Raw genomic sequence first — 114,584 nt, 5'->3', positions numbered from 1 at the left:
AGTGCCACGGTCAGGCCCAGCAGCGACGTCCACATCGACACACGCTGGTCGAGCAGCACCACGGAGGTGAACAGGCCCAGGCGCCGCATGCCCAGGCCCAGTGCCCGGGAGTTCTGCCGAAGGTTGTTGCCGTACCAGCGGAACATCAGCTTGCGACTGGCCTTGATGAAGCTCTTTTCCGGCGGGTGCTCCACGGTGTTGATCGCCGCGTCCGGCACGTAGAAGGTGTCGTAGCCCAGGCGCATCAGGCTGAACCAGCTCGACTTGTCGTCCCCGGTCAGGAACTTGAAGCGACCCAGGCGCCAGTGTTGCAGCGAGTCGCTTTCCACGTCGGCGATGAAGTCCGGGTTGGTGACCACGGTGGCGCGGAACACCGACATGCGGCCGGTCATGGTCAACACACGCTTGGACAGGGCCATGGAGCACATGTTGATGTGGCGCTGGGCGAAACGCAGCTTGTGCCATTCGCTCATGATGTAGCCGCCGCGCACTTCGCAGAACTCGTTGGTGGTCAGGCCGCCGACGTTGCCGAACAGCTGGAACCACGGCACGGTCTTGCGCACGACGCCCTCGCCAAGCACGGTGTCGCCATCGATCACCGCAACCACGGCACGGTCGTCCGGCAAGTGGCGGGAGATGGCGCGGAAACCGTAGGCCAGGCCGTCACGCTTGCCGGTGCCGGGGATGCGCACGAAGTCCAGCTTGACCCGCTCCGGCGGGTTCATGCGGGCCCAGAGGCTCTTGACCAGCAACTCGTCGGACATTTCCACGATGGAGCAGACCACCGTGGTGGGCAGCCCGCACTCGATGGCTTCGCGAATCACCGAGCCGTACACCTGGGCCGTGGTCAGCGCGTCGATCCGGAAGCTGGTGACCATCAGGAACACATGCGACGGGTCGGCGGCCTTGCCCAGCTTGCGTACCTTGCGGCGCAGGTGTGGGTAGACGATGTACAGAAAGATCATGCCGCGTACGAAATGCGTCGCGCCCATGGAATAACGCCAGATGCCCACGGCGCCGATCAGGAAAATGAAGTCCTTGGATTCGGAGTCGAACGTAGACGTGGGCAGCGCCGTGGCGATGCCCATCAATAAACTCAAGTAAAACAGCCAACCGGCGGCCTGAAGCAGGCCGTGCTTTAGCCTGTGCATAATCTGCATCCGTCTCTATCTCGGGCGGGCCTTGTGGGCGGCCCGATGGGTTAAGGCAGGCGAAAGGCCGGCCAGGGCGAGCCCCGGCCGGCAAACAGACTTACCAGCAGATGCCTTCTGTCCGGCCATTCGGTGATGTGGCCTTGGACATGAAACCAACCAGGTCGATGACCTGCTTGCCTTCCGGTACGTTCTCGGTCAGCGAGCGGAATTTCTCGTCGCGGTTGCCGAGGATGATGATGTCGGAGTTGTCGATCACCGAGTCGAAATCGGAGTTGAGCAAGGACGAGACGTGAGGGATCTTCGACTCGATGTAATCCTTGTTCGCACCGTGGACGCGGGCGTATTCGACGTTGCTGTCGTAGATGCGCAGGTCGTAGCCCTTGCCGATCAGCATTTCCGCCAGTTCCACCAACGGGCTTTCGCGCAGGTCGTCGGTACCGGCCTTGAAGCTCAGGCCCAGCAGGGCGACCTTGCGTTTGTCGTGGGCGGAGACGATGTCGAAGGCGTTCTGCACCTGGGATTCGTTGCTGCGCATCAGCGAGTTGAGCAGCGGCGCTTCCACGTCCAGGCTGCTGGCGCGATAGGTCAGGGCGCGAACGTCCTTGGGCAGGCACGATCCGCCGAAGGCGAAGCCAGGGCGCATGTAGTACTGGGACAGGTTCAGGGCCTTGTCCTGGCAGACCACGTCCATCACTTCACGGCCATCGACGCCTACGGCCTTGGCGATGTTGCCGATTTCGTTGGCGAAGGTCACCTTGGTGGCGTGCCAGACGTTGCAGGTGTACTTGATCATCTCGGCGACGGCGATGTCCTTGCGGATGATCGGCGCATCGAGCTCTTCGTACAGCGATTGCAGAACGTCGCCGGAGGCCTTGTCGAACTCGCCGATGACAGTCATCGGTGGCTGGTCGTAGTCCTTGATGGCGGTGCTTTCACGCAGGAACTCAGGGTTGACCGCGACGCCGAAATCGACGCCAGCCTTTTTGCCGGAGCAGTCTTCGAGGATCGGGATCACTACGTTCGCTACGGTGCCTGGCAGAACGGTACTGCGAACCACGATGGTGTGGCGGGTCGTCTTGTCGCGCAGGACAAAACCGATTTCGCGGCACACGGCTTCGATGTAGTTCAGTTCCAGGTCGCCGTTTTTCTTGCTCGGTGTACCGACGCAGATCATCGACAGATCGGTATCGCGAATGGCTTCGGCGAAGTTGGTAGTACCGCGCAAACGGCCCGTTTGAATACCTTGTGCCAGCAACTCTCCAAGACCCGGTTCAACGATCGGCGACTTGCCGGCGTTGATCATATCGATCTTGTCCTTGGCGACATCAACGCCAACCACATCATGGCCCCGTGCAGACAGGCAACCGGCACATACTGCACCGACGTAACCCAAACCAAATATGCTAATGCGCATCGCATTTACCTCTGTTTTCACGCCATTAAATGGCCGGAGTTAATAGTGTTCAGCGGTCATAGTGCACTCGGAAGTGTGGAATGCAGGCGCCACAATGCCGTGTGCAGGCATACTAAGTTCCGAGTGTCTAAATAATTGCACTCAAGTTGTGCGCAAAGCGGCCTAGTTGTTATGACCTGCCCTGTTATGCAGCCGGTCCTCGTTGTCGGGGACGTCCGTGCAAAGGTCTTACACTTCTGATTCCTGGCGAAAAGCCCACAAAATCAGAAGGTTGTGTGCTCGGGTGAACACGTTATAGGGGCGCAGCCTTGGCCTTTGTAGGGGATAGTGATGGTGCGTTATCTCCTGTCCTTTCATATTGGATCCCAATAGACGACCGTTTCGCTTAGTTGTCGTGACAACTTGGTTACTCTGGCCGACGTCCTGCGTAAGTTATCTCGTACACGAGTGCCGAGAATCGTTACGGGTGGTATGAGCCGTGCATTTGGACATAGTTCCGATCCGCTCATCGCGATTTCAGAAATTTTTCGAAATATCTGCCTAGATGGCACTGCTCTCACAGTGATGGCACTTGCGGTTTTGGCCTTTAGTTACGGGGAGTTAAAAGGCTTAGATAGTTTTGTGCCACTATCGTTGAAAATTTTCCGTGCCACTACGGAAAAAACTGACATTTGTCGAGTGAAAGAAAAGTTAGCGCGGGAGTTGTCTTTTATATTGACGCCAAGAAAGTGACGAAGTGGGCGAGGGAGTGAGATGACATGCAGGCGGTTGATCGAGGCCCCCGATTAGGGGGCTCGAAGGGGAACGCGTCATTGCGGTGCGTGATCGCGCAGGAAGACCAGTTTTTGCGATGAAGACTGTTGCGCACTGAAGCGATAACCCTGCACATCGAACTGCTTGAGCAAGTGCGGGTCGTTGATGCGTTCCTGAATGACGAAGCGGCTCATCAGGCCTCGGGCTTTCTTGGCGTAGAAGCTGATGATCTTGTACTGGCCGTTCTTCAGGTCCTTGAACTCGGTATCGATGACGCGCGCTTTCAAGGCGCTGCGCTTGACCGCCGAAAAGTATTCGTTGGACGCCAGGTTCAACAACACATCGTCGCCCTGGTCGGCCAACGCTTCGTTCAGCCATTCGCTGATGCGGGTACCCCAGAAGGCATACAGGTCCTTGCCTCGGGCATTGGCCAGTTTGGTGCCCATTTCCAGACGATAGGGCTGCATCAGGTCCAACGGCCGCAACAGGCCATACAGGCCGGACAGCATGCGCAGGTGTCGTTGGGCGTGATCGAAATCGGCTTCGCTGAAGCTCTGCGCGTCGAGGCCGGTGTACACGTCGCCCTTGAAGGCCAGCAGCGCCTGCCTAGCATTGTCCGGGGTGAATGCCGGTGTCCAGCTGCCGAACCGCGCGGCATTCAGGCCGCCGATCTTGTCGGAGACATGCATCAGTTCGCTGATCTGGGCCGGCGAGAGTTCGCGCAATTGCTCGATCAGCTCCTGGGAGTGGTCCAGGTATCGCGGCTGGGTAAAGCGAGCGGTGGCCGGCGGTGTTTCATAATCGAGGGTCTTGGCGGGGGAAATCACCATCAGCATGCAATCGTCTCCTTCAAAGTTGCCGCGATTCTAGGGGGTTGTCCGGGTGGACTCCAGCTATCGAGGCAATAGGTGATTGGTGGTGGGGGATAGCGGTAGGGATTCATGCGCATGGCCTCGCCACAGGATCGGCTATGATGCCGCGCGGGTTTCGTTATGGAGACATCCCTTTTGCGCATTGCTCTTCTTTTGTCGGCCTGGCTGTTGAGCCTCGGTGCCATGGCCGCGCCCAACGATATCGCCACCCAGGATCGCAGCACCTGGCCGGAGCAACTCACCAGTGCGACGTTGTTCGATGTGGCTTCCCGGGCCGAGATCCTGATGTTCGCCAGGGTCCTGCTCGACACCGATGCCATGGACGAAATCGCCCTCAAGCAGTACCTGGGCCTGCGCTCGATCAACATGGTGGCGATCGATAACCTCCGGGCACGGCTGTGGCAGCGCTTGTTGAGCAGCTACAACTTCGCCCAGCGCAGCTGTGACCAGGATGCTTCCTTCTGTTATCTGGTTGAAGACATGGCTTCCCTGCGCCAGGAGGCGGGTCGCTTCCATCTCGACGACAATTCCTTCTACATCAAGTGGGCCGGACCGAGCCGGATCTTCCATACCCAATACCGGGACGAGTTGTTGCGCAAGGCCGCGCTGTTTCCCCAGTCCAGCAGCGAGGTCGAGCGTTTCGGCGATTACGAGCGCAATGGCGAGGGCATGCACGACCGGCTGTTCCTGCTGACCTTCGACAGCGGTGCCAACGTTGTTCCGGACAACACGCCCTGGCTGACCGATTACCTGCGCAAATCGAACATGAACGGCACGTTCTTCGTGTTGGGCAAGGACATCCAGGCGCGCCTGGCGGATCGTTCGGTCAACGACCTGCAATCACTGTATTCGGGGCAATGCGTGGGGGTGCAGGGCTGGGAGTTCCGCTCCCACAGCTATTGGAAAGACTGGCAGGACTCGGTGCGGCGCAGTGTCGAGCTGGTCAAGGGCAGGCTGCCGGAGAACTACGTGCCGCTGTTCCGTCCCCCCCAGGGACAACGTCGTGGCGATGCCCAGGCCTTCTTCCGCAACCAGGGCCTGCAGGTGGCGCTCTGGGACATCGATCCCATGGACAGCAGCAACCGGCTCAAGCCCGAGCAAAGCGCCCAGCGCGCATTGACCCTGATGCTGCTCTGGCGCCATGGGGTGATCAACTTCAATGCCAAGCAGGATGCGGTGAAGACGGCGTTGCCCTGGCTCATGACGCAAACGGCGCAGAGCGGGATCGGCTGGGAAGATTGTCAGGAGGCGTTCCGCTGAACCCGCAAGGGCCCGGAAACATTGGGGAAAAGGAAAATCTTCGGGCGCATTCGTGGCGACCGGACTTCCGACTTTAACGGGGTAGCGACGGTACGCCAAGGGCTTTTCGTCACTCTGAAAAATAAACTTCAAAAAAGCGTCAAAGTGCTTTTTCCTGTCATGGTTTTTGGAGTATCAAGAAGTCAGACCGCCGAAACCTGCAACACAGGTGGCGTCTTCCAAGACCCAGTTTGTGTGCAGTTCACCTGAGCCCTCGCGGGTGAATTCGGTGGCTACCTCGAGGCGCAGCACCGTCATGGTATTGCGTCGAATGGCCCCCACAAAGGTGACCGAGTATGGATGACCACGGACGTAGCCCTTCCTCCAACAAGCCAATCCTTTATGTACTCGATACCAACGTATTGATCCACGATCCAAACGCACTTCTGAACTTCGAAGAACACCACGTTGCCATTCCGATGACCGTGCTCGAAGAGCTGGACAAGCTCAAGAGCGGCCATCACAGCGTGGCGGCCGAGTGCCGGCAGGCGATTCGCCTGATCGACAAGACCCTGGGGGATGCTTCTCCCGAGGATGTCGAGCTGGGTGTGCCGATCCAGCGTGGCAAAAGCGGCCCCAAGGGCCTGCTCTCGATCCTGATGAGCAAGCGCACCGAACCCAACCTCGTACTGCCCGAGCACCTGAACGACAACATCATCATCAACCAGTTGATCGACCTGCACGCCCGCAATACGGACCAGGCCGTGGTGCTGGTGACCAAAGACATCAACATGCGCCTCAAGGCCCGCGCCTGCGGGATCGCGGCAGAGGACTACAGCACTGACCAGCTGGTGGACGACGTCTCCCTGTTGCCCAACGGCTATCACACCATGGCCGGCTCCTTCTGGGACCGCGTGAGCAAGGTCGATACCCGCCAGGACCACGGCCGTACCTGGCACCAGGTGCAATTGATCGACAACCTGCCGGCGGTGCACATCAACGAGTTCATCATCGATGAGCAGGGGTTCGTCGGCTGGATCAAGGAAATCGAGGACGACAAGCTGCTGATTCTGGACCTGCACCAGGAGCCTTTGCTGCATCAGGAAGCGTGGGGGCTCAAGCCGCGTGACATCTACCAGAGCCTGGCCCTGTTCGCCTTGCTCGACCCCGATATCCACCTGGTCAACCTGTCCGGTGCCGCCGGCTCCGGCAAGACCATCCTGGCCCTGGCCGCCGCCATCGAGCAGACCATGGTCAGCAAGCGCTACCGGCGCATCATCGCCACCCGCAGCGTGCAAGGCCTGGACCAGGAAATCGGCTTCCTGCCCGGCACCGAGGCGGAAAAAATGGAGCCCTGGCTGGGGGCTATCACCGACAACCTCGAAGCCTTGCACATGGATGACGAAAGCACCCATGGCAGCGTCGACTACATCCTCAGCAAAGTGCCGCTGCAGTTCAAATCCCTCAACTACATTCGAGGCCGCAGCTTCCAGCAGAGCCTGATCCTGATCGATGAATGCCAGAACCTCACCCCGCACCAGATGAAGACCATCATCACCCGTGCCGGCGCCGGTTCGAAAGTGGTGTGCCTGGGGAACCTGGCACAGATCGATACCCCTTACCTGTCCGCGACCAGCTCCGGGCTGACCTACCTGACCGAACGCTTCAAGGACTTCCCCAACGGGGTCCACATCACCCTGCAGGGCGTACCGCGCTCGATCCTGGCCGAATACGCCGAATCGCACCTGTAACCCAACCGGGCGGCCTTCAAGCCGCCCGGTTTTTTATGGTTTTACAAAAAAACTGTGGGAGCGAGCTTGCGCGCTCCCACAAGGGGGTTCGCAGTGACTTCCGAATCCAAGACGCAAGTGGGTGCGACAATCAACCCTGCCGGAATCTGACTCACGGGTTTACAATCGAGGCTCCTGATCAGGAGTAACCCTGTGCTGACTCATCTCGATTCCCAAGGTCGCGCCAATATGGTCGACGTGACCGACAAGGCCGTGACATTCCGTGAGGCCACGGCCGAAGCCTTTGTGCGCATGTTGCCCGACACACTGCAGATGATCGTCAGTGGCGGCCACCCCAAGGGCGATGTGTTCGCCGTCGCGCGCATTGCCGCCATCCAGGCGGCCAAGAAGACCAGCGATCTGATCCCGCTCTGCCATCCGTTGATGCTCACCAGCGTGAAAGTCGAACTCAGCGCCGAAGGCCAGGAGCGGGTACGCATCGTTGCCCGATGCAAGCTGTCCGGGCAGACCGGGGTGGAAATGGAGGCCCTCACCGCCGCCAGCGTCGCCGCGCTGACTATCTACGACATGTGCAAGGCCGTGGACCGGGGCATGACCATCGAAGGTGTGCGGGTGCTGGAGAAACTCGGCGGCAAGAGCGGCCACTTCCAGGCGGATGCGCCATGAAGATTACCGTGAGGTTCTTTGCGCGTTATCGCGAGGCGTTGGGCGTGGACTCGGAGCGGGTCGAGGGTGAGTTCGGCACGCTGGACGATGTTCGCGTTTTCCTGGCGGCGCGCCAGGGGTTCGAGGTGTTGGGCGAGCAAAACCTGATGTGCGCTCGCAACGAAGAACTGTGCCAGCTCGACGAGCCGCTGGCGGACGGCGATGAAGTTGCATTCTTTCCCACCGTGACCGGGGGCTGAGCCATGGCGATTCGTGTGCAGGTCGATCCGTTCGACCCGGGTACCGAAGTCAACGCGATGCACGCCGCCAATGTCGGTGTGGGGGCGGTGGTGAGTTTCGTCGGCTACGTGCGTGATTTCAATGACGGCCTCGATGTGTCCGGGATGTTCCTTGAGCATTACCCGGGGATGACCGAAAAAGCCCTGGGCAAGATCGCCACCGAAGCCGAGCAGCGCTGGCCGTTGTTGAAGCTCGAAGTGTTGCACCGCATCGGTGCCCTGGAGCCGGGCGAGCCGATTGTCTTCGTCGCGGCCGCCAGCGCCCATCGCCAGGCGGCATTCGACGCTTGCGCCTTTGTCATGGACTACCTCAAGACCCGCGCTCCGTTCTGGAAAAAGGAAAACACCATCGATGGTCCGCGCTGGGTCGAAGGGCGGGACAGTGATCATGCGGCGGCGGATCGCTGGAAGCGGTAAGTCCCCCCTGTAGTTTTTCCGCAGGCCATGAGTCCGTCATCGCGAGCAAGCTCGCTCCCACAGGGGATCCTTGATGCATAAAGATCCCGTGTTGGGGCGAGCTTGCTCGCGATGAGGCCATCAGCCACCCATCCCATTGCCCTGCCTGTCGATTGACGATGTGTACATTAAAGTCCAGTATGGATTTATAAGTATACGTAAAGTCATCGCCTCACCTTTCTCTGCCAAACCAACAACAACCCGCGAGAGAACACCATGAAAAAACTCCCCCTCATCACCGGCCTGGCCTTGGGCCTGTTGGCCTCCAGCAGCCTGTTCGCCGCCGAGAAAACCTTGAGGATCGGTATCGAGGCAGCCTATCCACCGTTTGCATCCAAGACCTCGGAAGGAAAAATCGAAGGTTTCGACTACGACATCGGCAATGCCTTGTGCGCCCAGATGCAGGTCAAGTGCGAGTGGGTCGAGGGGGAGTTCGATGGGCTGATTCCATCGCTGAAGGTGAAGAAGATCGACATGGCCCTTTCTTCCATGACGATTACTGAGGAACGCAAGAAATCGGTGGATTTCACCCACAAGTATTACTTCACCTCATCGCGACTGGTCATGAAGGAAGGCGCGGTGGTCGATGACCAGTACGCCAGCCTCAAGGGCAAGTCCGTGGGTGTGCAACGAGCCACCACCACGGATCGCTACGCCACTGAAGTGCTTGAGCCCAAGGGCGTGACGGTCAAGCGCTACAGCAACAACGAAGAAATCTACATGGACCTGGCGTCAGGTCGTCTGGATGCGATTTTCGCCGACACCATCCCGCTGGAAGACTTCCTGTCGATGCCCCGTGGCAAGGGCTACGCGTTTGTCGGTCCTGAACTCAAGGACCCGAAATACGTCGGTGAAGGCGCCGGCATCGCGGTGCGCAAAGGTAATACCCAACTGGTGGCGGACTTGAACAAGGCCATCGATGGGATTCGGGCCAGTGGGAAATACCAGGAGATCCAGGCCAGGTATTTCAAGTCGGATATCTACGGCGACTGATTGATCGCTATCGCGAGCAGGCTGAACTGGCCTAATGATTTTGGACACTTCAATCGGGCGCTATGATGGCGCTCAAATCTGAGGTGTTTGGCTATGCGTAAATCTTATTCCAGGGAATTCAAGCTCAAGGCTGCCAGCTTGGTGCTGGACGAGGGCCAGTCGGTCCCAGAGGTCTGTGCCAGTTTGGATATTGGCCCAACGGCCTTGCGCCGTTGGGTCGATCAGGTGCGTCAAGAACGCTTGGGCTCAACCCCGCAAGGGGCCAAGGCGATTACCGCCGATCAGCGAGAGATTCAGCAGCTCAAAGCGTTGCTCAGGCAAAAAGACCTGGACATTGAAATCCTAAAAAAGGCCAGTGCTCTCCTGCTTTTGGACTCCAAAGATCATTCTCGTTGATCGATGAGCTGGACGAGCAGTACGGCGTTAACAATTGCTGTCGGGCGTTTGGAGTCAACCGCAGCAGCTTTTACGCTTGGCGGCAGCGCCAAGGCAAGGTGAAGCCTGAGCGGGAGAAACTTAAAGCCGTGCTGGTCGAGCATCACAAGGAATCCAGAGCATCCGCGGGGGCTCGCACCCTTTCCAAGGAGCTGCAAGCAAAGGGGCATCGTGTCGGGCGACATATGGCTCGCAGTTTGATGCGTGAAGCCGGTGTTGCGAGTCGGCAGCGTCGACGGCACAAGTACAAATCTTCCGGTGTGGAAGCCCTGGTGACGCCGCACCTGCTCAAACGCAAGTTTGATGTCACGGCGATCAACCAGGTGTGGTGTGGCGATGTGACGTACATCAAGGTCGGCAATCGGTGGCTGTATTTTGCGGCTGTTCTGGATTTGTACGCTCGCCGGATCGTGGGCTGGTCTTTCTCGTTGATTTCTGACGCCGCGCTGACTTGCGAGGCACTGCGGATGGCGGTCGAGTTGCGAGGCCGCCCAAAGGGAGTGCTGTTTCATTCTGATCAAGGCTGCCAGTACACCAGCCATAAATTCAGGAATGAAATAAATAGGCACGGGCTTGTGCACAGCATGAGTCGTAAAGGTGAATGCTGGGACAACGCCCCAATGGAGCGTTTTTTTGGAAGCTTGAAGTCGGAGTGGGTGCCAGAGAATGGTTACAACTCGGAGCACGAAGCTCGTGTGGATATACAACGTTATGTGATGCGTTACAACAACGTCAGGCTCCATAGCTACAACGACTACCGGTCGCCGGTAGCTATGGAGAAACTGGCGGCGTGAAACCTTAACTGGTGTCCAGAATTACTTGACCAGTTCAAGCTCGCTCCCACAGGGGATTTGGGTCGTACCCGATCAGTACGATGAGATCGAATGTGGGAGCGAGCCTGCCCGCGAAGGCGCCAGGCCAAGCTATACGAATCCTACCCCTTCAACTCCTTCAAATGCTTGTACACCGTCGCCCGCCCCATGTTCAGCACATTGGCCACATAGTTGGAGGCGCTCTTGCCCTTGAAAGCGCCTTCGGCGTGCAGGGCCAGCACCAACTCGCGTTTGTGATCGCGGGTAAGCAGGTTCAGGCTCAGCTGACGTTCACGCATCCAGGCATGCAGGAAGGTGTTGATACGCTCCTGCCAGTCATCGCGAAACAGTGAATCCGGCTGCGGGATCAGCTTGCCCGGCGACAGGAACAGGTCCAGCGCGGCCTTGGCATTTTCCAGCAGTGAAATATTCAGGTTGATGCACAGCACCGCCAAGGGCTGGCCGTTCGCATCGCGCAGCACGCTGCTGAGGCTGCGAATCTTCTGGCCGTCCCAGTTGAGCTTTTCGTAAGGCCCGATGTTACGTTCGCTGACCCCTTCGCTGAGCATGTCTTCCAGGGACGAGTCATCGCCAATCACGCGCTTGGACAGGTTATTGGCGATGTAATCGACTTTCTGTGTGCGCAGGTCGTGCAGCACCACTTCGGCGTGGGGGTAGAACAGCGTGGCGATGGCATCGGCGATGATGTGGAAGTTATCCAGCGCCGGATCGGTTTGCGGGGCGTTCATGACAAGGGCTCCAGGCAGCGTCAGCGCCCCGTGAAGCGGGGGCGCTGGGAGTTTGCCGCAATCGTGGCGATGCGTCACTCGCAGGACGATCAACCCAGGCGCGAGGGCGACAGCATTTCGCTGCTCAGGCCGAAGCGGACCAGGGCCTCGGGCAGCGGTTCGCCGCGAACCAGCGCCGCACTGGCCTGGCCCATGGCCGGGGAAGTCTGGATGCCATAGCCGCCCTGTGCCGCGACCCAGAACAGGCCTGGCACCTGTGGATCGAAGCCGCAGAGCAGATCCCCATCGCGCACGAAACTGCGCAGCCCGGCCCAGGTCCGGGTCGGGCGGCGAATGGTCAGGGTCGTGGCTTGTTCGATCTGGTAGATGCCCATGGCGATGTCCAGTTCTTCGGGCTGGACGTCATGAGGCTCCACCGGATCGGCATTGGCTGGGGAGCCGAGGAACATGCCGGCGTCGGGCTTCATGTAGAAGGACTCGTCGAGGCTCACCAGCATGGGCCAGTCATGGATGTCCACGCCGTCGGGGCCGGCGAAGATGAAAGCCGCGCGCCGCTTGGGCTGCAGGCCCAGCGCCCGGGCGCCGGCCAGTTGTGCCACCTGGTCGGCCCAGGCCCCGGCGGCGTTGATCAGGACCTGTGCGGTAAAGGTCTGGCCGGTGGTCTTGACCTGCCACAGGCCCTGGGCATCGCGGCTCACTTGCAGCACTTCGCTGTCGGTGTGCACTTCACCGCCGCCGCGGCGGATCCCTCGCAGGTAGCCCTGGTGCAAGGCATCGGTGTCGATGTCGGCGGCCGTGGGATCGTAGATGGCGCCATGCACGTTTTCTCGCCGCAGTATCGGCAGCCGCACACAGGCCTCTTCGGCGCTGAGCAGTTGCATCTGCGGCACCGTGGCCTTGGCGCTGAGGTATTGATTGTTCAGCTCGGCGGGATCGCCGGTGAAGTCCACGGTCATTTCACCGCGCGGGCTGAGCAGGGGGTGTTCGCAGAAACCGGGCGGCGGTGCGTCGAAGAAATCACGGCTGGCCTGGGTCAGCGCACGTACCTGGGGTGTGCCGTAGGCGGCGGTGTACAGGGCCGCCGAGCGTCCGGTGGAATGGTAGGCCGGGTGGGATTCGCGTTCGAGCACGATGACCCGCCCGTGGGGAGCCAGCCAGTACCCGGTGGAAGCCCCGGCAATGCCGCCGCCGATGATGATGAAGTCTGCTGAGGTCATGAAGCTCTCCAGTGGAGCACGGTGCTGGGAGTTTAGAAATAACCGTGGGGGCGAGCTTGCTCGCGATGCGGCCTGACAGTCGACATTACTGGTGACTGAACCACCGCTATCGCGCGCAAGCTCGTTCCCCCAAGGGAATGTGGTATGTCAGTTGTGAAGTCGGTAAAGCGCATTCGCCAATGCAATATCTTCCAGGCCCAGGCCGATGGAACGGAAGAACACATGGCGTTGATAGTCCGGGCGGGCGACCTGTCCACTGAGCAACCCGGGCAAGTCGCCAACGATGCTCGACGTCTGCCAACCGTGCTGTTCGCCAGCGATCAGCATTTCACCGGCCGAGCCCGGGGTGGTCTGACGATAGTCGCAGAACACGTCCATGTCGTTGAGGCTCTGCGGCGGCACTTCGTGGGCGCGCGGGGCGTTGGTGCTGATGGAGGTGATCAATGCCGGTTTGCCCAAGGTCTGCGGGTCGAACACAGCTTTGGCGGACGAAGTGCAGAGCATCACCACGTCGGCGTCGAGCAGCGCCGTTTCAAGGCTGTCGGCAATTTCCAGGCGAGGGTCCAGCCCGGTGATCGAGGCCACGGCCTGCGCTGTCTTGTGCTTCAGGCCCGGCGAGTAGAGGCGGATGCCTTGCCAGTCCCGCAGCCCCTTGACGTACTGCACGTGGGCTCGGGCCACCGCGCCGCTGCCGATGACCGCGAGGCGCCGGGACTGGAGCGGGGCGAGGGCATCGACAGCGACGGCCGTGGTAGCGGCGGTGCGGGCGGTCGTCAGCTCGGCGGCATCACATAGCAACAGCGGCTGGCCGGTCCGCATCGACATCAACAAGGTCCAGGCGGTCACCAACGGGCCCTGTTCGCGCACGATATAGGGCGAGGTCTTGATCCCGTAGACCTGGTCTTCAGCCAGGACGCCCAGGTAGTTGATGAAATCCCCGGCGCCCTGGGGGAACTCCACGAGTTGCTGGGCCGGTTGCACGGCTTGCCCGGCGGCGAGATCGCGGAACAGCTTGCGCAGGATGTGCGGCACGTCGATGCGCTGGAGCAGTTCGACGGCTTCGGCCTGGGTCATCACATAGGGCGTGCTGGGCATCGGGGCTCCGGGATCTTAAACTATTTTGTCCATTATGGACTTTTAGTTTATGCAGGCAATATCCCCGAGACAAAAAAAGCGCAGCCTCGATGGCTGCGCTGTTTCGTTACCGTACTGCGTTCCTGCGTTCGGTTCAGGCCGTTACGGACGCTTGCGCTCAACCGGGCGCAGCAGGTGGGTCGGTGGCATCTCGCAACTGATCTTGCGACCCAGCAGCGCCTCGATGGACGGCAACTGATAGGAGTCGTCCTCACCGGCGAAGCTGATGGACACGCCTTCGGCACCCGCGCGCCCGGTACGGCCGATCCGGTGCACGTAGTCGTCCGGCACTTCCGGCAGGGTGAAGTTGATCACGTGGCTGATGCCGTCGATGTGGATGCCGCGCCCGGCCACGTCGGTGGCCACCAGCACACGGATCTTGCCTTCGCGGAAACCTTCCAGCGTCTTGATGCGCTTGTGCTGGGGCACGTCGCCCGAGAGCTGGGCGGCGTTGACGCCATCGCGCACCAGGCGCTCCTCGATGCGCCGCACTTCGTCCTTGCGGTTGGCGAAAACCATCACCCGCTCCCAACCGTTGTCGTTGATCAGGTTGTAGAGCAGCTTGTATTTGTCGGCGCCGGCCACGGCATAGATATGCTGTTCGACGTTTTCGCTGGCGACGTTCTCGGCTTCGATCTCGACGATGGCCGGGTCGGTGGTCCATTGCTTGGCCAGGTTCATCACGTCGTCGGTGAAGGTGGCGGAGAACAGCAGGGTCTGGCGTTCGCTTTTCGGCGGGGTCTGGCGAATGATCTGGCGAACCTGGGGAATGAAGCCCATGTCGAGCATGCGGTCGGCTTCGTCCAGCACCATCACTTCGACCATGTCCAGGTGCACGTCGCCACGCTGGTTGAAATCCAGCAGCCGGCCTGGCGTCGCGACCAGGATGTCGCAGTGGCGGGCTTCGAGGTGCTTGAGCTGTTTGTCGAAGTCCATGCCGCCGACGAATGTCATGACATTCAGGCCGGTGTACTTGGTCAGGTCCGCGGCGTCCTTGGCGATCTGTACCACCAACTCACGGGTCGGCGCGATGATCAGCGCCCGTGGTTCGCCCATATAGCGTTCTTTGGGCGGCGGGGTCTGGAGCAGCTGGGTGATGATGGAAATCAGGAACGCGGCGGTCTTGCCGGTACCGGTCTGGGCGCGGCCGATGGCGTCCTTGCCGGCGAGGGTGTAACCCAGCACCTGGGCCTGGATCGGCGTGCAGTACGGAAAACCCAGGTCCTGGATGGCGTGCATCAGCTCCGGGGCGAGCTTGAAGTCATGGAAGCGGGTCTTGCCTTCCTGGGGTTCGACGACGAAGTCCTCGAGTTTCCAGGCGACGGCCGGCGGCTTGGGTGCGCGTTCCCGGCGTGGCTTCGGGGATTCGCTGCGTGGCTTGTGCGGCGCTTGCGGGGGGACAGGCTGGGCCGCGGGCTCCTTCGCCTCTGCAACAGGCGCGGGGCGGCGCGATTGCTGCGGCGCTTCGGTACGGCTCGGGCCGTGTACGGGAGCGCTGGCGCCAGGCGCGAGTTGCTCGGCCTCGCTTTTACCGAACATCTTCTTGAGTGCTTTGAGCACGGTCATCTCATCGATTGGTTAAGGAATGTACGCCGGCCAGTGTAATGCAAGAAACGGGCGCGGCGTAGTGGGATTGTCACGGGGGCTGATGTGGCGATCTGCCTCTTAACGCAACCGCTCGGCGAGCCAGGTGCCGATGTCGCGAATCTCCTCGGGTAACACTTCGTGGCCCATTGGGTATTCCTGCCATGTCACGGTGACACCATGGTGCTTCAGATACTCCTTGGCGGTCCGCCCCATGGGATTGAGCACCACTTCGTCATATTGGCCGTGCAGTGCCAGGACCGGGATGCGTTGCTGGCTGGCCGACAGTTGCAGGTCGTCGCTGAACGTCGGTGCGTAGGTCGAGAGCGCGATCACGCCACCCAGCGGCCCCTGCCATTTCACGAAGGCGGTGTGATACACGACCGCGCCGCCCTGGGAAAAACCCGCCAGGAAAATCCGCGAGGCGTCTATTCCGCCGGCTCGCTGGCTAGCCATCAGGTCGAGGACTCGCTGCGCCGAGGCTTCCAGCTGCTGCTCGTCGATGGCACGTGCCGGGCTCAGGGCGCGGATGTCGTACCAGCTGGGCATCGCATAGCCGCCGTTGATCGTTACTGGCTGGGTCGGCGCCTGGGGCAGAACGAAACGTGTCGTGTGCAGGCTTTGCTGCAGCATCTCGGCGACCGGCATGAAATCATAACGATCGGCGCCCAGGCCGTGGAGCCAGATAACGCACGCGTCGGCGGTGCGGCTGGGCTCGAGAATCAGGGGGTCGGTCATGGTGTGCTCCAAATCTGTGCGGGTGCGCCCAATCAGTGCGTGATTACGGTGCGCGCCTGGTTCCTCAGTTAATTAGATGTCGCAAACTTGCAACTTTTTGTCTTGACGTGTCTCGCAAGGGCCAAGCGTAGCGGTCTGGTACGGGCTTTGCTATGGGGTTGCTGAGTGATGATTCTTACGCTGCGCGGTAACACTATCAGCTCGACGCGACGCTTGGGATATCAGAAATCCGGTGATGGATGTTCGCCAATAGCCGCTACGGGCTTCGCGAACGTGAAGGGCTACAGCCCGTTCGGCCGATTGGTGAGAAGTGAGTATGGCCCACCGACTGTGGACGTTCTCATTAATAGACTCATAGCGAAGGTCCAGACGTCGGTTGACCCTAAAAAAAGCCAACGAGGGTCGGCAATGCCCCAAAAGGGTGCGATAGGACTCGAGCTCCGACACAACAAGAGCAAAACTGGAGGTTTGAATGAAATTACTGAAATCCACCCTGGCAGTCGTGACTGCAGCCGCAGTGCTCGGTGTCAGCGGGTTCGCTCAGGCGGGTGCAACCCTGGATGCCGTGCAGAAGAAAGGCTTTGTACAATGCGGCGTGAGCGACGGCCTTCCGGGTTTCTCGGTGCCTGATTCCACCGGCAAGATCGTCGGCATTGACGCTGACTTCTGCCGTGCCGTAGCCGCCGCGGTATTCGGCGACGCCACCAAGGTCAAGTTCAGCCAGTTGAACGCCAAGGAGCGTTTCACCGCTCTGCAATCCGGCGAAATCGACGTACTGTCGCGCAACTCCACCATGACCAGCTCCCGTGACGCGGGCATGGGCCTGAAATTCCCGGGCTTCATTACCTATTACGACGGCATCGGCTTCCTGGCCAACAACAAGCTGGGCGTCAAGAGCGCCAAGGAACTGGACGGCGCGACCATCTGCATCCAGGCCGGTACCACCACCGAGCTGAACGTGTCCGACTACTTCCGCGCCAATGGCCTGAAGTACACCCCGATCACCTTCGACACCTCCGATGAAAGCGCCAAGTCGCTGGAATCCGGTCGTTGCGACGTGCTGACCTCCGACAAGTCCCAACTGTTCGCCCAGCGCAGCAAGCTGGCCGCGCCGAAGGACTACGTGGTCCTGCCGGAAACCATTTCCAAGGAACCACTGGGCCCGGTCGTGCGTAACGGCGACGACGAGTGGCTGGCCATCGTACGTTGGACTGGCTACGCCCTGCTCAACGCGGAAGAGGCCGGCGTCACCTCGAAAAACGTCGAGGCTGAAGCCAAGTCCACCAAGAACCCTGACGTCGCTCGGATGCTGGGCGCCGACGGTGAATACGGCAAGGATCTGAAACTGCCGAAAGACTGGGTGGTGCAAATCGTCAAGCAGGTCGGTAACTACGGCGAAATGTTCGAGCGCAACCTGGGCAAGAGCACTCCGCTGGAAATCGACCGCGGCCTGAACGCTCTGTGGAACGCTGGCGGCATCCAATACGCACCACCAGTGCGCTGATGGTTCTATCACCCGGTGGGCCAACCACCGGGTGATGTTCTGTTCCATTCTTTGCGGGGCACTTCATGCAAAATTCAATCGGCGCACCTAAGCAGAGGCTCAGCCTCAGCGATCCACGAGTGCGTGCGTGGGTATTTCAGATCGTCACGATCGTGGCGGTCGTTTCTCTGGGCTGGTATCTGTTCGATAACACGCAGACCAACCTCGAGCACCGGGGTATCACCTCCGGTTTCAGCTTTCTGGAGCGCAGTGCCGGGTTCGGCATCGCCCAACACCTGATCGATTACACCGAGGCGGACAGCTATGCCCGCGTCTTTGTCATCGGGTTGCTCAACACTTTGCTGGTGACGTTCATCGGCGTGATCCTGGCGACCATCCTGGGCTTCATCGTCGGCGTGGCGCGGCTGTCGCCCAACTGGATCATTGCCAAGCTGGCGACGGTCTACGTGGAGGTTTTCCGTAACATCCCGCCGCTGCTGCAGATCCTGTTCTGGTATTTCGCGGTGTTCCTGAGCATGCCGGGACCGCGCGCCGCCCATAACTTCGGCGATACCTTCTTCGTCAGCAGCCGGGGCCTGAACATGCCGGCCGCGCTGGTGGCCGAAGGGTTCTGGCCGTTCGTGATCAGCATCGTGCTGGCCATCGTCGCCATTGTGCTGATGTCTCGCTGGGCCACCAAGCGTTTCGAAGCCACTGGCGAGCCGTTCCACAAGTTCTGGGTCGGCCTGGCATTGTTCCTGGTGATCCCGGCTTTGAGCGCGCTGCTGTTCGGTGCGCCGGTGCACTGGGAAATGCCGGAACTCAAGGGCTTCAACTTCGTGGGCGGCTGGGTGCTGATCCCCGAACTGCTGGCCTTGACCCTGGCCTTGACCGTGTACACCGCGGCGTTCATCGCCGAGATCGTGCGTTCGGGCATCAAGTCGGTGAGCCACGGCCAGACCGAAGCCGCCCGCTCCCTGGGGCTGCGCAACGGTCCGACCCTGCGCAAGGTCATCATCCCGCAGGCGCTGCGCGTGATCATTCCGCCGCTGACCAGCCAATACCTGAACCTGGCGAAGAACTCTTCCCTGGCGGCCGGTATCGGTTATCCGGAAATGGTTTCGCTGTTTGCCGGTACGGTGTTGAATCAGACCGGCCAGGCCATCGAGGTGATCGCGATCACCATGAGCGTGTACCTGGCGATCAGTATCAGCATTTCCCTGCTGATGAACTGGTACAACAAGCGCATTGCGCTGATCGAGCGGTGAGGAAACGCGCATGACGACTCATACTTTCAAACCTGACATGCCGCCGCCGGCCAGCAGTATCGGCGTGGTGGCGTGGATGCGCGCCAACATGTTCTCCAGCTGGCTCAATACGCTGTTGACGCTGTTCGCGTTCTACCTGATCTACCTGATCGTGCCGCCCCTGGTGCAATGGGCGATCCTGGATGCCAACTGGGTCGGCACCACTCGCGCCGACTGCACCAAGGAAGGCGCCTGCTGGGTCTTCATCCAGCAGCGCTTCGGGCAGTTCATGTACGGCTACTACCCGGCGGACCTGCGTTGGCGCGTGGACCTCACCGTATGGCTGGCCGTGATCGGCGTGGCCCCGCTGTTCATCTCGCGCTTCCCGCGCAAGGCGATCTACGGCCTGAGCTTTTTGGTGCTGTACCCGATCACCGCCTGGTGCCTGCTGCACGGCGGCGTGTTCGGCCTGGACACCGTGGCGACCAGCCAATGGGGCGGCCTGATGCTGACCCTGGTGATCGCCACCGTCGGTATCGTCGGCGCCTTGCCGCTGGGGATCGTCCTGGCGCTGGGGCGTCGCTCGAACCTGCCGGCGATCCGCGTGGTCTGCGTGACGTTCATCGAGTTCTGGCGTGGCGTGCCGCTGATCACGGTGCTGTTCATGTCCTCGGTGATGCTGCCCTTGTTCCTGCCCGAAGGCATGAACTTCGACAAGCTGTTGCGGGCCCTGATCGGGGTGATCCTGTTCCAGTCGGCCTACATCGCCGAAGTGGTGCGTGGCGGCCTGCAAGCGATTCCCAAGGGACAGTACGAAGCGGCCGCGGCAATGGGCCTGGGCTACTGGCGCAGCATGGGCCTGGTGATCTTGCCGCAAGCCCTGAAGCTGGTGATTCCCGGCATCGTCAACACCTTCATCGCGCTGTTCAAGGACACGAGCCTGGTGATCATCATCGGCCTGTTCGACCTGCTCAACAGCGTGAAACAAGCTGCCGCCGACCCGAAATGGCTGGGCATGGCCACCGAAGGCTATGTGTTCGCCGCCCTGGTGTTCTGGATTTTCTGTTTTGGTATGTCGCGCTATTCCATGCATTTGGAACGCAAGCTCGACACAGGCCACAAGCGTTAGGAGTTAAGTGATGAGCGAAGCGATCAAACAGCCTGTGGGCCCTGAGGGCATTATTCAGATGCAGGGTGTAAACAAGTGGTACGGCCAGTTCCACGTGTTGAAAGACATCAACCTGAACGTCAAGCAGGGCGAGCGTATCGTCCTGTGCGGCCCATCGGGCTCGGGCAAGTCCACCACCATCCGCTGCCTCAACCGTCTGGAAGAGCACCAGCAGGGCCGCATCGTGGTCGACGGGGTGGAGCTGACCAACGACCTGAAGCAGATCGAAGCGATCCGCCGCGAAGTCGGCATGGTGTTCCAGCACTTCAACCTGTTCCCGCACCTGACCATCCTGCAGAACTGCACCCTGGCACCGATGTGGGTGCGCAAGATGCCCAAGCGCAAGGCCGAGGAAATCGCCATGCATTACCTGGAACGCGTGCGTATTCCAGAGCAGGCGCACAAGTACCCGGGCCAGCTTTCCGGTGGACAGCAGCAGCGTGTGGCCATCGCCCGTGCCTTGTGCATGAAGCCGAAAATCATGCTGTTCGACGAACCTACTTCGGCACTCGATCCCGAGATGGTGAAAGAGGTCCTGGACACCATGATCGGCCTGGCTGAAGACGGCATGACCATGCTCTGCGTGACCCACGAAATGGGCTTTGCCCGCACCGTGGCCAACCGCGTGATCTTCATGGACAAGGGCGAGATCGTCGAGCAGGCCGCGCCGAACGACTTCTTCGACAACCCGCAGAACGACCGCACCAAGCTGTTCCTGAGCCAGATCCTGCACTGATCCGGCCTTAGGCTTCGAAATAGACCCGGACTTGTCCGGGTCTGTTTTTTTCTGCGGTTGCAGCCCAGTGCCGCAGCGGGTCGGCAGGACCGCCTTGGGATCCGGCCGCTTGTCCTCCTCGACGAAGCTGACTAACATGTCAGGAAATTCGCCCCGCGACAGATGGACTGCCAGCGCAGTGGCCGTTGTTTTTTCAACTGATCGGGCCAGTACGCCGCCGATGACCTGACCTTCGCGCTGCAACCTCAGTGCCGTTTTCCTCCTCTACATGTATCCGTGCTGCGCGCTGAAGTTCCTCGGCCGTCGAACAACAGGATCCGCAACAGGCCAGGGCCGTTGCCATCCATTGCTCAATGAATCTTGACCAGAATCCTGAACCAGAGCTTTCCATGTCCCGTGATCCGTTTGACCGTACCCCCTCGACGACACCCAGGCGCGCCGCCGAACTCGAAGAATTGCTGATCGACGCCGAGGCCGACGACGAACAGGCCCGGCAGGTCCAGCCACGGGTGCGTCGGCCCTGGTTGCTGTTGCTCGGATTGATCCTGGTGGCGCTGAACCTGCGTCCGGCATTGTCGAGCATGGCGCCGCTGCTCAGCGACGTGTCCAGGAGCCTTGGCCTGTCGGCCGCCCAGGCAGGTCTGCTGACCACGCTGCCGGTACTTTGCCTTGGCCTGTTCGCGCCGCTGGCGCCGGTGCTGGCCCGGCGCTTCGGTGCCGAACGCGTGGTGCTGGGGATCCTGCTGGTCCTGGCCGGCGGGATCGTCTTGCGCAGTTCGCTGGGGCAGGTCGGGCTCTTTGCCGGCAGCATCCTGGCCGGTGCCAGCATCGGCGTGATCGGCGTGTTGTTGCCGGGGATCGTCAAGCGCGACTTCGCCAGGCAGGCCGGGGCCATGACCGGTGTCTACACCATGGCGTTGTGCCTGGGCGCGGCAATGGCTGCCGGGGCGACCGTGCCGCTGAGCGAGCAGTTGAACCACAGTTGGGCCATGGGGCTGGGTTTCTGGATGCTGCCGGCGCTGCTGGCCGCGCTGTTCTGGCTGCCCCAAGTGGGCCAGAAACACGGAGCCCATCAAGTGGCGTATCGGGTTCGCGGTTTGCTGCGTGATCCGCTGGCCTGGCAGGTGACCTTGTACATGGGGCTGCAATCGTCCCTGGCCTATATCGTGTTCGGCTGGCTGCCGTCGATCCTTATCGGCCGTGGCCTGACGCCGACCCAGGCCGGGCTGGTGCTGTCCGGTTCGGTCATCGTCCAGCTGATCAGCTCGCTGGCCGCGCCCTGGCTGGCGACCCGCGGCAAGGACCAGCGGCTGGCCATCGTGCTCGTCATGGTCATGACCCTTGGCGGCCTGTTCGGTTGCCTCTACGCGCCTATCGAAGGCCTGTGGGGCTGGGCGATCCTGCTGGGGTTGGGGCAGGGCGCGACGTTCAGCCTGGCGCTGACCTTGATCGTGCTGCGTTCGCGGGACGCCCATGTGGCTGCGAATCTTTCCGGCATGGCCCAGGGCTTCGGCTATACGCTGGCATCGCTGGGGCCGTTCGCCGTGGGCGTGGTGCACGACTGGACGGGGGGCTGGCAAGCCCTGGGCTGGATTTTCGGCCTGATCGGCCTGGGAGCCATCATCGCCGGCATCGGCGCAGGCCGAGCGTTGTATGTCGGGGTCAGCAGCGAGAAAGTCACCGACCTTCGCTGAAGCCATTTTCATGGCGAATGACGATAGTGTTCCGCACGACGACGGATTATTGTGCCGGCTCTACTGAAACGTTTTCGGAGCCTGTCCATGAGTGATGCCCACAACGCCCTGATCACCCGGTTCTACCAGGCCTTCCAGCGCCTGGACGCCGAGGCCATGAGCGCCTGCTATACCGAAGACGTGGTATTCAGCGACCCGGCCTTCGGTGAGTTGCGCGGGCGTGATGCGGGCGATATGTGGCGCATGCTCACCACCCGCGCCAAGGATTTCTCCCTGACCTTCGACAGCGTGTGCAGCGATGAGCGTTCCGGCGGTGCCCATTGGGTGGCGACTTACCTGTTCAGCCAGACCGGCAACACCGTGGTCAATGATATCCAGGCGCGCTTCGTATTCCGTGACGGCAAGATCTGCGAGCACCATGACAACTTCGATCTGTGGCGATGGTCCCGGCAGGCGCTGGGCACCAAGGGGTTGTTGCTGGGCTGGACGCCGCTGGTGCGCAACGCCGTCAGGGCCCAGGCCCTCAAGGGGCTGCGGGCATTCCAGGGCAGTCGCTGATAAGATCGCGGCTTGTTTCCTTCGTCCGTTGAACATGCCGTGACCACCGCCAACCTATCTGCCGATCCGCCTGTGCACGCCGCGAGCGAACCGCCCAAGCCCTGGTTCGTCTACTTGGTGCGGGCCGCCAACGGCTCGCTGTACTGCGGCATCAGCGATGACCCGGTGCGGCGTTTCGCCAAGCATCAAAGCGGCAAGGGCGCACGCTTCTTCCTTTCCAGCCCGGCGGTGGCGCTGGTGTACACCGAAGCTTGCCGCGACAAGGGCGAAGCCCTGCGCCAGGAACGGCTGATCAAGAAGCTGCGCAAAAGCGCCAAGGAATGCCTGGTGGCGAGTGCAGCGCGGTCTCATCAGCCAGACTGATAGGCCCTCATCAGCAGGGTAGGCCTGCCTTCCATGGCACGCTAAGCTGCGCAGCTTCCTCCCTGCAGTGGCGAATCTCATGTCAGAGCTGATTCTTCATCATTACCCGACATCTCCCTTTGCGGAAAAGGCCCGTCTGTTGCTGGGTTTCAAGGGGCTGTCCTGGCGTTCGGTAGGCATCCCAACGATGATGCCAAAACCCGACCTTACGGCCCTGACCGGCGGCTACCGCAAGACACCGGTGCTGCAGATCGGTGCGGATATCTACTGCGATACGGCGTTGATGGCACGTCGGCTGGAGCAGGAAAAGGCCTCCCCGGCGCTGTTTCCCGAAGGCAAGGAAATGATCGCCGCGTCCTTTGCGGCGTGGGCCGATTCGGTGGTGTTCCAGCACGCGGTAAGCCTGGTGTTTCAGCCGGAATCGGTGGCGGTGCGTTTCGCCAAGCTACCGCCCGAGGCGATCAAGGCTTTCATCGCCGATCGCGCCGGGCTGTTCAGTGGCGGCACGGCCACGCGCCTGGCGGCCGAGCAGGCCAAGCATCAATGGCCGACGATCATGGCTCGGCTCGAACAGCAGTTGCAGCGAGAAGAGGGGGATTTCCTCCTGGGAGAGCCATCCATCGCCGACTTCGCCATGGCTCATCCGCTGTGGTTCCTCAAGGGAACGCCGGTGACTTCGCCGTTGGTGGATGCTTACCCGGCGGTCTCGGCCTGGCTAGGGCGGGTGCTGGGGTTCGGCCATGGTGCGTCGAGCGAGATGAGTGCCCAGGAGGCGCTGGACATCGCCCGCGACTCGACACCGGCGGCGTTGCCGGACGAGGCGTTCGATGAGCCGAACGGCTTCAAGATGGGCCAGCGAGTCACGATTGCGGCCACCGACTACGGCGTCGATCCGGTGGTTGGGGAGTTGCTGTTCGCTGGCAGCGAGGAGCTGATACTGCGCCGCGAGGATGAACGTTGCTCAGTGGTACATGTGCACTTTCCGCGGTTCGGGTTCCGCATCGGCGCGCAATGAGCCGACCTCATGGCGAACAGGTTCGCTCCCGCGCGGGTCGATGGCATGGGCCGGTCCCTTGAACCGCGTGGGAGCGCTTGGACTTCAGGTGCGGCGTTTCAACTGATCGGTCAGCGACGTGGGCAACCCCTTGATGATCAGTGTGCCGGCTTCTTCGTCATACTCGATCTTGGAGCCCAGCAGGTGCGCTTCGAAGCTGATGGACAAGCCTTCGGCCCGGCCGGTGAAGCGCCGGAACTGGTTGAGGGTACGTTTATCCGCCGGGATTTCCGGTGACAGGCCGTAGTCCTTGTTGCGGATATGATCGTAGAAGGCTTTCGGGCGATCCTCGTCGATCAGCTCGGACAGCTCTTCCAGGCCCATGGGTTCGCCGAGCTTGGCCTGGCTGCTGGCGTAATCCACCAGGGTCTTGGTCTTTTCCCGGGCATCGTCTTCAGGCAGGTCTTCACTTTCGACGAAGTCGCTGAAGGCCTTGAGCAGGGTGCGGGTCTCGCCGGGGCCATCGACGCCCTCCTGGCAGCCGATGAAGTCGCGGAAGTACTCCGAGACCTTCTTGCCGTTCTTGCCCTTGATGAAGGAAATGTACTGCCGGGATTGCTTGTTGTTCTGCCACTCCGACACGTTGATCCGCGCCGCCAGGTGCAATTGGCCCAGGTCCAGGTGACGGGATGGCGTGACGTCCAGTTCATCGGTGACCGCAACGCCTTCGCTGTGGTGCAGCAGGGCGATTGCCAGGTAGTCGGTCATGCCCTGTTGGTAATGGGCGAACAAGACGTGGCCGCCCACCGACAGGTTGGACTCCTCCATCAGCTTCTGCAGGTGCTCCACCGCCACGCGACTGAACGCGGTGAAATCCTTGCCGCCGTCCAGGTACTCCTTCAGCCAGCCGCTGAAAGGATGGGCGCCGGATTCGGCATGGAAGAACCCCCAGGCCTTGCCTTGCTTGGCGTTGTAGCTCTCGTTGAGGTCGGCAAGCATGTTCTCGATGGCCGTGGACTCTGCCAGCTCGGAGTCTCGGGCGTGGAGCACTGCGGGGGTGCCGTCGGGTTTTTTGTCGATCAGGTGGACAATGCAATGACGGATCGGCATGGGCTTCTCGGCTGTTGAAAAGAGGGGAGGGCGTGCTCCCCGAAAAAGCCGCAGTGTACCGCAACCATTGGTTTTGGCGTGCTGTGAAGGTCCTTTCAGACCCATCCGACACGCCATATGCATTTTTTTACCGATTTAGCTCAATAAAGCTGACCAAATGGGTAGCTAAAGGCGGATATTTCAGAGGCGTTGTGCTAGTTTTGCCCGGTCTTACGCGAAGGCACTGCGTTAAGCGTGCATTCAGCATTTGTCAGGTCGAACCAAACCCGGATTTCGGCATCTATTACCCCGACCCGTCGTGGTAATGATCGAGGGCGCCTGATCCGAGAAATCGGGCTCGATGGCTGACATTGCACTCTGCAATCCATATGAATTTGATAGGGAAGGAACACTACATGGCTCTTACTAAAGACCAACTGATCGCTGACGTTGCTGAAGCTATCGACGCGCCGAAAACCACCGCGCGTAATGCTCTGGACCAGTTGGCCCAAATCGTTGCCGACCAACTGGAAAACGGCAGCGAAATCACCTTGCCAGGTATCGGCAAGCTGAAAGTCACCGAGCGTCCTGCCCGTACTGGCCGCAACCCTTCGACTGGCGCCGCCATCGAAATCGCTGCCAAGAAAGTCGTCAAGTTCGTTCCAGCCAAAGTGCTGACCGACGGCATCAACAAGTAAGATCGAGCTTGAAAAAAAACCGTGCCGCGGAGCGATCCGGGCACGGTTTTTTGTTGCCTTGGATAAAGTGGCCTGTGGCGGGGGATGCATCTGCGCTGGGGCGTGCAACGCTCCCGGAGACTGGGCCGATTCAGCCCTTGCGGGCCCAGTGCGCCTGACGCCAGGCTTGTTGCTGGGCTTCGGTGTGGAAGGTCCAGGCCACGAAGCGGCTCTGTTTCTGCCCCTGGGACATCTCCACCACCTGGCTGTGGACCGCGCCGGCCTTGTTCAGCGCGGACTGAATCGCCGGCAGGTTCGAGGCCTTCGACACCAGGGTACTGAACCACAAAACCTGCGAGGCCACTTGCACGCTTTCGCCGATCAGTTGCGTCACGAAGCGCGCCTCCCCCCCTTCGCACCACAGTTCCGCGGCCTGGCCGCCGAAATTCAGCACCGGCAGCTTGCGTTTCGGATCGGCCTTGCCCAAGGCGCGCCATTTGCGCTGGCTGCCCCGGGTGGCTTCTTCCAGGGACGCATGGAAGGGCGGGTTGCACATGGTCAGGTCGAACCGCTCGGCATCGTCCAGCAGCCCCAGGAGGATCTGTTTGGGATTGGCTTGCTGGCGCAACTGGATCGCCTTGTTCAAGCCATTGGACTGGATGATGGCCTTGGCCGAGGCGAGGGCGGTCGGGTCGATGTCCGAGCCCAGGAAATGCCAGCGATAATCGCTATGGCCGATCAGCGGATACACGCAGTTGGCGCCGGTGCCAATGTCCAGCACTTTCACTGCCGCACCCCGTGGAATCTCACCGTCGTTGTGGCTGGCCAGCAGATCGGCCAGGAAGTGCACATAGTCCGCGCGACCTGGTACCGGAGGGCACAGGTAGTCCGCCGGAATGTCCCAGTGGGCGATACCATAGAAGGCCTTGAGCAGCGCCCGGTTGAAGACTCGCACGGCCTCTGGGCTGGCGAAATCGATGCTTTCCTTGCCATACGGGTTGATGATCACGAACCTGGCCAGTTCCGGCGTGCTCTTGATCAGCGCCGGGAAGTCGTAGCGGCCCTGGTGGCGATTGCGCGGGTGCAGGCTGGCCTTCTCCCGTGGCGCCACGGGCTTGGCCTGCGGGGCAGTCTTGGGCTTTGGACGGGCGGGTTTGGATGTGCAAGGGGCGGTCATGGGCGGGTCGGTTCGGGGATGGCTCATAAAGTGACGGGCATTGTCCCACATCCAGCCTGATCTTGATGACGGTACCGTTCAAATGCGGACGTGAGCTTGTTCGCGATGGCGGCGCACCATCCAGCATTGATGCAGGCTGATCCACCGCTATCGCGATCAAACGCGCTCCCACAGGAAGTGTTCAGCCTGAGCAAGAACGTGCCAGGCAGAAAAAAGGAGGCCACCAGGGCCTCCTTCTTCAGTGGACGAATCACCCTTACAAACTGGCAATCCGCGCGTGCTGCTCGGCCAGCTTGCCCAAGGCCTGTTCAGCCTCGGCCAGTTTGGCCCGCTCCTTCTCGATGACCTCGGCCGGAGCCTTGTCGACGAAGCCTGCGTTGGACAGTTTGCCACCCACTCGCTGCACTTCGCCCTTCAGGCGCAGGATTTCCTTGTCCAGGCGCGCCAGCTCCGCCGCCTTGTCGATCAGGCCGGCCATCGGTACCAGCACTTCCATCTCGCCGACCAGGGCGGTGGCGGACAGTGGCGCTTCTTCACCGGCGGCCAGCACCGTTACCGATTCCAGCTTCGCCAGCTTCCTGAGCAGCGCTTCGTTCGCTTCGAGGCGGCGCAGATCTTCGGCGTTGGCGTTTTTCAGGAACAGCGTCAGCGGCTTGCCCGGACCGATGTTCATTTCGGCACGAATGTTACGCAGGCCCAGCATGAAGGTCTTGAGCCATTCGATGTCGTCTTCGGCGGCCGGATCGATACGGGTTTCGTTGGCCACCGGCCATGGCTGCAGCATGATCGTCTTGCCTTGGATGCCTGCCAGCGGTGCGACGCGCTGCCAGATTTCCTCGGTGATGAACGGCATGAACGGATGGGCCAGGCGCAGGGCCACCTCCAGTACGCGCACCAGGGTGCGACGGGTGCCGCGCTGGCGTTCGACCGGTGCGTTCTCGTCCCACAGTACTGGCTTGGACAGTTCCAGGTACCAGTCGCAATACTGGTTCCAGATGAACTCGTACAAGGCTTGCGCGGCCAGGTCGAAGCGGAACTGGTCCAGCTGGCGGGTCACTTCGGCTTCGGTGCGCTGCAGTTGGGAGATGATCCAGCGATCCGCCAGGGTCAGCTCGTAGGCTTCGCCGTTCTGGCCGCAGTCTTCACCCTTGTCCAGCACGTAGCGCGCGGCGTTCCAGATCTTGTTGCAGAAGTTGCGGTAGCCCTCGACGCGGCCCATGTCGAACTTGATGTCGCGACCGGTGGACGCCAGCGAGCAGAAGGTGAAGCGCAGGGCGTCGGTGCCGTAGCTGGCGATGCCCTCGGCGAACTCCTCGCGGGTGGCTTTTTCGATCTTCTTCGCCAGTTTCGGTTGCATCAGGCCCGAGGTGCGCTTCTGCACCAGGGTTTCCAGGTCGATGCCGTCAATGATGTCCAGCGGGTCCAGGACGTTGCCCTTGGACTTGGACATCTTCTGGCCCTGGCCGTCGCGCACCAGGCCATGGACATAGACGGTCTTGAACGGCACTTGCGGGGTGCCATCCTCGTTCTTCACCAGGTGCATGGTCAGCATGATCATCCGGGCGACCCAGAAGAAAATGATGTCGAAGCCGGTGACCAGCACGTCCGTGGAGTGGAATGTCTTGAGGAATTCAGTCTGCTGCGGCCAGCCCAGGGTGGAGAACGTCCACAGGCCCGAGCTGAACCAGGTATCGAGGACGTCGTTGTCCTGTTGCAGCGCCACGTCCGGGCCAAGGTTGTGCTTGGCGCGGACTTCGGCTTCATCGCGACCGACGTAGACCTTGCCCGACTCGTCGTACCAGGCCGGGATGCGATGGCCCCACCACAACTGGCGACTGATGCACCAATCCTGGATGTCGCGCATCCACGAGAAGTACATGTTCTCGTACTGCTTGGGCACGAACTGGATGCGGCCATCTTCCACGGCGGCGATGGCCGGCTCGGCCAGGGGCTTGGTGGAGACGTACCACTGGTCGGTCAGCCATGGCTCGATGATGGTGCCGGAGCGGTCGCCTTTCGGCACTTTCAGGGCATGGTCGTCGACGCTGACCAGCAGGCCGGCGGCATCGAATGCGGCAACGATCTGCTTGCGCGCCTCGAAGCGGTCCAGGCCGGCGTATTCGGCCGGGATCTTGCCGTCGATGCTTTCGTTCAGCGTGCCGTCGAGGTTGAACACCTGGGCCGCCGGCAGGACGCTGGCGTTCTTGTCGAAGATGTTCAGCAGCGGCAGGTTGTGGCGCTTGCCGACTTCATAGTCGTTGAAGTCGTGGGCTGGCGTGATCTTCACGCAGCCGGTGCCGAATTCCGGGTCGCAGTAGTCATCGGCGATGATCGGGATGCGCCGGCCCACCAGGGGCAGCTCGACGAACTTGCCGATCAGGGCCTGGTAGCGCTCGTCGTTCGGATTCACTGCCACGGCGGCATCGCCCAGCATGGTTTCCGGACGCGTGGTGGCGACGATCAGGTAGTCCTTGCCTTCGGCCGTGGTAGCGCCGTCGGCCAACGGGTATTTCAGGTTCCACAGGAACCCCTTCTCGTCGTGGTTTTCCACCTCGAGGTCGGAAATGGCGGTGTGCAGCTTGGTGTCCCAGTTGACCAGGCGCTTGCCGCGGTAGATCAGCCCGTCTTCGTGCAGGCGCACGAAGGCTTCCTTGACTGCTTCCGAGAGGCCGTCGTCCATGGTGAAACGCTCGCGGCTCCAGTCCACGGACGAGCCCAGGCGGCGGATCTGACGGCTGATATTGCCGCCAGACTCGGCTTTCCATTCCCAGACTTTTTCGAGGAATTTTTCGCGGCCCAGGTCATGACGACTCTGGCCCTGGGCTTCGAGGCGGCGCTCCACCAGCATCTGTGTGGCGATACCGGCGTGGTCTGTGCCTGGTTGCCACAGGGTGTTGCGGCCTTGCATGCGGCGGAAACGGATCAGGGCGTCCATGATCGCGTTGTTGAAACCGTGGCCCATGTGCAGGCTGCCGGTGACGTTCGGCGGCGGAATCATGATGGTGTAGGAATCGCCCGCGCCTTGCGGAGCGAAATAATTCTCGGACTCCCAGGTGTTGTACCAGGAAGTTTCAATGGCGTGCGGCTGGTAGGTCTTATCCATGCGCGGCGGGACCCTATTGGCATTTATTCAGGAAAAGCCGGGAAGTATAGCGGGAGGGGCTGGTGCAAGCCACAAGCTGCGAGCGAGAAGCCGGATGGGGGGAGCGCAGTTGAACCTGTGGGAGCGAGCTTGCTCGCGACGGGGAGCACATTCGATACCCATGCAGGCTGAACCAGCGCTATCGCGAGCAAGCCCGCTCCCACAGAAAGTGCCATCGCTCAGGCGTCGGCTGTTACTCGTACTGGCTCAGCAGCCGCTCCATCCGGGCATCCAGTCGACGCTTGATCTCGGTCTCGATGTGCGGCGCGAAGTCGTCGATGACGTCTTGCATGATCAGTTGCGCGGCCGCGCGCAATTCCCTGTCCAGGTGCAGCAGGGCGTCAGGGCCTTTAGGCTCGGGCTGGGGAGCCGGGCTGGGTTCGGGCTGACCGTTGATCGGCTCGAACAGCAAGGGGATCTGTTCCTCATGGACCGGCGGATGCTCCACCGTTTCGGTCAGCAACGGTGGCTGCAAGTTGTCGTCGCCGAGCAACTGGCGGATCGACTCCAGGTCGTCCAGCAGGTGAGGAGGCTTTTGCGGTGTCTTTGGAGTATCCATCGTAGGCTCAGAGTCGCTGTAAACGGTGGTCTTGCAGAGGATAGCCCTGTTCGCGGTAGAAACGGAAACTCTCCCGCGCGGCTTGCCGGATGGCCGGGTCTTCCACCACCACCTCCGCCACGCGGGCGAAGCGTTGGGCAAAGGCCGGTACTTTCAGGTCAAGGTTGACCAGCAGGTCCTGGTGCTGGCCGCAGTCATCCCCCAGTCCAAGCACGATCAGGCCTTGCGGCTCGCTTTCGGCCAGGCTGTGGGGCACGAAGCTCTCGCCCTTGAAGGACCATAGACGTGCGTCCAGCGCTTCGCGCTGGGCGGCATCGCTGCAATGCAGGTAGATGCGGTGGCCCATGCGCCAGGCCTTTTCGGTGAGCTTGCAGGCAAAATCCAGCCGTGCCGCCGGATCGGCGCTGGGCAGGATGTAGAAATCGACTTTGGTCATTGCGGTTCCTGAGCCACCGGTGACGCCACCCTGGGGTGACGTCGCCGGCGGTCATCGGTGTCAGGCCTTGGCGCGATCCAGCAGATACTGGGTCAGCAGGGGCACCGGGCGCCCCGTGGCTCCCTTGTCCTTGCCGCCGCTGGTCCAGGCCGTGCCGGCGATGTCCAGGTGCGCCCAGTTCAGGTTCTTGGTGAAGCGCGACAGGAAGCACGCGGCAGTGATGGTCCCGGCTTTCGGCCCGCCGATGTTGGCGATGTCGGCGAACGGGCTGTCCAGTTGCTCCTGGTATTCGTCGAACAGCGGCAGTTGCCAGGCGCGGTCGTCGGCTTGCTGGCCGGCGCTGAGCAGTTGGCCGATCAGCTCGTCGTTGTTTCCCAGCAGGCCCGAGGTATGGGCGCCCAGGGCCACCACGCAGGCACCGGTCAGGGTTGCGATGTCGATCACCGCTTGCGGCTTGAAGCGCTCGGAGTAGGTGAGGGCGTCGCACAGCACCAGGCGGCCTTCGGCGTCGGTGTTGAGGATTTCCACGGTCTGGCCGCTCATGGTGGTGACAATGTCACCCGGACGGGAGGCCGTGCCGCTTGGCATGTTCTCGGCGCAGGCCAGGATGCCCACCACGTTGATCGGCAGTTGCAGCTCGAGCACGGCACGCAGGGTGCCGAATACGCTGGCGGCACCGCCCATGTCGTACTTCATCTCATCCATGCCGGCGCCTGGCTTGAGGCTGATGCCGCCGGTGTCGAAGGTGATGCCCTTGCCGACCAGCACGTACGGCTTCTCGGATTTCTTGCCGCCGTTGTATTGCATGACGATCAGGCGTGGCGGCTGGGCGCTGCCCTGGCCGACGGAGTAGAACGAACCCATGCCCAGGTCCTTGATCTTCTTTTCATCGAAGACTTCGACCTTCAGGCCTTTGAATGCCTTGCCCAGTGCCTTGGCCTGTTCGCCGAGGAAGGTCGGGTGGCAGATGTTCGGTGGCAGGTTGCCCAGGTCGCGGGTCAGCGCCATGCCGTTGGCAATCGCGGTGGCGTGAGTCACGGCGCGCTGGACTTCGGCTTGCGCCGCCTTGATGGTCAGCAGGGTGACTTTTTTCAGGGCGCGGGGTTCGGCTTTCTGGCTCTTGAAGCGGTCGAACTGATATTCGCCGTCCACCAGGGTTTCGACCAGCAGACGGTTCTTGCCGTAGCTGTCGCGACCCTTGAGTACCAGCTCGTCCAGCGCCAGGGCGGCGTCGCCCCCACCGAGGCCCTTGAGGGTCCCCAGCACGCCGGCGATGATCTTGCGGAACGGACGGTCGCCCAGCTCGGCGTCCTTGCCCACGCCCACCAGCAGCACGCGGTCGGCCTTGAGGTTGGGCAGGTTGTGCAGCAACAGGCTCTGGCCGACCTTGCCGGCCAGGTCACCGCGCTTGAGCACGGCACTGATGGCGCCGCCGCACAGGGCATCGAGCTGGGTGGCGACGACGCCGAGCTTGCGCTCTTCACCGACGGCGACCACCAGCGTGGCGGTTTTCAACGTTTCTGGGCTGACGCTTTTTACAACCAGTTCCATGTCCGGATCCCTGAATGAATGGTCAAGATGCCAGGCGCCTGCAATGGCGCGCTGAGCGTGCTTCTTCTATATAGATGAAGCGCCGGTGTCTGCCGGCGACAAAGGCCGCAGTTTGAACCTCGGCGCCCGAGGCTGACAAGCCATCCGTAGCGCTAACTTGTGGCTTTAGTCGCCGGCTTAAAGCGTGCGAAGTGACAGGCGCCCTCAATCACAGGATAATGCGGCTCTTTTTTCGGCGGCTCGTCTTGGCGGGTCGGCTCGATACGTTTGCTTGTTTGGCCGCCTTAGGGTTTGTACGAAAATCGCCACGCAGGCGTTTTCCTGCAAAACCTAGCCTGACAACCCTGGAGTGTCTGGTTTGATCGTCTTTCGTTACCTGTCCCGCGAAGTCCTGCTGACCCTGAGCGCTGTCAGCGCCGTGCTGCTGGTCATCATCATGAGCGGGCGCTTCATCAAATATCTGGCCCAGGCGGCCTCCGGTGCCCTGGATCCGGGCTCGCTGTTTTTGATCATGGGGTTCCGCCTGCCCGGCTTCCTGCAGTTGATCCTGCCGTTGGGGCTTTTCCTCGGCATTCTGCTGGCCTACGGTCGCCTGTACCTGGACAGCGAGATGACCGTGTTGTCGGCCACCGGCATGAGCCAGCAGCGACTGTTTCGTATCACCCTGTTTCCGGCTGCGCTGGTGGCGCTGCTGGTGGCCTGGCTGAGCCTGAGCCTGGCGCCCCAGGGGGCCAATCAGTTCCAGCTGCTGATCAACCAGCAGGATGCCCTGACCGAGTTCGATACCCTGGTGCCGGGACGCTTCCAGGCCTTGCGCGACGGTACCCGTGTCACCTACACCGAGCAGCTTTCGGATGACCGGGTGGACCTGGGCGGGGTGTTCATCACGCAAAAGAACCTGTCCTCGGACAGCAAGAAGGACCGCGGCATCTCCGTGCTGGTGGCCGAGAAGGGGCGCCAGCAGATCAACCCCGACGGCAACCGCTACCTGATCCTGGAGAACGGCTACCGCTACGACGGCAAGCCTGGACAGGCCGATTACCGGGCCATCAAGTACGACACCTATGGCGTGCTGCTACCCAAGCCGGAGGTCAGCGAAGAGGTCACTGACCGTGACGCGATGCCGACCTCCAGCCTGCTGGGCAACAATGACATCCGCGCCCGCACCGAGCTGCAATGGCGCCTGTCGCTGCCGTTGCTGGTGTTTATCGTGACCCTCATGGCGGTCCCGCTGGCTCGGGTCAATCCGCGCCAGGGCCGTTTCCTCAAGCTGCTGCCGGCGATTCTTTTGTATATGGCTTACCTGACCATCCTGATTTCCGCCCGCGGCGCCCTGGAAAAAGGCAAGATCCCGCCGCTGCTGGGGTTGTGGTGGGTGCATGGGATCTTCCTGGCCATCGGCCTGGGGCTGCTCTACTGGGAGCCGCTGCGCCTGAAACTGGCCAGTCGCCGCAGCGCGCGGGAGGTGGCCCATGGTTAAGCTCGACCGCTACATCGGTAGCAGCGTGTTCATGGCGATCCTCGCGGTGCTGGGGATCATCCTCGGCCTGGCGACCCTGTTCGCGTTCGTCGACGAGATGGGCGACGTCAGCGACACCTACACCTTGATGGACGTGGCCAGCTACGTGCTGCTCACCGCGCCACGACGCCTGTACGACATGCTGCCGATGGCCGCGCTGATCGGCTGCCTGATCGGCCTGGGCAGCCTGGCCAGCAACAGCGAGCTGACGATCATGCGTGCCGCTGGCGTGTCCATCGGTCGGATCGTCTGGGCGGTCATGAAACCCATGCTGGTATTGATGCTGGTGGGGGTGCTGATCGGCGAATACATCGCCCCGGCCACCGAGAACACCGCTCAGGCCAATCGCTCCCTGGCCCAGGGCGGCGGTGATGCGCAAAGCGCCAAGCACGGCCTCTGGCATCGCCAGGGCGACGAGTTCATCCACATCAACTCGGTCCAGCCAAACGGCGTCCTGTACGGTGTGACCCGTTATCGCTTCGACGACCAGCGGCACATGCTGTCGTCGAGCTTCGCCAAACGCGCCACCTTCGTCGAGGATCACTGGCAGCTGAGCGACGTCACCACCACCGTGTTCCATGACAAGCGCACCGAAGTGGTCGCGGCTCCTCAGGAACGCTGGGATGTGGCATTGAGCCCGCAATTGCTGAGCACCGTGGTCATGGCCCCGGACTCCCTGTCGATCACCGGCCTGTGGGGGTATATCCACTACCTGGCCGACCAGGGCCTGAACAACGGCCGTTACTGGCTGGCATTTTGGGTCAAGGTGCTGCAACCGCTGGTCACCGCTGCCCTGGTCCTGATGGCGATCTCGTTCATCTTCGGCCCGCTGCGTTCGGTGACCCTCGGCCAGCGGGTGTTTACCGGTGTGCTGGTGGGCTTCACCTTCCGTATCGCCCAGGACCTGCTGGGGCCATCGAGCCTGGTGTTCGGCTTCCCGCCGCTGCTCGCGGTGCTGGTGCCGGCCGGTGTCTGTGCCCTGGCCGGGCTCTGGCTGCTGCGCCGGGCCGGTTGACCCCGATTCCTGTGACGAGCAGGCTTGTGGCGAGGGGATAAATCCCCTCGCCACAATGGCGTCCGTATCAGGTACAATTCCCGGCTATTTTTCGGCGGGCCTTGCCTGCAGCCTTTTTGAGTGTTGATCCGTGAGTGATTTGAGTCATATCCGCAATTTCTCCATCATCGCCCACATTGACCATGGCAAGTCGACGCTGGCTGATCGTTTCATCCAGATGTGCGGCGGCCTGACCGAACGCGAAATGGAAGCCCAGGTCCTGGACTCCATGGACCTGGAGCGTGAGCGCGGGATTACCATCAAGGCCCACAGCGTCACCCTCTATTACAAGGCCAAAGACGGCATTACCTACCAGCTGAACTTCATCGACACCCCGGGCCATGTCGACTTCACCTACGAAGTCAGCCGCTCGCTGGCGGCCTGTGAAGGTGCGTTGCTGGTGGTCGATGCCGGCCAGGGCGTCGAGGCCCAGTCGGTCGCCAACTGCTACACCGCCATCGAGCAGGGCCTGGAGGTCATGCCGGTCCTGAACAAGATCGACCTGCCCCAGGCCGAACCGGAGCGCGTCAAGGAAGAGATCGAGAAGATCATCGGGATCGACGCCACCGACGCGGTCACCTGCAGCGCCAAGACCGGCCTGGGGGTGGACGAGGTGCTCGAGCGCCTGGTGAGCACCATTCCCGCGCCCACCGGCAATATCGAGGATCCGCTGCAAGCGTTGATCATCGACTCCTGGTTCGACAACTACCTGGGCGTGGTCTCCCTGGTTCGCGTGCGCCATGGCCGCGTGAAAAAGGGCGACAAGATCCTGGTCAAGTCCACCGGCAAGGTCCACCTGGTGGACAGCGTCGGCGTCTTCAATCCGAAACACACCGCCACCACCGACCTCAAGGCCGGTGAAGTGGGCTTCATCATCGCCGGCATCAAGGACATCCACGGGGCGCCGGTAGGCGATACCCTGACCTTGAGTTCCACCCCCGACGTCGATGTGCTGCCAGGCTTCAAGCGGATCCAGCCCCAGGTCTATGCGGGCCTGTTCCCGGTCAGTTCCGATGACTTCGAGGACTTCCGCGAAGCCCTGCAGAAGCTGACCCTCAACGATTCGTCGCTACAGTACACCCCGGAAAGCTCCGACGCCCTGGGCTTCGGCTTCCGCTGCGGGTTCCTGGGCATGCTGCACATGGAAATCATCCAGGAGCGCCTGGAGCGCGAATACGACCTGGACCTGATCACCACGGCGCCAACGGTAATCTTCGAGCTGCTGCTCAAGACCGGCGAAACCATCTACGTCGACAACCCTTCCAAGCTGCCGGACCTGTCGTCGATCGAGGACATGCGCGAACCGATCGTGCGCGCCAACATCCTTGTGCCCCAGGAGCACCTGGGCAACGTCATTACCCTGTGCATCGAGAAGCGTGGCGTGCAGCACGACATGCTGTTCCTCGGTACCCAGGTGCAAGTGACCTACGATCTGCCCATGAACGAAGTGGTGCTGGATTTCTTCGATCGCCTGAAATCCACCAGTCGCGGCTATGCTTCTCTGGACTATCATTTCGATCGCTACCAATCGGCTAATCTGGTGAAGCTGGATGTGCTGATCAACGGCGACAAGGTGGATGCCCTGGCATTGATCGTGCACCGTGACAACGCGCACTACAAAGGTCGTGCGTTGACCGAGAAGATGAAGGATCTGATTCCGCGGCAGATGTTCGACGTGGCAATCCAGGCCGCCATTGGCGGGCAGATTGTGGCGCGTACAACCGTCAAGGCGCTCAGAAAGAACGTATTGGCCAAATGCTACGGCGGCGACGTGAGCCGTAAGCGCAAGCTGTTGGAAAAGCAGAAGGCCGGTAAAAAACGCATGAAGCAGGTCGGTAACGTGGAGATTCCACAGGAAGCCTTCCTTGCGGTGCTCAGGTTGGATAGTTAGGTCCTATGTCGCTAAATTTCCCGCTGTTGCTGGTTATCGCCGTATTCGTCTGCGGCCTGTTGGCGTTGCTCGATCTGTTGTTCCTGGCGCCCCGGCGCCGGGCCGCCATCGCCTCCTATCAGGGCAGCGTCAGCCAGCCTGATGGTGTGGTGGTCGAAAAGCTCGGCAAGGAACCTCTGCTGGTGGAATACGGCAAGTCGTTCTTCCCGGTGCTGTTCATCGTGCTGGTGCTGCGCTCGTTCCTGGTGGAGCCTTTCCAGATCCCATCGGGTTCGATGAAGCCGACCCTGGACGTGGGCGACTTCATCCTGGTGAACAAGTTCTCCTACGGAATCCGCCTGCCGGTGATCGACAGGAAGGTCATCGAGGTGGGTGACCCGCAACGCGGCGACGTCATGGTGTTTCGCTTTCCGAGCGACCCGAACGTCAACTACATCAAGCGGGTGGTTGGCCTGCCGGGCGACAGGATCCGCTACACGGCCGACAAGCGACTCTACGTCAATGGCGAACTGGTGGCCGAGCAGTTGATCGGCTCCGAGCCTGGCACGCTGGGCAGCGCCGAGCTGTATCAGGAAAAGCTCGGCGAGGCCGAACACCTGATCCGCAAGGAAATGAGCCGCTACCGTGCCACGCCGGACCATTCGTGGACCGTGCCGGCCGGGCACTATTTCATGATGGGCGACAACCGCGACAACTCCAACGACAGTCGCTACTGGGATGACCCGAACATTCCCCGGGACATGCTGGGCATGGTTCCCGACCGGAATATCGTCGGCAAGGCCTTCGCGGTCTGGATGAGCTGGCCGGAACCCAAACTCAGTCACCTGCCGAATTTCTCGCGGGTCGGGCTGATCAAGTAAACACACACGGCGCTGTTGAACACAGCGCCGAATGCATTTCTGGAGCCTGCACAAGGCGCCAACGATAGTCAGGACGTCATTTTTGAACACAGCGTTATTTGTCCCAAGCCCGCGGTGCCTTGCCGTCGTGGCGGTGGAATCCAGCCACGAACTCAGCGTGGGTAAACCGTGAGCGTTTCTCTAAGCCGCCTCGAGCGCCAGCTCGGCTACACCTTCAAGGACCAGGAGCTGATGCTCCTGGCGCTCACTCACCGCAGTTTTGCCGGGCGCAATAACGAACGCCTGGAATTCCTCGGCGATGCCATTCTCAACTTCGTGGCCGGCGAGGCGCTGTTCGAGCGTTTTCCCCTGGCCCGCGAAGGCCAGTTGTCGCGTTTGCGCGCACGGTTGGTAAAAGGTGAGACCCTGGCCGTACTGGCCCGCGGTTTCGACCTGGGCGAATACCTGCGTCTGGGTTCCGGTGAACTGAAAAGCGGTGGTTTCCGGCGCGAGTCGATCCTGGCCGACGCCCTGGAAGCCCTGATCGGTGCGATCTACCTGGATTCGGGCATGGAAAAGGCCCGGGAGCGTGTGCTGGCCTGGCTGACCTCGGAAATCGACAGCCTGACGCTGGTGGACACCAACAAGGATCCCAAGACCCGCTTGCAGGAGTTCCTGCAATCGCGCAGTTGCGAACTGCCACGCTACGAAGTCGTGGATATCCAGGGCGAGCCGCATTGCCGGACCTTCTTCGTCGAGTGCGAAGTCGTCCTACTGAATGAAAAAAGCCGGGGCCAGGGCGTGAGCCGCCGTATTGCCGAGCAGGTAGCGGCCGCCGCAGCACTGATCGCCCTGGGCGTGGAGAATGGCAATGACTGATACAACCGTTACCCGTTGCGGCTATGTCGCCATCGTCGGCCGGCCGAACGTGGGCAAGTCCACATTGCTGAACCACATCCTGGGCCAGAAGCTGGCGATCACCTCGCGCAAGCCCCAGACCACCCGTCACAACATGCTGGGCATCAAGACCGAAGGCGACGTGCAGGCGATCTACGTCGACACCCCCGGCATGCACAAGGGCGGCGAAAAGGCCCTGAACCGCTACATGAACAAGACCGCCTCGGCGGCGCTGAAAGATGTCGACGTGGTGATCTTCGTGGTCGACCGCACCAAGTGGACCGAAGAAGACCAGATGGTGCTCGAGCGTGTCCAGTACGTGACCGGCCCCCTGATCGTGGCGCTGAACAAGACCGACCGCATCGAAGACAAGGCCGAGCTGATGCCGCACCTGTCCTGGTTGCAGGAACAGCTGCCCAACGCACAGATCATTCCGATCTCCGCCCAGCACGGGCACAACCTCGATGCGCTGGAGCGGGTGATTGCCGAGCACCTGCCGGAAAACGATCATTTCTTTCCTGAAGACCAGATCACCGACCGCAGCAGCCGTTTCCTCGCCGCGGAGCTGGTGCGCGAGAAGATCATGCGCCAGATGGGCGCTGAGCTGCCCTACCAGATCACCGTGGAAATCGAAGAGTTCAAGCAACAGGGCAAGACCCTGCACATCCATGCGCTGATCCTCGTCGAACGTGACGGCCAGAAGAAAATCATCATTGGCGACAAGGGTGAGCGCATCAAGCGCATCGGCACCGAGGCGCGCAAGGACATGGAACTGCTGTTCGACTCCAAGATCATGCTCAACCTGTGGGTCAAGGTGAAAGGCGGCTGGTCCGACGATGAGCGGGCGCTGCGTTCTTTGGGTTACGGCGACCTCTGATCAGCTGACTGGATGTACCAAGAGCCATTGTGGGAGCGAGCTTGCTCGCGATGAGGGCCTGATCTTCAACATGGATGTTGACTGACAGAGCGCTATCGCGAGCAAGCCCGCTCCCACATTGGTTTGGGGTTGTAGAAAAACGCTGTTTGTCTATCGAGAACTCTGATTTCCATGTCCCCAACCCAACCCATCGCTCAATCCGCCTACGTCCTCCACAGCCGCGCCTATCGCGAAAGCAGTGCCCTGGTGGACTTCCTCACGCCGCAAGGGCGGCTGCGGGCGGTGTTGCGTGGGGCGCGGGGCAAGGCCGGGACGCTGGCGCGGCCTTTCGTGCCGCTGGAAGTCGAATTTCGCGGTCGGGGCGAGCTGAAGAATGTCGGCCGCATGGAAAGCAACGGGGTCGCGGCCTGGCTCAATGGCGAAGCGCTGTTCAGCGGCCTGTACCTCAATGAGCTGCTGATTCGCCTGCTGCCTCCCGAAGACCCCCATCCGGCGGTGTTCGATCACTACACCGCAACCCTGCTGGCCCTGGCCGAAGGTCGTCCACTGGAGCCTTTGCTGCGTTCGTTCGAGTGGCGCCTGCTGGATGACCTGGGCTACGGTTTCGCCCTGGATACCGATCTGCATGGTGCGCCCATCATTGCCGACGGCCTGTATCGCCTGCAGGTGGACGCAGGCCTGGAGCAGGTCCATCTGTTGCAGCCCGGGTTGTTCAACGGGGCCGAGCTCCTGGCCATGGCGGAGGCTGACTGGAGCGCGCCGGGTGCCTTGGCTGCAGCCAAGCGCCTGATGCGCCAGGCCCTGGCTGTTCATCTGGGCGGTCGGCCCCTGGTCAGTCGCGAGCTGTTTCGCAAGCCCTGATCAACCCGTATGCTGTGGGCCGAATATCTGTCCATTCAGGAGCGCTTTTCGTGAGCACCAGCAATCGCATTCTTCTCGGCGTGAACATCGACCATGTTGCTACCCTGCGCCAGGCCCGCGGTACCCGTTACCCGGATCCGGTCAAGGCCGCGCTGGACGCCGAGGAGGCGGGGGCTGACGGCATCACCGTGCATTTGCGCGAGGACCGGCGCCATATCCAGGAACGTGATGTGCTGCTGCTCAAGGATGTGCTGCAGACCCGCATGAACTTCGAAATGGGCGTGACCGAGGAAATGATGGCGTTCGCCGAGCGCATCCGTCCGGCGCACATCTGCCTGGTTCCGGAGACGCGCCAGGAGTTGACCACCGAGGGTGGCCTGGATGTGGCGGGACAGCAAGCGCGGATCAAGGCCGCCGTGGAGCGGCTGTCGAAGACCGGGGCCGAGGTGTCGCTGTTCATCGACGCCGACGAGCGCCAGATCGAAGCGTCCAGGCGGGTCGGCGCGCCTGCTATCGAATTGCATACCGGTCGTTATGCCGATGCCGAAACCCCCGGCGATGTGGTCGATGAACTGCAGCGGGTGGCCGATGGCGTCACCTTCGGCCTGGCCCAGGGCCTGATCGTCAACGCCGGTCATGGCCTGCACTACCATAACGTCGAGGCCGTGGCGGCCATCAAGGGCATCAACGAACTGAACATCGGCCATGCGCTGGTGGCCCATGCGTTGTTTGTCGGGTTCAAATCGGCTGTATCGGAAATGAAAGCGCTGATCCTGGCTGCCGCCAAGTCCTGAGCCAGCCACAATCTCTGTGGGAGCGAGCAAGCTCGCTCCCACAGAGATTGTGGCGACTTCACTAAAGCTGCGGGCTTTCCTGGTTCGGCTTGCTCTTGTCGACGCCCGGTACGTGCAGGTTGCCCTCGGCCACCTGGTTGCCTTCCAGCTGCGGCTGCGTGACCCAGGTCAGGATGTCGTAGTAGCGACGGATGTTCGCTACGAAATGCACTGGCTCGCCGCCCCGGGCGTAGCCGTAGCGGGTCTTGCTGTACCACTGTTTCTGGGACAGGCGTGGGAGGATCTTCTTCACGTCCAGCCATTTGTTCGGGTTCAAACCTTCCTTGGCCGCCAGCTTGCGGGCATCGTCCAGGTGACCGCTGCCCACGTTATAGGCGGCGAGGGCGAACCAGGTGCGGTCCGGTTCCTGGATGCTCTCGTCCAGCTGTTCCTTCATGTAGGCCAGGTACTTGGCGCCCCCCATGATGCTCTGCTTCGGATCCAGGCGGTTGGACACGCCCATGGCCTGGGCGGTGTTCTGGGTCAGCATCATCAGGCCGCGCACGCCGGTCTTGGAGGTGACCGCCGGTTGCCAGAGCGATTCCTGGTAGCCGATCGCGGCCAGCAGGCGCCAGTCGATCTTTTCCTTCTTGGCGTAGGTCTTGAAGTGCTGTTCGTATTTGGGCAGCCGCTGCTGCAGGTGCTGGGCGAACGTGGTGGCGCCCATGTAGCCCAGGACATCGACGTGGCCGTAATAGCGATCCTTCAGGCGCTGCAGGGTGCCGTTCTTCTGCACCTTGTCGAGGTAGCCGTTGATCTCGTTGAGCAGGCTGTTGTCTTCGCCGGGGGCCACCGCCCAGCTCTGGCTGCGGGCGTCGCCCAGGTCGAAGGCCACGCGGACGTTGGGGAAGTACACCTGGTTCATGGCCACTTCGTTGGAGTCCACCAGGGTCAGGTCGATCTGGCCTTCGTCGACCATGCGCAGCAGGTCGACCACCTCGACCGCGTCGGACTCTTCGTATTCGATGCCCGGGTACTGCTGTTTCAGCTGTGCCAGCTGTTCGGCGTGGGTGCTGCCCTTGAGCACCATGATCTTCTTGCCCGCCAGGGCCGCCGCGTCGGTGGGGCGTGACTGGCCGTTGCGATAGATGACCTGGGGGGTGACTTCCAGGTAGGAATGGGAAAACCGCACCTGTTTCTTGCGCTGGTCGCTGCTGACCAGACCGGCGGCGGCCAGGACCGGGCCATTGGGCTTGCCGATCTGGCTGAACAGGTCATCGAGGTTGTCGGCGGTCTCGATCTTCAGCTCCACCCCCAAATCGTCGGCGAAGCGCTTCACCAGCTCGTATTCGAAGCCGGTTTCACCGTTGCGATCCTGGAAGTAGGTGGCAGGGCTGTTTCGGGTAACCACCCGCAGCACGCCATCCTCCTTTACGCGCTCCAGTGTGTTGGGTTTCTCAACACAGCCACTGAGCACCAGGAAGAGTCCGGTTGCGATCAGCCATCTGGCATATCGCGGACGCAAAGCCGTTGGGGAAAACATCTGCGCAGTATACGCAAACGGCCCTTACCGCCATATCTCGACAGTGACAGGCCAGTCTGCTAGCGATTGCAAAACATGTCCGCAACACCGGCCGGCCGGCGTGCGCCGGGGATCGGAACGCTGAAAAATATATCCCGTGGGACCCCGGGAACCCGTGGCTGATGGCACCGTAAAGGCAAAGACCGATATTCGGGCTGTATCGGACATGCCGTTTCGGGTGCCGTCAGCGGCGGTTTAGGCTAGAATGCACGGCCTCAAAGCACACCCCTTCCCGAGGCTGTCCCGAAGATGTTGATCCTGCGCGGCGCTCCTGCCCTTTCTGCCTTTCGCCACAGCAAACTCCTTGAGCAACTGAGCCAGAAGGTTCCGGCTGTCAGTGGCTTGTATGCTGAATTCGCTCACTTCGCCGAAGTCACCGGCGGTTTGACCGGCGACGAACAGCAGGTGCTCGCGCGCCTTCTGAAGTACGGTCCCAGCGTTCCCGTCCAGGAGCCGACCGGTCGTCTGTTCCTGGTCCTGCCGCGTTTCGGCACCATTTCGCCCTGGTCGAGCAAGGCCAGCGACATCGCCCGCAACTGCGGCCTGTCGAAAATCCAGCGCCTGGAACGTGGCATTGCCTTCTATGTCGCCGGTGAGTTCAGCGAGGCCGAGGCCCAACTGATCGCCGACGGCCTGCACGATCGCATGACCCAGGTGGTGCTGGGCGACCTGGAGCAGGCTGCCGGCCTGTTCAGCCACGCCGAACCCAAGCCCCTGACCGCCATCGACGTGCTGGGCGGGGGGCGTGCCGCACTGGAAAAAGCCAACGCCGAACTGGGCCTGGCCCTGGCCGAGGACGAGATCGACTACCTGGTCAACGCTTTCCAGGGCTTGAAGCGCAATCCCCACGACATCGAACTGATGATGTTCGCCCAGGCCAACTCCGAGCACTGCCGCCACAAGATCTTCAACGCCAGTTGGGACATCGACGGCCAGAGCCAGGAAAAAAGCCTGTTCGGCATGATCAAGAACACCTATCAGATGCACAACGAAGGCGTACTGTCGGCCTATAAGGACAACGCCGCCGTGATCGTCGGCAATGTCGCCGGCCGGTTCTTCCCGAATCCCGAGACCCGCCAGTACGGTGCGGTCCAGGAGCCGGTGCACATCCTGATGAAGGTCGAGACTCACAACCACCCGACCGCGATTGCCCCGTTCCCGGGCGCGTCCACCGGTTCCGGCGGCGAGATCCGCGACGAAGGCGCCACCGGCCGTGGCGCCAAGCCCAAGGCCGGCCTGACCGGCTTCACCGTGTCGAACCTGCAGATCCCCGGCTTCGAACAGCCTTGGGAAAAGCCGTACGGCAAGCCTGAACGCATCGTCAACGCCCTGGACATCATGATCGAAGGCCCGCTGGGCGGCGCCGCGTTCAACAACGAATTCGGCCGTCCGGCCCTGACCGGCTACTTCCGCACGTTCGAGCAGTCCATCACCACCCCGCGTGGCGAAGAAGTGCGCGGCTACCACAAGCCGATCATGCTCGCCGGCGGCATGGGCAACATCCGCGCCGAACACGTGCAGAAAGGCGAGATCGTGGTCGGCTCCAAGCTGATCGTCCTCGGCGGCCCGGCCATGCTGATCGGCCTGGGCGGCGGCGCTGCGTCCTCCATGGCCACCGGCACCAGCTCGGCCGACCTGGACTTCGCTTCGGTCCAGCGGGAAAACCCGGAAATGGAACGCCGTTGCCAGGAGGTCATCGACCGTTGCTGGCAGTTGGGCGAGCACAACCCCATCAGCTTCATCCACGACGTCGGCGCCGGTGGCCTGTCCAACGCCTTCCCGGAGCTGGTCAACGACGGCGGCCGCGGCGGTCGCTTCGAACTGCGCAATATCCCGAATGACGAGCCGGGCATGGCCCCGCACGAAATCTGGAGCAACGAATCCCAGGAACGCTACGTCCTGGCGGTGGGCCCGGCCGACTTCGAGCGCTTCAAGGCCATCTGCGAACGCGAGCGTTGCCCGTTCGCCGTGGTCGGCGAAGCCACCGCCGAGCCGCAGCTGACCGTCACCGACAGCCACTTCGGCAACAGCCCGGTGGACATGCCACTGGAAGTCCTGCTGGGCAAGGCGCCGCGCATGCACCGTTCGGCCGTGCGCGAAAACGAGCTGGGCGACGATTTCGACCCTTCGACCCTGGACATCGCCGATTCCATCGAGCGTGTCCTGCACCACCCGGCCGTGGCGAGCAAGAGCTTCCTGATCACCATCGGCGACCGCACCATCACCGGCCTCGTGGCCCGTGACCAGATGGTCGGTCCATGGCAGGTGCCGGTGGCCGACGTTGCCGTGACCGCCACCAGCTTCGACGTCTACACCGGTGAAGCGATGGCCATGGGCGAGCGTACGCCGCTGGCGCTGCTGGATGCCCCGGCGTCGGGCCGCATGGCGATCGGCGAGACCCTGACCAACCTGGCGGCGTCGCGCATCGGCAAGATCTCCGACATCAAGCTGTCGGCCAACTGGATGTCCGCCGCCGGCCATCCGGGTGAAGATGCCCGCTTGTACGACACCGTCAAGGCCGTCGGCATGGAGCTGTGCCCCGAACTGGGTATCACCATCCCGGTGGGCAAGGACTCCATGTCCATGGCCACGCGCTGGAACGAAGACGGCGTGGACAAGAGCGTGACGTCGCCGCTGTCGCTGATCGTGACCGGCTTCGCCCCGGTGACCGACATCCGCAAGACCCTGACCCCTCAGCTGCGCATGGACAAGGGCACCACCGACCTGATCCTCATCGACCTGGGCCGTGGCCAGAACCGCATGGGCGCCTCGATTCTCGCCCAGGTGCATGGCAAGCTCGGCAAGCAGGCACCGGACGTCGATGACGCCGAAGACCTGAAGGCGTTCTTCGCCGTGATCCAGGGCCTCAATGCCGACGGCCACCTGCTGGCCTATCACGACCGTTCCGACGGCGGTCTGCTGACCACCGTGGTGGAAATGGCCTTCGCCGGCCATTGCGGCCTGAGCCTGACCCTCGACAGCGTCGCCGAAACCGCCGCCGAGATCCCGGCCATCCTCTTCAACGAAGAACTGGGCGCGGTGATCCAGGTGCGCCAGGACGCCACTCCGGACATCCTCGCCCAGTTCAGCGCAGCGGGCCTGGCCGAGTGTGTCTCGGTGATCGGCCAGCCGATCAACAACGCCCACATCAACATCACCTTCAACGGCGATACGGTCTTCGAAGGCCAGCGCCGCCTGTTGCAGCGTCAGTGGGCAGAGACCAGCTACCAGATCCAGCGTCTGCGGGACAACGCCGAGTGCGCCGACCAGGAATTCGACGTGCTGCTGGAAGAAGACAACCCTGGCCTTAGCGCCAAGCTCAGCTACGACGTCAACGAAGACGTGGCCGCGCCTTACATCAAGAAAGGCATTCGCCCGCAAGTGGCGGTGCTGCGCGAGCAGGGCGTCAACGGCCAGGTGGAAATGGCGGCGGCATTCGATCGCGCCGGCTTCAACGCGATCGACGTGCACATGAGCGACATCCTGGCCGGTCGTGTCGACCTGAACGACTTCAAGGGCCTGGTCGCCTGTGGCGGTTTCTCCTACGGCGACGTGCTGGGTGCCGGTGAAGGCTGGGCCAAGTCGGCGCTGTTCAACAGCCGCGCCCGCGATGCCTTCCAGGGCTTCTTCGAGCGTAACGACAGCTTCACCCTCGGTGTGTGCAACGGTTGCCAGATGATTTCCAACCTGCACGAGCTGATCCCGGGCAGTGAATTCTGGCCGCACTTCGTGCGCAACCGTTCCGAGCAGTTCGAAGCCCGCGTGGCCATGGTCCAGGTGCAGGAGTCGAACTCGATCTTCCTGCAGGGCATGGCCGGTTCGCGCATGCCGATCGCCATCGCCCACGGCGAAGGCCATGCGGAATTCGAAAGCGAGGAAGCGCTGCTCGAAGCCGACCTGTCCGGTTGCGTGTCGCTGCGGTTCGTCGACAACCATGGCAAGGTCACCGAGACCTACCCGGCCAACCCGAACGGTTCGCCACGCGGGATCACTGGCCTGACCAGCCGCGACGGCCGCGTCACGATCATGATGCCGCACCCGGAGCGTATGTTCCGCGCCGTGCAGAACTCGTGGCGTTCGGACGACTGGAGCGAAGACGCACCGTGGATGCGCATGTTCCGCAACGCCCGCGTTTGGGTGAACTGAGGCCGTGTACAAGCTCTGCTTCTTCGTCCCGGCCAGCCATGTAGACCTGGTCAAGAGCGCCGTATTCGCCGCGGGTGGTGGGCGAATCGGCGATTACGACCACTGCGCCTGGCAAGTGCTGGGCCTTGGCCAGTTCCGTCCGTTGGCCGGCAGCCAGCCGTTCATCGGCGAGGCGGGACAGGTCGAGCAGGTCGAGGAATGGAAGGTGGAGCTTGTCGTGGCCGATGAGCTGATCCGCGCGGTGGTGGAGGCGCTGAAACAGAGCCACCCCTACGAGACACCGGCGTATGAAGTGTGGCGGCTGGAGGATTTCTGATCCCCCTGGCCGTTGAAATGAAAAACCCGCTGACGGATTCAGCGGGTTTAATGAGATGGTCAGCCTGACCGAGAAGCCCTGCAGGTTTACGCTTGCAGGGCTTTTCTCGTTTTCGGCGGAGGATCTCTCATGAACACGATGACGCTTCTCGGCATCGACATTGGTAAACACAGTTTCCATCTGCACGGCCAGGACGCCAAAGGTCATCAGGTTTTGCGCAAGAAAACCAGCCGCAGCCAATTGCTCGGCACATTGGCCCAACTGCCGGCCTGCACGGTGGTGATGGAGTCGTGTGGCGGTGCCCACTGGCTGGCTCGACAGGTTGAGGCATTGGGCCACGAGGTAAAACTGATTGCCCCGCAATACGTTAAGCCGTTCGTCAAAGGCAACAAAAACGACTTCATTGATGCCGAAGCGATTTGCGAGGCGGCGAGCCGCCCCGCGATGCGCTTCTGCTCGATTAAAACCGCAGAGCAACAAACGCTTTCAGCTTTGCATCGTGTCCGAGATTCCTTGATTGGCCATCGCACCGTCGCGACCAATCAGATTCATGGTTTTTTGCTGGAATTCGGGATCAGCCTGCCCATTGGCGCAACGGCGTTGAACCGCGTGCCAGCGCTGCTGGACGATCCACAACATCCGGTTCCATTGCGCCTAAAGAGCGTGGTGATGCGTCTTCATCGTCAAATCCAACAGCTGAATGATGAAATCAAGGACATCGAGTCCGACCTGAAACAGCAGTTGAAAGAAGACGATGCCGGAAATCGTTTGCAGAGTATTCCTGGCATCGGCCCAATCACCGCCAGTGCGGTATTGGCGGATGTGGGCGATGCGTCGAACTATCGAAGTGGACGCGATTTTGCCGCTTCGCTGGGGCTGGTGCCGAGGCAGTATTCGACGGGTGGGAAGACGGTGCTTCTGGGGATCAGCAAGCGTGGCGACAAGCACATCCGCCAATTGCTGGTACAGGGCGCGCGATCCGTTATTCAGCATATCGATAAGCGAGAGGACGCCTTGGGGCCTTGGGTTCGAGAGCTACTGACGCGTCGCCACTCCAATGTCGTCGCGTGTGCGCTAGCAAACAAACTGGCGCGAATCGTGTGGGCGGTACTGGCCAAAGGCGGCCAGTACGACCCACATCCGAACGCTTGAATGCACAGCGTTACCACCGGCTTTTGCGACGTCACTGACTGATGACAGTAAACGGCAAACGGCCCGACTGAGAACCTGGCAATAAAATCAGCTTTAGAAGCTGAGGGTTTTTTCAGGACAGTCGGGAGCGGCTACTCATCGAGGGCCGAGCGTTGTTGCAGCAACGCTCACAACGAGCCCGGATACATTAGCGCAAGCCAGCTTTACCGAAAACAGCCCATGAGGTTGCAGGAGAAGGGCTGACCATACATTTTATTGGGTGCGGCAAAAGTTGAAACCAGCACCTACCTGCAGGCATGGACCTGTGGCGAGGGATTGGGGTCTAGGCTTTCACATCCGCCTGACGGCTCAGCACCATCGCTTCCAGCGCCTGCCACAACGTCGGCGCCTTCTCCCCCAGCAACAGGTGCCAAACGCCTCCTTCCAAGGCACTGACCCCCTGGCATCCCAGCGTCCGCAGTTGGCTTTCCGACAATTGCCTGCCATCGGCCAGGCGCACCCGCAACCGGCTCATCGCCACGCAGTCGAGTTGCAACACGTTGCCCTCGCCACCCAGCGCATCCATCCATTGCCGGGCTTCGGCGGCGGGCACGACGGGCGTGGCCGCCGTCTCGTTCGCAGTGGCCGCGCCAGTGCTGGCATGGCGGTCGGAGGCAGGCAGTGCCAGGCGGATTTCATCGGCGATGCTGTCGGCCATTGGCCCTACCACCACCTGCAGACTCCCGCCATTGCCAGGACGCACCACGGCCATGGCGCCCAGGGCCTTGAGTTGCGCATCGCTGGCTTTGTTGCGGTCCACCATGTCCAGTCGCAGCCGGGTGGTGCACGCGCCCACGGTGATCAGGTTGTCGGCGCCACCCAGTGCCTGGATATAGGCCCCGGCCCGCTGGTGCTGGGCAACGACCGGCTTGTCCATTGCCGGCACATCTTCCCGGCCCGGGGTCTTGAGGTCGAAGCGGCGGATGCAGAAGTCGAACACCGTGTAATAGATCACCGCATAGACCAGCCCCACCGGCACCACCAGCCAGCCGTTGCTCGACTTGCCCCAGCCCAGCACCATGTCGATGAAACCGCCGGAAAACGTGAAGCCCAGGCGGATGTTCAGCCAGTCGGTGATCGCCATGGACAGCCCGGTGAGCAGGGCGTGCAGCAGGAACAACAGGGGCGCCAGGAACATGAAGGCGAATTCCACCGGCTCGGTCACCCCGGTAAGGAACGACGTCAGCGCCATGGACAACAGGATCCCGCCCATGACCTTGCGTCGCTGGGGCAGGGCGTTGCGATACATGGCCAGGCACGCGGCGGGCAGGCCGAACAGCATCACCGGAAACATGCCGGTCATGAACTGGCCGCCATTAGGGTCGCCGGCGAAGTAGCGGGTCAGGTCGCCGGTGACCACCGCGCCGGTCTGCGGGTCGGTGAAGCTGCCGAAGATGAACCAGGCCATGTTGTTGAGGATGTGGTGCAGCCCGGTGACGATCAGCAGGCGGTTGAAGACGCCGAACACGAATGCGCCGAAACTGCCGCTCTCCATCAGCAGGGCGCCGAAGCCGTTGATCCCGGCCTGGATGGGCGGCCAGATCAATCCGAACACCACCCCCAGGCCGACGGCGCTGAACCCGGTGACAATCGGCACGAAGCGCCGGCCGCCGAAGAATGCCAGGTACTCGGGCAGTTTGATGTCCTTGAAGCGGTTGTACAGCGCGCCGGCCAGCAAGCCGCTGATGATCCCGGCCAGCATGCCCATGTTGATACTGGCGTCGAGCACCTTCAGGGTCGCGATCATCACCAGATAGCCGATGGCCCCCGCCAGGCCTGCCGTGCCGTTGTTGTCTCGGGCGAAACCCACCGCGATGCCGATGGCGAAGATCATCGGCAGGTTGGCGAAAATCGCCTGGCCTGCATCGTGGATGATGGCGATGTTCAAAAGATCCGTGTCACCCAGGCGCAGCAACAGGCCGGCGATGGGCAGGATCGCGATGGGCAGCATCAGGGCCCGGCCGAGGCGTTGCAGCCCTTCGATGAAATGCTGGTACATGGCGTCTCTCCTTGTTGTTCTTCGAGGGGGCTCAGCCCAGGGGCCAGTGTTGGAGGCAGGCACGGCGCACGGCCTGGGCACTGCCGAGGTTCAGCAGTTCGGTGCTCAGGCAGGCGCATTGCGTGGCGTCGAGGTGACGCACACGCTCCTTGATTTCACCGATCTGCGGCGGGCTTACCGACAGTTCGCGCACACCCAGCCCGATCAGTACGGGTGTCGCCAGCGGATCGGAGGCCAGGGCGCCGCAGACCCCGACCCAGCGCCCGTGCTTCGCCGCGCCTGCGCAGGTCTGGGCGATCAGCCGCAGCAGCGCCGGATGCAGGGCGTCGACCCGGGCGGCGAGGCCTGCGTGGTCGCGGTCCATGGCCAGGGTGTATTGCGAGAGATCGTTGGTGCCGATGGACAGGAAATCCGCGTGTTCGGCCAACTGTTCGGCCAGCAACGCGGCGGCCGGCACTTCGATCATCACACCCAGTTGCGGTCGCTCCTCCAGGCCCAGCTCGGCGCCCAGGGCATCGAGACGCTGGCGGATGTGCAGCAGCTCGTCGACTTCGGTGACCATGGGCAACAGGATCCGGCAACGCTCCAGCGGACGGGTTTGCAGCAAGGCCCGCAATTGCAAGTCCAGCAGTTGCGGGCGCACCTGGGCCAGGCGAATGCCCCGCAGGCCGAGCACCGGGTTGGCTTCGAACGGCAGTGGCAGGTAGTCCAGCTGTTTGTCGCCGCCCACGTCGATGGTGCGGATGATCACTGGCTTGTCGCCCATGGCCTGGAGCACGGCTTGATAGGCCTGGCGTTGTTCCTCTTCGTCGGGCGCGGTGTGGCGGTCGACGAAGAGGAACTCGGTGCGCAACAGGCCCACGCCGTCGGCACCATTGGCCAAGGCCAGGGCTGCTTCGGCGCTGGAGGCCACGTTGGCGGCCACCTCGACGTGCATTCCATCGATGGTCTGCGCCGGCAGGTGGGCCAGGGCCTGTTGCTCGCCGCGACGGGTGGCTTGCCGGGCTTGTGCCTGCTGCACCTGGGCCAGGCGTTCGGCGCTCGGCGTCAGCTCGAGACGACCGTTGTCGGCGTCCAGCACCACGGCCTGGCCCTGTTCCTGAGTCAACAGGGCATCGCCCAAGGCCACCAGGCACGGCAGGCCTTTGCCTCGGGCGAGGATCGCGACATGGGAGGTCGCCCCGCCTTCGACCATGCACACGCCGGCCACGCCCTGGGCGCTGAGCGCCAGCAGATCCGACGGGGTCAGCTCCTGCGCGGCGACGATGGCGCCGGCCGCCGCTTCCAGTTGCCAGGCCTCGCCCAGCAACGCCCGCAGGACGCGCTGGCGCAGGTCGCGCAAGTCATTGGCGCGTTCGGCCAGCAAGGTACTGCCCAATTGTTGCAGGACCTGGCATTGCACGTCGATGGACTGGCTCCAGGCATGGGGCGCGGCGCTGCCCTGGTCGATGGCCTGATAGGCGGCGTCCAGCAGCACGGGGTCTTCCAGCAGCGCCAGATGGGCTCCGAAAATGGCCTCTTCGTCACGATTGCGCCGGGCCCGGGCCTGTTGCAGGGTGTGCTGGATTTCGTCGCTGACATGCTTGAGCGCGGCCTCCAGGTGCCGACGCTGCGCCTGGACATCATGCCCACCCAGGTCCGGCGGCAACTCGATCGCCCCCAGCTGGACCAATGGCCCGGCCACCAGCCCCGGGGCGGCGCAGACACCGTGCAGCACGCCGTCCTCGGCGGGGCGCACCTGTGGTCGTACTACCGGCGCCGCTGCATGGTCGTCCTCGGCCAGGGCGGTGGACAAGGTCAGCAGCAAAGCCTGTAGCGCCGCTTCGGCATCGCTGCCCCGGCAACTGACCCGGACTTGCGCCTGTTCGGTGACGGCGAGGCCCATCAGCCCCATGACACTGTCGCAGGACGCCGACTTACCGCCGAAATGCAGGTGCGAGCGGCTCTTGAAGCCTTGGGCCGTCTGGCGGATGAGTGCCGCGGGCCGCGCATGCAGGCCGCCGCGGTGGGCAATACGAACTTCGCCATAGACTTGCAGCGCGGTGCCAGGGTCATCGGCCTCTGCTTCGCGGGGCGCCTTGGCGACGATATTCAACAGCGGTTCGCCCACCTTGACGCCCTTGAGCGTGATAGGCCGTGCCTGGAAACGGTCGCCATTGGTGACCACCATCAGGCTGACCAGGCTCTTGCAGCGTTGCGCCACCTTGTCCAGGTCATAGCGCAAAAGCGGCTGGCCGTGGCTGACCCGTGCCCCTTCCTTGACCAGCATGGAGAAGCCGTCGCCTTGCAGCTCCACCGTATCCAGTCCCAGGTGCAGCAGCAATTCGACACCGTTATCGGCTCGCAGGGTCACGGCGTGGCCGCTGCGGGCGACATGGATCACCTCGCCGTCACAGGGCGCGTGCAGGGTATCGTTCAGCGGGTCGATGGCGATTCCGTCGCCCATGGCGCCGCTGGCAAATACCGCGTCCGGGACGTTGGCGAGGGTGAGCACCGGGCCGCTGAGGGGGGCGCTGAGGATCAGCTCGTTATTGTTGTTGGGCATGGGGTGCTCTCGTCAGACGCTTGTCAGCCTGGTTATTGAAGGAAAGCCGTCGTATCAGTGGGTTCGGGTGACCTTGCTCAGGTGCCGCGGATGGTCCGGGTCCAGGCCCCGGGCCGCCGCCAGGTTCGCGGCCATCGTGTAGAAGCTCTGGATCGCCAGGATCGGGTCCAGGGCCGGGTGTTCGGCACGGGTCAGCGTGAGGTCGCGTTCGACGATGTCATCGGGTGCCGCCAGCACGACCCGGGCACCGCGCTGGCGCATGTCCGCGGCCAGGCTCAACACGCCGGCCTGCTCGGCGCCACGGGGCGCGAACACCAGCAACGGGTAGTTTTCATCGATCAAGGCCATCGGCCCATGGCGGACCTCGGCACTGCTGAAGGCCTCGGCCTGGATCGCCGAGGTTTCCTTGAACTTGAGCGCCGCTTCCTGGGCGATGGCGAACCCGGCGCCCCGGCCGATGACCATCAATCGCTGACAGTCGCGCAACGTTTCGACAGCGCGGTGCCAATCCTGCCGGGCAGCCTCGCGCAAGCCTTCGGGCAGGGCGCTACCGGCTTCCAGCAACTCGGCGTCGCCCTTGCAGTGCGCCACCAGCCGCGCACTGGCGCTGAGGGTGGCGATGAAACTCTTGGTGGCGGCGACGCTGCTTTCGACGCCGGCGCACAGCGGCACGCTGAATTCGCAGGCCGCTTCCAGGGGCGAATCGACGGCGTTGACCAAGGCCACGCTCAGGGCCCCGCGCTTGCGCAGCAGACGCAGGCTGTTCACCAGGTCGGGGCTCTGTCCCGACTGGGAAAAGCCGAACGCCACCTGTCCACTGACCTTGAGCGGGGCCTGCTGCATGGTCACCACCGACATCGGCAACGAGGCCACCGGCAAGCCCAGTTGCTGCATGGTCAGGTAGGCGAAGTAGCTGGCGGCATGATCGGAGCTGCCGCGAGCGACGGTCATCGCTACCTGCGGCGGTTGGCGGCGCAGGCGCCCGGCGATTTCCACCAGCGTAGGGTCCAGCTGCTGCAACTGGCGCTCGACGGCCTGGGACGAGGCCAGGGCCTCTTCAAGCATTTTTGAAGTCAATGGCTTCTCCTTCGACCGTCACGTCGGTCAGGGTCAGGTAACGGTCCAGGCGTACGCAGTCGGCCCAGGCACCGGGTTGCAGGCGGCCGCGCTCGGGCAGGCCGAGATAGTCGGCGGGGAACTGCGACAGGCGCTGGGAGGCTTCGGCGAGGGGCAAGCCGATTTTCACCAGGTTGCGCAGGGCCTGGTCCATGGTCAGGGTGCTGCCGGCCAGTGTGCCGTCGGCCAGGCGTACACCGCCCAGGCACTTGGTCACGGTATGGCTGCCCAGCCTGTATTCGCCGTCGGGCATGCCGGCGGCGGCGGTGGAATCGGTGACGCAATACAGGCAGGGAATCGAACGCAGGGCCACGCGCATGGCGCCGGGGTGCACGTGGAGCAAGTCGGGGATCAGCTCGGCATAACGGGCGTGGGCCAGGGCCGCGCCGACGATGCCTGGCTCGCGGTGATGCAGCGGGCTCATGGCGTTGTACAAGTGGGTAAAGCTGGTGGCCCCGGCGGCCAGCGCCGCGACACCTTCTTCATAACTGCCCAGGGTATGACCGATCTGCATGCGCACGCCCCGGGCGCTGAGGGCGCGGATCAAGGCGTCGTGACCGGCAATTTCCGGGGCGATGGTGATCACCCGGATCGGTGCCAGGGCCAGGTAACGCTCCACCTCGGCCAGCAACGCGGTGTGCGCGAAATTCGGTTGGGCGCCCAGTTTTCCGGGATTGATGTAAGGGCCCTCCAAGTGCACGCCCAGGACCCGGGCGCTGCTACTCGGGCGTTGTTCACAGAATTCGCCGAGGGCCTGGAGCACGCTGGCGATCTCTTCGCTGGGCGCGGTCATGGTGGTGGCCAGCAGCGCGGTGGTACCGAAACGCACATGGGTGCGGGCGATGGTTTCGAACGCCGAGGCGCCTTGCATGATGTCCTTGCCGCCTCCGCCATGGACGTGCAGGTCGATGAAACCGGGCAGCAGGTAGGGCAGGTCGTTGCTGGCCGGATCGCAAGGCTGGCCTTCGATGGACACGACCTTGCCGTGCTCATGGAGCAGGCGGCCACGAACCCAGCCGTCGGGGGTGAGGATGTTGTCTTCGGACATGAAAATTCTCTGCTCGTCTAGCGCCGCAGCTCGGCGACAAAGTCGTAGTAGTCGTTGCGGCAATAGGTGTCGGTGACTTCGATGGGGGTGTTGTCTTCCAGGTAACCGACCCGGGTCATCAGCAACATGGCGGTGCCGGGGGCGATGCCCACCAGGGCGGCGAATTCGTCCGAGGCGTTGATGGCCTGGATGTGTTGCAGGGCGCGCACCACGGGTTTGCCGATGCCGTCGAGGAATTCATAGAGCGAGTCGCCCACTGCCTGGGGGTTGGGGATGATGCTGGCGGGTAGGGTGCTCATCTCGATGGCCATGACCGTGTCATCGGCCTTGCGCAGGCGCTTGAGCCGCGCGACCTTGTCGGTGGGCGACAGGCCCAGGCGGATCAGTTCTTCGTGGGTCGGCGGCGTGATTTCCCGTTCCAGCCATTGGGAGCCGGGCACGAAGCCTTTGAGTCGCAGCATCTCGCTGAAGCCACTCAAGCGTGACAGCGGCTGCTCCAGGCGCGGGGTGATGAAGGTGCCCGAACCCTGGTTACGGCGGATCAGGCCTTGTTCGAACAACACTTCCAGGGCCTTGCGGGCGGTGACCCGGGAAATGCCCAGTTGCTCGCTCAAGCTGCGCTCGGACGGCATCGCCTGCTCGGCTTTCCATTGGCCGGCATGAATCGCCGTCTCCAGGTTACGCGCCAGCTGCAGGTACAGCGGCGTGGGTTGGGTGTCGTCAGGGCGCAGGGCCAGGATGTCGTTCATATCGATGTCCGATACGTTGTTGAATTGTTGTCGCTCGGTAATTGGGGTGGAAGCTAATACCACTTGAATACCATGTCAACGCCGCTTTCCCAGGGTTTACCGGTGTATTTCGATGGTTTTTGAGGGGTGGGATTGAAGTGGTATTAGAGGCTGGGAATTCAACAGCAAAGATCGCCGCCTGCGACAACCCCTACGGTGTGAATTGGTATTCATCTGTAGGCAATTTCTGAAGGTGGGATTTTTTTATTTTATTTTTCGATGTTGACGGGCGGTCACCCGAGACTGGGACTAACGGGCCATTGCGGCGAGGGAGCTTGCTCCCGCTGGGGTGCGAAGCGGCCCTAAAACCTGACAGCGCGGTGTGTCAGGTAAATTTGAGTTGGCTACCTTGGGGCTGCTGCGCAGCCCAGCGGGGATAAATCCCCTCGCCACAGAAACTGCGATCTGTCAGACGCACCGAAGTTTCCGACATGTTTTTAGGGTTGTCCCTCGGAAGTGGGGGCTCTAGCCTTGGGTGTCGCTGCCAATTCAGCGACCGGGTTTGACCGTCCGAAAAATCACAGGGCAACAAGCCCGGACGATTTGAGATCGTCACCGTCCCCTGTGGTGAGGGAGCTTGTTTCCGTTGGCGCGCGCAGCGGCCCCACGCTTTTCTGGCCTGACTACCAATAGTCGAAAACCAACTGCGAACTGTCATCTCTGACAGTAGCCAAAGTGTTAGTAACGCTGCTGAATTGGGTCTCCCTATGTCACTTAACGAGGAGAACCATCATGACCACAGAGAAATTGCCCCCTATAGCAATTGTGTGGGTTGGAGTACGGACTCAGGTGCCTTACATTCCAGACGGTGGAACAACAACGGCTAAAAAGATATTTGTGCAGGGCTATGCTCCCATAGACAGTCAAGTTTTGCTGTTCGATGGGGAGGGTCCCAAAGAGTTTGCAAGAACCTACACTGATATCCATGGGATCTGGAAGTTTGAGGACTTAGAAACGTCCATCAAGGAATACAAGCTCAAAGCCCGCGCTAATGGTGAGAGTTCGCGCTCATGGACTTTTAAAGTTCTCCTGGTGATTCTTAGGAGCTCTAACCATAAGCTCAGCCTTGTCTTTCCACCCTTCAAGGACGAATCTCGATCATCGTCCCATCCGGCACCAGGTTCCAGACTTCGCGCATGTCCACATTGCGCATGGCAATGCAGCCATCGGTCCAGTCCAGGGTGTGGAACAGCTGTTCAGGGTTTTCCTCCGAATCAGGCGTGCCGTGGATCATGATCATGCCTCCCGGTTCCACGCCTTCGCGGCGGGCGCGGGCGGCGTCGCTGATGTTGGGGTAGGAAATGTGCATGGACAGGTAGAAGCGTTCGCTGGTCTTGCGCCAGTCGATCCAATAGAAACCCTCGGGGGTGCGTTTGTCGCCTTCGATCAGCTTGGGGCCTTTCTTGGCGCCCTTGCCCAGGGAGATGCGATAGGTCTTGAGCGGCTTGCCGTCGTTGATCAATTGCAATTGATGGGCGGACTTGAGCACCAGCACTTTTTCGATGACCTTGCCGTTATAGGTTCCCACCGCGGAGGCCTGGGACACAGCGGTGAACGACAGGCAGAACAGGACAAGCAACCAGCGCATTGAAACGATATCCCTTGAGGTGTCGCAGCTATTTGGATGTTATGTGTTGGCAGGCTGGGCCAGCGGCGGGATCGATTCGGATCGCACCGGATAGTCCTCGGCTTGCCGGTCAGCATAGAAGTATTCCAGGGTACGGCCTACTGTGCGGAAGGCCAGTTCATCCCAGGGAATATCCGCTTCTTCGAACAGTTTCACTTCCAGGCTCTCGGGCCCTGCGGCGAAATCCTGGTCCACCAGTTCGGCGCGGAAGAATACATGTACCTGGCTGATATGCGGTACGTCAATCAGCGTATAGATGCTCAGATTTCGTACCCGGGCGCAGGCCTCCTCGGCGGTTTCGCGCACGGCGGCCTGTTCGACCGTCTCGCCGTTCTCCATGAAGCCCGCCGGCAGTGTCCAGTAACCGCGCCGCGGCTCGATGGCGCGCCGGCACAGCAGCACCTTGCTGCCCCAGGTCGGTACGCAACCGGCCACGATGTTGGGGTTCTGGTAATGAATGGTGTGGCAAGTGTCGCAAACGAAACGCAGGCGCGAGTCGCCTTCGGGTATGCGCTGGGTCACCGGATTACCGCACTGGCTGCAGAATTTCATGCTTGGATTCCTGGATGCTGCGCCTATCTTGGCGTGCGTGGGCCGGTGCGGCAAGTTGTCGTTTCGCGACACGACGCGGTGCAGGGCTTGGGCCGCCTGGATGATTGGTGCATGATGCAAGGTAGCGAATAAATCGAGAAGTCTCATGCTGGACGAGCTACTGCATCGAGTAAGCAACCACACCCCGCGCGAACTGGAGGTCGACCGACGTTTTCCTGAAGCCGCGGTGCTGGTGCCGATCACTCGCAGTGATGAACCTGAACTGCTTTTGACCTTGCGCGCCAGCGGCCTGTCGACCCATGGCGGCGAAGTGGCGTTCCCCGGCGGGCGCCGCGACCCGGAAGATCCCGACCTGATCTTCACCGCCCTGCGCGAGGCTGAAGAGGAAATCGGCCTGCCCCCCGGCCTGGTGGAAGTGATCGGCCCCCTCAGCCCGCTGATTTCGTTGCACGGCATCAAGGTGACGCCTTATGTGGGGGTGATCCCCGATTATGTCGAGTACCAGGCCAACGATGCCGAGATCGCCGCGGTGTTCAGCGTGCCCCTGGAGTTTTTCCGCAAGGACCCCCGCGAGCACACTCACCGCATCGATTATCAGGGTTGCAGTTGGTACGTTCCCAGCTATCGTTTTGGCGAATATAAAATCTGGGGCCTGACGGCGATCATGATCGTCGAGCTGGTGAACCTGTTGTTCGATGCGGGCATAGACCTGCACAAACCGCCCAGAAGCTTCCTCAATAACTAAAAGAACGGCCTGCGAGGAGATTCATGAAATATCGCCTGGGCGATGCCCGCGTCGAAATCCACCCACAGAGCTGGGTTGCGCCCAATGCCACGCTGGTGGGCAAGGTCCGCCTCGAAGAAGGCGCCAGTGTCTGGTTCAATGCGGTACTGCGTGGAGACAATGAACTGATCCTGGTGGGCAAGGACAGTAACGTGCAGGACGGCACGGTGATGCACACCGACATGGGGTTCCCGCTGACCATCGGCACCGGCGTGACCATCGGTCATAACGCCATGCTGCACGGCTGCACGGTGGGGGACTACAGCCTCATTGGCATCAATGCGGTGATCCTCAATGGCGCGAAGATCGGCAGGAACTGCATCATCGGCGCCAACGCGCTGATCGGTGAAAACAAGGAGATTCCCGACGGTTCGCTGGTGATGGGCTCACCCGGCAAGGTCGTCAGGGAATTGACCGAAGCCCAGAAGAAAATGCTGGAAGCCAGCGCCGCGCATTACGTCCACAACGCGCAGCGTTACGCCCGTGACCTGAAGGAGCAGGAACAATGAACACCCCCGAACGCCCGGTGCCGTCACCCTGTGTGAACATCTGCTCGTTGGACGACCATGACATCTGCACCGGTTGCCAGCGCACGGTGTCGGAAATCACTCGCTGGAGAAAAATGGACAACGATGAACGGCGTCATGTCCTGGCGCTGTGTCATGAGCGGGCCAAGGCCAATGGACTGGTGTGGGCGTTGCCGACCAGCTCCTGACCCGATCCGAAGACATATCCGAAGTAGGGCGGGCCCGTTACCTGGAAGGTCGGCCTGCCCACCGGTCCAGCCCCACCACACCCAGCGCGATGCCGACGAATCCTGCCAAGATCCCTCCGGCATTGAGGAACACTTGTGGATAGCCCAGGTTCGACACGTCGATGAAAGGGTAGGGGTACGCCGCCAGCAGGTTGCCCCTTAGCAGGACATAGGCGAAATACACCAGGGGATAGGCTATCCATAGCCCGATGTGCCTGAGGCGCAAGGTGCCCTTGGGAACGCAAAGCCACCAATAGGCGACGTACAGCAGCGGCATCACGTCGTGCAGCAGTTCGTCGGCCACGAACTGCCAGCCTTCGGGTTGCCACAGATGGCGTAGCAGCAGGTTGTAGGCCAGGCTGACCAGGGCGATGCTCACGGCGATACCGCTGCTTACGCTGGGTAGCAGGAACCAGCGCCGCACCGCTGATTCGCGCGGGGTCACTTCCCAGGTCAGTACCACCGCCACCAGGGTGTTGGTCAGTACCGTGAAGAAGCTGAAGAAATTCACCAGGCCGCCCAGCAGGCTCGCGCCGAGGCTCCAGCGACCGAGCAGGATCAGGTAGAGCTGGATGCTCAACCCCAGCCAACCGAGCAATGCCGCCAGCGACACCAGGCGTCGGCGCAAGGCGTTATCGATGTCCACGGCTCAGACGGGCCGCTTGGTGCGCATCAGCTTGATGTACAAGCGCTCGACTTTCTCGCGTGCCCAAGGGGTCTTGCGCAGGAAGGTCAGGCTCGACTTGATGCTCGGGTCGCTCTTGAAGCAGCGAATGTCAATGCGTTCGGCCAATCCCGACCATTCGTAGTGCTGAACCAGCGCATTGAGGATCTGCTCCAGCGTCACGCCGTGCAGCGGGTTGTTGTTGGGTTCGGTCATGGGAGGCCTTTTACCGTGAAGATGTAAAGCCGCGCACCTTAGCCGAGGTGCCCCTCGAGGGGGAAGCATAGATGCGTCTTGAGTGGGGCACACTGTTACCGGAATCGAAAGGATCCATGTCAATAAAAGATCTTTCTCTATTGGTAACAGGACATTATCCTTGCGCCGCCTGCTGAAACGCTTCTTCTGGCGTGCCAGAGCCATTGCCTTCAGCTCACTTCTGTATCCGGACCCAAGAACGCTTGCACTATGTTCAATGTTCAGACTTTGAAAGACAGCGCTGTCTCAATCTGCGTGACGAGCCGATTTCTGTGGGAGCGACCAGGCTCGCGATAGCGATTGCACACCCAGCATTGAAGTCGGCTGACACGCAGCCATCGCCAGAAAGCTCGCTCCCACAGGGGCCGCGTCAACCGAATTTGCCTTTTTCAACTGAACCATGCCCCTTCAAGATCGTCATCTAAAGTGACAACTTGCGCGGGACTCTTTAAAACCTCACGGAGAATCACACTATGAGCACTGAGGGTGCTTTGAGTCGAAGCCGTCTGCTACCGAGCCTGCTCGGCATTCTGCTTCTATTGATGGGCCTGGCCCTGTTGGCCGGCGGTGTCAAGCTGAGCATGCTGGGCGGCTCGCTGTATTACCTGCTGGCCGGTATCGGCCTGGCCCTGACGGGTGTGCTGTTGATCATGGCTCGTCGTGCGGCCCTGGGCCTTTACGCATTGGTGTTGTTCGCCAGCACCGTCTGGGCCTTGTGGGAAGTGGGCCTGGACTGGTGGCAACTGGTGCCGCGCCTGGCGATGCTGTTTGCCTTGGGCATCGTCCTGTTGCTGCCGTGGTTCCGCCGTCCATTGCTGAGCGCCGAGGCATCGAACATGGGCACCCGCGCCCTGGGTGCCGCCGTGGTCATCGCCGGTGTCGCGGCACTCGCCAGCCAGTTTACCAACCCGGGCGAGATCAAGGGCCAGCTGGACCGCGATGCGGTGCCGGGCATGACCAACACCGCACCGGCGATGCCGGACGGCGACTGGAACTCCTATGGCCGCAGCGCCCATGGCGACCGTTATTCGCCGCTGGCACAGATCACCCCGCAAAACGTCAGCAAACTGGTACCGGCCTGGACCTATCGCACGGGCGACCTGCCAGGGCCGAACGATCCGGGCGAGACCACCGCCGAAAACACCCCGCTGAAAGCCAACGGCATGCTCTATGTCTGCACGCCTCACAGCCAGGTGATCGCGCTGGAGCCGGAGACCGGCAAGGAGATCTGGCGTTTCGATCCGAAGCTTTCCACCCAGAAGGCGGAGAATTTCAAGGGCTGGGCCCACATGACCTGCCGTGGCGTGACCTATCACGATGACGCAGTCTACGCTTCTGCCGAACAGAGCCCCACCGGCACTGCCAGCACCACGCCGGCGAGCACGGTCTGCCCACGGCGGATCTTCCTGCCGACCGCCGATACCCGCCTGATCGCCCTGAACGCCGACACCGGCAAGATGTGCGAAGACTTCGGCGACAAGGGCCAGGTCGACCTGACCGCCAACATCGGCAGCTTCACGGCTGGCGGCTACTATTCCACTTCGCCACCGGCGGTCACCCAGAACCTGGTGGTGATCGGTGGCCACGTGACCGACAACGTCTCCATCGACGAGCCTAGCGGTGTGATCCGCGCCTACGACGTGCACACCGGCAAGCTGGTGTGGAACTGGGACAGCGGCAAGCCGGACGACACCACGCCGATCGCCGAAGGCCAGGTCTACACCCGCAACTCGCCGAACATGTGGTCCATGTTCAGCGTCGATGAAAAGCTCGGCATGCTGTACCTGCCGATGGGCAACCAGACCCCCGATCAGTTCGGTGGCATGCGTACCCCTGAATCGGAAAAATATGCCGCAGGCCTGACCGCGCTGGACATCGCCACCGGCAAGGTCCGCTGGTACTTCCAGTTCACCCACCACGACCTGTGGGACATGGACGTGGGCGGCCAACCGACCTTGATGGACCTCAAGACTGCCGACGGCGTGAAGCCGGCCGTACTGGCTTCGACCAAGCAGGGCAGCATCTATGTGCTGGACCGCAGCAACGGCCAGCCGATCGTGCCGATCAAGGAGATCCCGGTCCCCCAAGGCGCGGTGGAAGGTGACTACACCTCGCCGACCCAACCGATGTCCGACCTGAACTTCGTGCCGCCGGTCCTCAAGGAAAGCGACATGTGGGGCGTGACCCCCTTCGACCAGATGCTCTGCCGCATCGACTTCAAGTCGCTGCGCTATGAGGGCATGTTCACGCCGCCATCGCTGCAGGGCTCCATCGTCTACCCGGGCAATTTCGGCGTATTCGACTGGGGCGGTATCTCGGTGGATCCGGTGCGCCAGATCGCGTTCGTCAACCCCAGCTACATGGCGTTCAAGTCCAAGCTGGTACCGGCGGCGGAAGTGGCCGGCGGTCCGGGTCGCAAGAGCGAAACCGAAGGCGTGCAGCCGAACAAGGGGGCGCCCTACGGCGTGATCCTCGAAGCGCTGCTCTCGCCGATGGGCCTGCCGTGCCAGGCGCCGGCCTGGGGGTATGTGGCGGCGGTCGACCTGACCAACAACAAGACCCTGTGGAAACACAAGAACGGCACCGTGCGCGACAGCTCGCCGGTACCGATTCCGCTGAGCATGGGCGTACCGAGTCTGGGCGGCACTTTCACCACCGCCAGTGGCCTGGCGTTCCTCAGCGGTACCCTCGACCAGTACCTGCGTGCCTACGACGTGAAGAACGGCAAGCAACTGTGGGAAGGCCGCCTGCCGGCTGGCGCCCAGACCACGCCGATGACCTATACCGGCAAGGACGGCAAGCAGTACGTGCTGGTCGTCGCCGGCGGCCACGGTTCCCTGGGGACCAAGCAGGGTGACTATGTGATTGCCTACAAACTGCCGGACTAAGCGGCACCGGCGTTCATGAAAAAGGCGACACCTTTGCGGGTGTCGCCTTTTTTTGAGCTTGTCTGTTGTGGCAAGAAATCTCCTCACCACAGGGGACTGTACCCCGCCCGGTTTTACAACTCGATCTTAACCGCCTGTGAAGCCCGGGTCGCCTTGGCGCGGGCCGCTTCGATGGATTCGTCGCGGGCCAGGGCCACGCCCAGGCGGCGCTGACCGTTGACTTCCGGCTTGCCGAACAGGCGCAGGGCGGTGTCCGGTTCGCTCAGGGCGGCGCCAAGGTTGGCGAAAGCGGTCTGGGTCGACTGGCCTTCCACCAGCAGCACTGCCGAAGCCGATGGACCGAACTGACGGATCAGCGGGATCGGCAGGCCGAGGATGGCCCGGGCGTGCAGGGCGAATTGCGACAGGTCCTGGGAAATCAGGGTCACCAGGCCGGTGTCGTGGGGGCGGGGCGATACTTCGCTGAACCACACCTGGTCACCCTTGATGAACAGCTCGACGCCAAACAGCCCGCGACCGCCCAGGGCCTCGGTCACCGCCTTGGCGACACGCTCGGATTCGGCCAGGGCCACCGGGCTCATGGCCTGGGGCTGCCAGGATTCCTGATAGTCGCCTTTCTCCTGCCGATGGCCGACCGGCGCGCAGAACGTGGTGCCGCCGACATGACGCACGGTGAGCAGGGTGATCTCGTAGTCGAAATCGATAAAGCCCTCGATGATGACCCGGCCCTTGCCGGCGCGGCCACCTTCCTGGGCGTAGTCCCAGGCCTTCTGCACGTCATCGACGCTGCGCAGCAGGCTCTGGCCCTTGCCCGAGGAACTCATGACCGGCTTGACCACGCATGGGAAACCCAGGGTCTGGACGGCCTTGCGGTAATCTTCCACGGTGTCGGCGAAGAAATAAGGCGAAGTCGGCAGGCCCAGCTCTTCGGCGGCCAGGCGCCGGATGCCTTCGCGGTTCATGGTCAGTTGCGCGGCGCGGGCGGTGGGGATCACGGTGAAGCCTTCGGCTTCCAGTTCCACCAGGGTGGCGGTGGCGATGGCTTCGATTTCCGGCACGATGAAATGCGGCTTCTCGGCCTCGATCACGGCACGCAGGGCGGCACCGTCGAGCATGTTGATCACATGGCTGCGGTGGGCCACTTGCATGGCCGGCGCGTTGGCGTAGCGGTCCACGGCAATCACCTCGACGCCCAGGCGCTGCAGTTCGATCACCACTTCCTTGCCCAGCTCACCGCTGCCACACAACAAAACGCGGGTCGCGGTGGGCGACAATGGAGTTCCGATACGGGTCATCTGAAGGTCCTCAAACAGGAGCGGATCATCGAGGGTTGCGCGCCTTGCGAGCTTCCCATGGAGAGAAAACGCGGCATTTTACATGAACCGCGGGGTTTGGCTTCAACTGGCCACTGCTTGCCGGCGTAAACGCCAGGCCATGATCAGCCAGACGGCGGTGACCCCGGCGAATTTCGAGGCCAGGGCGGTGATGACCACACCCGGTGTCAGGGCGTCGATCAAACCGAAGAAAATGAAAGTGTCCAAGGGGATGCTCAGTGCCGAGCTGATCCACAGGCGATCATGCAACGGACGCCGGGTGATGGTGAACACCAGCCAGTCGATGCACTCGGACACGGCAAACGCGGTGGCACTGGCCAGGGCGATGGTCGGATCCGAGGTCACGTAGGACAACACCAGGGCCGCCAGCATCGCCACGATGGCGCCATGGCCGAAGCGGGTCTGCACCATGTCCCGCAGGATAAACACCAGCCCGCCCCACGCCGACCAGATGATGTCCAGGTGTGGCGCGGCGGAAAACGCGAAGTTGATCAGCACGACGCTGGCGATGTAGGCGATCAGGAAGAGCATGGAGCGGGGTACCGGGTGGAAGGTTCGATCATCTTAGCTGATAGAGCGCACTGGGATTGATCGTTCCCACGCGCAGCGTGGGGGGACGATCAGTCATGGCTCGACGAAAGATGGGCCCTCAGCAATACCAGTGAGAGCTGGACGCGCTTCATTCCTCCTCGCTCCCCTGCGCCTTCCAGTACCCCACAGCCTTCACGAAGTCCTGGTCCAACCCTTTCTCCTCCAGCAACACCTTGCGAATCTGCCGCGATACTTTGCTTTCGGTCGCGACCCAGGCGTAGAGCTTGCCAGGGGGCATCTGCAGTTGGCGCACGGTGGTCAGCAGGGTGTTCTGGCGGCCTTCGCGCAGTACCCAGATCACATGGACCTGCGCCGGGCTCTGGAGCACCTGTTGTTCGGCACCGTTGGCAACTTCCACCACTACCAGGGCCCGCCGGTTCGGCGCCAGGCCTTCGAGGCGGCGGGCGATGGCGGGCAGGGCGGTTTCGTCGCCCACCAGCAGATAGCTGTCGAAGATGTCCGGTACGATCATCGAGCCTCGCGGCCCGGCGATGTCCAGGAACTGTCCCGGCATTGCCTGGGCTGCCCAGGTCGAGGCGGGGCCGTCGCCGTGAAGCACGAAGTCGAGGTCCAGTTCCAGGGTGTCCAGGTCATAGCGGCGCGGGGTGTAGTCGCGCATTTCGGGCATCGGCCCTTGGGCCTTGCCGGCACTGGGGTCGAAGGTGTCCAGGGCGGCCCGCTCTTCGGCGCTCTGCGGGAAGAACACCTTCACGTGGTCGTCCGTGCCCAGGCTGACGAACCCGGCCAGCTCCGGTCCGCCGACCGTGATGCGGCGCATGCGTGGGGTGAGGTCCATCACCCGCAATACTTGCAGGCGTCGTCGCCTGATTTCGTGGCTGACACGGTGAATGATGTTTGGATCGGTCTCTGTCATTGGCTTGTTTCCGCAACGGGTGGACGACCGGGGCCGTCGATGATGGCTTGGGCGGTGGCGTTGAGCAGGTCGCGTACTCGCATGGTTTCTTCCGGGCTCCAGTGGCCATGATGCTGGTACAGCGCATGACGCAAGTTATACACCGCTTCGTGGATTTCCGGGGGGCGCTCATGGCCACGCAAGGAGCGTTTGCCCGCTTCGATGCGCATCCGTACGCCTTCCAGCGCCGTGGATTGTTCCTCAAGCAATAGACGTCCGGCGTCGGTCACGCTGTAGCGTTTTTTTCCGCCATCGTTGTCGCCCTGGATCATTGCGCTCACCTCAAGCGCGGTCAGGGTCGGGTAGATCACACCGGGGCTGGGGCTATAGGCTCCTTCGAACATGTTTTCGATCTGGCGGATCAAGTCATAGCCGTGGCAAGCCTGCTCGGCGATCAAGGCCAGCAACAGCAATCGCAGGTCACCGGCGGCGAAGATGCGTGGGCCACGACCACCGCGTCCACGGCTAGCCGGGTGCCGTGGGTAGCCGCTGCAATCGGAATGAAGATGGGAGGCTGGCATATATCTGTTCTCCGTTATAAATAAGTTGAGGTCGAGATATGTCTTAATTTCAAGATATATCTTTTGACGTTAGATATATCGCGGAACTAAGATGTCTCTCGAGCTGGGTTCGCTAGTTGAGTTCGCTAGAACCTTAGCTGATTACCTCATGCCTACGGGCAGCATAATTGCCTGATCTTTCAGCAGTGCTGGAACCGCCGGGCGGCAAGGGATGCGGGTGTGGGTAGTTTCTTACATCCAAACTTGTGTTTTATAAAAACACGAGTCTTTTTCTTTGTTATGGATGCTGGTTTTACTACGCATCTGTGGGAATTTGCCTGCTTATTTTTAATTAAAGAGCGACGATCATGCTCCGGCGTTGTGGGGTAGCCCCGGTCTTCATCGGGCTGCAACTTCAACCCTTCTCTTTATGCAAAGAACAGGTGTGACAAACATGCTCAAACAATTCGTATCCGGTACTGCCCTGGTCGCCGTGGCCCTGGGTTCTTCGCAGGCGTTTGCCCTCGACGATGCACGCTCCTCCATCCATATCAGCGCAACCATTCCCACCAAGCAGTTCCATGTGCTGCCGCGCGATCCGGACTTCGGTAAGGATGAGGTCATGAATTACAACCCTGTGACCAACACCCTGAGTTCCGTGCGCCAGACCTTCGACGTGAAGAACACCGATGGTTCGGTCCATGCCTATCTGTTGGGTGGCCAGGCTTCGCTGACCAATGGTACGGATTCCATTCCCCTGCTTACTCGGTTCAACAACGTCACCCTGACCGAGTTCCCCCAGGAAGTCGTCAGTGACGCAGCGTCCACACCAGGTACCCAGGCCGACATGCTCATCATGGCTTCCACCGTCCCTCTGGAGAGTCAGGTAGGCCAATACACTGCCGACTTCACCGTGATCTTCGACGCGGTGCCGCGTCCGTAAGCCCTTCGACGCCCGATGAGTCTCTTCTCTTCCCGCGGGCATAGACACAGGTCGGCCATCCGGCCGGCCTGTACCTGGAACGTCCGTTAGCTAGCTGATATGAGAATCCGTTGATGTTTCCGAAGACACCCATCGCGGGTGCCCTCGCGCTGATGCTGTGCGCGAGTGCATTGGCTGCGCCGGCGGCCCCCGGTACGACACCCAGAAGTCTGTTGTCCCAGGCCAAGGGGCTACCGGAGGAGTTTGAAACCCACTTTTTCGATGTGCCACTGGCGGTTCGTATAGAACTCGATCAACAGTACCTCGGCGAAGCCATGGTGGTGTTGACGCGGGACGATCGCATAACCCTGCTGGAATTCACCGACACCCAGGACAGCCCGATCTCGGCAGCCGACCGTGGGCAATGGGAGCACCTGCTCAAGGCGGGGCGTCCCCTGGGGGCTTGTGAAGCCCAATGCACCTCGGGGCTTCTGGCGGTGCACTACAGCCTCGAACATTCGCTGGTGTCGATTCTGACCCAGAGTGTCGAACGCGGCACCGCGCAAAAGCGTTATCACGACCTGCCGCAAGACGGCAGCCTTGGCCTTATCTTCAACAACCAACTCAACCTCAATGGCGGCCAGGAACAGGACACGGGGGGGCGTTATGGCCTCAACGCCAGTTCCAGCCTGGGCAACTGGAGCCAGTCGTTCGACTTGCAGCTCTCCCGCCTTGGCGGGCCGGATGACAAGCTCTATCACGCCGTCCATGAACTTTTTACCCAGCGCGAAATGGAAGACACGTTCTTTCGCCTGGGTTACTTCATGCCAGGATCCGATGGCCTGAACCGGCAGATCCGCTCGTTCGGGGCCAATCCGGACACCGCGCTGGGGGTCATGTATGGCAGCTCCGACAGCCTGCTCATCAATAATCCCAAGCCCAGCGTGTACCCGATCTATGTCACCGCCAGCCGTCAGGCCGCGGTAGAGATCTACCGCAACGGCCTGTTGATCAATACCCAGGCCGTCAGCGCCGGCTTGCAGAGCCTGGACACCCGGCCACTGCCCGGCGGCATCTATGAAGTGGAGGTGCGGCTGATCGAGGACGGACAGACCACCGCCACCACCCAGGAGCTGGTCTACAAACCCAACAATTGGCGCAGTGCCGACGATCGCTGGCGCTATAACCTGTTCGCCGGCCGTGAAAGCAGACTGTTGAGCAACTGGGATGACCAACCGAGCGGTTTCACCACCGCCGGTTTCGGCCTCAATTACCTGGCGCACCCTCGGGTGGTACTGGGACTTTCCACGCGACAGGTGCAGGACAAATTGCAGTACGGCACCTCGGTGGACTGGACATTGGCCAGCAGCGCGAGTCTGTTCGCCAACGTCTACCAGACCGAAAAATACGGCACCGGGATGGACCTGCAAGGGCTCTACAGCTATGGCCTGGGCAGCGTGGTGGCCAGTCATAACCGCAGTTGGCTGGACACCCGCAACACCTACGAGATCCTGCCCGACGGCACTCGCGTGCGCCAGCGCAACGTGTTCGTCGGCCATACCAGCAATTCGTCGCTGTCGATCAACCATCGGTTGAGCAACAAGGCATCCGTCAACGGACGATTGTTCTATAGCGAGGGTAACGTCCAGGGCACCGGCCTGGACCTGGGTTGGAATCAGCGTGGCAAGCTGGGTGGCAGCGACGCCAATTGGCGATTGTCGGTGTTCGACCGCCCAGGCACGTCAAGTACCGCCGAGCGCCGCAATCGTGGCCTGGACCTGAGTGTCAATGTCGCGCTGGGCGGGCCGGGGGAGTACTGGACCGGCAGCATCGGCACGCGGACCTCCCGCGACGGCGACCGGGACAATAATGCCTCGCTGACCTATCGCCGGGATCTTGAGGATCACGTACTGCAAAGTGTTTCCGCCACGGCCCTGGCCGATACCTACGGCATGGGGCTGTCAGGCCTTGCCAGTTTCGAAACCGATGGGTTGTATGGCGACGGCTTCATCCAGCGTTCTTCCTACAACGACAACCTCACCGGCGGCTTGAACCTGAGCAGTACGGTGGCCGTGGGCGGCGGGAAGGTCGCCTTCTCCGGCCTGCCGCAGAGCGGCGGCGCGGGCATGATCGTCGATGTGGAGACAGACCTGGACAATATCGTCCTGCTTGCCGACGACCTGACCGGCGGCACCACCACCCTGCGTCCCGGGCGCAACTTCGTGGCCACCAGCGCCTACCAGAACAGCATGGTGACGTTCGACTTCGACGGTATCCATCCGCCGGCGGCCAGCATCTCCCCTGCGCGCACCCGCTACCACTTGAACAAGGGCGGCGTGGACTACCGCAAGGTGAGTGTCATCAGAACGGTCACCGTTCTGGGGCGCCTGTTGGATGAACAGGGCAAGCCGCTCAAGGGCCATCACGTCATCAATCACGCCAGCCGCGGCGTCAGCGAAGTGGACGGATTTTTCTCCATGGAGATGAACGCAAGCTCGCCGACGCTGGAGGTGCGCTACGGCAACGACTTGCTTTGCCAGTTCCGACTCGACCCGGACAGCGCCAGCCGCGAGGGCGATGTATTGATGATCGGCGATCTGCGTTGCACGCCGGACACACTGGCCGGCAACGATCCTGTGCGCCAGACGGCGGGTTGAGCCTGATTTCCACCTTCAAAACGTATTCCCTGAAACGGTCGTCATCGACTGTCTTCGATCCATGAGGTTTGGCAATGAAACGCTTATTGGCTTTGTGTGGTTTTTCGCTGTTTTCCATGACGGTCCAGGCCGGGCCGCAGATTAACGTCGGCGTGGTCTACGACTACCTTGACGGCAACAAAAGCACCTACATGAAAAGGGTTTTCAACGGCGGTACATCCACGGCGTTCGTGAAGGTCGAGATCATGGAAATTCTCTACGCCGAGGATGGCAGCTACCAGGAGGTGCCGCTGCAGGACCAGGTCGACGCCATGACCAGGAATGGCCTGATGGCGAGTCCCGCGCGCCTGATCGTGCCGGCCAATGGCGTGCAGGGCACTCGCTTGCTGTTCATGGGCGATCGCGACAAGGAACGCTACTTCCGGATTCGCTTCGTGCCGGTGGTGCCGGAGGCCGAGGACGAGTTCGCGATCAGCGCCGAGGAACGCGAGGACTACAAGAAGGAGCGCATCGCAGCCGGAGTGAAAGTGCTGGCCGGTTTCGGCACGGTGTTTTTCGTAAGACCCAGGGACACCCGTTTCGAGACGGTCATCGACGACAGCGCCGCACGCTACCAAGTGCGCAACAACGGTAACAGCGTGGTGGTGATCGATGAGTTCAAGGATTGTGCCGCGAAAAAAGAAAACGATTGCAGGCCGACGACAAAGCACCACGTCATGGCCGGTCGTACCTTTGCATTCGATAAGGAGCCGGGGCGTGAATACCGTTTCGACCTGATCGAAGGCCCAGGGAAGAAAGCCGTCGAAATCAAAGGCTGACGACTTGCCGTCGCTGACGCCAAAGGTATCCATCATGTTCAAGACACTGGTCCGCTCCTTGCTGTTCAGCATCCTCACACTCCCGGCTCTCCCGGCATGGGGAGCCGTGGAGCGGGAAATATTCGAAGTTCTCGTCACCCTGCCGACCGTCGACTTTCACGTCCTGCCGGTAGACCCGCAACTGGTCGAGCGCGAGCAGCCGATGCAGTTCAACACCCTGACCTCCGGGCTCTTGCCGTTACGGGCCAACTACGAAGTCAAGAACGCCAACGGCGCCATCGATGCCCGCCTGGCCGAGCAGGCGTATTTGTCCAACGGCCGTGATCGCATCGACCTGCATGTCTTGTTCAATAACGTTGAATTGAGCCTCGATTCGAATCGGGTGGTTTCGGCCGCCGAGGCCCGGCCCGGGCGCCGCGTTGGCCTGGAGATTTCCGCCGTCAGGACGGATGAGGATTATGCCCCCGGCAACTACCACGGCACCGTGCACATGGTGTTCGACGCGGTGGCCCCGTAGCTATTAATCGGAGAGAGTATGAGCCCTTCAAACACCATCGGACGCGGGCGTTCGTTGTGTCGCGTCGCCACGATTCTTGCCCTGCTGCTGGCCGGCATGTCGACGGCAAGCGCAGTGACCATGGACATCAGCGCAAGTTTCCGGCCCGACCCTTTGAAGCCCAGGGAGAACACGTTCACCAACACCACGCCGCTGGGGGGCTATTGCTTCCTCCATGCTGCGCAATGCAACGCCTTGGGTATCTCCAGCGTTTTTTTCCCCATTGATGTCAACGCCTCAGGTCCCATCCAGGACAACCACGCCTCCATTCGCCAAGGCGCGATGTTCAAGGTACCGGCTCAATGGCGCACGGTTACAGTGACCCACGCCATCACCGGAGAAAGCAGCGTCGTGGAAATGCGCGTGGCAGGCATCGGTGCGCAGTATCGGGATCTGGATGTCACTGCTCTGACGGGGGTGCCAAATGTGAACGTCGCGCACGGCTTGCTCTGGGGGAGCGCCTGGAACGAGGCCCCTTCGCCGTGTCGCAGTTCAGGCCTCGGGGCGGGGGTATCCGCGGTGACCTATTCGTTTTTCTGGCATTTCCCCCAAACCGGTGTATGCGCAAAACAAGCCAGATACCTGATCCCTTCGTTTCGTTATGACCAGGTCAGCTTCTCCTACGAGTTGCGTACCCCCAATCCCTTGAAGATGTCCGCTGGTCGCTACACCGGCACGATGTCTTATTCCATCGGGCCGGGCGGGGACTTTGATTTCGGCGATGTCATGGTCGCGAATGACTCCTTGCTGACGCTCAATTTCCAGCTGGAGGTCGAGCACACGCTCAGGGTCGAAGTGCCTCCCGGCGGGAACAAGGTCGTGCTGGAACCCCAGGGAGGCTGGCAGGCCTGGTTGAACCACGGGCAGAAACCGACACGGCTGTTTCGTGACCAGACTTTTCATCTCTGGGCCTCGTCGCGTTTCAAGATGAACCTGCATTGTCAGTTCGCCGACGCCAGCGACAACACCTGCATGCTCTGGGCGCCCAGCTCCGGACTTCTGGTGCCGGTCAATATCAGTGTGACCCTGCCCAGCGGCCTGACCGACGCTGCCGGCCAACCGGTCAACCGCCGTCGGCTCTATCTTGACGGCAGCGGCACGGAGCTGTTCCAGCCGGGGATCTTCATCGATCGCAAGCCGGGCATCCTGCATTTCGAAGTCGGCCGCGACCAGGTCGGGCAAATGCTGACAGGGGATGCCAAGCAGTACGGTGGCACGGTGACAGTGATCTGGGATTCGGAGGTGTAGCCCTTTCGTCCGATACTGCCGGTTATTCAAACGACGTTGTGCACACCCTCGATTCCACGGCGGTGATCCTTACCGACGAGCCACCAACGGCTGGCATTGGGTATGGGTGCCGGGTTGCAGGTAAGGGGAGAGTATGGGCGCCATGCCCTTGAGAACCTGCACCGGCAGGGCCGAAGTGAATTTGAAGTTCTGCGCCGAGGCGCCCGGAACGTAGGCGGTGAGCGTGCCGAAATGGCTGTCGCCGATGTAGAACACGAAGGTGGCGGTGCGGTTGATGGACTTGGAACTGATGACCCGTCCGCCGGCGCCGACGGCCTCGATGCGGTTGTCGCCGGTGCCGGTCTTGCCGCCCATCTGCAATGGCGTGCCATCGGCCAGTTTGAAACTCCCGGCCACCCGCTTCGCGGTGCCGGCATCGACCACCTGGGACAATGCCCCGCGCAACGCCCGCGCCACCTCCACGGGCATCACCTGCTTGCCGTTGTCCGGGTCATTGACCAACTGGGTTTCATAGGGGGTGTTGGCGGCGAAGTGCAGGCTGTCGACCCGCAGCGCCGGCAGCCGGACCCCGTCGTTGAGGATGGTGCCCACCAGCTCCGCCAGCGCGGCGGGGCGGTCGCCGGAACTGCCGATGGCGGTGGCCAGCGACGGTACGAGATGGTCGAACGGGTAGCCGACTTTCTGCCAGCGCTGGTGGATATCCAGGAAGGCTTCGATCTCCAGCATGGTACGGATGCGACTGTCCCGGGCGCTCTTGTGTCGGCTCTTGAACAGCCAGCTGTAGACCTCCTGGCGTTCGAACTCGCTGGCCTTGACGATCTGGCTGAACTTGGCGTCCGGGTTGTTGAGCAGATAACCCATCAACCACAGGTCCAGGGGATGCACCTTGGCGATGAAGCCCTGGTCCGGCAGGTCGTAGGCGCCGGGACCGTAGCTCTGGTAAAGCCGCTCCAGGCGTTCGTCGGTGAGTTTCTCGGCGCTCTTGGCCGATTTCAGGTGCGAGCGCACGAAGCGGTTGAAGCTCTCCTGGCTGTCGTTGGGAAAGAAGTAGCGGTGCACGGCAGCCAGACGGATCGCGGTGGGGTGCATGCTGTCGAGGAAGGTTTCGAGGCGCTGGCTGGTGTCCTTCTTCTGGTACTTCTTCCAGAACTTGAGCAGGAACGAGGTGCCTTCGCGGTCGGCGAACTGGGCCAGATATTCCTGGCGACGCGGATCCCTGTCGTCCTTGAGCAGCTCGGCGCTGTTGCTGGGGCCGGCGTAGGTCGCGTAGCGCACCAGGTCGCGCATCAGGCGAATGAACGGCAGGTTGATCGATTCGCGCAGGGAGTCGCGCAAGGTGGGGTTGCGGCCGTTGTCTTCGCTGCGGAAGTTGTGGAAGGTATGCAGGCCGCCGCCGGTGAAGAACGCCTCGCCGGGGCTGGCGGAATAGGTCCGGTCCAATGCCGCCTCGAGCATTTTCGGCAGGTTGCGGTCGCTGTTCTGGATCAGGTAGTCGACGGCCCAGCGGGACAGGCGGTCCTGCTCGGCGATCTCGGTTTTCTTCAACTGCGCCGGGGATTGTCCGGCATAACGTTCGTGCAGTTCGGCGATGATCTGCAGGTAGGTGGTGAGCACCCGCAGCTTGGCGGTGGAGCCCAGTTCGAGCTTGCTGCCTTCGTTGATATCGAAGGGCTGGTCGGTACTGTCGGTCTGCACCCGCACCCGCGAGCCGTCCGGGGTCAGCTCCAGCAGGGTGAAGCTGTAGCGCACCTGGGTGGTGCTGGTGGGGGTCAACAGGCGTTCGCCCATCAGGCCGATCTCGGCCGCGAAGGCCGGGTCGGCCAGGCGCTTGAGGTAGTCGGTGGCCTGGGCCTGCAGATCGCTTTGCAACGTGCTGGTGGCCGAGAGGTCCAGGCGATCGAGGTCGTACAGTGGACGGTTGAGCAGCGTGGCGAGGCGACTGCGGGCGGCGCTGATGCCTTTATTGGATTCGATGGGCTGGATCGTCGGGTCCTGGACCCAGTCGCGATAACTGACCTTGCTGGCCAGGGCGGCCTCGGCCAGGGCCGCGTCGATCACTCCGTTCTGCGCCAGCAGCCGGAGGTGGCTGTCGGTCAGGCGCGTCAGCTCGTCGCGGCCCTTGGACAGGTAATGGGAAGGGCGCCGCTGGGCGATCATCAACGACAGCATCTCCCGCAGGGCCAAGCCCTTTTCGGCCAGGCTCCGAGGGTCGGTGGCGTCGCTGAACAACCGTTCGTTGGCCCGTTTGAAATCGGCGCCGTACCAGACCCGCAAGCCTTCTGCCATGCCGTGTACTTCACCATGACCCGGAACGGCGGAGAGCGGCACGCTGTTGAGGTAGTCGCGGATGATCCGTTGCCGCGCCTCGAGGGTTTGCGGGCCGGACTGATAGGCACGCACACTGGCGGAAATCATCTGGCGGATCTTCTCCGCGCCCGAAACGGTGAGGCCATCGGGGGAATGGCGGTATTTCTCCAGTTGGGTCGCCAGCGTGCTGCCCCCGGCCGATTGCCCCGGCAAGCTCAACAACTTGGCCACCTGCGACCACGCCGCCATGCCGAAGCGCGGCCAGTCCACTGCCGGGTTGGCCTCGGGGTAGCGGGGATCGAGCAGGAAGCGGTTCTCGATGAACAGCAGGCTCTGTACCACCACCGGCGGGATGGCGTCGAAACTCGCATACAACTGTTGCGGGTACTTGAACTGATACAGCGGTGCTGCGCGGCAATCGGTGATGGTCAGGCCGGCCTGGATCTTTTCCGGGTAGGGGACGAACAGCCCTTTGTCGACATAGTCCATCAACGCCGGCGAAAACCGCGCCTGGGCCTGGATCACGTAATTGCGCTTGAGCAACCGCGGCAGGAACTCCCCCAGGGCGCTGTAGCCCAACCGCCGGTCGAACGGTCCGTCGCCGGGATAGACGATGGCATCGCTGGGGCCTGGCTGCACCGAATAGCTCAAGGATCCGGCGTACCGGCTCAGTTCACTGGCCTGGAACCTTGAAGTGCGCATCTCCTTGGCGGCCGCCAGGCCGACCACCACCACGATAATCAGCAGCAACAACCAGAAAGCTCGCCAACCATGTCGGACGCGGCGTTTTTCTTGGGGTAAAGGCGCTTCTTCCATACGCTCAGTCGGGACCACAGGTTTACTCGAATCGGTTTGCCACAAAGCGCCCATAGTCACTGATCCATTCACGCAGATTGATCGGACTTGCTTGAAGCTTAGACGGTGGTTGGCGCTGGGGGAGGGGAAATTGGGACAACTCCCTAAGTTTGAGGTAGACCTCTTTGAAATCACTCGGGGAAGGGGAGGCTGGTTTCTATATCATTCCGACCCTTTTGCTCGGCGGTGGCGAGAATTTTTCGGCGGGTTGTCGGAGCGATATCCCAGGATAGCGAAGCACTCAGCGAAACGGTGGCGTACTTTTGCGCCTTTGGAGGCGCATTAATGCACCAGGGGTAGCGTTCAATCCGGTGTTAGGCTTTCGGCCAGTCGGATCACGTCGATCCCATCATTCGCTAAGGAGAATCCAATGGCCGCTTCACGACCTTTCAACGACGACACCGCCTACTGGGGCGTTCCATGGGAAGAGGGCTACGGCTACCCGCAGGCGCGGCGGGTTGGGAGCGAGATCTTCGTCTCCGGCCAGTTCAGCCATGACGAAGAGGGTAATCTGGTAGCGCCGGCCCGGCTGGATGCTGACGGTCGCCCGAGCGATTTCTCGTCGATGGGCGAACAGATGCGGGTTTCCTACGACAACATTGCCAAGTTGCTGGCCCTGTATGGCGCCACGATGCAGGATGTCGTTGAAGAGACGCTGTATGTGTTGGACATGGACGCGGCCTTTGCCGTTGTCGGCAAGGTGCGCAAGGCGGCCTATGGCACTGAGCGCCCGCAGGCGGCCAGTAATATTATCGGTGTGTCGCGGCTTGCACAGCGTCCACAGCTCATCGAGATTGTGTGCCGTGCCGTGATTGGCGCCCAGGCCAAATGACCGACGTTCCCGGTTTCTACTAAGAAGCCGGGATGGCCTGCCGACCTTCGACCAGCGGTTTGAGGTCGGCCACAGCAGCCGCGCAGAATGTCATGAAAGCTTTCACTCGCCAGGACTTCCTGATGTCCTGATGGGTAAGCAGCCATAGCTCATCCTGAAGCTCCTGCACCACTGGGCCGGCCCGAAGCAGTCCTGGAGTAATGTCGCCCAGCATGCAGGGAAGGAAACCAAAACCCAGGCCCGCCGCAATCGCGGCGCTCGCTGCAGCCACGGAATCAGTGCGGTAGGCAATGTACTCGGGGGGAACCCGACATTCGACATAACGGGTTGCCTTCAAGCCGCACAGGCCACCCGAGTAGGAAACCCACGACTGTCCATCGGCGAATGGATCGGCAATCGCTGCCTGCTTGGCGCTGCCATACGGGGCCCAGGCAATGTTGGCGAGCTTGCGACCTACCAGAGTATCAGCCGGCTTCTTCGTCGCGCGCACCGCAATGTCTGACTCGTCTCTCGCAAGGCTCAGCGTCTGGTTGCCGACCAACACTTCAATGGTGATCCCCTCATTGAGGGTTTTGAAGTCCGCGATGATCGGTGTAAGGAAGTACAGCAGAAGCGAGTCGCTGGTGGTAATCCTCAGTTTTCCCAGCGGGCCCTGGCCGACACGGGAAACCCTGCGAGTCACACTGACAATGTCCAGTTCGACTCGCTCTGCCAGTGCACGCAGCTCTACACCTTCGGCAGTCAGCAGATACCCCGCCTTGCGATGATCGAACAGCGCGACCCCCAGCGTTTTCTCCACCTGCGCGACCCGGCGCGAGACGGTGGAGACGTTGATGCCGAGCTTCTTCGCCGTAGCGGCGCGGTTGCCACAGTCACTCAGGATTTTGATGATCCGCAAGTCGTCCCAGGATAGCTGGCTGACCGCTTCGCCGACATCCCATTTCGGGCCAGTGGCGTTAGTGGTTTTTGGCGAGGCGCTTTCAGGTGACTGGTTCACTAACATCATTCCGCGTGTGGTGGACTGATGATACGAGAAGGCGTCCGGTCAACCAAGGCGATGTCCGATCCCCTCGCCACAGATAATCCTCCCGCCCCGACGGTCACAGGCGCCTGAAAGCCTTGTGCCAGAGCCATCGCCCTGGCCCCAGGCATGACGCTGAATCCTCTCTGTGCAATACTGCGCGGCGCTTTTGGAAACGTCTCTCATCCAGATAATACATCTCCAAAAACACGGTTTTCCCTGAGGCTTATCCCTGAATTTCCCTGGTTTTACAGTGAATCTCTCTATCCCCGGCTTTTTATACTGCACGACCCATCGGTCTTGAGGCTCTGGTCTCCAGGACGGTCTGTCCACGAAACAGACCCGGTTTCGGCAAGGCGGCAGGCTTCGGCCCGTGGTCTTGGAAACCCGGTGGTCAATCCAATAACAAAACGAGGTTGTATCCCTATGCCTGTCGGCAATCATCTGCCCCATGGCGAGACCGCTCAGGGTGGTCCGCTCAAACGTGAGCTCGGCGAGCGCCACATCCGCCTCATGGCGCTCGGCGCCTGCATCGGTGTCGGGCTGTTCCTCGGTTCGGCCAAGGCCATCGAGATGGCTGGCCCGGCGATCATGCTGTCCTACATCATTGGCGGCCTGGCGATCCTGGTAATCATGCGCGCTCTCGGCGAGATGGCCGTGCACAACCCGGTGGCCGGTTCGTTCAGCCGCTATGCCCAGGATTACCTCGGGCCGCTGGCAGGTTTCCTGACCGGTTGGAACTACTGGTTCCTGTGGCTGGTGACTTGCGTCGCCGAGATCACGGCGGTGGCGGTGTACATGGGTATCTGGTTTCCCGACGTACCACGCTGGATCTGGGCCCTGGCCGCACTGGTCAGCATGGGCTCGATCAACCTGATCGCGGTCAAGGCCTTCGGTGAGTTCGAGTTCTGGTTCGCCCTGATCAAGATCGTGACCATCATCGCCATGGTCATCGGCGGCGTCGGCATCATCGCCTTCGGGTTCGGCAACGATGGCGTGGCCCTGGGCATTTCCAACCTCTGGGCCCACGGCGGCTTCATGCCCAACGGCGTGTCCGGCGTGCTGATGTCCCTGCAGATGGTGATGTTCGCGTACCTGGGCGTGGAGATGATCGGCCTGACCGCCGGTGAGGCGAAGAACCCGCAGAAAACCATCCCCAACGCCATCGGCTCGGTGTTCTGGCGGATCCTGCTGTTCTACGTCGGCGCGCTGTTCGTGATCCTGTCGATCTACCCGTGGAACGAGATCGGTACCCAGGGCAGCCCGTTCGTGATGACCTTCGAACGCCTGGGCATCAAGACCGCCGCCGGCATCATCAACTTCGTGGTGATCACCGCCGCGCTGTCGTCCTGCAACGGCGGTATCTTCAGTACCGGGCGGATGCTCTACAGCCTGGCGCAGAACGGCCAGGCCCCGGCCGGTTTCGCCACCACTTCGGCCAACGGTGTACCGCGTCGTGCATTGCTGCTGTCCATCGCCGCGTTGCTGGTGGGTGTGCTGCTCAATTACCTGGTGCCTGAGAAAGTCTTCGTCTGGGTGACGTCCATCGCCACCTTCGGCGCGATCTGGACCTGGGTGATGATCCTGCTGGCCCAGCTCAGATTCCGCAGGGGCCTGAGCACTTCCGAGCGTGCCGCGCTGAAATACCGTATGTGGCTGTACCCGGTCAGTTCGTACCTGGCGCTGGCATTCCTGGTGCTGGTGGTGGGCCTGATGGCGTATTTCCCGGATACCCGCGTGGCGCTGTATGTGGGGCCGGCGTTCCTGGTATTGCTGACGGTGCTGTTCCATGTCTTCAAGTTGCAACCGAGGGGCGTTGCCCAAGGTTCGGTTGGAGCGGCTTCGTAGCCGCCCTGGATGAAACCGCAAGCCCCGATCGATTGATCGGGGCTTTTTCATAAGTGTCGTGTGCGCAAAAGGCCCTAGGCTCGCCCAGGAGCGGGTCTGGTCGTCTGGTCTGGGTGAGAGTGGGTTCAACGCGAGACATTTTCCCGCGGCAGGCGTGGAATTGCGGAGTGCTGGACCGGCAGTCGGGCACTGGTCGTGACGTCGAAGCTTGCCCCATTGGTGGTGGTGGAGCTGCCTCCGACGAACACCTGGAAAGTCCCCATTTCGACGAACCGCAGCAGGTCCGGGCCCAGTAACGCGAAGTCATCCTGATCCAGCAGGAACTCGACGGTCTTCGTTTCACCCGGGGCCAGTCGGACCTTGGTAAAGCCACGCAACGTACGCACCGGGCGCGTGTAGCTGGCGATGTTCTGCCGTAGGTACAACTGGACGATTTCCTCACCGGCTCGTTGGCCGCTATTGCGCACATCAACCTGCACGCCGAGCGTCTCATCGAAGGTCAGTTGCCGTTTGCTGAGCTCAGGTGATCCGTAGCTGAACGTGGTGTAGCTCAAGCCGTGACCGAAGGGGTAAAGAGGGGTCCATTCTTCATCCGTGTATCTGGAAGTGAAGAGATTGGCTTTGTCCGGCGGTCGTCCGGTGTTTTTATGCGCATGGTAAAGAGGAATCTGGCCGACGGTGCGCGGAAACGTGACAGGAAGTTTGCCGCTGGGGTTTACATCGCCAAACAGCACATCGGCCACGGCATTTCCCATTTCGGATCCCAGGAACCAGGCCTCGATGATGGCGGGCACTTGTCTGTCCATGGCCTGTATGGCCAACGGGCGGCCGTTCATGAGAACCACGACCATGGGTTTGCCAGTGCTTTGCAATTGCGCCCAAAGCGTGTCTTGCGCCCCGGGTAAATCAAGGGAGGTGCGGCTGCGCGCCTCTCCACTCATGTTGGCCGTCTCGCCGAGCACCGCAACAATCACATCGGCGTCGCTGGCGGCGTCCCGAGCCTCTTCGAGACCGGAAATATCGAGGCTGTCGGGAGAGGCGCCAGCCATATGGACAACGTCAGTTGTGGGCGATACCGCACGTCTTATGCCCTCTAGTACCGTTATCGACTCTTCGGCACGACCGACGCCGAACCAGGGGCCCAGGGTGGACTGGGCATCATTTGCCAAGGCGCCGACCACGAGAATCTTTCGCAGGCTTTTCGACAGCGGTAGCAAGTCCCCGTCATTTTTTAGCAGCACAATGGATTTCTGTGCGGCCTCTCGTGCCAGCGCGCGCGCGTGGGGTGTCATTGTCAGCGCTTTTTCGCGAGCCGGGTCGCTGTATCGATAAGGGTCGTCGAACAGGCCCAGCCGTTGTTTGGTCTCAAGCACGCGTCGCACCGCATCATCGACCAAGGGGGTGGGGAGTCGACCGCTACGTACCAGAGCAGGGAGCTCCGTGGCATAGTTGCCGCTGACCATGGCAATGTCCACTGTAGCGCCCAGCGCCAGTCGGGCTGCCTCTTGCTTTGTCGAGGCGACGCCATGCTGTATCAGGTCACCGATGGCCTGGTAATCACTGACGACTATCCCTTTGAATCCCCATTCACCGCGCAGCTTGTCATTGATCAGTCTTTGACTGGCGTGCATCGGCGTGCTGTCCATATCGTTGTAGCCGGGCATGATCGAATCGACGCCGGCCTGTACGGCGGCACGAAACGGTGGGAGGTAGACTTCCTCGAGCGTTCGCTCGGACATATCCGAGGTGTTGTAGTCACGCCCCCCCTCGGCGGCGCCGTAGCCGACAAAATGCTTTGCGGTGCTCAGGATGGCCGATGTATCGGGAACGCCCTGGCCGCGGAAACCGCCCACTCGAGAGGCTGCCAAGGCTGCGCCCAGGAAAGGATCTTCGCCGGCTCCTTCGACGACTCTTCCCCAACGTGGGTCCCGTGCGATATCCACCATCGGCGCATACGTCCAATGCAAGCCGCTCGCCGTGGCTTCGACGGCTGCTGCCCGGGCGGTTCGTCGAGACAGCTCCGGGTCCCAGGCCGACGCCTCGGCCAGCGGTACGGGGAATACAGTACGGAAGCCGTGGATCACATCGAAGGCGAACAGCAGCGGAATGTGCAGACGCGCATTCTGGATGGCTTCGCGTTGTAGCGCCGCCGTGTGCTCGGCGCCATAAGCACCTATCAGGGAACCTGCCTCAGTGATACCGATGGTGGGTCCATCCTTGACGTCGACAGTGGCTCCCATCGGGGTGATGTGAACGGCCAGTTGGGTCAGTTGACCGGCCTTTTCCTCAAGGGTCATCTGGTTGATCAAGTGTTCGATAAAAACCGCGTCTTCCTGCGGTTTCCCGGCTCGCTCGCCGGCCCGGGGCGCGGGATGAACACCGATCATGACGATCAAGACAACCATCAGGGTCATCGTGGTCACGCGTATGCTCGTCATGGGACTAGGCCTTGGGGGTGACGGGGGATGAGCGAAGGGACGCTTGCTGCGCCAGTGCCTGGGGTTTTGAGTTGAAGGGGTGGTACTGGAAGAGCCAGGTTTCGGAAAGCGTTTCTTTCCCAAGGCGCAAATACAGGCGCATCTCGACCGGCTCGCTGCCCTCGGCAGTCAGATCGAATTGAGCGTGCCAGTGCCCCGGCAGCCCGCTGCCTGGCATGGACGCGGTCAAAACGTTAGAGAACGATCCTCTGGACGCCCATAGCACGGCTTGTGGCTTCGTGTCGCAGGTCAGCGTTTCAAGCGGCGCTCCCATGAACTCCACAACGAATTTGCGTACTCCCTTGGGACGCGGGGAGCCTGGAATGCCCCCAGTCCCCAGGCGTGTGGCTACGCAGCGTGCCAGATTGCTGGGATACGGCTCATCGGAAAGCCAATGCAAACGATATTTCAAGCGGTAGTGATTGCCGGCTTCGGCGGGCTCCTTGGGGACCCACATCGCGACGATGTTGTCGTGGATTTCGTCGTCGGTCGGGATTTCCACCAGTTGTACGCTTCCTTCGCCCCAGTCCTCCAGAGGTTCTACCCATACGCTGGGGCGGCGCTGATACTGGACCCTGTCCAGATAATTGGCGAAAGATCGGTCACGTTGAAGCAGTCCGAATCCGCGGGGATTGTTGTCTGAAAATGCCGAAGCCATGGTACGTGCAGGATTGTTCAGTGGGCGCCAGATGTGCTCGCCCGTTCCCGTCCAAAGCGCCAGTCCATCGGAGTCGTGGACCTCGGGGCGCCAGTCGATAGCCGTCAGCTTGGCCGGTTCACCGAACCAAAACATGGACGTCAGCGGGGCGATGCCGAAGCGATCGATATCCTGGCGCAGGAACAGCTCGGCCTCGATGTCCATCAGTACCCCTTCGGTGCGGCTGATCACAAAACGATAAGCGCCACACAGACTGCTGCTATCGAGCAATGCGTAGACCGTCATGGCCGACTGTTGGTCATGGGTTGGCGTCTCGAACCAGAAGTGGGTGAAGTCCGGAAATTCTTCAGCCTTGCTCGCCGAAGCAACGTCCAGTGCTATACCCCGGGCTGAAATTCCATACTGATACTGTTCGCCAATGGCTCGAAAATACGAGGCCCCCAGAAAAGCCACCCAGTCGTTTTGTTTCCAATCGAGTTTCTTCTGGTTTCCCAGGCGACTTTCCTGGAATCGAAAACCGGCAAAACCGCTGTCGGCTCCAAGTGCCTGAGCGGGGCTGTCGGCAGGCATGCTGAATAGCGTCTTGTCGTAATCGATAGGTTGGGAGATGCCGTTGGCGATGACATGCATCTTGACCGGGACGCGGAAAAGGTCGCCCAGATGGAAAAACGTGAGCGGATATTTGCCGGGTCCCTTCGCGAACAGTGCACGAGTGGTGTCGAAGCGGATAAGACCTCGCGCGTTGTAGTCGATTTTCGATAGAGAGGATTGCGCAGGAGTGGCGGGCCGTACGTACGGTTTCATCGCCATTTTTTCGGCGAGCGTGATCAGCTTTTCGTAAGTGAAACGATTGGTGTCATCGATTTGCGCGGTGTCACCGACAGCCGTCAGGGGAAGCTTCAATGAGGCAAATGTTGCGCAAAGCGATGTGAACCTGAGCAGATCTCGCCGATTCAACATGGGAGCCTTCCCCGAGAGTGAACATTTGATGCAGGGATGTTCAATCGACAGGCAATGCTCGTCTACTGTCAAACCTGACAGGTATGGGTAGGCATCCGAAGGTTGGAGTCGATTATCCAGTGGCTGCAGGTATGCCTCGTCACGGAACAGGCGACTGCATCCGGATCGCTTACCCCACCTGCTTCATCTGCCGAACCGGCAACTCCACCCGGAACGTGGTGCCCACGCCGACCTCGCTGCTGACCGTAATCTCCCCATTGTGTTTCTTCACGATCCCATAGGACAGCGACAGACCAAGCCCCGTGCCCTGGCCGATGGGCTTGGTGGTGAAGAACGGGTCGAAGATCTTTTGCAGGGTTTCCGGCGGGATGCCCGAGCCGTTGTCGGCGACTTCGATCCAGACGCGATCACCCTCCACGCCGTTGCGCAGGGTGATGGTGCCGCGCTCCGGGCCGATGGCCTGGGCGGCGTTGACGATCAGGTTCATGATCACCTGGTTGATCTGCGACGGCAGGCACTCGACTTCCGGTAGAGGGGTGTACTCCTTGACCACGTCGGCCTTGTACTTGATCTCGTTGGCCACGATGTTCAGGGTCGAGTCCATGCCCTGTTGCAGATTCGCCATCTGCCATTCCTGGTTGGAGTCGACCCGGGAGAAGTCCTTGAGGTCCTTGACGATCTGTCCGACCCGGGCGATGCCGTCCTTGGACTCCTTGATCAGCAGCGGTATGTCTTCGACGAGAAAGTCCAGTTCCACCTGTTCGCGCAGCTTCGCCAGGCGCACCACCGTCTCCGGCGAGGCGATGGCCTGTTCGGCGCTGCCATAAGCCAGGAGCATTTCCTCCAGTTTGCCGAAGTAACCGTCCAGCGCCCCCAGGTTGGAGGAAATGAAGCCGATCGGGTTGTTGATCTCATGGGCGACCCCGGCGGCCAACTGGCCCAGGGAGGCGAGCTTTTCCGATTGCACCAGTTGGGTTTCCAGCATCTTGCGTTCGTCGATTTCCATCTGCAGCAAGGAGCTGGCCTGCTTGAACGCCTGGGTCCGTTGTTCCACCAGCTCTTCGAGCTTGTTCATCTTCAACTGTGCGCGGGAGGTCATTTCCCACTTGGTGGTCAGGGTGTTGGCCATCTGCTGGACTTCGATGTTGTCGAAGGGCTTCTTCAGGATCAGCAGCCGGTCATGGCCGTTCAAGCGGTCCAGTAGTTCATCCCAGGAGTAATCCGAATAAGCGGTGCAGACCACCACCTGCAATTGCGGGTCGCGTTTCCAGAGTTCCTCGATGGTCCTGGCGCCGTCCCAGCCCTCGGGCATGCGCATGTCAACGAAGGCCAGGGCGTACGGACGATCCTTTTCCAGCGCCTGCAGCAGCTTGTTCAAGCCTTCCTGCCCGCCATAGGCCGAGTCGAGTTCGAAGACCGGGCCGACAGGTTTCGGTGCCTCGCCGAACAGGGCGTTCTCCATGTCTTGCAGGTCCGTGTTGCTGTCGTCCTGGGGCGTGAGGATCTTGCGGAAATCGTCATGAATGGCAGGCGTATCGTCGATCAGCAGGATGCGCCGGTTGCTCAGGCTGTTCATGGCTCACCTTCCGCGAGTTTCAGGGGCACTTGCAACACGAACGTCGCCCCCGTGCCTGGCCCGTCACTGTGGGCGGTGAGATGGCCGTTCATTTCAATGGCCGCCAGTGCGCAGCTGTGCAGGCCGAAACCGTGGCCTTCCTTGCGGGTGGTGAAACCGTGGGCGAAGATGCGGGTCATGTTTTGCGCCGGGATGCCTTCGCCTTCGTCCTTGACGCTGATCTGCAGGGTCTCGCCATCCACCACTTGGGCGCTCAGGGTCATGTTCCGCGCATGATTGGACACCCCGGCCATGGCGTACTTGGCGTTGCTGATCAGGTTGATCAGGATCAGCAGCAGGCGGTGCTTGTCGCCCATGATCCGGGGTACGTCGCCGTACTCCTTGATCACGGTTACATGGTGGCGGGTCAGGGCACCGGAATTCATGCGCAGGGCGTCTTCGAGCAGTTCGCTGACCACCAGCGGCTCCATCAGGCTGTTGGCACCGGCGTAGGATTGCTGGGTGGAGACGATGTCCTTGATGTGGTCCACGCTCTTGCTCAACTGCGCCAGTTCATCGAGCAGGCCCTGCTGTTCGACCGCCATGGCCTCCACCAGCTGGTTGAGGTAGCCGGGCAGCAGCTTGCCCTTTTCGTCTTCGGTGAGGAAATGCCCCAGGTCGTGGGGGTGCTCGTTGATCAATTGCATCGCCTTGCCCAGCCCCTGGGCCTTGCTGCCGCGCAGTTTGCGGCTGACCAGGTCGGCGGAGATATTCACGCTGTTGAGCACGTTGCCCACGTTGTGCAGGACGTTGGTGGCGATCTCCGCCATGCCGGCCTGGCGGGCGGTATCCATCAGTTCGCTCTGGGTGTCCTTGAGCTGGCGGGTGCGCTCCTCGACCCGTTGCTCCAGCTCGTCGTTGGCGCTTTGCAGGGCGCTGTTGACCCGCTTGATCTCGGCGAAGCTGCGCACCAGCCGGATCGCCAGCCAGATCAGGATCAGCACCAGGAACGTGGCGAACACCAGCAGGTACACATGGTTGCGCTGGTGCTTGCGGGCCGCTGTCTCCTGGTCTTTCTCCAGCAGGTGGGTGATGGCGTCCAGGTGATCGGAAACGGGGACGGCTTCGATACCCTGCAACAATTCGTTGACCCGAGGTTGTTCGCGCAGGATCAGGGCGATGTGCCGGCTCAGGATATCGACCGAACCCCCCAGTCCCACCGGCAGGCGCTCTTTGTTGATGTCGAGCCGGTTCAGGCCCAGCAGCACTTCGGCGGCGACTTCAGGGGTGGTGAGATGGGAAAACTCCATGCTGCTGAGCAGCAGGTCGTAGGTATCGATGGTGACGCTCTGCAGTTGCAGTTTTTCCGTATCGGGCAGTTGGGCGAACTGGGCCTGGATGTCATCTTCGGCGGTCGGCAGGAAGGCCAGGGAGTTGCGCAGCACCGCATTGTGGGACTTGAACTGTTCCACCAGGCGGGTCTTTTCCTTGACGGCCTTGAGGTATTCGTCCCGCAGGCCCTCCCACCGCGAGGGTGTGTGGCGGCCCGGCTCCGACTCGATGGCGTCCAGGCGCTGCCACAGGCGCGTCATCTCGTGCAGCGGCGAGACCAGCGGGTCGTAGTTGTGGCTCAGGGCGATCCGTGACTTGAGCACTTCGTTGTCCCAGATGGCGTCCTGCTGCTTGAGCAGGCGGATCAGGTCCCGGGACTCGATGTACGAGGCGGCCTGCTGTGCACTGGAATTGACATACATGAACAGCAGGATCGAAGCGAGCAGGAGGCCGACAAGCAACAGGCTGATACGACGAAGAGGGCTCATAGGGGCTTGCCCTCCCATTCACCGGTCAGGGTCTTGAGGAATTCGACGATCAGCTCCGTGTCGTTCTTCAAGGGCTCACGCCCTAGCTGGTACTTGAACATCACCTGAACCGCCTGTTCCAGGGTCGACGCGGAACCGTCATGGAAATACGGGGCGGTGACGGCGACGTTGCGCAGGCTGGGGACCTTGAAGACCTGGCGGTCGGCTTCGTCGCCAGTGACGTTGAACCGACCTTCGTCGGCCCGGGCAGGGTGGCCCCGGTCCTGGATGTAATCACCCATGACGCCGAATTTCTGGAACATGTTGCCGCCGATGTTCACCCCCTGGTGGCAGGCGATGCAGCCGTATTCCTTGAAACGCTGGTAGCCGAACTTTTCCCTGGGCGTGAGGATATCGGTGTCGCCCAGCAGATATTTGTCGAAGCGCGAGTTGGGGGTCAGCAGGGTGCGTTCGAAGTCGGCCAGGGCATGCTTGATGTTCGGTTGGGTGACCCCGTCGGGGTAGGCGTCGGCAAAGTCCTTGGCGTAGCCCGGGTCGTCGGCGATGCGCTTGACCACGATTTCCCAGGTACTGCCCATTTCCGCGGGGCTGGTCACGACCACATGCACCTGTTCTTCCAGGGTGTCGACGCGACCGTCCCAGAACTGGTGGAAGTTCAGGCTGGCGTTGAACACGGTGGGGGTATTGACCTCCACCGGCTTGCCGTCGAAGCCCAGGGAAAACGGTTTGTCGTCGGCGCCGCCCTTGTCCAGGCGATGGCAACTGGCGCAGGACAGGGTGTTGTTGACCGATAGCCGTGGATCATGGAACAGGCGCTGGCCGAGCTGGACACGCTTGGGGTCCAGGGCAGGAATGGGAGGCAACGGTTTGAGCGGTTCGTCGAGGGGGGCGGCATGGGCGGTCAGGCCCAAGCCCATGAGCAGGCCGAGAGCCAATAACGATACAGATGACGCCATCGGATGCTTCCTTGAATCTCTGGGTGGATGAATCCTGGGGATTCATGAAAACGGGTTCGGACGTTGTTCCCACTCGGCTACCCACTGGACAAAGGCTTGCGGCTCCACTGCCCTGCTGAAGTAGTACCCCTGGGCTTCCTCGCACTGGTGGGCCTTGAGGAATTCCAGTTGCTCAAGGGTTTCCACGCCTTCGGCGATGATGTGCAGGTTCAGGCTCCTGCCCAGGCTGATGATGGTGCTCACCAGCTTGGCGTCGTTGCTGTCGATGCTCAGGTCGCCCACGAACGACTGGTCGATCTTCAGCACATCCACCGGAAATTTCTGCAGGTAGCTCAGGCTCGAATAGCCAGTACCGAAGTCGTCGATGGCCAGGCGTATCCCCAGTTGCTTGATGGCCTTGAGGACGGCGACGGTGGTGTCGATGTTCTGCATCAACACGCTTTCGGTGATCTCCAGTTCTAACTGTGTCGGGTCCAGCCCGGTTTCCTTGAGGGTGTGGGCGATGCCTTCTACGAAGCCTCGTTGCCGGAAATCGATGGCCGAGACGTTCACCGACAGGTACAGCGGCTTCATGCCCTGGGCCTGCCAGCGGCAGGCCTGCTGGCAGGCTTCCTGGAGCACCCACTGGCTCAGGGGCACGATCAGGCCGCTGTCCTCGGCCACCGGGATGAAATCCGACGGGTAAATCAGCCCGTGGCCGGGCCGGTCCCAGCGCACCAGCGCCTCGACGCCGACCACCTTGCCAGTGTGCAGGTCCAGCTTGGGCTGGTAATGCAGCACGAACTCCTTGCGTTGCAGGGCCAGGCGCAAGCCGGACTCGATGGTCTGTTGCTGGCGGGCCCGGCGGTTCATGTCTTCGGTGAAGAAACGGTAGTCGTTGGGCCCGGTCTCCTTGACGTTGCGCATCGCCGTCTCGGCTTTCTTGATCAACGCCACCGCATCGAAACCGTCGGCCGGGTACAGGCTGACCCCCAGGCTCGCGGTGACGGTCAGGTCATGTCCATCGATGGGGTGGGGCGTGCTGATGGCCGTCAGCAGTTTTTCCGCCACACCCTTGATCTGCTGCGGATCCGTGACGTCACCCAGCACCACCACGAACTCGTCGGAGCCGTAGCGAAACACCGAATCGGATTCGCGCACCACGGTAGCCAGGGTCCTGGCCACACGCTTGAGCATTTCATCGCCCACCGGATGCCCCAGGGCGTTGTTGATGCGCTTGAAGCGGTCCAGTCCGATGAACATGACCGCCAGTTGCCGGTCATGCCGGCGGCACTGGGCCATGGCCTGGGTCAGGCGATCGCCCAGCAGCATGCTGTTGGGCAGCTCGGTGAGCACGTCGTATTGCAGCAGGTGCGACACCTTGAGCAGTTCCTGGACCCGCTCCTCGATGGTGCGCTCCAGGCTGCGCATCTTGCGCGCCGCATCCTGGGCCAGTTGCCATTTCCAGGTCATGGCACTGGCCATCTGGCGGATTTCCAGGGTGTCGAACGGTTTCTTGAGGATCAGCAGCTGGTCGTCGAATTCGATGCGCTCCGACATGGTTTCCCAGGTGTAATCCGAAAACGCCGTACACAGGGCGATCTGCAGCCGCGGGTCGGCTTCCCAGAGACGCTCGATGGTCTGCAGGCCGTCCCAGCCCGGCGGCATGCGCATGTCGGCGAACACCAGTGCATAAGGCTGGCCTTCGGCCTGGGCGCGCTTGACCAGTTCCAGGGCTTCTTCGCCCTGATAGGCCGAGTCGATCTGGAACTGCAGCCGGCTCACCTGGGGCGTGCCGAACAGCAGGCTCTCGGTGTCGTCCAGCGAGTCGTCGCTGCCGGCGCTGGGGCTGAGGATCTTGCGAAAATCCTGGTGGATCGCCGGCGTATCGTCCACCACCAGGATTCGCCGGTTGGCAGGTACCGACATAGGGTTCATGGATTGCTCTCCGACAGCTGGCTCGCGGGCCGTGTCCAATGATCCGTCACGGGAACGATGGTACCGGCCTTGAGCAGTTCTCCGGCCTGGCCGCTGTCCACCACCGTGCTGAAGTAGTGACCCTGGGCCAGGATCGGCCCGCCGCTGCCGCTGGACATCAGCGTGGTGCGTTGCTCCTGGGTCTCGACGCCTTCGGCAATGATCCCGATGCCCACGTCCCGGGCGAAATTGATGATCGCCCGCAGGGTCGTGGCGTTCTCGGGGTCGGCGTTGGCGCTGTCGAGAAACCTCTGGGCGAGCTTGAGGTGGTTGACCCGATAGGTCTTGAGGTAATCGAAGGAGGAATACTCGGTGCCGAAGTCGTCGATGGCGATCTGCACGCCCAACTCGCACAGCCGCGGCAGCACGTCGTTGTGGGTCCACTTGGTCTGGGCCAGGGTGGCTTCGGTCACGTCGAAGCGCAGGTCCCAGGGCGCCAGTTCCCAACGTGCGGTGGTGCGCAGGACATCGTAGATCAGCTCCGGGCCGGTCTTGAGCTGGGTCAGGGACAGGTCGATGGCGATGACCGGGGGCGCCATGCCCTGGTCGCGCCACTGGCGCATCTGCTGGCAGGCCTGGTCGAGCACCCAATGGCCGAGGGCGACGATGATCCCGCTCTTCTCGGCCGCCGGCATGAACGCCGAAGGTTCCAGCCAGCCCCGTTCGGGATGCTTCCAGCGCACCTGGACACCCATGCCCAGGATCTTGCCGGTGCCGAGGTCGACCTCCGGCAGGTAGTGCAACTGCAACTCGTTGTTCTCGATGGCCTGGCGCAGGTCGTTGGTCAGGGTGACCCGGTCGGTAACCTCCTGGTTGATCTCTTCATTGTGGAAGTGGTACTGGTTCCGGCCTTTTTCCTTGGAGCGGTACAGGGCCATGTCGGACTGCGCCATCAGGCTGTCGGCGCTCGGGCTCTGGGGGGTGTACAGGGCGATGCCGATGCTCACGGAAATCCGCACATCGTTGCCGTCCAGGGAGTAGGGCGCCACCAGGGTATCGCGGATCTTGGCCGCCAGGGCCGCACAATGGGTCGGCTCGTGGACGTCCAGTTGCAGGATGGCGAACTCGTCGCCGCCCAGGCGCGCCACCACATCGTTCTCCCTGGTACAGTCTTTCAGGCGCTTGGCGACCTCCTGCAACAGCAGGTCGCCGATGGGGTGGCCCAGGGTGTCGTTGATCCGCTTGAAGTGGTCCAGGTCCAGGTAGAACATCGCAAACGGCGCGGCGCCCCGACGCGCGGCGGCGAAGGCCTGGTGCAGGCGCTCGATCACCGTGGCGCGGTTGGCCAGGCCGGTCAGGCTGTCGGTGCGGGCCAGCAGGGCGATCTTTTCCTCGGCCAGCTTGCGTTCGGTGATGTCCAGGATGATCCCTTCCACCTCCAGGAGCAGGCCCTGTTCGTTACGCACCGGAATGTAGCGGTTTTCCACCCAGCGGAACGAGCCGTCGCCGGTGCGCATGCGAAACTCGATGGAGGCCCCCGTCGTGTCACGATCCAGCACGCGCACCATGGCCTGGTCGATCTTGGCCTGGTCGTCCGGATGGATCAGCATCTGTGCCCATTCAGGCGAGTTGACCAGTTGCGCCGCCACATGACCGAACTTGGTGATGTTGTGGGAGATGTACATCAAGGGAAACGGCGGTTCGCCGCGCAGGCGATAGAGGATGGTGGGGCTGTTCTGCACGATGATGTTGGCGTCCGCCAGCTCCCGGGTGCGTTCTTGCACCGCCTGTTCGAGCATGTCCATTTTCAGCGCGGCGTCTTCGGTCATCTGCCATTTGACGGTCAGGGTGCTGGCCATCTGGCGGATCTCGATGGCGTCGAAGGGTTTTTTCAGGATCAGCAGGCGGTCGCCCAGTTCGAGACGATCGGCGATGTCCTCCCAGGAATAGTCCGAATAGGCGGTGCACAGTGCCACTTGCAGCTTGGGATCGACGCGCCACAGCCGCTCGATGGTTTCCAGGCCATCCCAGCCAGGGGGCATGCGCATGTCGATGAAGGCCATGGCGTAGGGCTGGCCCTGTTCCAGCGCCGTTTCCACCTTGTTCAGGGCTTCCATGCCCTGGAAGGCCGAATCGAGGATGAAACTGTGGCTGGCCGCCGCCACCGGAGCGCCGAACAAAGCCTCCTCGGCACTGCTCAGGCTGTCTTCGGGGGCCTCCTGGGGGCTGAGGATCTTGCGGAAATCCTCATGGATCGTCTGGGTGTCGTCGACGATCAGAATCCGCCGGTTGGCCTTGTCCAGGGGCAGGCTCATGGCCGTGCACCGGGGAGATGCTGACGATTGAACCGTGGGCACATCGGATATCCCTTTCACTGGCATGAGTAATCTGGCCTGTACTTGGCCCTTCATGGGGTACAGCATAGTCGTCCGATCGGGATGCGCTCGGCCAGTGATGGCAAATCGTGCCTAAATCTTCGCGATCTACTAGCCTGTTCTTATGCGGGGGTGGGTAGAACTGTTGTCGTTTACAGGAGGGGGTAGCTATGGAAGATCAATCGCCGGACGTTCCGGTCACGAAGCCGACGGTGCTGCTGGTGGATGACGAGGAGTCGATTCTCAATAGCCTGCGGCGTTTATTGCGTAGCCAGCCTTATGAGATCCTGCTGGCCGACAGCGGTGCCAAGGCCCTGGAAATCCTCAAGGAGCGGCCGGTCGATCTGGTGATGACCGATGCACGCATGCCCAACATGGATGGCGCCACGCTGCTGGCGCACATTCGCAAGCTGTATCCGTCGACGTTGCGCATCCTGCTCACCGGCTACGCCGACGTAGACATGATGACCAAGGCCATCAACGAGGGGCAGCTCTATCGCTACCTCAGCAAGCCCTGGAACGACGAGGAACTGGTGCAGGCGCTACGCCAGGCCCTGGCCCACCAGCATTCGGAAAACGAGCGCCAGCGCCTCGAAGCGTTGAACCGCGAGCAGAACCAGCAGCTCAAGACCCTCAACGCGACCCTGGAAAAGCGCGTGGCGTCACGCACCGCCGAGCTGCAGCAGACCGCCGACATGCTCGACCTGGCCTATGAAGAGCTCAAGCGCAGTTACGTGACCGGTACCGAGGTGTTCTCGCTGATCGCCAACCTGCGCCTGCCCAAGGCCAAGCAGACCAACCGGCAGATCATCGAGCTGATCCGGGTGTATAGCCGGCTGCATTTCCTCGACGAGTCAACCGACCGCGACCTGACCATGGCCGCGGCGCTGTACAACATCGGCAAGCTGAGCTGGACCGACAACATGATGACCACGCCGGCCGACCTGCTGCACCACAACGAGCTGGAGCTGTATCGCGCCTATCCCAAGCAGAGCGAATCGCTGCTGATGACCCTGGACCCGATGAAGGACGCGGCGCGCATCATCCTGCATCACCAGGAGCGCTGGGACGGCAGCGGCTTTCCCGACCATCTCAAGGGCGAGGCCATTCCCTTCGGTTCGCGGCTGTTGAAGCTGGCGGTGGACTTCATCGAGCTGCAGCGCGGGCTGATTCTCGAGCGACAGATGAACAGCGACGAAGCGCTGGTCTACATCCGCAAATATGCCGGCAAGCTGTACGACCCGGACATGGTGGAAGACTTCATCAAGGCCTGTGGCGAATACCTGGAAGACGTGACCCTGTCCGACCCGACGGTGAAGGTGATGAACACCCGTGAACTGACGGCGGGCATGGTCCTGGCCCGTAACCTGAACGCGGATAACGGCATGTTGTTGCTCAACGCCGGCAAGGTCCTGAGTGCCCCGCTGGTGGATAAGCTCATCGCCTTCGAAGCGATGGAAGGGGCCCGGTACAGCGTATTCGTCAAGATTCCCGAGGAAGCGGACCCTGCCGCGCCGAAGCCGATGCTGGGGTAAACGGAGTCTGACGGGTGCCTGGGCTGCTGTTCGTTCGAGCGTTGTGCAGAGGCATCGTGGCGAGGGAGCAAGCTCCCTCGCCACGATGCCTCTGCTTTAATCGATTGCATTGCCTTGCATCAGGCGGGATCTGCGGATCCTGAAACGGGCATCCGGCTTTGCTCCCCGCCACTTCGGTCTGTAACCTTGGCGGCATTTTTTGCGTCGAGGCCGAGCATTCATGAGCACTTCCGTTATTCGCATCGCCGCCGCCCTGTTGATCGGGCCGGACGGTCGTACCCTGCTGGTGCGCAAGCGTGGCACCCGTGCCTTCATGCAGCCGGGCGGCAAGATCGAGGCCCATGAACAACCGGTGCAGGCCCTGGCCCGTGAGCTGGACGAAGAGCTAGGCCTGGCCATCGATCCGACGCAGGCCCGCTACCTGGGGGCGTTCAGCGCGCCGGCGGCCAACGAGCCGGGGTTTGTCGTAGAGGCGCAAGTGTTCCTCTTGAGCATCGATGCCCCGGTGTCGCCCGCCGCCGAAATCGAGGAAGTGCGCTGGATCGATCCGGCCGGTGACGGAGGGCTTTTGCTGGCGCCGTTGACAGGCGAGGCGATCCTGCCGTTTTATCGAACCACCTGTCTTGCGACCTGCTGACTCAAGGATCGATGCCCATGATTCCTCTGCCGGACCTGCTGATCTTCGCCGCCGCCGCGTTGCTGATGGTGCTCACGCCCGGGCCGAACATGATCTACCTGATTTCCCGCTCGATCTGCCAGGGCCGCAAGGCCGGGGTCACGTCCCTGCTGGGGGTGGTCGCGGGTTTCTTCGTGCACATGTTCGCCGCGGCTGCGGGGCTGACGGCGGTGTTCATGGCGGTGCCCATGGCCTATGAAGTCTTGAAATGGGCCGGTGCGCTGTACCTGTTGTGGCTGGCCTGGCAGGCACTCAGGCCCGGGGCGCGCTCGCCGTTCGAAGCCCGGCAGCTGCCGGCGGATTCGACGCGCAAGCTGATCACCATGGGGTTTCTCACCAGCGCCCTGAATCCGAAGATCGCGATGTTCTACCTGTCGGTGTTCCCGCAGTTCATCAGCCCGGAACACGGTTCGCTGTTTACCCAGAGCATCATCCTCGGGCTGACCCAGATCAGCGTCAGTTTCAGCGTCAACCTGCTGATTGCGCTGTTTGCCGCGGGCATCGCCTCGTGGTTCGTTCATAACCCCACCTGGCTGGCGGCACAGCGCTATTTCATGGGGTTTGTCCTGGGCGGGCTGGCGCTGCGGCTGATGTTCGAGCAACGGCGGACCGCATGAGCATTCGACGGCTGCGCGCTGGCGATGCCCAGGCGTATCGCGAGTTGATGCTGCAGGCCTACGAGCGTCATCCGCAGGCCTTTACCTCCAGCGTCAGCGAGCGGGCGGCCATGCCCATGAACTGGTGGGAGTCACGCCTGACCGGCCGGTTCGATGTGGTCCTGGGGGCGTTCGTGGCCGACGAGCTGGCCGCAATCGTCGGCCTGGCCCTGGACCATCGGCAAAAGGCCCGGCACAAGGCAACGCTGTTCGGCATGTATGTCGACGATGCCCATCGTCATCGGGGCCTCGGTCAGCGCCTGCTGGAGGCTGCCCTGGCCGAGGCCCGTCGGCATGACTTCCTGCGCCTGGTGCAACTGACCGTCACCGCCGGCAACGACCCGGCCATCAAGCTCTACCAGCGTTGCGGCTTCGTGCTGTACGGCCTCGAGCCGATGGCGATCCGCGGGGGCGACGAGTACTTCGACAAGATTCACATGTGGCTCGAGCTGTAGGCCAACCGGCCATGATGGTCGAGCTCTTTTCTGGCAAGGGGATCCGTCCCCTTGCCACAACGCGCTTCACCGAACGGCGCTGACCCCGTCCAGCGTGGAAAACGAGGTGTCCTTGGCCGTCAGCAGGAAGTCGCGCATATAGGGAGCATCGAGCATGTCGGTCCGTACCGCGGCGTACAACGTGGCGAACAGGCCCTTTTCTCCCAGCCGCTTGGCTTTCACATAACCCCGTGAACTGTATTCATGCAGCGCCCAGTGGGGCATGCCGCACACGCCGCGGCCGCTGGCCACCAGTTGCATCATCATCACCGTCAGTTCGGACGTGCGGACCTGGGCCGGTTCGATGTCGGCCGGTTCCAGGAAGCGGGTGAAGATGTCCAGTCGATCCCGCTCCACCGGATATGTAATCAGGGTTTCGCTGACCAGGTCCTCGGGCACGATGTAGGGTTTGCCCGCCAGCCGATGCTGGTTGGCGACGGCCAGCATGGCTTCGTAGGTGAACAGCGGCACGTAGGTAATGCCCGCCAGCTCCAGGGGATCGGAGGTCACCACCAGGTCCAGGTCGCCCCGGGCCAGGGCCGGCAGCGGGGCGAAGGCGAAGCCGGAGGCCAGGTCCAGTTCGACTTCCGGCCAGGCATCGCGAAACTGGTCGATGGTGGGCATCAGCCACTGGAAGCAACTGTGGCACTCGATCGCCATGTGCAAGCGTCCGGCGGTCCCCCCGGCCAGCCGGGCAATGTCCCGCTCGGCGCTGCGCAGCAAGGGCAGGGTCGCATCGGCCAGTTGCAACAGGCGCAGGCCGGCGCTGGTGAACCGTACCGGTTTGGTCTTGCGTACGAACAACTGCATGCCCAGGCGCTCCTCCAGTTCCTTGAACTGGTGGGACAGCGCGGACTGGGTCAGGTGCAGGCGTTCGGCGGCCTCCACCAGGCTGTCGGCTTCGCGCAATGCGTGCAGGGTCTTGAGGTGACGGAGTTCAAGCACCGGAGGCTCCATGAAGAAAACTTGTGATCAACACGAAAAGGTTGAGTTTGTCTCATGTGGGGCTGGCTGTCGACAATGGCGGCATCTTTTACAGGAGGACGCACACCATGGCCCTGGCCCACACCTTGGGATTTCCCCGCATCGGCGCCGACCGAGAACTGAAAAAAGCGCTTGAAGCCTACTGGAAGGGCGACCTGGACACGGCCGGGTTGCAGGCGGTGGGCCGTGAATTGCGGGCCCGGCACTGGCAATTGCAGAAAGACGCCGGGATAGACCTGCTGCCGGTGGGGGATTTCGCCTGGTACGACCAGGTGCTCAGCCACACCTTGACCCTGGGAGCCGTGCCGGAGCGATTCCACGCGACCCTCGACGCCCATGGCCAACCGAGCCTGGACACCTTGTTCGCCATGGCCCGTGGCGCCACGGTGTCTTGCTGCAGTGCCGAGCATGGCCAGACGCAGCACGCCCAGGAACTGACCAAATGGTTCGACACCAATTACCACTATCTGGTCCCGGAGTTTTGCGCCGGACAGACCTTCAGCCTGAGCTGGTCGCAGCTGTTCGATGAGGTGGACGAAGCCCACGCCCTGGGACATCGGGTCAAACCGGTGATCATCGGCCCCCTCACGTACCTGTGGCTGGGCAAGGCCAAGGGGCAGGATTTCGACAGGCTCGAGTTGCTGGAGCGGTTGTTGCCGGTCTACGGCGAGATCCTCAATCGCCTGAAAGCCCAGGGTGTGGAATGGGTGCAGATCGACGAGCCGATCCTCACCCTAGACCTGCCCCAGGCCTGGAAAAACGCCTTCGAGCGGGCTTATCACATTCTTCAGTATTCACCCCTGAAGAAACTGGTGGCGACCTATTTCAGCGGCTTGCAGGACAACCTGGGCCTGGCCGTGGGCCTGCCGGTGGACGGCTTGCACATCGATGCAGTCCGGGCGCCGGAGCAACTGGGCCAGGTCCTGGATCGCCTGCCCAGCTACAAGATCCTGTCGGTGGGCCTGGTCAATGGCCGCAATGTCTGGCGTTGCGAACTGGAACAGGCGCTGGCGCAACTGCAGCCGGCCCAGGAGCGTTTCGGCGACAACCTCTGGGTGAGCACGTCGTGCTCGTTGCTGCACAGCCCGGTGGATCTGGAACGCGAAGACCGGCTCGATCCCGAACTCAAGGGCTGGCTGGCCTTCGCCGTGCAGAAGTGTGGCGAAGTGGCCGTGCTGCGCGATGCGCTGAACGATCCACTTGCCCCCGGCGCTCGCCAGGCCCTGGCCGAAAGCCGCGACGCGCAGGCCCGCCGCGCCGCCTCGACGCGCATTCACAAACCCGAGGTCCAGGCCCGCCTCGCTGCGATCGGCCCGCAGGACAGCCAGCGCCGTTCGCCTTTCGCGCAACGGATCGAGCAGCAGCGCGCGCGGCTGAAGTTGCCGGCCTTCCCCACGACCACCATCGGCTCGTTCCCGCAGACCCCGGCCATTCGCCTGGCACGCCAGGCATACCGGCAGGGCAAGCTGTCGGCCAACGATTATCAGGACGCCATGCACACCGAGATCCGCCACGCCGTGCAGATCCAGGAACGCCTGGGCCTGGACGTGCTGGTCCATGGCGAAGCCGAGCGCAACGACATGGTGGAATACTTCGCCGAACAACTGGACGGCTACGCCTTCACACGTTTCGGTTGGGTGCAGAGTTACGGCTCGCGCTGCGTCAAGCCGGCCATCATTTATGGTGACATCAGCCGCCCCAAGGCCATGACTGTCGACTGGATCCGCTACGCCCAAAGCCTGACCGACAAGGTCATGAAAGGCATGCTCACCGGCCCGGTGACCATGCTGATGTGGTCCTTTCCGCGCGAAGACGTGTCGCGCCAAACCCAGGCGCAACAACTGGCACTGGCCCTGCGTGACGAAGTGCTGGACCTGGAGGCTGCCGGGATCCGCATCGTGCAGATCGACGAGGCGGCGTTCCGCGAGGGGTTGCCGCTGCGTCGCGGGCAATGGCAGGAGTACCTGGACTGGGCCGTGGAGGCGTTTCGCTTGAGCGCGTCGGGAGTACGGGATGAAACCCAGATCCACACCCACATGTGCTACAGCGAGTTCAATGACGTGATCCAGGCCATCGCCGACATGGATGCCGATGTCATCACCATCGAAACCTCCCGCTCGGACATGGAACTGCTCGATGCCTTCGAAGCGTTCGACTACCCGAACGACATTGGCCCGGGTGTCTACGACATCCATTCGCCACGGGTACCGGACACCGCCGAGATGGTTGCGTTGGTGAGCAAGGCGGTCGAGCGGATCCCCGCCGAACAGCTGTGGATCAACCCCGACTGTGGCCTGAAGACCCGCGCATGGCCCGAGACCGAGGCGGCGCTGGTGAACATGGTGGCGGCGGCACGGCAGTTGCGCAGCCAGCTGGCTTGAATTCCCTCGCCACAGGGGGAGGTCTGTTCACACCCCAATAAGGAATGTTGATCGTTCCCATGCTCCGTGTGGGAATGCCCTCTTGACGCTGCGCATCACCATGCAGAAGCGGAACGCGGCGCGTCCCTGGCGGCATGCCCGCCCGGGAGCGGGGCGGGCATTCGACCGCTCGGCAATCTTCATCAAACTGTCACGCAACTGTGGCAGCGCGCTTGAACGAATTTCATCAGACTCGCGCTCTACTGGGGTTCTGCGTTTTGGTGTTTCTTCATGCGTGTGTTCATTTTCCTGGCCGTCCTGATGTTCGGCTTGCCGTCGTTGGCGGCGTCTCGTTGTGATGTCAATGTCGCGACCCAACGGGTCGATCTGGACCAGGTCAGCCTGGCGTACCAGAGTATTGGCCGTGCGTCCGATCCGGCGTTGCTGCTGGTGATGGGGTTGGGCGGGCAATTGATCCATTGGCCGGATGAAGTGGTGACAGCCCTGTGCGAGCAAGGCTTCCGGGTGATTCGCTACGACAACCGGGACGTGGGCCTGTCCACCTGGCGCCAGGCTCCCGGCAGCGCCAACCTCACGTTCGAAGCCTTGCGCTACAAGCTGGGCTTGCCGGTGGCGGCGCCCTATACCTTGACCGATATGGCCAGCGACGGGCTGGGCTTGATGGACGCGTTGCAAGTGCAGCGTTTTCACATACTGGGCGCGAGCATGGGCGGCATGATCGCCCAGCACATGGCGGCCATGGCGCCACAGCGGGTCGAAAGCCTGACCCTGATCATGACCAGCTCCAGCGCCCAGGGTCTGCCGGCGCCCAGCGAAGCGCTGGTGCAACTGCTGTCGCGACGCGGTGCGCCGAACCGAGAGATGGCCCTGGAGCAGCAGGCCGACCTGCTGGCCGCCTTGGGCAGTCCCATGGTGGTGGATGATCGCCAGGCGTTGCTGCACCAGGCCGCGCAGGCCTACGACCGGGCCTTCAATCCCGAGGGCGTCAAGCGCCAGATCATGGCAATCATGGCGGAGCCCAGCCGGGTAGCGCTGCTCAACCAGCTGCAGGTGCCGACCCTGGTGGTCCACGGCACGGCCGATCCCCTGTTGCCGGTCATGCACGGGGTGCACCTGGCGGCCCATATCCGGGGCAGCCAGTTGAAACTGATACCGGGTCTGGCCCATCGCTTCCAGGAGGCGTTCAGGGAGCCGTTGCTGGGGGCGGTGTTGCCCTATCTGCGGCAGCACCGCGAAGACACCTCCCACTGGGCCCAGCTGGAACCGGCCCAGGCGCCTAATCTGCTCTAGTGCGGGCCTGTTCCACCAGCCAGGCCATCAGCGCCTGCAACGCTGGCGAAGCCTGGGCGCTGCGTGGACAGACCAGGTAGTAGCCCAGGCCGGTCCTGACTTTCAGGTCGAACGGTGTCGTCAGTCTTCCAGCCTTGAGATCGTCGCCGATCAGCGCCCAGTCGCCGATGGCCACCCCGGTGCCCTGGGAGGCCATGGACATGGCCAGGTCCAGTGTCTCGAAATGCTGGCCGTGGGCGATCCGGGCCAGTTTCACACCGGCGGCTTCCAGCCAGGCATTCCAGTCGCGCTCATCATCGGTGGGGTGCAGCAGCAGGTGGTGCTGCAGGTCGGCGGGGGTGCGCAGCGGCACGGGGCCTTCGAGCTGCGACCGGGAACACACCGGCGTCAGTTGCTCGTCGAACAGGTGCAGGCAGGCCAGCGAGGTGTCCGGCGGCTGACCGTAGATCACCGCGGCGTCGAAGGGTTCGCGCTGGAAATCGACACCGTGCCGAGCGGTGCTGGTCAGTTTCACCGGCAGGTCCGGACGTTCCTTCTGCCATTGCAGCAGGCGCGGCAGCAGCCAGCGCATCACACAGGTCGGTGCCTTGAGCTGCAGGGTCTGGCGTTTCTCGCCGATCTGCTCCACGGCATCGCTGATCAGGCCGAACACTTCCTGGACCCTGGGCAGCCATGCCTGGCCCTCGGCGGTCAGGCTCAGGCCGCGCGCGTGGCGCTGGAACAACGCATACCCCAAGTGATCCTCCAGACCTGCGATCTGTCGACTCACTGCGCCCTGGGTGATGTGCAGCTGTTCGGCCGCCCGGGTGAAATTGCAGCACTGGGCCGTGACCAGGAAGGTATGCAATGCCGGCAACGGAGGAAGTCGTTTCATAGAGAGCCGAGTCATGACGTGAGGACATGGCTAGTATGACTTTTTATCCATTGTTGCCGCTATGGCCTGCCCGTTCCAATAACCCCATCCCCAAGGCAGACAGGCTCTGTGCCAGCGGCTGCCGGGGGCTCGTCAAGACTGGAAAAGGGCAGGGGCAATGGCAACGTGCGGCGAAGTGTTGGTCAAGTTACTGGAAGGCTATGGCGTCGAGCAGGTATTCGGCATTCCCGGAGTGCACACGGTGGAGTTGTACCGTGGGCTGGCCGGCTCCAGCATTCGCCACGTGACACCGCGCCATGAGCAGGGCGCCGGTTTCATGGCCGACGGATATGCTCGGGTCAGCGGCAAGCCCGGCGTGTGTTTCATCATCACCGGCCCGGGCATGACCAACATCGCCACGGCCATGGGTCAGGCCTATGCCGATTCGATTCCGATGCTGGTGATTTCCAGCGTCCAGTCCCGCAGTCAGCTGGGGGGCGGCCGTGGCAAGCTGCACGAGCTGCCGAACCAGAGTGCGCTGGTGGGTGGTGTCGCGGCGTTTTCCCACACCTTGATGTCCGCCGCCGAGTTGCCAGGGGTGCTGGCCAGGGCTTTCGCGCTGTTCCAGGCTGGACGGCCGCGGCCGGTGCATATCGAGATTCCGCTGGACGTCCTGGTTGAAGAAGCGGATGCCTTGCTGACCAGTACGCCGGTCAATATCAGCCGTGCCGGTGCCGCGCCGGCCGCCGTGGCTTCCATGACGGCCCTGCTGGCGAACGCCAGGCGACCGTTGATCCTGGCCGGAGGCGGAGCCATCGATGCCGCGGCCCAGCTGACCGAACTGGCCGAGCGCCTCGGTGCGCCAGTGGCCTTGACCATCAACGCCAAGGGCCTGTTGCCGTCCCGTCACCCCTTGCTGATAGGCTCCACCCAAAGCCTGGTGGCCACTCGTGCGCTGGTGGCCGAGGCGGACGTGGTGCTGGCCGTCGGCACTGAACTGGCCGAGACCGACTATGACGTTACCTTCGCTGGCGGCTTCCAGATTCCCGGTGCGCTGCTGCGCATCGACATCGACCCGGACCAGACCGTGCGCAATTATCCGCCGCATCTGGCGCTGGTAGCGGATTCCCGTACCGCCGCCCAGGCCTTGCTGGACGAACTGGGCCGCCTGCCGCTGCCTGAGCGCGACACCGATTGGGGCGCGGCTCGCGTGGCGCGCTTGTGCGTCGCCCTGGAGCAGGATTGGGATGCCCCGACCCGTGCCCAGACGCTGTTGCTCGATACCGTTCTCCAGACGCTGCCCGATGCGGTTTTTGTCGGCGACTCCACGCAACCGGTGTATACCGGCAACCTGACCTTCAATCTCGAACAGCCACGCCGCTGGTTCAACGCGTCCACCGGCTATGGCACCCTCGGCTACGCGTTGCCGGCAGCCATCGGTGCCTGGCTCGGCGGCACGGACCAGGGCCAGGGGCGTCCGACGGTGGTGTGCCTGATCGGCGATGGCGGCTTGCAGTTCACCCTGGCGGAACTGGCCAGCGCCGTGGAGGCGTGCACACCGGTGATCGTGCTGCTGTGGAACAACCAGGGCTACGAAGAGATCAAGAAATACATGGTCAGGCGCGCCATCGAGCAGGTCGGCGTAGACATCTACACCCCGGACTTTGTCGGCGTCGCCAGGGCCCTGGGCTGCTTTGCGCAAGCCATCGATGGCGTGGAGCATTTGCGCGCCGCATTGCTGGCGGCCCGCGACCGCCAAGGCCCGACGCTGATCGAGATCGACCAGGCGCTCTGGATGGCTCAGGTGTCGCGATGAGGCCGAGCCAGGCAGCGGCAAGTCACGTCAGACCGTCAGGCGCAACCGCGCCAGGTCCCGCAACGGCGGGGCGCCGAACAACCGGCTGTATTCGCGGCTGAACTGCGAAGGGCTTTCGTAGCCCACCCGATAACCGGCCGCCGAGGCTTCCAGCCCCTCGGCCAGCATCAGCCGGCGGGCTTCCTGCAAGCGCAGTTGTTTCTGATACTGCAACGGGCTCATGGCCGTCATGGCCTTGAAGCGATGGTGCAGGGTCGAGACGCTGAGGTTCACTTCCCGGGCCAGGTCATCGATGCGCAGCGGTTGTTCGAAATGACCGTTGAGCCATTTGATCGCCTGGCTGATGCGATGGCTCTGGCTGTTGGCGATGGCGATCTCGTACAGCCGGTAGCCCTGTGGGCTGCGCAGCAGGCGGTAGAGAATTTCCCTGCGCACCAGTGGCGCGAGCATGGCGATGTCTTTCGGCGTATCCAGCAGCCGCGCCAGCCGCAGCACGGCGTCGAGCATCGGCGTGTCCAGGCGCTCCACATACAGCCCGCGTCCGGCAGGCCGGGTCGGCACTCCCAACGGTCCGGCGTCGGCGATCAGGGCGGTGATTTCCGCTGGATCGATGTCCAGGCGCAGGGCCAGGATCGGGTGTTCGGGGGACACTTCGGCAATGCGCCCGCTCAACGGCACCGACACGGAAACCACCAGGTAGTGGAGCGGATCGTAGCTGAACAGTTCATCCGCCAGGTACACCTGTTTCCTGCCTTGGGCCATGATGCACAGCGCCGGTTGTGCCAGCGCCGTCGCAAACTCATGGGGCCGACTGTGGCGTCCCAGGTGCAGCGAGCCGATGGCGGTCGCGTAGCTGCCGTCTTCGCTGGTATTGCGATCGATGATCGACGCCAGTTCGGCGCGCTGTTGTTCCTGATGCGAGTCCAGGGGGGCGTGGGCGTGGTCGAGCGGCGACATGCCGGGATCCTCGAATGTCAGGGGCGATGGGCAAAGCTTATGTTTGTGCAAGGCGCAGCGGTAGCCACATCCTGTTGAAAGCTTGCCTGATCCTGCACGGCTCGCCGTGTCGTCGCGCGGGAATATCCCTGAAACTTGCTTGAAACCTTTTGTCTCAATTTCCCGGGTCCCTGTGGTGCCATCGCCGTATCTGGCGCCGGCAATACGCAGGATTGTGCAAGGGGTCGGCAGAAATCGACTAACGAACCTGGTGGCGTGGCGCTTAACCTTTGATCCTGTCGCAGCCTGTCCCCGGCTGCACAACGGATTACCTGGGAGGGTTGAACATGTCTAAGCAGATCCCCGTCAGTCACATGGCTTTCGTGCGGGCCCGGTCCGGTTGCTCCCGGGCACTGGGTGCACGCCTGAGCACGCTGATCGCGCCCTCGCGCCAGGCCCCCGGTTGCATCCACTTTGCCCTGCAACAATCGCAATGCGACGCCGACTTGTGGCTGGTGTCGGGGCTCTGGACCGATCAGCAATCGATGGACGCCTACTTCAATTCCCCGGCCATGGGCATTTTCGCCGAACTGGTGCAGGACCTGGTGGTCAGCAGCCTGGACTTCCATACGTTCCGGGAAGTGTCTGCCACCCAGGCGACCGAAGGGTGCCTGGCGGCGGTACACAAACTGGCCGGTTGAAGGTTTAATGGCGGTCATTTCCACCGCCAGGATGCGTACACATGGCACGTAAAGCCTTTGAAACCTTCGAAGCTGTCTCCGCCGTCATCCCCAAAGAAGGGGGCGGCTACCATGCCGCCATCGCCACCAAGGCCATCGGTGGGGCCGGTGCGCCGCGTTTCAACAAGGTGCTCGAAGAGCAGACCTTCGATACCGCCGCCAAGGCCGATGAGGCCGCAGCCGTGCAACTGACCCACCTCAAGGGCGTCAGCGAGGATGGCGGATTGCTCTGGTAAACCCGCGTCGCCTGTTGGGCTCGGGAACGGGTCTGCACCTGTGGCGACCCTCTACTTCGGGCGATGCATCTTGAACAACGCCTCGGGGCCCAGCTGGAAGTAATCCGCCGGGCCGCCGCCGCGCAGGATCGGTTCGGCGGCAGCGGTGTCGTAGATCCCGTCCTTCAACAGCCACTTGGCGATGTGCACGGCGACGACTTCGCCGAGGATCAGCCAACTCGGCACCAGGCCTTTGTCCGCCCGCTGCAACTGAATGATCTGCGTGACCTTGCATTCGAAGGACACCGGGCTTTCGGCGACGCGCGGCACCTGTATCACCCGCGACGCGGCCGTCGTCAAACCCGCCAGTTCGAACTCGTCGACCTCGGGTGCAACCATCGCGCAGCTCTGGTTCATCTGCTCGGCCAGCGGCCGCGTGGCCAGGTTCCAGGCGAACTCACCGGTCTGTTCGATGTTGTTGAGGCTGTCTTTGCGCCCGACGCTGGAAAAGCCAATGATCGGCGGGATGTAGTTGAACGCATTGAAAAAACTGTAGGGCGCCAGGTTCAGGCGGCCTTCGGCATCCTGGGAAGAGATCCAACCGATAGGGCGCGGGCCGACGATGGCATTGAACGGGTCATGGGGCAGGCCGTGGCCGTTGGCGGGTTCATAGAAATGGATGTCATCGGGCATGGCGGGCGATCCCTGGAAGCGCTTTCGAAAGGGGCCAATAGTGCAAGGCCAGGGCATTTATTTCCAGTTCTGGTGGTGCAAGAAAGATCGCAACCTTTGGCAACGCCGACGGGATCTTAACCGTCCTGCCGTCGCTGCCAGAGGCGGCGATCTCTTGATACCCACTCATCAACCAATCGCTTCAGCAGTGCCGGTCTTGTCGAAACCGTCGGCGGCAATGGCGTCTGCGGTGCCGGTCTTGTCGAAACCGTCGGCGGCAATGGCGTCTGCGGTGCCGGTCTTGTCGAAACCGTCGGCGGCAATGGCGTCTGCGGTGCCGGTCTTGTCAAAGCCATCGGCGGCATAGCTACCGACGTGGCTACGTTCGATGGCGGCGCTGGCCTCTGAGCCGAAGGCGGCGGAACCGGTCTTGTCATAACCATCGGCGGCGAAGGTGTTGGCAGCCAGCATCGACAGGGTCAGGGCGATCATCAGTTTGGTTTTCATGTCAGTACTCCGAAGTGGTTGGCGTTGGACGCCTTGGGGTTGAAACTTATGTTACGCTTGTTAAATCGATTAAAAAGCGCAAAAAAATGCTTAAAACAATCGGTTAAATAGATATGTAGGCGGCAGAGGCCCAGCGGTCGATAAAACTCATCACCGGCAAGGTCAACGGCGTTCTGTTGAGGATGAGAATGAGAGGCAGGCATTAACCAGAGATTAATGTCGGATAAATCTTTCGATACCGAACGAAAAAGGGGCGAACCCAGTAGGTTCGCCCCTTCGTTTTGTGCACCTCGGTGATCAGTCGGTCACGATCCGCGAGTGTTTGCGGGTGTCCTTCATGGTGATGTACACCAGCAGCGACACGGCGATGCACGCCGTGACGTACCAGTAGTAGCCGGTCTCCATGCCGATGCTCTTGAACCACAGGGCAATGTATTCGGCGGTACCGCCGAAGATCGACACGGTCAGGGCGTAAGGCAGGCCGACACCCAGGGCGCGGATTTCAGTGGGGAACAGTTCGGCTTTCACCACGGCGTTGATCGAGGTGTAGCCACTGACAATGATCAGCGCGGCCATGATCAGGAAGAACGCGCCCCACCAGGTCTGGATGGTGTGCAGGGTGGTCAGGATCGGCACGGTGAACAGTGTGCCGAGGATGCCGAAGGCGATCAGGATCGGCCGGCGCCCGATCTTGTCCGACAGGCCGCCGATCACCGGCTGCAGGCACATGAACAGGAACAGCGTGGCAGCGGAAATCGTGGTGGAGTCGGAGATGCTCATGCCGACGGTGTTCACCAGGTATTTCTGCATATAAGTGGTGTAGGTGTAGAACGCCAGGGTGCCGCCCATGGTCAGGCCGACCACGGTGAGCAGTTCCTTGGGATGGCGCAGCAAGGTGCGCATAGCGCTTTCCTTGGACTTTTCCTTCTTGGTGAACGACTCGGTTTCTTCCATGCCGCGACGCAGGTACAGCGCCACGATCGCGCACAACGCGCCGATGGCGAAAGGAATACGCCACCCCCAGGCGTACAACTGTTCGCTGGTGAGGAACTGCTGCAGCACGATCAGCACGCCGAGGGCGATGAGCTGGCCGGAAATCAGGGTCACGTACTGGAAACTGGAAAAGAAGCCGCGACGTTCCTTGGTCGCCATTTCGCTCAGGTAGGTGGCCGAGGTGCCGTATTCGCCTCCCACCGACAGGCCCTGGAGCAAGCGGGCGAACACCAGCAGGATCGGCGCGCCGACGCCGATGGTTTCGTAGCCGGGGCTCAGGGCGATGATCAGCGAGCCGAAGCACATCAGGTACACCGACGCCATCAATGCCCGTTTGCGGCCGGCACGGTCAGCGTACAGGCCCATCAGCCATCCACCGATAGGACGCATCAGGAAACCTACGGCGAAGATGGCGGCGGTGTTGAGCAACTGGGCGGTGGTGTCGCCCTTGGGGAAGAAGACTTTGGCGAAGTACAACGAGAAAGCGGCATAGACGTACCAGTCATACCACTCGACCATGTTGCCGACCGAGCCGCTGAAGATCGATTTGATCCGGCTGGCGGTGGTTCTTTCACGGGCGGGCACGGCAGCCGACCCAAGGGGCAGGGCGTTGGAGTTATCCATTGAAGGATCCTTCGTTTAATTGTTTTTGTGGAGCGCGCGGAAACGCAGCCTGACAGGGCTATAGCAGGAGCTGTGCCAGGAGACGAAGGGCCGGTCTAGAGGGGCTGGCGTTGGATAATGAGCGGAAAACCGCCTATCGGTGTCGTGAGGGTGAGCGGGAATCCGCTTACTAGGAGGGGCTGTGTTGTTGTGGCCGGCCTCATCGCGAGCAAGCTCGCTCGCGATGAGGCCAGTCACTGCAAGAAGAACGACCTGACAGAAGCGCCTTGGCGCAGCTTCTGTCCAGTGCCAGCCTCAGGGTGAAGTCGTCGACGGTGTGAACTCCAGTTTCAACTCGCCCCGGTATTGCCCGGTGTTCTTGTCGATCTGGTTGAAGGGCGGTGTATCCAGGGTGATGGGCCATGGGGTGCACACGACCGGGAAGGGCACGTTGGGCAAGCGCACGGCGCGGATATCGGCATTGTCGATACCGGTATGGGCCACCGTTTGTCCCGACACGTGCTGTGTCTCCCCCAGGTTGGCGGTGCGGGTGCGAACCCGGTATTCGATCCGGTTTCGCTCACCCGTGCCGCCGGAGGCATGGTGCACGAAGAAGCGGCCCTCCATGCCGGGCACGGGGTTGGCGCCGGTGATGCGCACCTCGTAACGGTGGCTGTTGGCGTTATAGCCGTCGTAGAGGCACGCATCGACCACCGCCTGGCCGGATACCACGCCGCCCGGCCCGCTGCTCAATGGCCGGGTGCGCAGGTTCAGGTCCACCTGCGGGGTGCTGATGCCGTAGGCGGGCAGGTAGATCTGCACGTTATTGTGGTCGGTGACGTCCAGTTTGAAGTCGACGGTGTAGGTATGGGCGCTTCCGATAGGCTGCGAGTAGAACCTCCTGAGCTTCATGACCAACTGCGCCGTCCAGATGCCACCGGAGGGCAATTTGGCGAGTTCCGAGCGAGGAATCCACAGGGTGGAGGCCGTGCCCGTCACATCTACGCCCTCGCAGTTCCCGGATGAGGTTGATGTCAGCATCCAGATGCTTTCTCCCCACGTACCACAGGGACTGTTGAGCGGGTGTCTGCGTATGATGTTGCCCTTGACAGTCAAAACCGTGGAGAGTCGACTGCGTTTTTCCGTGAAACGCAGCAGTATATCAGTGGTGCCCCACCTTCCTCCGGCGGTGGTCAGGCACTGGCCTGTCGCGGGAGCGGTGTTGGACAGGCAGACAAAGTGCATCGTTCTGTAGCTCGAATGTTCCACAGGCTGTTCGTGCCAGCCATGGATCATTCGCGTCCAGATGTAATGATCGGCGGGCGGAGTCGAGCGGTCGAACTGCAGCATCTCGGATTGATAGTGGTTGCCGGGATGGATGTCCCCCAGCACCGGCAGCGCAGCGAACGCGCCGATCAGTGCGCCCAGGCGACGCGCCCAACGTTGAAAGGTCGAAGTCATGGCAGGTTTCTCTTGTCTGGCGATAACGCGGCGCTGCGGCGTGCCGTCCAGCGTCCCAGTCGATCGGGGTCGTTCAGGTCCTTCGGCAATGCGTCCAGGGTGGTGCTATGGCAGGTGAGCGTGCCGACCTGCCGCAAGCTGCTGCGCGCGGTCGCCGACTGCACGGCACAGGCGTGCACCCCGTTCAGGTCCAGGGCGAACAACGGTTGCGGGTGTTTGGCCAGGTCGACGACGAAGCTGCCGTCCTCGGCGGTTTCCATCATCGCCGCGTTGAGGATGGCGGCCTGTGCCAGCGGTTGGCCCTGGGCATCCACCAGGCGTCCGACGTAGGTGTAGCTGAGGCTGGATTCGATGTACTGCACCGCCAGCTTGCCGGGTGGCAGGAACCAGTCGCGGCTGCCGTTGCCGACGTTCACCGTGCTCAGGTTCTGGCGCGAGGCATCGGCATCGCTGATGCGAGTCTGGGAAACCTGGAAGCCATTGATCGGAATCAGCCGTTTTTCACCGAAGCCGATGCTGGTCTGTGAGCCGTAGCCGCCACTGACCTTGGCCGCGGCACCGTTTGCATTGTCCGCCGGCGCCGCGACGATGCCGACGGCGGCTCCGGGGCCCGTACCGCCTTGGCCGTGGCCCCAGAAGAAACCCTCGCGCCCCAGTGCCAGGGAAGAGGAGTGGTTGCCGCTGAGGCCGGGGCGTGAATCGTTCCGGTCGCCGCCACGCTGCGACACCGCCAGGCTCGTTTCGCCCCAGCTGCGCTCGAGGCGCCCGGCCAGTTCGGCGTCCCAGCGGCCGAGGTCGTCGTAACCCAGCCCGGTGTTCAGTTCGTTGCGACCTTGTTCGCCGTCCCAGACCCGGGTGTGGGCCAGGCTGGTCCGCACGCTGTCGCTGGCGGCCCGTTCGCGGCGCGCGTCCATGCCGACACTGCTATGCCGGAAGCCGCCGGAGGTGGAGCGCTCGTTATGGGACAGGCTGAGGCTCAGGTACACGCCGTGGTCGGTGGGCCGGTTGCCGCTCTGGTTGCGAAACGCGCCCACCCGGTGGGTGAGGTGGAACTGCCCCAGGGGATGACCGCGGGAGAAGCCCACCTGCAGGGTGCGGGCCCAGGTCGCGGTGGTCAGTTCGTCGGTCAGGTCCGGCTCGCCGGGCAACGTGTTCCAGTAATAGGAAGGGTTCACCTGGGCATAACGGTTGTAGCTGTAGCCGGCACTGAGGGCGCCGCCGGCCAGGGGCAGCGAGGCGCTGGCCGTCAGCGATTCGTTGCAGCCACTCTGCTGGTAGGTACGCCGGTTGTGCTCGCAGGACGGGCTGCGCAGCGAGTAGCGATAGAGATTCCAGGACAGGCCATGGTTGAACGTCAATTGCTGGCTGTTGCCGCTCGCCCCGTCATTGCCCTCCAGGATAGCGGCCGACAATGACCAACTGCTGGCGCCCAGCGTACCGGCCCAGTCCAGGCGGCTTTCGTTGTAGAAGGCCGTGTCCAGCCAGGTGATGCCGCTGGTGAGCGCCAGGTTGTCCAGCAACGGCACCCGCAGGCCGGTCTGGACCACGGCGGCGGGGTCCTGTTCGTACAGGGAGTGCTCGGCCGTGCGCCCGCCCTGCAAGAACCATTGCACGGTGTCATCCCCCAGGCCGTTGCCGTCGGTGCGGCTGAAGGGCACGGTTTCGGTACGGGTCACCTGGCCGTTTTCGATCACCCGCAGGGTCACCGGATAACTGCCGTTGGGGAAGGTGCGGGTGTCGACGTTCTGCACGCCGGCATCCAGGTAAGACGTCGAAAGCAATTCCTCGCCGCGAAAGGCGTCGACGCGGGCGCGCTGGGTCAGGATCAGGGAGATAGGCGTGCCCTGCCCGACGACATCGCGATTGAGGTAGGCCAGGGTGGTGCCGACCCGGGCACCGTCGATCCGGCCCAGGGGCAGCAGGCTGAAATTGAAGTTGCCGCCTTCGGCGCTGGACAGGTTGCTCATGTCCATGCGACCTGCCTGTGCATAGTGTTCGCGGTCGAAATCGCGCCGGTAATAGGCGTTGTTGAATTCCAGGTTGCTGTCGCTGCCACGCTTGTTCTGGTTGGCCTGGTAGATCCAGGTGAATCCCAGGTGGCTGTTTTCACCCAGGCCCAGTGCACCGAGGCCGCTGGCGCCAAGGGCACGGTAACTGTCGGACTGGGCGATATTGATGTTCTGCCGGTGGACGAGGGCGTTCTGCGCCTCGCTCGGTGTATGCAACCGCAGGGTCGAGGCCTCGTTGGTGGGCAGCCAGTCCTTGCGCAGGAGCACCTGGAGCCGGGCGCCGGCCTCGTCGAGGATCACGGCCACTGCCTCGGTTTCCAGATAGCCGCAACTCGCCTCGCTGGCCAGACCGTAGGAGCAGGCCAGTTGGCTGTTGCTGGGCAAGGGCTGTGACAGCAGTGGCAACAGTTCCTGGGGCGTGGCCAGCGCGCCGGCCTCCACCAGCAGGGCCGCGATGCGTTCCGGTTGCTGGAATTCGATCCGGCCGGGCCGGACCAGCACTGGATGCAGGCCGAGGTTGCGATTGAACAGTTGCAGCTCGAGTTGTTCCACCTGACCCTCGACCAGGGCTTCGAAGCCAGCCGGTACCCGAGTCAGGTCGTCGGACGTGGCCGCTACGGCATCGGCCAGCGCCCATGAAAGGGAAATGGAGAGTGCGGTGAAATGGAGTTTCATACGGGGCCTTGGCGAAGAAAAAGGGGAGGTACGACGGTGCCGTACCCCCCCTCTGGGGAGGACCGACGGTCGTTACGGCTGCTGGGTCAGGACCAGGCTGACGATGCCTTCATAGCGGCCGGCGTTGGCGATGGCGCCGACGGTGGTCTGGCGGATGTCCAGCATCTGCTCGATCGAGCCGCTGGTCGGGTCGCCGCCGGGGAACAGGTCGGCAGCCGACAGGGAGACACCGGTGGTGTTCAGTGCGCGTCCACCGAAGCTGACGGACAGGGGAACGCCCGTGGCGGCGGGATTGGTCATGTTCGCCAGCACCGGGTTGGTGATCAGCCGCAGGGTCATGTCTTTGTCGGTGTCATTGCTGAAGATCCGCGTTCCCAGGCGGGTAGGCTGCAGACCCGCGCCTGGCAGGTAGGCCATCTCCATGGAAGCCGGCAGCGGGCTGCCATCGGACTGGAGCAGTTCGATCGTCGGATCGACATCGGCGTAGACCAGGATGCTTTTTTCCACCGCCAGGGCGGGCAGTGAAACCAGGGCAGCCAGTGCCAACGGAGCGATTTGGAACAGTTTCATGGGGTGTTGCCTCTTTGCTATGGGTGAACAGGGCCAGACCACGTGCAAGGCACGTAGCTCAGGTAAAAAAGGGGTGATAGGGTCGGGCTTTAAGGCAGCACGGCCAGGGTGCGGGGCTGCTTGTCGTCGCTGGTCACGAAGCGCATCAGCACGTTGCCGTTCACGCCGGGCGGCGAGACGGGGAGTGTGCTTCCCGGGTACAGGCTGCGATTGACGTCGTTCCAGATGCAGTCTTTCTCGCCCTTGGTGTCGGCGCAGCGGCCGACTTGCAATACGCCGACGCGCAGGGTGCCGTCGTTGCGCAGGGCGCCGCCGTTCTGCTGCAGGCTGATGCTGGTGCGGCGTTCGTCGGGCAGCAGGCGTACCAGGGCGCCCCAGATCAGGTTGACCCCGATCCTGGGCTGGACGCCTTGCTCGGAGGTGACTTCATCCGCCAGGTCCGGCGCGGCCACCGGCTCGAAATAAACGCGGTAGACGGTTTCCTCGCTGGGGATCGCTTGCGCGATAATACGTACCGTACGACTGGCGCCCGGGGCGAGCACCGTGCGTTGTGGCGACACGACGATACCCTGGGTATCGGCGGGAGACAGCGGGCTTTCATGTTCGTCCGGTGTGCCGGGGCGCTGGATCCGGGTCACGCTGACCTTGATGTATTGCACCTTGTCCGATTTGGAGTGCAGTTGGATCTGGCCGATACCGTCCTGCTCGGCGCCGATGGTGCTGGTCATCGGGTAGACCACCATGTTGGCGGCCGCCGGCATCGACAAACCGAGTACCAGCGTCAGGAGTGCCAGCTTGCTCGAGACAGCCCATCGAACGGTAAATGTTTGATACAAATGCATGTCTGACCTCAAGTGGGTGAGAAAACATCAAGGTTTTCAATACGCTTGGTGGAGGATCCTGCCCTTGACCCCGGGTCCGTAGCGGTGAAGAGAAATCTCTCGTCTCGGGGGCGAGCTATATTTGTGTTACTTCCTTTTGTGCTACAGATGCATCCCTATTTCATGTAGGAAATTTCCAAAGTAGATTCAGACCCAACGCACCTGAACACGCTGGCTGCCGTCAATGAGGTGACTTCTCGGACGCGCGGCATTGGCACGGGCATGGTGGATTCCTGTGAGGCAAAGATGAGTGTTGTTTGTCCGAATTATTTTGGTGGGATAGTTACACCATGTCAATAGATTTGGTGGGATATATCCACGTTCGCTTGCGCGAAGAGATTGACCGTTGCGGTTTTTCGTTGGCGGCCGCCTCCCGGGCCGCCGGGGAGTCCAGCCCGCAACGCTTGAAGGAAGTGGTGTCCGGGCGGCAGAAATGCCCGGCCGACCTGGTGG

The 114,584-nt window shown here is 62.1% G+C and carries 97 protein-coding genes (2 of these 97 cut by a window edge); 50 read left to right on the top strand and 47 right to left on the bottom strand.

Going from position 1 to position 114,584, the window contains the following annotated elements:
• Both alg8 and AC1M7R_RS06025 read right to left on the bottom strand, forming a co-directional pair.
• Positions 1-1,151, bottom strand: partial view of a mannuronan synthase gene (gene alg8 / locus AC1M7R_RS06030; protein ID WP_371128610.1) — the 5' portion only. The gene continues 331 nt to the left of window position 1, outside the view; the window shows 1,151 of its 1,482 coding nt (coding positions 1-1,151); the start codon lies at positions 1,149-1,151; the stop codon falls past the left edge of the window.
• Between the two features lie 100 nt (positions 1,152-1,251).
• Positions 1,252-2,568, bottom strand: a complete 1,317-nt coding sequence (locus AC1M7R_RS06025; RefSeq protein ID WP_072397077.1) for a nucleotide sugar dehydrogenase — start codon at positions 2,566-2,568, stop codon at positions 1,252-1,254.
• Between the two features lie 471 nt (positions 2,569-3,039).
• On the opposite strand from AC1M7R_RS06025, the gene AC1M7R_RS06020 reads away from it, so the two are divergent.
• Complete coding sequence (locus AC1M7R_RS06020) at positions 3,040-3,300, top strand: hypothetical protein (RefSeq protein WP_143007964.1); 261 nt, start codon at positions 3,040-3,042, stop codon at positions 3,298-3,300.
• Between the two features lie 77 nt (positions 3,301-3,377).
• Here AC1M7R_RS06020 and yaaA read toward each other — a convergent pair whose 3' ends face one another.
• Complete coding sequence (yaaA, locus tag AC1M7R_RS06015) at positions 3,378-4,157, bottom strand: peroxide stress protein YaaA (protein WP_072431574.1); 780 nt, start codon at positions 4,155-4,157, stop codon at positions 3,378-3,380.
• Positions 4,158-4,328: 171 nt separating this feature from the next.
• Between yaaA and AC1M7R_RS06010 the strand changes: the two genes are divergently transcribed.
• The 8 genes from AC1M7R_RS06010 to AC1M7R_RS05975 all read left to right on the top strand — a co-directional run bounded on the left by AC1M7R_RS06010 (position 4,329) and on the right by AC1M7R_RS05975 (position 10,805).
• Positions 4,329-5,453 (top strand): polysaccharide deacetylase family protein, encoded by a 1,125-nt coding sequence (locus AC1M7R_RS06010; protein ID WP_490610300.1) that lies wholly within the window; start codon positions 4,329-4,331, stop codon positions 5,451-5,453.
• 335 nt (positions 5,454-5,788) lie between these two features.
• Entirely contained in the window at positions 5,789-7,183 is a 1,395-nt protein-coding gene (locus tag AC1M7R_RS06005) for a PhoH family protein (RefSeq protein WP_072397081.1), read from the top strand.
• Between the two features lie 192 nt (positions 7,184-7,375).
• Complete coding sequence (moaC, locus tag AC1M7R_RS06000; protein WP_072397083.1) at positions 7,376-7,849, top strand: cyclic pyranopterin monophosphate synthase MoaC; 474 nt, start codon at positions 7,376-7,378, stop codon at positions 7,847-7,849.
• A complete protein-coding gene (locus AC1M7R_RS05995) occupies positions 7,846-8,088 on the top strand; it encodes a MoaD/ThiS family protein (protein WP_490610299.1) in 243 nt (80 codons plus the stop codon). The genes moaC and AC1M7R_RS05995 overlap by 4 nt, the downstream gene beginning before the upstream one ends.
• A 3-nt stretch (positions 8,089-8,091) precedes the next feature.
• Positions 8,092-8,544 (top strand): molybdopterin synthase catalytic subunit MoaE, encoded by a 453-nt coding sequence (gene moaE / locus AC1M7R_RS05990; RefSeq protein ID WP_072397087.1) that lies wholly within the window; start codon positions 8,092-8,094, stop codon positions 8,542-8,544.
• A gap of 255 nt (positions 8,545-8,799) precedes the next feature.
• Positions 8,800-9,576 carry an ABC transporter substrate-binding protein gene (locus tag AC1M7R_RS05985; protein WP_072397099.1) on the top strand — a complete coding sequence of 259 codons (777 nt, stop codon included), beginning with the start codon at positions 8,800-8,802 and terminating at the stop codon, positions 9,574-9,576.
• A gap of 93 nt (positions 9,577-9,669) precedes the next feature.
• Positions 9,670-9,972, top strand: a complete 303-nt coding sequence (locus AC1M7R_RS05980; protein WP_076405275.1) for a transposase — start codon at positions 9,670-9,672, stop codon at positions 9,970-9,972.
• Positions 9,969-10,805 carry an IS3 family transposase gene (locus AC1M7R_RS05975; protein ID WP_076405277.1) on the top strand — a complete coding sequence of 279 codons (837 nt, stop codon included), beginning with the start codon at positions 9,969-9,971 and terminating at the stop codon, positions 10,803-10,805. The genes AC1M7R_RS05980 and AC1M7R_RS05975 overlap by 4 nt, the downstream gene beginning before the upstream one ends.
• Before the next feature lie 140 nt (positions 10,806-10,945).
• On the opposite strand, the gene AC1M7R_RS05970 is transcribed toward AC1M7R_RS05975, so the two are convergent.
• The 5 genes from AC1M7R_RS05970 to AC1M7R_RS05950 form a co-directional block, all read right to left on the bottom strand.
• Positions 10,946-11,572 (bottom strand): helix-turn-helix transcriptional regulator, encoded by a 627-nt coding sequence (locus AC1M7R_RS05970; protein WP_072397101.1) that lies wholly within the window; start codon positions 11,570-11,572, stop codon positions 10,946-10,948.
• An 89-nt stretch (positions 11,573-11,661) separates the two neighbouring features.
• A complete protein-coding gene (locus AC1M7R_RS05965; protein ID WP_072397103.1) occupies positions 11,662-12,789 on the bottom strand; it encodes an NAD(P)/FAD-dependent oxidoreductase in 1,128 nt (375 codons plus the stop codon).
• A gap of 147 nt (positions 12,790-12,936) precedes the next feature.
• Positions 12,937-13,884: an ornithine cyclodeaminase family protein gene (locus AC1M7R_RS05960; protein ID WP_072397105.1), complete on the bottom strand. Its 948-nt coding sequence runs from the start codon at positions 13,882-13,884 to the stop codon at positions 12,937-12,939.
• A 141-nt stretch (positions 13,885-14,025) separates the two neighbouring features.
• A complete protein-coding gene (gene rhlB / locus AC1M7R_RS05955; protein ID WP_072397134.1) occupies positions 14,026-15,489 on the bottom strand; it encodes an ATP-dependent RNA helicase RhlB in 1,464 nt (487 codons plus the stop codon).
• Between the two features lie 99 nt (positions 15,490-15,588).
• Positions 15,589-16,245 carry an alpha/beta hydrolase gene (locus tag AC1M7R_RS05950; RefSeq protein ID WP_072397136.1) on the bottom strand — a complete coding sequence of 219 codons (657 nt, stop codon included), beginning with the start codon at positions 16,243-16,245 and terminating at the stop codon, positions 15,589-15,591.
• 472 nt (positions 16,246-16,717) lie between these two features.
• Between AC1M7R_RS05950 and AC1M7R_RS05945 the strand changes: the two genes are divergently transcribed.
• The 8 genes from AC1M7R_RS05945 (at position 16,718) to AC1M7R_RS05910 (ending at position 24,509) form a co-directional block, all read left to right on the top strand.
• Positions 16,718-17,749, top strand: coding sequence for an amino acid ABC transporter substrate-binding protein (locus AC1M7R_RS05945; RefSeq protein WP_072397138.1), 1,032 nt, complete (start codon positions 16,718-16,720; stop codon positions 17,747-17,749).
• A 65-nt stretch (positions 17,750-17,814) separates the two neighbouring features.
• Positions 17,815-18,996, top strand: coding sequence for an amino acid ABC transporter permease (locus AC1M7R_RS05940; RefSeq protein WP_076406317.1), 1,182 nt, complete (start codon positions 17,815-17,817; stop codon positions 18,994-18,996).
• A gap of 10 nt (positions 18,997-19,006) precedes the next feature.
• Positions 19,007-20,104, top strand: coding sequence for an amino acid ABC transporter permease (locus tag AC1M7R_RS05935; RefSeq protein WP_072397142.1), 1,098 nt, complete (start codon positions 19,007-19,009; stop codon positions 20,102-20,104).
• A gap of 10 nt (positions 20,105-20,114) precedes the next feature.
• Positions 20,115-20,879 (top strand): amino acid ABC transporter ATP-binding protein, encoded by a 765-nt coding sequence (locus AC1M7R_RS05930; RefSeq protein ID WP_072397144.1) that lies wholly within the window; start codon positions 20,115-20,117, stop codon positions 20,877-20,879.
• A gap of 389 nt (positions 20,880-21,268) precedes the next feature.
• Entirely contained in the window at positions 21,269-22,573 is a 1,305-nt protein-coding gene (locus AC1M7R_RS05925; RefSeq protein WP_103894645.1) for a CynX/NimT family MFS transporter, read from the top strand.
• 87 nt (positions 22,574-22,660) lie between these two features.
• Positions 22,661-23,131, top strand: coding sequence for a nuclear transport factor 2 family protein (locus AC1M7R_RS05920; protein ID WP_490610298.1), 471 nt, complete (start codon positions 22,661-22,663; stop codon positions 23,129-23,131).
• A gap of 39 nt (positions 23,132-23,170) precedes the next feature.
• On the top strand, positions 23,171-23,494 hold the full coding sequence (locus tag AC1M7R_RS05915; protein WP_490610297.1) for a GIY-YIG nuclease family protein: 324 nt from the start codon (positions 23,171-23,173) through the stop codon (positions 23,492-23,494).
• A gap of 79 nt (positions 23,495-23,573) precedes the next feature.
• A complete protein-coding gene (locus tag AC1M7R_RS05910) occupies positions 23,574-24,509 on the top strand; it encodes a glutathione S-transferase family protein (protein WP_490610296.1) in 936 nt (311 codons plus the stop codon).
• A gap of 84 nt (positions 24,510-24,593) precedes the next feature.
• On the opposite strand, the gene yejK is transcribed toward AC1M7R_RS05910, so the two are convergent.
• Positions 24,594-25,598: a nucleoid-associated protein YejK gene (yejK, locus tag AC1M7R_RS05905; protein WP_072397154.1), complete on the bottom strand. Its 1,005-nt coding sequence runs from the start codon at positions 25,596-25,598 to the stop codon at positions 24,594-24,596.
• A gap of 395 nt (positions 25,599-25,993) precedes the next feature.
• Between yejK and AC1M7R_RS05900 the strand changes: the two genes are divergently transcribed.
• Positions 25,994-26,275, top strand: a complete 282-nt coding sequence (locus AC1M7R_RS05900) for an HU family DNA-binding protein (protein ID WP_072397156.1) — start codon at positions 25,994-25,996, stop codon at positions 26,273-26,275.
• A 130-nt stretch (positions 26,276-26,405) separates the two neighbouring features.
• On the opposite strand, the gene rlmF is transcribed toward AC1M7R_RS05900, so the two are convergent.
• The 5 genes from rlmF to AC1M7R_RS05875 all read right to left on the bottom strand — a co-directional run bounded on the left by rlmF (position 26,406) and on the right by AC1M7R_RS05875 (position 33,119).
• Entirely contained in the window at positions 26,406-27,431 is a 1,026-nt protein-coding gene (gene rlmF / locus AC1M7R_RS05895; RefSeq protein WP_490610295.1) for a 23S rRNA (adenine(1618)-N(6))-methyltransferase RlmF, read from the bottom strand.
• A gap of 256 nt (positions 27,432-27,687) precedes the next feature.
• On the bottom strand, positions 27,688-30,534 hold the full coding sequence (locus tag AC1M7R_RS05890; RefSeq protein WP_072431576.1) for a valine--tRNA ligase: 2,847 nt from the start codon (positions 30,532-30,534) through the stop codon (positions 27,688-27,690).
• A gap of 232 nt (positions 30,535-30,766) precedes the next feature.
• A complete protein-coding gene (locus AC1M7R_RS05885) occupies positions 30,767-31,132 on the bottom strand; it encodes a DNA polymerase III subunit chi (protein WP_072431577.1) in 366 nt (121 codons plus the stop codon).
• A 7-nt stretch (positions 31,133-31,139) separates the two neighbouring features.
• Entirely contained in the window at positions 31,140-31,568 is a 429-nt protein-coding gene (locus AC1M7R_RS05880) for a DNA polymerase III subunit chi (protein WP_072397162.1), read from the bottom strand.
• A gap of 60 nt (positions 31,569-31,628) precedes the next feature.
• Positions 31,629-33,119 (bottom strand): leucyl aminopeptidase, encoded by a 1,491-nt coding sequence (locus AC1M7R_RS05875; RefSeq protein ID WP_072431578.1) that lies wholly within the window; start codon positions 33,117-33,119, stop codon positions 31,629-31,631.
• A gap of 358 nt (positions 33,120-33,477) precedes the next feature.
• Here AC1M7R_RS05875 and lptF point away from each other — a divergent pair, with 358 nt between their 5' ends.
• The 8 genes from lptF (at position 33,478) to pdxJ (ending at position 41,851) form a co-directional block, all read left to right on the top strand.
• The gene (gene lptF, locus AC1M7R_RS05870; protein WP_072397166.1) at positions 33,478-34,599 is read left to right on the top strand and encodes an LPS export ABC transporter permease LptF; all 1,122 of its coding nucleotides are present in this window, start codon (positions 33,478-33,480) and stop codon (positions 34,597-34,599) included.
• Positions 34,592-35,653, top strand: coding sequence for an LPS export ABC transporter permease LptG (gene lptG / locus AC1M7R_RS05865; RefSeq protein ID WP_072397168.1), 1,062 nt, complete (start codon positions 34,592-34,594; stop codon positions 35,651-35,653). Before lptF ends, lptG begins: the two co-directional genes overlap by 8 nt.
• Before the next feature lie 130 nt (positions 35,654-35,783).
• The gene (gene lepA / locus AC1M7R_RS05860; protein WP_072397170.1) at positions 35,784-37,583 is read left to right on the top strand and encodes a translation elongation factor 4; all 1,800 of its coding nucleotides are present in this window, start codon (positions 35,784-35,786) and stop codon (positions 37,581-37,583) included.
• A 5-nt stretch (positions 37,584-37,588) separates the two neighbouring features.
• Positions 37,589-38,443, top strand: a complete 855-nt coding sequence (lepB, locus tag AC1M7R_RS05855; protein WP_072431579.1) for a signal peptidase I — start codon at positions 37,589-37,591, stop codon at positions 38,441-38,443.
• A gap of 168 nt (positions 38,444-38,611) precedes the next feature.
• Positions 38,612-39,301, top strand: coding sequence for a ribonuclease III (rnc, locus tag AC1M7R_RS05850; RefSeq protein WP_072397174.1), 690 nt, complete (start codon positions 38,612-38,614; stop codon positions 39,299-39,301).
• The gene (gene era, locus AC1M7R_RS05845; RefSeq protein ID WP_030139611.1) at positions 39,294-40,196 is read left to right on the top strand and encodes a GTPase Era; all 903 of its coding nucleotides are present in this window, start codon (positions 39,294-39,296) and stop codon (positions 40,194-40,196) included. The genes rnc and era overlap by 8 nt, the downstream gene beginning before the upstream one ends.
• A 171-nt stretch (positions 40,197-40,367) precedes the next feature.
• On the top strand, positions 40,368-41,057 hold the full coding sequence (gene recO, locus AC1M7R_RS05840; RefSeq protein ID WP_072397176.1) for a DNA repair protein RecO: 690 nt from the start codon (positions 40,368-40,370) through the stop codon (positions 41,055-41,057).
• Positions 41,058-41,107: 50 nt separating this feature from the next.
• Positions 41,108-41,851: a pyridoxine 5'-phosphate synthase gene (gene pdxJ / locus AC1M7R_RS05835; RefSeq protein WP_490610294.1), complete on the top strand. Its 744-nt coding sequence runs from the start codon at positions 41,108-41,110 to the stop codon at positions 41,849-41,851.
• Positions 41,852-41,912: 61 nt separating this feature from the next.
• Here pdxJ and mltF read toward each other — a convergent pair whose 3' ends face one another.
• Complete coding sequence (gene mltF, locus AC1M7R_RS05830; RefSeq protein WP_072397199.1) at positions 41,913-43,373, bottom strand: membrane-bound lytic murein transglycosylase MltF; 1,461 nt, start codon at positions 43,371-43,373, stop codon at positions 41,913-41,915.
• Between the two features lie 288 nt (positions 43,374-43,661).
• Here mltF and purL point away from each other — a divergent pair, with 288 nt between their 5' ends.
• The 3 genes from purL to AC1M7R_RS05815 all read left to right on the top strand — a co-directional run bounded on the left by purL (position 43,662) and on the right by AC1M7R_RS05815 (position 49,026).
• Complete coding sequence (gene purL, locus AC1M7R_RS05825) at positions 43,662-47,558, top strand: phosphoribosylformylglycinamidine synthase (protein WP_072397201.1); 3,897 nt, start codon at positions 43,662-43,664, stop codon at positions 47,556-47,558.
• Between the two features lie 4 nt (positions 47,559-47,562).
• Positions 47,563-47,874 (top strand): YqfO family protein, encoded by a 312-nt coding sequence (locus AC1M7R_RS05820; protein WP_072431580.1) that lies wholly within the window; start codon positions 47,563-47,565, stop codon positions 47,872-47,874.
• Positions 47,875-48,003: 129 nt separating this feature from the next.
• Positions 48,004-49,026: an IS110 family RNA-guided transposase gene (locus AC1M7R_RS05815; RefSeq protein ID WP_165887294.1), complete on the top strand. Its 1,023-nt coding sequence runs from the start codon at positions 48,004-48,006 to the stop codon at positions 49,024-49,026.
• Between the two features lie 322 nt (positions 49,027-49,348).
• On the opposite strand, the gene nagE is transcribed toward AC1M7R_RS05815, so the two are convergent.
• The 7 genes from nagE to AC1M7R_RS05780 form a co-directional block, all read right to left on the bottom strand.
• The gene (gene nagE, locus AC1M7R_RS05810; protein WP_072432102.1) at positions 49,349-51,064 is read right to left on the bottom strand and encodes an N-acetylglucosamine-specific PTS transporter subunit IIBC; all 1,716 of its coding nucleotides are present in this window, start codon (positions 51,062-51,064) and stop codon (positions 49,349-49,351) included.
• A 31-nt stretch (positions 51,065-51,095) separates the two neighbouring features.
• The gene (gene ptsP / locus AC1M7R_RS05805) at positions 51,096-53,609 is read right to left on the bottom strand and encodes a phosphoenolpyruvate--protein phosphotransferase (protein ID WP_072432103.1); all 2,514 of its coding nucleotides are present in this window, start codon (positions 53,607-53,609) and stop codon (positions 51,096-51,098) included.
• Between the two features lie 54 nt (positions 53,610-53,663).
• Positions 53,664-54,686, bottom strand: a complete 1,023-nt coding sequence (locus tag AC1M7R_RS05800; RefSeq protein WP_123397838.1) for an SIS domain-containing protein — start codon at positions 54,684-54,686, stop codon at positions 53,664-53,666.
• Positions 54,667-55,773 (bottom strand): N-acetylglucosamine-6-phosphate deacetylase, encoded by a 1,107-nt coding sequence (gene nagA / locus AC1M7R_RS05795; protein ID WP_072395394.1) that lies wholly within the window; start codon positions 55,771-55,773, stop codon positions 54,667-54,669. The genes AC1M7R_RS05800 and nagA overlap by 20 nt, the downstream gene beginning before the upstream one ends.
• Before the next feature lie 17 nt (positions 55,774-55,790).
• The gene (locus tag AC1M7R_RS05790) at positions 55,791-56,522 is read right to left on the bottom strand and encodes a GntR family transcriptional regulator (RefSeq protein ID WP_490610293.1); all 732 of its coding nucleotides are present in this window, start codon (positions 56,520-56,522) and stop codon (positions 55,791-55,793) included.
• A gap of 1,120 nt (positions 56,523-57,642) precedes the next feature.
• On the bottom strand, positions 57,643-58,149 hold the full coding sequence (locus AC1M7R_RS05785) for a L,D-transpeptidase family protein (protein WP_072395390.1): 507 nt from the start codon (positions 58,147-58,149) through the stop codon (positions 57,643-57,645).
• 39 nt (positions 58,150-58,188) lie between these two features.
• Complete coding sequence (locus AC1M7R_RS05780) at positions 58,189-58,740, bottom strand: NUDIX hydrolase (RefSeq protein WP_072395388.1); 552 nt, start codon at positions 58,738-58,740, stop codon at positions 58,189-58,191.
• A 145-nt stretch (positions 58,741-58,885) separates the two neighbouring features.
• Here AC1M7R_RS05780 and AC1M7R_RS05775 point away from each other — a divergent pair, with 145 nt between their 5' ends.
• The 3 genes from AC1M7R_RS05775 to AC1M7R_RS05765 are packed head-to-tail and all read left to right on the top strand — an operon-like array spanning position 58,886 to position 60,239.
• Entirely contained in the window at positions 58,886-59,485 is a 600-nt protein-coding gene (locus AC1M7R_RS05775) for a CoA pyrophosphatase (protein WP_072395367.1), read from the top strand.
• A gap of 23 nt (positions 59,486-59,508) precedes the next feature.
• Positions 59,509-60,033 (top strand): gamma carbonic anhydrase family protein, encoded by a 525-nt coding sequence (locus AC1M7R_RS05770; protein ID WP_072395365.1) that lies wholly within the window; start codon positions 59,509-59,511, stop codon positions 60,031-60,033.
• The gene (locus AC1M7R_RS05765) at positions 60,030-60,239 is read left to right on the top strand and encodes a DUF1289 domain-containing protein (RefSeq protein ID WP_072395363.1); all 210 of its coding nucleotides are present in this window, start codon (positions 60,030-60,032) and stop codon (positions 60,237-60,239) included. Before AC1M7R_RS05770 ends, AC1M7R_RS05765 begins: the two co-directional genes overlap by 4 nt.
• Positions 60,240-60,276: 37 nt before the next feature.
• Here the strand turns inward: AC1M7R_RS05765 and AC1M7R_RS05760 are convergent, their stop codons facing one another.
• Complete coding sequence (locus AC1M7R_RS05760; RefSeq protein WP_143151635.1) at positions 60,277-60,918, bottom strand: Pr6Pr family membrane protein; 642 nt, start codon at positions 60,916-60,918, stop codon at positions 60,277-60,279.
• Between the two features lie 9 nt (positions 60,919-60,927).
• On the bottom strand, positions 60,928-61,158 hold the full coding sequence (locus tag AC1M7R_RS05755) for a VF530 family protein (RefSeq protein WP_003205228.1): 231 nt from the start codon (positions 61,156-61,158) through the stop codon (positions 60,928-60,930).
• 512 nt (positions 61,159-61,670) lie between these two features.
• Here AC1M7R_RS05755 and AC1M7R_RS05750 point away from each other — a divergent pair.
• On the top strand, positions 61,671-64,085 hold the full coding sequence (locus tag AC1M7R_RS05750; protein WP_072459650.1) for a glucose/quinate/shikimate family membrane-bound PQQ-dependent dehydrogenase: 2,415 nt from the start codon (positions 61,671-61,673) through the stop codon (positions 64,083-64,085).
• 113 nt (positions 64,086-64,198) lie between these two features.
• On the opposite strand, the gene purT is transcribed toward AC1M7R_RS05750, so the two are convergent.
• The 4 genes from purT to AC1M7R_RS05730 form a co-directional block, all read right to left on the bottom strand.
• The gene (gene purT, locus AC1M7R_RS05745; protein WP_072432107.1) at positions 64,199-65,380 is read right to left on the bottom strand and encodes a formate-dependent phosphoribosylglycinamide formyltransferase; all 1,182 of its coding nucleotides are present in this window, start codon (positions 65,378-65,380) and stop codon (positions 64,199-64,201) included.
• Positions 65,381-65,482: 102 nt separating this feature from the next.
• Complete coding sequence (locus AC1M7R_RS05740; protein WP_072395355.1) at positions 65,483-65,950, bottom strand: preQ0 transporter; 468 nt, start codon at positions 65,948-65,950, stop codon at positions 65,483-65,485.
• Between the two features lie 148 nt (positions 65,951-66,098).
• A complete protein-coding gene (locus AC1M7R_RS05735) occupies positions 66,099-66,884 on the bottom strand; it encodes a siderophore-interacting protein (RefSeq protein WP_072432108.1) in 786 nt (261 codons plus the stop codon).
• Complete coding sequence (locus AC1M7R_RS05730; RefSeq protein WP_072432109.1) at positions 66,881-67,444, bottom strand: PadR family transcriptional regulator; 564 nt, start codon at positions 67,442-67,444, stop codon at positions 66,881-66,883. Before AC1M7R_RS05730 ends, AC1M7R_RS05735 begins: the two co-directional genes overlap by 4 nt.
• Before the next feature lie 433 nt (positions 67,445-67,877).
• Between AC1M7R_RS05730 and AC1M7R_RS05725 the strand changes: the two genes are divergently transcribed.
• The 5 genes from AC1M7R_RS05725 (at position 67,878) to AC1M7R_RS05705 (ending at position 73,624) form a co-directional block, all read left to right on the top strand.
• Positions 67,878-68,366: a CS1 type fimbrial major subunit gene (locus AC1M7R_RS05725; protein ID WP_072395331.1), complete on the top strand. Its 489-nt coding sequence runs from the start codon at positions 67,878-67,880 to the stop codon at positions 68,364-68,366.
• Positions 68,367-68,479: 113 nt separating this feature from the next.
• A complete protein-coding gene (locus tag AC1M7R_RS05720) occupies positions 68,480-71,002 on the top strand; it encodes a TcfC E-set like domain-containing protein (RefSeq protein ID WP_490610292.1) in 2,523 nt (840 codons plus the stop codon).
• A 74-nt stretch (positions 71,003-71,076) separates the two neighbouring features.
• Entirely contained in the window at positions 71,077-71,820 is a 744-nt protein-coding gene (locus AC1M7R_RS05715) for a pilus assembly protein (RefSeq protein ID WP_072432111.1), read from the top strand.
• Between the two features lie 34 nt (positions 71,821-71,854).
• Entirely contained in the window at positions 71,855-72,337 is a 483-nt protein-coding gene (locus AC1M7R_RS05710) for a CS1 type fimbrial major subunit (protein WP_072395324.1), read from the top strand.
• Between the two features lie 18 nt (positions 72,338-72,355).
• Positions 72,356-73,624: a hypothetical protein gene (locus AC1M7R_RS05705; protein WP_371128596.1), complete on the top strand. Its 1,269-nt coding sequence runs from the start codon at positions 72,356-72,358 to the stop codon at positions 73,622-73,624.
• A 69-nt stretch (positions 73,625-73,693) separates the two neighbouring features.
• On the opposite strand, the gene AC1M7R_RS05700 is transcribed toward AC1M7R_RS05705, so the two are convergent.
• Positions 73,694-76,801, bottom strand: coding sequence for a transglycosylase domain-containing protein (locus AC1M7R_RS05700; RefSeq protein WP_092180428.1), 3,108 nt, complete (start codon positions 76,799-76,801; stop codon positions 73,694-73,696).
• Between the two features lie 355 nt (positions 76,802-77,156).
• Between AC1M7R_RS05700 and AC1M7R_RS05695 the strand changes: the two genes are divergently transcribed.
• Positions 77,157-77,618 carry a RidA family protein gene (locus tag AC1M7R_RS05695; protein WP_072395320.1) on the top strand — a complete coding sequence of 154 codons (462 nt, stop codon included), beginning with the start codon at positions 77,157-77,159 and terminating at the stop codon, positions 77,616-77,618.
• Between the two features lie 19 nt (positions 77,619-77,637).
• Here the strand turns inward: AC1M7R_RS05695 and AC1M7R_RS05690 are convergent, their stop codons facing one another.
• Entirely contained in the window at positions 77,638-78,624 is a 987-nt protein-coding gene (locus AC1M7R_RS05690; protein WP_371304280.1) for a LysR family transcriptional regulator, read from the bottom strand.
• Positions 78,625-79,065: 441 nt separating this feature from the next.
• Here AC1M7R_RS05690 and AC1M7R_RS05685 point away from each other — a divergent pair, with 441 nt between their 5' ends.
• On the top strand, positions 79,066-80,487 hold the full coding sequence (locus tag AC1M7R_RS05685) for an amino acid permease (protein WP_072459654.1): 1,422 nt from the start codon (positions 79,066-79,068) through the stop codon (positions 80,485-80,487).
• 125 nt (positions 80,488-80,612) lie between these two features.
• Here the strand turns inward: AC1M7R_RS05685 and AC1M7R_RS05680 are convergent, their stop codons facing one another.
• From AC1M7R_RS05680 to AC1M7R_RS05650, 7 genes are all read right to left on the bottom strand, one after another.
• Positions 80,613-82,901 (bottom strand): glycoside hydrolase family 3 N-terminal domain-containing protein, encoded by a 2,289-nt coding sequence (locus AC1M7R_RS05680; RefSeq protein ID WP_490610475.1) that lies wholly within the window; start codon positions 82,899-82,901, stop codon positions 80,613-80,615.
• Positions 82,902-82,929: 28 nt separating this feature from the next.
• Positions 82,930-84,582: an OpgD/OpgG family glucan biosynthesis protein gene (locus AC1M7R_RS05675; protein ID WP_072395314.1), complete on the bottom strand. Its 1,653-nt coding sequence runs from the start codon at positions 84,580-84,582 to the stop codon at positions 82,930-82,932.
• Between the two features lie 169 nt (positions 84,583-84,751).
• Positions 84,752-86,158, bottom strand: coding sequence for an ATP-binding protein (locus AC1M7R_RS05670; RefSeq protein WP_490610291.1), 1,407 nt, complete (start codon positions 86,156-86,158; stop codon positions 84,752-84,754).
• Positions 86,155-87,957 carry a DAHL domain-containing protein gene (locus AC1M7R_RS05665; RefSeq protein ID WP_490610290.1) on the bottom strand — a complete coding sequence of 601 codons (1,803 nt, stop codon included), beginning with the start codon at positions 87,955-87,957 and terminating at the stop codon, positions 86,155-86,157. Before AC1M7R_RS05665 ends, AC1M7R_RS05670 begins: the two co-directional genes overlap by 4 nt.
• Positions 87,954-88,913: a cytochrome-c peroxidase gene (locus tag AC1M7R_RS05660; protein ID WP_490610289.1), complete on the bottom strand. Its 960-nt coding sequence runs from the start codon at positions 88,911-88,913 to the stop codon at positions 87,954-87,956. The genes AC1M7R_RS05665 and AC1M7R_RS05660 overlap by 4 nt, the downstream gene beginning before the upstream one ends.
• A gap of 42 nt (positions 88,914-88,955) precedes the next feature.
• Positions 88,956-90,830, bottom strand: coding sequence for a putative bifunctional diguanylate cyclase/phosphodiesterase (locus AC1M7R_RS05655; protein WP_072395306.1), 1,875 nt, complete (start codon positions 90,828-90,830; stop codon positions 88,956-88,958).
• Positions 90,827-93,124, bottom strand: coding sequence for a GGDEF/EAL domain-containing response regulator (locus tag AC1M7R_RS05650; protein WP_076406341.1), 2,298 nt, complete (start codon positions 93,122-93,124; stop codon positions 90,827-90,829). The genes AC1M7R_RS05655 and AC1M7R_RS05650 overlap by 4 nt, the downstream gene beginning before the upstream one ends.
• A gap of 230 nt (positions 93,125-93,354) precedes the next feature.
• Here AC1M7R_RS05650 and nosR point away from each other — a divergent pair, with 230 nt between their 5' ends.
• The 4 genes from nosR to AC1M7R_RS05630 all read left to right on the top strand — a co-directional run bounded on the left by nosR (position 93,355) and on the right by AC1M7R_RS05630 (position 96,506).
• Positions 93,355-94,719, top strand: a complete 1,365-nt coding sequence (gene nosR / locus AC1M7R_RS05645) for a response regulator c-di-GMP phosphodiesterase, NosR family (protein ID WP_072395302.1) — start codon at positions 93,355-93,357, stop codon at positions 94,717-94,719.
• Between the two features lie 220 nt (positions 94,720-94,939).
• Positions 94,940-95,356, top strand: a complete 417-nt coding sequence (locus AC1M7R_RS05640; protein WP_072395299.1) for an NUDIX hydrolase — start codon at positions 94,940-94,942, stop codon at positions 95,354-95,356.
• A gap of 17 nt (positions 95,357-95,373) precedes the next feature.
• Complete coding sequence (locus AC1M7R_RS05635; RefSeq protein WP_072395288.1) at positions 95,374-96,012, top strand: LysE family translocator; 639 nt, start codon at positions 95,374-95,376, stop codon at positions 96,010-96,012.
• Positions 96,009-96,506: a GNAT family N-acetyltransferase gene (locus tag AC1M7R_RS05630; protein WP_123595750.1), complete on the top strand. Its 498-nt coding sequence runs from the start codon at positions 96,009-96,011 to the stop codon at positions 96,504-96,506. The genes AC1M7R_RS05635 and AC1M7R_RS05630 overlap by 4 nt, the downstream gene beginning before the upstream one ends.
• A gap of 66 nt (positions 96,507-96,572) precedes the next feature.
• On the opposite strand, the gene metR is transcribed toward AC1M7R_RS05630, so the two are convergent.
• The gene (gene metR, locus AC1M7R_RS05625; RefSeq protein ID WP_072395284.1) at positions 96,573-97,490 is read right to left on the bottom strand and encodes a transcriptional regulator MetR; all 918 of its coding nucleotides are present in this window, start codon (positions 97,488-97,490) and stop codon (positions 96,573-96,575) included.
• A gap of 107 nt (positions 97,491-97,597) precedes the next feature.
• On the opposite strand from metR, the gene metE reads away from it, so the two are divergent.
• Together metE and AC1M7R_RS05615 are read left to right on the top strand one after the other, a co-directional pair.
• The gene (metE, locus tag AC1M7R_RS05620) at positions 97,598-99,910 is read left to right on the top strand and encodes a 5-methyltetrahydropteroyltriglutamate--homocysteine S-methyltransferase (protein ID WP_072395282.1); all 2,313 of its coding nucleotides are present in this window, start codon (positions 97,598-97,600) and stop codon (positions 99,908-99,910) included.
• Between the two features lie 270 nt (positions 99,911-100,180).
• Positions 100,181-101,200: an alpha/beta fold hydrolase gene (locus AC1M7R_RS05615; protein ID WP_072432118.1), complete on the top strand. Its 1,020-nt coding sequence runs from the start codon at positions 100,181-100,183 to the stop codon at positions 101,198-101,200.
• Here AC1M7R_RS05615 and AC1M7R_RS05610 read toward each other — a convergent pair.
• Complete coding sequence (locus tag AC1M7R_RS05610; RefSeq protein WP_072432119.1) at positions 101,187-102,074, bottom strand: LysR substrate-binding domain-containing protein; 888 nt, start codon at positions 102,072-102,074, stop codon at positions 101,187-101,189. The genes AC1M7R_RS05615 and AC1M7R_RS05610 overlap by 14 nt on opposite strands.
• A 157-nt stretch (positions 102,075-102,231) precedes the next feature.
• Here AC1M7R_RS05610 and AC1M7R_RS05605 point away from each other — a divergent pair, with 157 nt between their 5' ends.
• Positions 102,232-103,869 carry a 5-guanidino-2-oxopentanoate decarboxylase gene (locus AC1M7R_RS05605; protein ID WP_490610288.1) on the top strand — a complete coding sequence of 546 codons (1,638 nt, stop codon included), beginning with the start codon at positions 102,232-102,234 and terminating at the stop codon, positions 103,867-103,869.
• A 27-nt stretch (positions 103,870-103,896) separates the two neighbouring features.
• On the opposite strand, the gene AC1M7R_RS05600 is transcribed toward AC1M7R_RS05605, so the two are convergent.
• Positions 103,897-104,826 (bottom strand): AraC family transcriptional regulator, encoded by a 930-nt coding sequence (locus AC1M7R_RS05600; protein ID WP_072395273.1) that lies wholly within the window; start codon positions 104,824-104,826, stop codon positions 103,897-103,899.
• 326 nt (positions 104,827-105,152) lie between these two features.
• Between AC1M7R_RS05600 and AC1M7R_RS05595 the strand changes: the two genes are divergently transcribed.
• Both AC1M7R_RS05595 and AC1M7R_RS05590 read left to right on the top strand, forming a co-directional pair.
• Positions 105,153-105,506 carry a putative quinol monooxygenase gene (locus AC1M7R_RS05595; RefSeq protein WP_072395271.1) on the top strand — a complete coding sequence of 118 codons (354 nt, stop codon included), beginning with the start codon at positions 105,153-105,155 and terminating at the stop codon, positions 105,504-105,506.
• 41 nt (positions 105,507-105,547) lie between these two features.
• On the top strand, positions 105,548-105,781 hold the full coding sequence (locus AC1M7R_RS05590; RefSeq protein ID WP_072395269.1) for a hypothetical protein: 234 nt from the start codon (positions 105,548-105,550) through the stop codon (positions 105,779-105,781).
• 51 nt (positions 105,782-105,832) lie between these two features.
• Here AC1M7R_RS05590 and AC1M7R_RS05585 read toward each other — a convergent pair whose 3' ends face one another.
• From AC1M7R_RS05585 to AC1M7R_RS05555, 7 genes are all read right to left on the bottom strand, one after another.
• Positions 105,833-106,453: a flavin reductase family protein gene (locus AC1M7R_RS05585; RefSeq protein WP_072395267.1), complete on the bottom strand. Its 621-nt coding sequence runs from the start codon at positions 106,451-106,453 to the stop codon at positions 105,833-105,835.
• A gap of 168 nt (positions 106,454-106,621) precedes the next feature.
• Positions 106,622-106,939 (bottom strand): hypothetical protein, encoded by a 318-nt coding sequence (locus tag AC1M7R_RS05580; RefSeq protein ID WP_092180422.1) that lies wholly within the window; start codon positions 106,937-106,939, stop codon positions 106,622-106,624.
• A 297-nt stretch (positions 106,940-107,236) separates the two neighbouring features.
• Entirely contained in the window at positions 107,237-108,556 is a 1,320-nt protein-coding gene (locus AC1M7R_RS05575; protein WP_072395264.1) for an MFS transporter, read from the bottom strand.
• A gap of 294 nt (positions 108,557-108,850) precedes the next feature.
• Entirely contained in the window at positions 108,851-109,996 is a 1,146-nt protein-coding gene (locus AC1M7R_RS05570) for a CblD like pilus biogenesis initiator family protein (RefSeq protein WP_490610287.1), read from the bottom strand.
• Positions 109,993-112,680, bottom strand: a complete 2,688-nt coding sequence (locus AC1M7R_RS05565; RefSeq protein WP_072395260.1) for a TcfC E-set like domain-containing protein — start codon at positions 112,678-112,680, stop codon at positions 109,993-109,995. The genes AC1M7R_RS05570 and AC1M7R_RS05565 overlap by 4 nt, the downstream gene beginning before the upstream one ends.
• 72 nt (positions 112,681-112,752) lie before the next feature.
• Positions 112,753-113,250, bottom strand: a complete 498-nt coding sequence (locus AC1M7R_RS05560) for a CS1 type fimbrial major subunit (RefSeq protein WP_072395258.1) — start codon at positions 113,248-113,250, stop codon at positions 112,753-112,755.
• Positions 113,251-113,339: 89 nt separating this feature from the next.
• Entirely contained in the window at positions 113,340-114,092 is a 753-nt protein-coding gene (locus AC1M7R_RS05555; protein ID WP_072395246.1) for a fimbrial protein TcfA, read from the bottom strand.
• Between the two features lie 329 nt (positions 114,093-114,421).
• On the opposite strand from AC1M7R_RS05555, the gene AC1M7R_RS05550 reads away from it, so the two are divergent.
• Positions 114,422-114,584: the 5' end (the start) of a hypothetical protein gene (locus AC1M7R_RS05550; protein ID WP_143007948.1), read on the top strand. 167 nt of this gene lie beyond the right edge of the window; the window shows 163 of its 330 coding nt (coding positions 1-163); its start codon is at positions 114,422-114,424; its stop codon lies beyond the right edge, outside the window.

It is taken from the genome of Pseudomonas sp. MS01C9, assembly GCF_058202755.1.
This window is presented reverse-complemented; position numbering and strand designations above follow the sequence as displayed.

What these genes read in the sequence shown, in the direction of transcription:
- AC1M7R_RS06025 (WP_072397077.1), bottom strand. Translation starts at nt 2,568, where the DNA reads ATGCGCATTAGCATATTTGGTTTGGGTTACGTCGGTGCAGTATGTGCC.
- moaE (WP_072397087.1), top strand. Translation starts at nt 8,092, where the DNA reads ATGGCGATTCGTGTGCAGGTCGATCCGTTCGACCCGGGTACCGAAGTC.
- AC1M7R_RS05885 (WP_072431577.1), bottom strand. Translation starts at nt 31,132, where the DNA reads ATGGATACTCCAAAGACACCGCAAAAGCCTCCTCACCTGCTGGACGAC.
- AC1M7R_RS05890 (WP_072431576.1), bottom strand. Translation starts at nt 30,534, where the DNA reads ATGGATAAGACCTACCAGCCGCACGCCATTGAAACTTCCTGGTACAAC.
- AC1M7R_RS05740 (WP_072395355.1), bottom strand. Translation starts at nt 65,950, where the DNA reads ATGCTCTTCCTGATCGCCTACATCGCCAGCGTCGTGCTGATCAACTTC.
- AC1M7R_RS05950 (WP_072397136.1), bottom strand. Translation starts at nt 16,245, where the DNA reads ATGACCGACCCCCTGATTCTCGAGCCCAGCCGCACCGCCGACGCGTGC.
- AC1M7R_RS05705 (WP_371128596.1), top strand. Translation starts at nt 72,356, where the DNA reads ATGAGCCCTTCAAACACCATCGGACGCGGGCGTTCGTTGTGTCGCGTC.
- AC1M7R_RS05695 (WP_072395320.1), top strand. Translation starts at nt 77,157, where the DNA reads ATGGCCGCTTCACGACCTTTCAACGACGACACCGCCTACTGGGGCGTT.
- AC1M7R_RS05635 (WP_072395288.1), top strand. Translation starts at nt 95,374, where the DNA reads ATGATTCCTCTGCCGGACCTGCTGATCTTCGCCGCCGCCGCGTTGCTG.
- era (WP_030139611.1), top strand. Translation starts at nt 39,294, where the DNA reads ATGACTGATACAACCGTTACCCGTTGCGGCTATGTCGCCATCGTCGGC.
- AC1M7R_RS05590 (WP_072395269.1), top strand. Translation starts at nt 105,548, where the DNA reads ATGGCACGTAAAGCCTTTGAAACCTTCGAAGCTGTCTCCGCCGTCATC.
- rhlB (WP_072397134.1), bottom strand. Translation starts at nt 15,489, where the DNA reads ATGACCGTGCTCAAAGCACTCAAGAAGATGTTCGGTAAAAGCGAGGCC.
- AC1M7R_RS05980 (WP_076405275.1), top strand. Translation starts at nt 9,670, where the DNA reads ATGCGTAAATCTTATTCCAGGGAATTCAAGCTCAAGGCTGCCAGCTTG.
- AC1M7R_RS05680 (WP_490610475.1), bottom strand. Translation starts at nt 82,901, where the DNA reads ATGACCCTGATGGTTGTCTTGATCGTCATGATCGGTGTTCATCCCGCG.
- AC1M7R_RS05600 (WP_072395273.1), bottom strand. Translation starts at nt 104,826, where the DNA reads ATGTCGCCGCTCGACCACGCCCACGCCCCCCTGGACTCGCATCAGGAA.
- yejK (WP_072397154.1), bottom strand. Translation starts at nt 25,598, where the DNA reads ATGCCGATCCGTCATTGCATTGTCCACCTGATCGACAAAAAACCCGAC.
- mltF (WP_072397199.1), bottom strand. Translation starts at nt 43,373, where the DNA reads ATGTTTTCCCCAACGGCTTTGCGTCCGCGATATGCCAGATGGCTGATC.
- AC1M7R_RS05925 (WP_103894645.1), top strand. Translation starts at nt 21,269, where the DNA reads ATGTCCCGTGATCCGTTTGACCGTACCCCCTCGACGACACCCAGGCGC.
- recO (WP_072397176.1), top strand. Translation starts at nt 40,368, where the DNA reads ATGTCCCCAACCCAACCCATCGCTCAATCCGCCTACGTCCTCCACAGC.
- AC1M7R_RS05560 (WP_072395258.1), bottom strand. Translation starts at nt 113,250, where the DNA reads ATGAAACTGTTCCAAATCGCTCCGTTGGCACTGGCTGCCCTGGTTTCA.
- AC1M7R_RS05775 (WP_072395367.1), top strand. Translation starts at nt 58,886, where the DNA reads ATGCTGGACGAGCTACTGCATCGAGTAAGCAACCACACCCCGCGCGAA.
- AC1M7R_RS05940 (WP_076406317.1), top strand. Translation starts at nt 17,815, where the DNA reads ATGCAAAATTCAATCGGCGCACCTAAGCAGAGGCTCAGCCTCAGCGAT.
- AC1M7R_RS05555 (WP_072395246.1), bottom strand. Translation starts at nt 114,092, where the DNA reads ATGCATTTGTATCAAACATTTACCGTTCGATGGGCTGTCTCGAGCAAG.
- AC1M7R_RS05565 (WP_072395260.1), bottom strand. Translation starts at nt 112,680, where the DNA reads ATGAAACTCCATTTCACCGCACTCTCCATTTCCCTTTCATGGGCGCTG.
- nagE (WP_072432102.1), bottom strand. Translation starts at nt 51,064, where the DNA reads ATGTACCAGCATTTCATCGAAGGGCTGCAACGCCTCGGCCGGGCCCTG.
- AC1M7R_RS05755 (WP_003205228.1), bottom strand. Translation starts at nt 61,158, where the DNA reads ATGACCGAACCCAACAACAACCCGCTGCACGGCGTGACGCTGGAGCAG.
- AC1M7R_RS05780 (WP_072395388.1), bottom strand. Translation starts at nt 58,740, where the DNA reads ATGAAATTCTGCAGCCAGTGCGGTAATCCGGTGACCCAGCGCATACCC.
- AC1M7R_RS05965 (WP_072397103.1), bottom strand. Translation starts at nt 12,789, where the DNA reads ATGACCTCAGCAGACTTCATCATCATCGGCGGCGGCATTGCCGGGGCT.
- AC1M7R_RS05880 (WP_072397162.1), bottom strand. Translation starts at nt 31,568, where the DNA reads ATGACCAAAGTCGATTTCTACATCCTGCCCAGCGCCGATCCGGCGGCA.
- AC1M7R_RS05970 (WP_072397101.1), bottom strand. Translation starts at nt 11,572, where the DNA reads ATGAACGCCCCGCAAACCGATCCGGCGCTGGATAACTTCCACATCATC.
- AC1M7R_RS05570 (WP_490610287.1), bottom strand. Translation starts at nt 109,996, where the DNA reads ATGACTTCGACCTTTCAACGTTGGGCGCGTCGCCTGGGCGCACTGATC.
- AC1M7R_RS05920 (WP_490610298.1), top strand. Translation starts at nt 22,661, where the DNA reads ATGAGTGATGCCCACAACGCCCTGATCACCCGGTTCTACCAGGCCTTC.
- AC1M7R_RS05660 (WP_490610289.1), bottom strand. Translation starts at nt 88,913, where the DNA reads ATGGCGTCATCTGTATCGTTATTGGCTCTCGGCCTGCTCATGGGCTTG.
- AC1M7R_RS05610 (WP_072432119.1), bottom strand. Translation starts at nt 102,074, where the DNA reads ATGAAACGACTTCCTCCGTTGCCGGCATTGCATACCTTCCTGGTCACG.
- AC1M7R_RS05995 (WP_490610299.1), top strand. Translation starts at nt 7,846, where the DNA reads ATGAAGATTACCGTGAGGTTCTTTGCGCGTTATCGCGAGGCGTTGGGC.
- AC1M7R_RS05875 (WP_072431578.1), bottom strand. Translation starts at nt 33,119, where the DNA reads ATGGAACTGGTTGTAAAAAGCGTCAGCCCAGAAACGTTGAAAACCGCC.
- AC1M7R_RS05685 (WP_072459654.1), top strand. Translation starts at nt 79,066, where the DNA reads ATGCCTGTCGGCAATCATCTGCCCCATGGCGAGACCGCTCAGGGTGGT.
- AC1M7R_RS05690 (WP_371304280.1), bottom strand. Translation starts at nt 78,624, where the DNA reads ATGATGTTAGTGAACCAGTCACCTGAAAGCGCCTCGCCAAAAACCACT.
- AC1M7R_RS05725 (WP_072395331.1), top strand. Translation starts at nt 67,878, where the DNA reads ATGCTCAAACAATTCGTATCCGGTACTGCCCTGGTCGCCGTGGCCCTG.
- AC1M7R_RS05575 (WP_072395264.1), bottom strand. Translation starts at nt 108,556, where the DNA reads ATGGATAACTCCAACGCCCTGCCCCTTGGGTCGGCTGCCGTGCCCGCC.
- AC1M7R_RS05580 (WP_092180422.1), bottom strand. Translation starts at nt 106,939, where the DNA reads ATGAAAACCAAACTGATGATCGCCCTGACCCTGTCGATGCTGGCTGCC.
- AC1M7R_RS05790 (WP_490610293.1), bottom strand. Translation starts at nt 56,522, where the DNA reads ATGAACGACATCCTGGCCCTGCGCCCTGACGACACCCAACCCACGCCG.
- AC1M7R_RS05985 (WP_072397099.1), top strand. Translation starts at nt 8,800, where the DNA reads ATGAAAAAACTCCCCCTCATCACCGGCCTGGCCTTGGGCCTGTTGGCC.
- AC1M7R_RS05765 (WP_072395363.1), top strand. Translation starts at nt 60,030, where the DNA reads ATGAACACCCCCGAACGCCCGGTGCCGTCACCCTGTGTGAACATCTGC.
- AC1M7R_RS05735 (WP_072432108.1), bottom strand. Translation starts at nt 66,884, where the DNA reads ATGACAGAGACCGATCCAAACATCATTCACCGTGTCAGCCACGAAATC.
- AC1M7R_RS05770 (WP_072395365.1), top strand. Translation starts at nt 59,509, where the DNA reads ATGAAATATCGCCTGGGCGATGCCCGCGTCGAAATCCACCCACAGAGC.
- AC1M7R_RS05655 (WP_072395306.1), bottom strand. Translation starts at nt 90,830, where the DNA reads ATGAACCCTATGTCGGTACCTGCCAACCGGCGAATCCTGGTGGTGGAC.
- AC1M7R_RS05935 (WP_072397142.1), top strand. Translation starts at nt 19,007, where the DNA reads ATGACGACTCATACTTTCAAACCTGACATGCCGCCGCCGGCCAGCAGT.
- nosR (WP_072395302.1), top strand. Translation starts at nt 93,355, where the DNA reads ATGGAAGATCAATCGCCGGACGTTCCGGTCACGAAGCCGACGGTGCTG.
- AC1M7R_RS05665 (WP_490610290.1), bottom strand. Translation starts at nt 87,957, where the DNA reads ATGAGCCCTCTTCGTCGTATCAGCCTGTTGCTTGTCGGCCTCCTGCTC.
- AC1M7R_RS05675 (WP_072395314.1), bottom strand. Translation starts at nt 84,582, where the DNA reads ATGTTGAATCGGCGAGATCTGCTCAGGTTCACATCGCTTTGCGCAACA.
- AC1M7R_RS05630 (WP_123595750.1), top strand. Translation starts at nt 96,009, where the DNA reads ATGAGCATTCGACGGCTGCGCGCTGGCGATGCCCAGGCGTATCGCGAG.
- purT (WP_072432107.1), bottom strand. Translation starts at nt 65,380, where the DNA reads ATGACCCGTATCGGAACTCCATTGTCGCCCACCGCGACCCGCGTTTTG.
- AC1M7R_RS05945 (WP_072397138.1), top strand. Translation starts at nt 16,718, where the DNA reads ATGAAATTACTGAAATCCACCCTGGCAGTCGTGACTGCAGCCGCAGTG.
- lepB (WP_072431579.1), top strand. Translation starts at nt 37,589, where the DNA reads ATGTCGCTAAATTTCCCGCTGTTGCTGGTTATCGCCGTATTCGTCTGC.
- yaaA (WP_072431574.1), bottom strand. Translation starts at nt 4,157, where the DNA reads ATGCTGATGGTGATTTCCCCCGCCAAGACCCTCGATTATGAAACACCG.
- AC1M7R_RS05670 (WP_490610291.1), bottom strand. Translation starts at nt 86,158, where the DNA reads ATGAACAGCCTGAGCAACCGGCGCATCCTGCTGATCGACGATACGCCT.
- AC1M7R_RS05900 (WP_072397156.1), top strand. Translation starts at nt 25,994, where the DNA reads ATGGCTCTTACTAAAGACCAACTGATCGCTGACGTTGCTGAAGCTATC.
- AC1M7R_RS05650 (WP_076406341.1), bottom strand. Translation starts at nt 93,124, where the DNA reads ATGAGCCTGCCCCTGGACAAGGCCAACCGGCGGATTCTGATCGTCGAC.
- AC1M7R_RS05720 (WP_490610292.1), top strand. Translation starts at nt 68,480, where the DNA reads ATGTTTCCGAAGACACCCATCGCGGGTGCCCTCGCGCTGATGCTGTGC.
- AC1M7R_RS06005 (WP_072397081.1), top strand. Translation starts at nt 5,789, where the DNA reads ATGGATGACCACGGACGTAGCCCTTCCTCCAACAAGCCAATCCTTTAT.
- AC1M7R_RS05595 (WP_072395271.1), top strand. Translation starts at nt 105,153, where the DNA reads ATGTCTAAGCAGATCCCCGTCAGTCACATGGCTTTCGTGCGGGCCCGG.
- AC1M7R_RS05785 (WP_072395390.1), bottom strand. Translation starts at nt 58,149, where the DNA reads ATGCGCTGGTTGCTTGTCCTGTTCTGCCTGTCGTTCACCGCTGTGTCC.
- AC1M7R_RS05585 (WP_072395267.1), bottom strand. Translation starts at nt 106,453, where the DNA reads ATGCCCGATGACATCCATTTCTATGAACCCGCCAACGGCCACGGCCTG.
- AC1M7R_RS05715 (WP_072432111.1), top strand. Translation starts at nt 71,077, where the DNA reads ATGAAACGCTTATTGGCTTTGTGTGGTTTTTCGCTGTTTTCCATGACG.
- AC1M7R_RS05710 (WP_072395324.1), top strand. Translation starts at nt 71,855, where the DNA reads ATGTTCAAGACACTGGTCCGCTCCTTGCTGTTCAGCATCCTCACACTC.
- AC1M7R_RS05815 (WP_165887294.1), top strand. Translation starts at nt 48,004, where the DNA reads ATGAACACGATGACGCTTCTCGGCATCGACATTGGTAAACACAGTTTC.
- rlmF (WP_490610295.1), bottom strand. Translation starts at nt 27,431, where the DNA reads ATGACCGCCCCTTGCACATCCAAACCCGCCCGTCCAAAGCCCAAGACT.
- AC1M7R_RS05640 (WP_072395299.1), top strand. Translation starts at nt 94,940, where the DNA reads ATGAGCACTTCCGTTATTCGCATCGCCGCCGCCCTGTTGATCGGGCCG.
- AC1M7R_RS05605 (WP_490610288.1), top strand. Translation starts at nt 102,232, where the DNA reads ATGGCAACGTGCGGCGAAGTGTTGGTCAAGTTACTGGAAGGCTATGGC.
- metE (WP_072395282.1), top strand. Translation starts at nt 97,598, where the DNA reads ATGGCCCTGGCCCACACCTTGGGATTTCCCCGCATCGGCGCCGACCGA.
- nagA (WP_072395394.1), bottom strand. Translation starts at nt 55,773, where the DNA reads ATGTCCGAAGACAACATCCTCACCCCCGACGGCTGGGTTCGTGGCCGC.
- AC1M7R_RS05730 (WP_072432109.1), bottom strand. Translation starts at nt 67,444, where the DNA reads ATGCCAGCCTCCCATCTTCATTCCGATTGCAGCGGCTACCCACGGCAC.
- AC1M7R_RS05750 (WP_072459650.1), top strand. Translation starts at nt 61,671, where the DNA reads ATGAGCACTGAGGGTGCTTTGAGTCGAAGCCGTCTGCTACCGAGCCTG.
- lptG (WP_072397168.1), top strand. Translation starts at nt 34,592, where the DNA reads ATGGTTAAGCTCGACCGCTACATCGGTAGCAGCGTGTTCATGGCGATC.
- AC1M7R_RS05930 (WP_072397144.1), top strand. Translation starts at nt 20,115, where the DNA reads ATGAGCGAAGCGATCAAACAGCCTGTGGGCCCTGAGGGCATTATTCAG.
- AC1M7R_RS05700 (WP_092180428.1), bottom strand. Translation starts at nt 76,801, where the DNA reads ATGGGCGCTTTGTGGCAAACCGATTCGAGTAAACCTGTGGTCCCGACT.
- AC1M7R_RS05910 (WP_490610296.1), top strand. Translation starts at nt 23,574, where the DNA reads ATGTCAGAGCTGATTCTTCATCATTACCCGACATCTCCCTTTGCGGAA.
- ptsP (WP_072432103.1), bottom strand. Translation starts at nt 53,609, where the DNA reads ATGCCCAACAACAATAACGAGCTGATCCTCAGCGCCCCCCTCAGCGGC.
- AC1M7R_RS05960 (WP_072397105.1), bottom strand. Translation starts at nt 13,884, where the DNA reads ATGCCCAGCACGCCCTATGTGATGACCCAGGCCGAAGCCGTCGAACTG.
- AC1M7R_RS05615 (WP_072432118.1), top strand. Translation starts at nt 100,181, where the DNA reads ATGCGTGTGTTCATTTTCCTGGCCGTCCTGATGTTCGGCTTGCCGTCG.
- AC1M7R_RS06020 (WP_143007964.1), top strand. Translation starts at nt 3,040, where the DNA reads ATGAGCCGTGCATTTGGACATAGTTCCGATCCGCTCATCGCGATTTCA.
- purL (WP_072397201.1), top strand. Translation starts at nt 43,662, where the DNA reads ATGTTGATCCTGCGCGGCGCTCCTGCCCTTTCTGCCTTTCGCCACAGC.